Origin of the sequence: Nostoc sp. C117 (assembly GCF_043099735.1) — a bacterium.
In the GTDB taxonomy this organism is placed as follows: Bacteria; Cyanobacteriota; Cyanobacteriia; order Cyanobacteriales; family Nostocaceae; genus Nostoc.
Window position 1 is genome coordinate 4559559 of record NZ_CP170991.1, and the last position, 115343, is coordinate 4674901.

The 115343-nt window shown below is 40.6% G+C and carries 89 protein-coding genes and 3 pseudogenes (2 of these 92 cut by a window edge); 36 read left to right on the forward strand and 56 right to left on the reverse strand.

Annotated features, from left to right (window positions below; genetic code table 11):
- The 5 genes from ACFG4S_RS19775 to ACFG4S_RS19795 form a co-directional block, all read right to left on the reverse strand.
- Positions 1 to 3766: the 5' portion of a ribosome assembly protein 4 gene (locus ACFG4S_RS19775; RefSeq protein ID WP_392530736.1), read on the reverse strand. It extends 2207 nt beyond the left edge of the window; 3766 of the gene's 5973 nt are visible here — the first part of the coding sequence; it begins with the start codon at positions 3764 to 3766; its stop codon lies beyond the left edge, outside the window.
- 39 nt (positions 3767 to 3805) lie between these two features.
- Positions 3806 to 3988, reverse strand: coding sequence for a hypothetical protein (locus tag ACFG4S_RS19780; protein ID WP_392530737.1), 183 nt, complete (start codon positions 3986 to 3988; stop codon positions 3806 to 3808).
- 181 nt (positions 3989 to 4169) lie between these two features.
- Positions 4170 to 5519 carry a P-loop NTPase fold protein gene (locus tag ACFG4S_RS19785; RefSeq protein ID WP_392530738.1) on the reverse strand — a complete coding sequence of 450 codons (1350 nt, stop codon included), beginning with the start codon at positions 5517 to 5519 and terminating at the stop codon, positions 4170 to 4172.
- Positions 5520 to 5543: 24 nt separating this feature from the next.
- On the reverse strand, positions 5544 to 5756 hold the full coding sequence (locus tag ACFG4S_RS19790; protein WP_392530739.1) for a hypothetical protein: 213 nt from the start codon (positions 5754 to 5756) through the stop codon (positions 5544 to 5546).
- A 305-nt stretch (positions 5757 to 6061) separates the two neighbouring features.
- Positions 6062 to 8227 (reverse strand): SPFH domain-containing protein, encoded by a 2166-nt coding sequence (locus tag ACFG4S_RS19795; RefSeq protein WP_392530740.1) that lies wholly within the window; start codon positions 8225 to 8227, stop codon positions 6062 to 6064.
- 253 nt (positions 8228 to 8480) lie between these two features.
- Here ACFG4S_RS19795 and ACFG4S_RS19800 point away from each other — a divergent pair, with 253 nt between their 5' ends.
- The gene (locus ACFG4S_RS19800; RefSeq protein WP_392530741.1) at positions 8481 to 9935 is read left to right on the forward strand and encodes a GTP-binding protein; all 1455 of its coding nucleotides are present in this window, start codon (positions 8481 to 8483) and stop codon (positions 9933 to 9935) included.
- A 384-nt stretch (positions 9936 to 10319) separates the two neighbouring features.
- On the opposite strand, the gene ACFG4S_RS19805 is transcribed toward ACFG4S_RS19800, so the two are convergent.
- The gene (locus ACFG4S_RS19805) at positions 10320 to 12557 is read right to left on the reverse strand and encodes a tetratricopeptide repeat protein (RefSeq protein ID WP_392530742.1); all 2238 of its coding nucleotides are present in this window, start codon (positions 12555 to 12557) and stop codon (positions 10320 to 10322) included.
- A 125-nt stretch (positions 12558 to 12682) separates the two neighbouring features.
- Between ACFG4S_RS19805 and ACFG4S_RS19810 the strand changes: the two genes are divergently transcribed.
- Positions 12683 to 12979 (forward strand): hypothetical protein, encoded by a 297-nt coding sequence (locus ACFG4S_RS19810; protein ID WP_392530743.1) that lies wholly within the window; start codon positions 12683 to 12685, stop codon positions 12977 to 12979.
- A gap of 60 nt (positions 12980 to 13039) precedes the next feature.
- Here the strand turns inward: ACFG4S_RS19810 and pyrR are convergent, their stop codons facing one another.
- From pyrR to ACFG4S_RS19825, 3 genes are all read right to left on the reverse strand, one after another.
- Positions 13040 to 13576, reverse strand: coding sequence for a bifunctional pyr operon transcriptional regulator/uracil phosphoribosyltransferase PyrR (pyrR, locus tag ACFG4S_RS19815; protein WP_392530744.1), 537 nt, complete (start codon positions 13574 to 13576; stop codon positions 13040 to 13042).
- 60 nt (positions 13577 to 13636) lie between these two features.
- The gene (gene cbiB / locus ACFG4S_RS19820) at positions 13637 to 14602 is read right to left on the reverse strand and encodes an adenosylcobinamide-phosphate synthase CbiB (protein ID WP_392530745.1); all 966 of its coding nucleotides are present in this window, start codon (positions 14600 to 14602) and stop codon (positions 13637 to 13639) included.
- Between the two features lie 65 nt (positions 14603 to 14667).
- Positions 14668 to 15111 carry an Rrf2 family transcriptional regulator gene (locus ACFG4S_RS19825; RefSeq protein WP_392530746.1) on the reverse strand — a complete coding sequence of 148 codons (444 nt, stop codon included), beginning with the start codon at positions 15109 to 15111 and terminating at the stop codon, positions 14668 to 14670.
- Positions 15112 to 15509: 398 nt separating this feature from the next.
- Between ACFG4S_RS19825 and ACFG4S_RS19830 the strand changes: the two genes are divergently transcribed.
- The gene (locus tag ACFG4S_RS19830) at positions 15510 to 15923 is read left to right on the forward strand and encodes an AbrB family transcriptional regulator (RefSeq protein WP_392530747.1); all 414 of its coding nucleotides are present in this window, start codon (positions 15510 to 15512) and stop codon (positions 15921 to 15923) included.
- A gap of 127 nt (positions 15924 to 16050) precedes the next feature.
- Here ACFG4S_RS19830 and ACFG4S_RS19835 read toward each other — a convergent pair whose 3' ends face one another.
- On the reverse strand, positions 16051 to 17955 hold the full coding sequence (locus tag ACFG4S_RS19835) for a chloride channel protein (RefSeq protein WP_392530748.1): 1905 nt from the start codon (positions 17953 to 17955) through the stop codon (positions 16051 to 16053).
- A gap of 476 nt (positions 17956 to 18431) precedes the next feature.
- Between ACFG4S_RS19835 and ACFG4S_RS19840 the strand changes: the two genes are divergently transcribed.
- Positions 18432 to 18815, forward strand: coding sequence for a hypothetical protein (locus ACFG4S_RS19840; RefSeq protein ID WP_392530749.1), 384 nt, complete (start codon positions 18432 to 18434; stop codon positions 18813 to 18815).
- Positions 18816 to 19039: 224 nt separating this feature from the next.
- Here ACFG4S_RS19840 and ACFG4S_RS19845 read toward each other — a convergent pair whose 3' ends face one another.
- The 3 genes from ACFG4S_RS19845 to ACFG4S_RS19855 all read right to left on the reverse strand — a co-directional run bounded on the left by ACFG4S_RS19845 (position 19040) and on the right by ACFG4S_RS19855 (position 23462).
- The gene (locus ACFG4S_RS19845) at positions 19040 to 20659 is read right to left on the reverse strand and encodes an ArnT family glycosyltransferase (RefSeq protein ID WP_392530750.1); all 1620 of its coding nucleotides are present in this window, start codon (positions 20657 to 20659) and stop codon (positions 19040 to 19042) included.
- Positions 20660 to 21319: 660 nt separating this feature from the next.
- Positions 21320 to 22633: a recombinase family protein gene (locus ACFG4S_RS19850; protein ID WP_392530751.1), complete on the reverse strand. Its 1314-nt coding sequence runs from the start codon at positions 22631 to 22633 to the stop codon at positions 21320 to 21322.
- Positions 22634 to 23102: 469 nt separating this feature from the next.
- Positions 23103 to 23462 (reverse strand): VOC family protein, encoded by a 360-nt coding sequence (locus ACFG4S_RS19855; RefSeq protein ID WP_392530752.1) that lies wholly within the window; start codon positions 23460 to 23462, stop codon positions 23103 to 23105.
- A gap of 129 nt (positions 23463 to 23591) precedes the next feature.
- Here ACFG4S_RS19855 and ACFG4S_RS19860 point away from each other — a divergent pair, with 129 nt between their 5' ends.
- Positions 23592 to 24047 (forward strand): hypothetical protein, encoded by a 456-nt coding sequence (locus ACFG4S_RS19860; RefSeq protein ID WP_392530753.1) that lies wholly within the window; start codon positions 23592 to 23594, stop codon positions 24045 to 24047.
- Between the two features lie 15 nt (positions 24048 to 24062).
- On the opposite strand, the gene ACFG4S_RS19865 is transcribed toward ACFG4S_RS19860, so the two are convergent.
- Positions 24063 to 24683, reverse strand: a complete 621-nt coding sequence (locus ACFG4S_RS19865; RefSeq protein WP_392530754.1) for a Uma2 family endonuclease — start codon at positions 24681 to 24683, stop codon at positions 24063 to 24065.
- An 843-nt stretch (positions 24684 to 25526) separates the two neighbouring features.
- On the opposite strand from ACFG4S_RS19865, the gene ACFG4S_RS19870 reads away from it, so the two are divergent.
- Positions 25527 to 27872, forward strand: a complete 2346-nt coding sequence (locus ACFG4S_RS19870; protein ID WP_392530755.1) for an adenylate/guanylate cyclase domain-containing protein — start codon at positions 25527 to 25529, stop codon at positions 27870 to 27872.
- A 147-nt stretch (positions 27873 to 28019) separates the two neighbouring features.
- On the opposite strand, the gene speY is transcribed toward ACFG4S_RS19870, so the two are convergent.
- Positions 28020 to 29192 (reverse strand): deoxyhypusine synthase, encoded by a 1173-nt coding sequence (gene speY / locus ACFG4S_RS19875; protein WP_392530756.1) that lies wholly within the window; start codon positions 29190 to 29192, stop codon positions 28020 to 28022.
- Between the two features lie 385 nt (positions 29193 to 29577).
- Positions 29578 to 29793: a hypothetical protein gene (locus ACFG4S_RS19880; RefSeq protein WP_392530757.1), complete on the reverse strand. Its 216-nt coding sequence runs from the start codon at positions 29791 to 29793 to the stop codon at positions 29578 to 29580.
- Positions 29794 to 30266: 473 nt separating this feature from the next.
- Here ACFG4S_RS19880 and ACFG4S_RS19885 point away from each other — a divergent pair, with 473 nt between their 5' ends.
- A complete protein-coding gene (locus ACFG4S_RS19885) occupies positions 30267 to 32420 on the forward strand; it encodes an FAD/NAD(P)-binding protein (RefSeq protein WP_392530758.1) in 2154 nt (717 codons plus the stop codon).
- A gap of 411 nt (positions 32421 to 32831) precedes the next feature.
- On the forward strand, positions 32832 to 33233 hold the full coding sequence (locus ACFG4S_RS19890) for a fasciclin domain-containing protein (RefSeq protein ID WP_392530759.1): 402 nt from the start codon (positions 32832 to 32834) through the stop codon (positions 33231 to 33233).
- 193 nt (positions 33234 to 33426) lie between these two features.
- Here ACFG4S_RS19890 and sfsA read toward each other — a convergent pair whose 3' ends face one another.
- Entirely contained in the window at positions 33427 to 34152 is a 726-nt protein-coding gene (gene sfsA, locus ACFG4S_RS19895) for a DNA/RNA nuclease SfsA (RefSeq protein ID WP_392530760.1), read from the reverse strand.
- Between the two features lie 242 nt (positions 34153 to 34394).
- Between sfsA and ACFG4S_RS19900 the strand changes: the two genes are divergently transcribed.
- The gene (locus ACFG4S_RS19900) at positions 34395 to 35063 is read left to right on the forward strand and encodes a 2OG-Fe dioxygenase family protein (protein WP_392530761.1); all 669 of its coding nucleotides are present in this window, start codon (positions 34395 to 34397) and stop codon (positions 35061 to 35063) included.
- A 2-nt stretch (positions 35064 to 35065) separates the two neighbouring features.
- Here the strand turns inward: ACFG4S_RS19900 and ACFG4S_RS19905 are convergent, their stop codons facing one another.
- Positions 35066 to 36214: a DUF711 family protein gene (locus ACFG4S_RS19905; protein ID WP_392530762.1), complete on the reverse strand. Its 1149-nt coding sequence runs from the start codon at positions 36212 to 36214 to the stop codon at positions 35066 to 35068.
- 235 nt (positions 36215 to 36449) lie between these two features.
- On the opposite strand from ACFG4S_RS19905, the gene ACFG4S_RS19910 reads away from it, so the two are divergent.
- Complete coding sequence (locus ACFG4S_RS19910; protein WP_392530763.1) at positions 36450 to 37718, forward strand: tetratricopeptide repeat protein; 1269 nt, start codon at positions 36450 to 36452, stop codon at positions 37716 to 37718.
- 122 nt (positions 37719 to 37840) lie between these two features.
- Here ACFG4S_RS19910 and ACFG4S_RS19915 read toward each other — a convergent pair whose 3' ends face one another.
- Complete coding sequence (locus tag ACFG4S_RS19915) at positions 37841 to 38674, reverse strand: DUF4114 domain-containing protein (protein WP_392530764.1); 834 nt, start codon at positions 38672 to 38674, stop codon at positions 37841 to 37843.
- A gap of 543 nt (positions 38675 to 39217) precedes the next feature.
- Between ACFG4S_RS19915 and ACFG4S_RS19920 the strand changes: the two are divergent.
- Positions 39218 to 39516, forward strand: a pseudogene (locus tag ACFG4S_RS19920) (transposase family protein); the annotation flags it as partial.
- Between the two features lie 162 nt (positions 39517 to 39678).
- Positions 39679 to 40014: a rhodanese-like domain-containing protein gene (locus ACFG4S_RS19925; RefSeq protein ID WP_392530765.1), complete on the forward strand. Its 336-nt coding sequence runs from the start codon at positions 39679 to 39681 to the stop codon at positions 40012 to 40014.
- 557 nt (positions 40015 to 40571) lie between these two features.
- On the opposite strand, the gene ACFG4S_RS19930 is transcribed toward ACFG4S_RS19925, so the two are convergent.
- The 3 genes from ACFG4S_RS19930 to uvrC form a co-directional block, all read right to left on the reverse strand.
- Entirely contained in the window at positions 40572 to 41621 is a 1050-nt protein-coding gene (locus ACFG4S_RS19930; RefSeq protein WP_392530766.1) for an adenosine deaminase, read from the reverse strand.
- 810 nt (positions 41622 to 42431) lie between these two features.
- Positions 42432 to 43226: a hypothetical protein gene (locus ACFG4S_RS19935; protein ID WP_392530767.1), complete on the reverse strand. Its 795-nt coding sequence runs from the start codon at positions 43224 to 43226 to the stop codon at positions 42432 to 42434.
- Positions 43227 to 43282: 56 nt separating this feature from the next.
- On the reverse strand, positions 43283 to 45160 hold the full coding sequence (uvrC, locus tag ACFG4S_RS19940) for an excinuclease ABC subunit UvrC (RefSeq protein WP_392536028.1): 1878 nt from the start codon (positions 45158 to 45160) through the stop codon (positions 43283 to 43285).
- A 446-nt stretch (positions 45161 to 45606) separates the two neighbouring features.
- On the opposite strand from uvrC, the gene ACFG4S_RS19945 reads away from it, so the two are divergent.
- Complete coding sequence (locus ACFG4S_RS19945; protein WP_392536151.1) at positions 45607 to 45789, forward strand: hypothetical protein; 183 nt, start codon at positions 45607 to 45609, stop codon at positions 45787 to 45789.
- 24 nt (positions 45790 to 45813) lie between these two features.
- Here the strand turns inward: ACFG4S_RS19945 and ACFG4S_RS19950 are convergent, their stop codons facing one another.
- The 4 genes from ACFG4S_RS19950 to ACFG4S_RS19965 form a co-directional block, all read right to left on the reverse strand.
- Entirely contained in the window at positions 45814 to 46236 is a 423-nt protein-coding gene (locus ACFG4S_RS19950; RefSeq protein WP_392536029.1) for a response regulator, read from the reverse strand.
- Positions 46237 to 46878: 642 nt separating this feature from the next.
- On the reverse strand, positions 46879 to 48150 hold the full coding sequence (locus ACFG4S_RS19955) for an NF038130 family PEP-CTERM protein (protein WP_392530768.1): 1272 nt from the start codon (positions 48148 to 48150) through the stop codon (positions 46879 to 46881).
- A gap of 537 nt (positions 48151 to 48687) precedes the next feature.
- The gene (locus tag ACFG4S_RS19960) at positions 48688 to 49926 is read right to left on the reverse strand and encodes an LL-diaminopimelate aminotransferase (RefSeq protein WP_392530769.1); all 1239 of its coding nucleotides are present in this window, start codon (positions 49924 to 49926) and stop codon (positions 48688 to 48690) included.
- Between the two features lie 202 nt (positions 49927 to 50128).
- Complete coding sequence (locus tag ACFG4S_RS19965) at positions 50129 to 50464, reverse strand: thioredoxin family protein (protein ID WP_392536030.1); 336 nt, start codon at positions 50462 to 50464, stop codon at positions 50129 to 50131.
- A gap of 334 nt (positions 50465 to 50798) precedes the next feature.
- On the opposite strand from ACFG4S_RS19965, the gene ribD reads away from it, so the two are divergent.
- Positions 50799 to 52007 carry a bifunctional diaminohydroxyphosphoribosylaminopyrimidine deaminase/5-amino-6-(5-phosphoribosylamino)uracil reductase RibD gene (gene ribD / locus ACFG4S_RS19970; protein ID WP_392536031.1) on the forward strand — a complete coding sequence of 403 codons (1209 nt, stop codon included), beginning with the start codon at positions 50799 to 50801 and terminating at the stop codon, positions 52005 to 52007.
- 60 nt (positions 52008 to 52067) lie between these two features.
- Here the strand turns inward: ribD and ACFG4S_RS19975 are convergent, their stop codons facing one another.
- From ACFG4S_RS19975 to ACFG4S_RS20000, 6 genes are all read right to left on the reverse strand, one after another.
- Entirely contained in the window at positions 52068 to 52286 is a 219-nt protein-coding gene (locus ACFG4S_RS19975) for a hypothetical protein (protein WP_392530770.1), read from the reverse strand.
- A 399-nt stretch (positions 52287 to 52685) separates the two neighbouring features.
- Positions 52686 to 54542, reverse strand: a complete 1857-nt coding sequence (locus ACFG4S_RS19980; RefSeq protein WP_392530771.1) for a protein kinase — start codon at positions 54540 to 54542, stop codon at positions 52686 to 52688.
- A 134-nt stretch (positions 54543 to 54676) separates the two neighbouring features.
- Positions 54677 to 56233 carry a protein kinase gene (locus ACFG4S_RS19985; RefSeq protein WP_392530772.1) on the reverse strand — a complete coding sequence of 519 codons (1557 nt, stop codon included), beginning with the start codon at positions 56231 to 56233 and terminating at the stop codon, positions 54677 to 54679.
- A gap of 294 nt (positions 56234 to 56527) precedes the next feature.
- Positions 56528 to 58063, reverse strand: coding sequence for a DUF1802 family protein (locus ACFG4S_RS19990; RefSeq protein WP_392530773.1), 1536 nt, complete (start codon positions 58061 to 58063; stop codon positions 56528 to 56530).
- Positions 58060 to 59934: a P-loop NTPase fold protein gene (locus ACFG4S_RS19995; protein ID WP_392530774.1), complete on the reverse strand. Its 1875-nt coding sequence runs from the start codon at positions 59932 to 59934 to the stop codon at positions 58060 to 58062. Before ACFG4S_RS19995 ends, ACFG4S_RS19990 begins: the two co-directional genes overlap by 4 nt.
- Positions 59935 to 59998: 64 nt before the next feature.
- The gene (locus ACFG4S_RS20000) at positions 59999 to 60655 is read right to left on the reverse strand and encodes a hypothetical protein (RefSeq protein ID WP_392530775.1); all 657 of its coding nucleotides are present in this window, start codon (positions 60653 to 60655) and stop codon (positions 59999 to 60001) included.
- A 338-nt stretch (positions 60656 to 60993) separates the two neighbouring features.
- Between ACFG4S_RS20000 and ACFG4S_RS20005 the strand changes: the two genes are divergently transcribed.
- Together ACFG4S_RS20005 and ACFG4S_RS20010 are read left to right on the forward strand one after the other, a co-directional pair.
- On the forward strand, positions 60994 to 61488 hold the full coding sequence (locus tag ACFG4S_RS20005; protein WP_392530776.1) for a hypothetical protein: 495 nt from the start codon (positions 60994 to 60996) through the stop codon (positions 61486 to 61488).
- A 95-nt stretch (positions 61489 to 61583) separates the two neighbouring features.
- The gene (locus tag ACFG4S_RS20010) at positions 61584 to 61916 is read left to right on the forward strand and encodes a translation initiation factor (protein WP_392530777.1); all 333 of its coding nucleotides are present in this window, start codon (positions 61584 to 61586) and stop codon (positions 61914 to 61916) included.
- A 332-nt stretch (positions 61917 to 62248) separates the two neighbouring features.
- On the opposite strand, the gene ACFG4S_RS20015 is transcribed toward ACFG4S_RS20010, so the two are convergent.
- The gene (locus ACFG4S_RS20015; protein ID WP_392530778.1) at positions 62249 to 62437 is read right to left on the reverse strand and encodes a hypothetical protein; all 189 of its coding nucleotides are present in this window, start codon (positions 62435 to 62437) and stop codon (positions 62249 to 62251) included.
- Positions 62438 to 63353: 916 nt separating this feature from the next.
- Here ACFG4S_RS20015 and infC point away from each other — a divergent pair.
- Positions 63354 to 63788 (forward strand): translation initiation factor IF-3, encoded by a 435-nt coding sequence (gene infC, locus ACFG4S_RS20020; protein ID WP_392530779.1) that lies wholly within the window; start codon positions 63354 to 63356, stop codon positions 63786 to 63788.
- 450 nt (positions 63789 to 64238) lie between these two features.
- Here infC and ACFG4S_RS20025 read toward each other — a convergent pair whose 3' ends face one another.
- Complete coding sequence (locus ACFG4S_RS20025) at positions 64239 to 65516, reverse strand: glycosyltransferase (protein ID WP_392530780.1); 1278 nt, start codon at positions 65514 to 65516, stop codon at positions 64239 to 64241.
- On the opposite strand from ACFG4S_RS20025, the gene ACFG4S_RS20030 reads away from it, so the two are divergent.
- Positions 65517 to 65825: a hypothetical protein gene (locus ACFG4S_RS20030; protein ID WP_392530781.1), complete on the forward strand. Its 309-nt coding sequence runs from the start codon at positions 65517 to 65519 to the stop codon at positions 65823 to 65825. It begins immediately after the preceding gene.
- Positions 65826 to 66033: 208 nt separating this feature from the next.
- On the opposite strand, the gene ACFG4S_RS20035 is transcribed toward ACFG4S_RS20030, so the two are convergent.
- The 6 genes from ACFG4S_RS20035 to ACFG4S_RS20060 all read right to left on the reverse strand — a co-directional run bounded on the left by ACFG4S_RS20035 (position 66034) and on the right by ACFG4S_RS20060 (position 72759).
- Complete coding sequence (locus ACFG4S_RS20035; protein ID WP_392536032.1) at positions 66034 to 67293, reverse strand: glycosyltransferase; 1260 nt, start codon at positions 67291 to 67293, stop codon at positions 66034 to 66036.
- A 77-nt stretch (positions 67294 to 67370) separates the two neighbouring features.
- Positions 67371 to 67838, reverse strand: coding sequence for a DUF2141 domain-containing protein (locus tag ACFG4S_RS20040; protein ID WP_392530782.1), 468 nt, complete (start codon positions 67836 to 67838; stop codon positions 67371 to 67373).
- Positions 67839 to 67932: 94 nt separating this feature from the next.
- Complete coding sequence (locus tag ACFG4S_RS20045) at positions 67933 to 68901, reverse strand: glycosyltransferase family 2 protein (RefSeq protein ID WP_392530783.1); 969 nt, start codon at positions 68899 to 68901, stop codon at positions 67933 to 67935.
- Between the two features lie 289 nt (positions 68902 to 69190).
- Positions 69191 to 70192: an NAD-dependent epimerase/dehydratase family protein gene (locus ACFG4S_RS20050; RefSeq protein ID WP_392530784.1), complete on the reverse strand. Its 1002-nt coding sequence runs from the start codon at positions 70190 to 70192 to the stop codon at positions 69191 to 69193.
- Positions 70193 to 70273: 81 nt separating this feature from the next.
- Entirely contained in the window at positions 70274 to 71452 is a 1179-nt protein-coding gene (devC, locus tag ACFG4S_RS20055; protein WP_392530785.1) for an ABC transporter permease DevC, read from the reverse strand.
- 98 nt (positions 71453 to 71550) lie between these two features.
- Complete coding sequence (locus ACFG4S_RS20060) at positions 71551 to 72759, reverse strand: ABC exporter membrane fusion protein (RefSeq protein ID WP_392530786.1); 1209 nt, start codon at positions 72757 to 72759, stop codon at positions 71551 to 71553.
- Positions 72760 to 74108: 1349 nt separating this feature from the next.
- On the opposite strand from ACFG4S_RS20060, the gene ACFG4S_RS20065 reads away from it, so the two are divergent.
- From ACFG4S_RS20065 to ACFG4S_RS20095, 7 genes and pseudogenes are all read left to right on the forward strand, one after another.
- On the forward strand, positions 74109 to 74384 hold the full coding sequence (locus tag ACFG4S_RS20065; RefSeq protein WP_392530787.1) for a hypothetical protein: 276 nt from the start codon (positions 74109 to 74111) through the stop codon (positions 74382 to 74384).
- A 219-nt stretch (positions 74385 to 74603) separates the two neighbouring features.
- Positions 74604 to 80044, forward strand: a pseudogene (locus tag ACFG4S_RS20070) (beta-ketoacyl synthase N-terminal-like domain-containing protein).
- 146 nt (positions 80045 to 80190) lie between these two features.
- The gene (locus ACFG4S_RS20075) at positions 80191 to 81918 is read left to right on the forward strand and encodes an SDR family NAD(P)-dependent oxidoreductase (protein WP_392530788.1); all 1728 of its coding nucleotides are present in this window, start codon (positions 80191 to 80193) and stop codon (positions 81916 to 81918) included.
- Between the two features lie 306 nt (positions 81919 to 82224).
- The gene (locus ACFG4S_RS20080; protein WP_392530789.1) at positions 82225 to 86976 is read left to right on the forward strand and encodes a PfaB family protein; all 4752 of its coding nucleotides are present in this window, start codon (positions 82225 to 82227) and stop codon (positions 86974 to 86976) included.
- A gap of 264 nt (positions 86977 to 87240) precedes the next feature.
- A complete protein-coding gene (locus ACFG4S_RS20085) occupies positions 87241 to 88917 on the forward strand; it encodes a PfaD family polyunsaturated fatty acid/polyketide biosynthesis protein (protein WP_392530790.1) in 1677 nt (558 codons plus the stop codon).
- Between the two features lie 2 nt (positions 88918 to 88919).
- On the forward strand, positions 88920 to 90434 hold the full coding sequence (locus ACFG4S_RS20090; protein ID WP_392530791.1) for a thioester reductase domain-containing protein: 1515 nt from the start codon (positions 88920 to 88922) through the stop codon (positions 90432 to 90434).
- Between the two features lie 521 nt (positions 90435 to 90955).
- Complete coding sequence (locus ACFG4S_RS20095; protein ID WP_392530792.1) at positions 90956 to 91759, forward strand: SDR family NAD(P)-dependent oxidoreductase; 804 nt, start codon at positions 90956 to 90958, stop codon at positions 91757 to 91759.
- Between the two features lie 141 nt (positions 91760 to 91900).
- On the opposite strand, the gene hetI is transcribed toward ACFG4S_RS20095, so the two are convergent.
- Positions 91901 to 92626, reverse strand: a complete 726-nt coding sequence (gene hetI / locus ACFG4S_RS20100; protein ID WP_392530793.1) for a 4'-phosphopantetheinyl transferase HetI — start codon at positions 92624 to 92626, stop codon at positions 91901 to 91903.
- Between the two features lie 402 nt (positions 92627 to 93028).
- Positions 93029 to 94276, reverse strand: a complete 1248-nt coding sequence (locus ACFG4S_RS20105) for an ISL3 family transposase (RefSeq protein WP_392530245.1) — start codon at positions 94274 to 94276, stop codon at positions 93029 to 93031.
- 264 nt (positions 94277 to 94540) lie between these two features.
- On the opposite strand from ACFG4S_RS20105, the gene ACFG4S_RS20110 reads away from it, so the two are divergent.
- Positions 94541 to 94708 carry a hypothetical protein gene (locus tag ACFG4S_RS20110; RefSeq protein WP_392530794.1) on the forward strand — a complete coding sequence of 56 codons (168 nt, stop codon included), beginning with the start codon at positions 94541 to 94543 and terminating at the stop codon, positions 94706 to 94708.
- 94 nt (positions 94709 to 94802) lie between these two features.
- Here the strand turns inward: ACFG4S_RS20110 and ACFG4S_RS20115 are convergent.
- Positions 94803 to 95009 (reverse strand): annotated as a pseudogene (locus ACFG4S_RS20115) (esterase); the annotation flags it as partial.
- 49 nt (positions 95010 to 95058) lie between these two features.
- Between ACFG4S_RS20115 and ACFG4S_RS20120 the strand changes: the two are divergent.
- From ACFG4S_RS20120 to ACFG4S_RS20130, 3 genes are read left to right on the forward strand one after another with little or no spacing between them, the layout of a single operon-like run.
- Positions 95059 to 95304, forward strand: a complete 246-nt coding sequence (locus tag ACFG4S_RS20120; protein WP_392530795.1) for a DUF433 domain-containing protein — start codon at positions 95059 to 95061, stop codon at positions 95302 to 95304.
- Positions 95304 to 95468 (forward strand): DUF5615 family PIN-like protein, encoded by a 165-nt coding sequence (locus ACFG4S_RS20125; RefSeq protein ID WP_392530796.1) that lies wholly within the window; start codon positions 95304 to 95306, stop codon positions 95466 to 95468. Before ACFG4S_RS20120 ends, ACFG4S_RS20125 begins: the two co-directional genes overlap by 1 nt.
- Before the next feature lie 30 nt (positions 95469 to 95498).
- Complete coding sequence (locus ACFG4S_RS20130) at positions 95499 to 95660, forward strand: hypothetical protein (protein WP_392530797.1); 162 nt, start codon at positions 95499 to 95501, stop codon at positions 95658 to 95660.
- Between the two features lie 26 nt (positions 95661 to 95686).
- Here ACFG4S_RS20130 and ACFG4S_RS20135 read toward each other — a convergent pair whose 3' ends face one another.
- Positions 95687 to 95740 (reverse strand): hypothetical protein, encoded by a 54-nt coding sequence (locus ACFG4S_RS20135; protein WP_392536033.1) that lies wholly within the window; start codon positions 95738 to 95740, stop codon positions 95687 to 95689.
- A 33-nt stretch (positions 95741 to 95773) separates the two neighbouring features.
- Positions 95774 to 96838, reverse strand: a complete 1065-nt coding sequence (locus tag ACFG4S_RS20140; protein WP_392530798.1) for a YheT family hydrolase — start codon at positions 96836 to 96838, stop codon at positions 95774 to 95776.
- Positions 96839 to 96997: 159 nt separating this feature from the next.
- On the opposite strand from ACFG4S_RS20140, the gene ACFG4S_RS20145 reads away from it, so the two are divergent.
- Positions 96998 to 97741, forward strand: a complete 744-nt coding sequence (locus ACFG4S_RS20145) for a response regulator transcription factor (RefSeq protein WP_392530799.1) — start codon at positions 96998 to 97000, stop codon at positions 97739 to 97741.
- Between the two features lie 342 nt (positions 97742 to 98083).
- Here ACFG4S_RS20145 and ACFG4S_RS20150 read toward each other — a convergent pair whose 3' ends face one another.
- The 5 genes from ACFG4S_RS20150 to ACFG4S_RS20170 form a co-directional block, all read right to left on the reverse strand.
- A complete protein-coding gene (locus ACFG4S_RS20150; protein WP_392530800.1) occupies positions 98084 to 98851 on the reverse strand; it encodes a Uma2 family endonuclease in 768 nt (255 codons plus the stop codon).
- A 218-nt stretch (positions 98852 to 99069) separates the two neighbouring features.
- Positions 99070 to 101142 (reverse strand): family 10 glycosylhydrolase, encoded by a 2073-nt coding sequence (locus ACFG4S_RS20155; protein ID WP_392530801.1) that lies wholly within the window; start codon positions 101140 to 101142, stop codon positions 99070 to 99072.
- A gap of 317 nt (positions 101143 to 101459) precedes the next feature.
- The gene (locus ACFG4S_RS20160; protein WP_392530802.1) at positions 101460 to 101999 is read right to left on the reverse strand and encodes an HdeD family acid-resistance protein; all 540 of its coding nucleotides are present in this window, start codon (positions 101997 to 101999) and stop codon (positions 101460 to 101462) included.
- A gap of 104 nt (positions 102000 to 102103) precedes the next feature.
- A complete protein-coding gene (locus ACFG4S_RS20165; protein WP_392530803.1) occupies positions 102104 to 102655 on the reverse strand; it encodes an alpha/beta hydrolase in 552 nt (183 codons plus the stop codon).
- Positions 102656 to 102707: 52 nt separating this feature from the next.
- Positions 102708 to 102920 carry a bromodomain-containing protein gene (locus ACFG4S_RS20170; protein ID WP_392530804.1) on the reverse strand — a complete coding sequence of 71 codons (213 nt, stop codon included), beginning with the start codon at positions 102918 to 102920 and terminating at the stop codon, positions 102708 to 102710.
- A gap of 415 nt (positions 102921 to 103335) precedes the next feature.
- Between ACFG4S_RS20170 and ACFG4S_RS20175 the strand changes: the two genes are divergently transcribed.
- Together ACFG4S_RS20175 and ACFG4S_RS20180 are read left to right on the forward strand one after the other, a co-directional pair.
- Positions 103336 to 103779: a pyridoxamine 5'-phosphate oxidase family protein gene (locus ACFG4S_RS20175; RefSeq protein WP_392530805.1), complete on the forward strand. Its 444-nt coding sequence runs from the start codon at positions 103336 to 103338 to the stop codon at positions 103777 to 103779.
- A 318-nt stretch (positions 103780 to 104097) separates the two neighbouring features.
- Complete coding sequence (locus ACFG4S_RS20180) at positions 104098 to 104838, forward strand: Uma2 family endonuclease (protein WP_392530806.1); 741 nt, start codon at positions 104098 to 104100, stop codon at positions 104836 to 104838.
- Between the two features lie 149 nt (positions 104839 to 104987).
- Here the strand turns inward: ACFG4S_RS20180 and ACFG4S_RS20185 are convergent, their stop codons facing one another.
- Together ACFG4S_RS20185 and ACFG4S_RS20190 are read right to left on the reverse strand one after the other, a co-directional pair.
- Positions 104988 to 106823, reverse strand: a complete 1836-nt coding sequence (locus tag ACFG4S_RS20185) for a peptidoglycan D,D-transpeptidase FtsI family protein (RefSeq protein WP_392530807.1) — start codon at positions 106821 to 106823, stop codon at positions 104988 to 104990.
- Positions 106824 to 107028: 205 nt separating this feature from the next.
- Complete coding sequence (locus tag ACFG4S_RS20190; protein WP_392530808.1) at positions 107029 to 107730, reverse strand: hypothetical protein; 702 nt, start codon at positions 107728 to 107730, stop codon at positions 107029 to 107031.
- A gap of 1120 nt (positions 107731 to 108850) precedes the next feature.
- On the opposite strand from ACFG4S_RS20190, the gene ACFG4S_RS20195 reads away from it, so the two are divergent.
- From ACFG4S_RS20195 to glgB, 3 genes are all read left to right on the forward strand, one after another.
- Positions 108851 to 109069 carry a hypothetical protein gene (locus ACFG4S_RS20195; protein WP_392530809.1) on the forward strand — a complete coding sequence of 73 codons (219 nt, stop codon included), beginning with the start codon at positions 108851 to 108853 and terminating at the stop codon, positions 109067 to 109069.
- 810 nt (positions 109070 to 109879) lie between these two features.
- Complete coding sequence (locus ACFG4S_RS20200; protein ID WP_392530810.1) at positions 109880 to 110212, forward strand: hypothetical protein; 333 nt, start codon at positions 109880 to 109882, stop codon at positions 110210 to 110212.
- A gap of 200 nt (positions 110213 to 110412) precedes the next feature.
- Positions 110413 to 112707, forward strand: coding sequence for a 1,4-alpha-glucan branching enzyme (gene glgB, locus ACFG4S_RS20205; RefSeq protein ID WP_392530811.1), 2295 nt, complete (start codon positions 110413 to 110415; stop codon positions 112705 to 112707).
- Positions 112708 to 112778: 71 nt separating this feature from the next.
- On the opposite strand, the gene ACFG4S_RS20210 is transcribed toward glgB, so the two are convergent.
- The 3 genes from ACFG4S_RS20210 to ACFG4S_RS20220 all read right to left on the reverse strand — a co-directional run bounded on the left by ACFG4S_RS20210 (position 112779) and on the right by ACFG4S_RS20220 (position 114129).
- A complete protein-coding gene (locus ACFG4S_RS20210) occupies positions 112779 to 113147 on the reverse strand; it encodes a pentapeptide repeat-containing protein (RefSeq protein ID WP_392530812.1) in 369 nt (122 codons plus the stop codon).
- A complete protein-coding gene (locus ACFG4S_RS20215) occupies positions 113137 to 113451 on the reverse strand; it encodes a hypothetical protein (protein WP_392530813.1) in 315 nt (104 codons plus the stop codon). The genes ACFG4S_RS20210 and ACFG4S_RS20215 overlap by 11 nt, the downstream gene beginning before the upstream one ends.
- 141 nt (positions 113452 to 113592) lie before the next feature.
- On the reverse strand, positions 113593 to 114129 hold the full coding sequence (locus ACFG4S_RS20220; protein WP_392530814.1) for a hypothetical protein: 537 nt from the start codon (positions 114127 to 114129) through the stop codon (positions 113593 to 113595).
- Positions 114130 to 114371: 242 nt separating this feature from the next.
- On the opposite strand from ACFG4S_RS20220, the gene ACFG4S_RS20225 reads away from it, so the two are divergent.
- A complete protein-coding gene (locus ACFG4S_RS20225) occupies positions 114372 to 114959 on the forward strand; it encodes a hypothetical protein (RefSeq protein WP_392530815.1) in 588 nt (195 codons plus the stop codon).
- Positions 114960 to 115260: 301 nt separating this feature from the next.
- Here the strand turns inward: ACFG4S_RS20225 and ACFG4S_RS20230 are convergent, their stop codons facing one another.
- A protein-coding gene (locus ACFG4S_RS20230; RefSeq protein ID WP_392530816.1) for a hypothetical protein crosses the window boundary here: on the reverse strand, positions 115261 to 115343 show its 3' end. The gene runs 511 nt beyond the window's last position; 83 of the gene's 594 nt are visible here — the last part of the coding sequence; its start codon lies beyond the right edge, outside the window; it ends in the stop codon at positions 115261 to 115263.

A 115343-nucleotide genomic window follows, 5' to 3' on the forward strand; every position in this document is an offset into this window, starting at 1 on the left:
TGCTGTCACCACTGCCAGAAGCCAGTGTCTTGCCATCGGGGCTGAAGACTACGCTAGAGACCGAACTGCTATGCCCAGTCAGGGTTTTCATGGCTTTGCCTGTGCTGACATCCCAGAGTTTGATCGTCTTGTCTAAACTGCCAGAAGCCAGTGTCTTGCCATCGGGGCTGAAGACTACGCCATAGACTGTACTGCTATGCCATTCTAAGGTATTTACCTCTATGGCACGGTTTTCTTTCTTCTCCTTCGGCTTTAAATAAACCGCTTGCTGTAAAGTTGCCACAGCGTGCATTAGAGTATTGCTTTCGTGCTGTGCCCAAAGTGTATGCTTGAGTTTGCTACTTGCCCTTAACGCTGTTATTAAAGCATCTGGATATTGTCCAGAGACAGCAAAGGCTTCTGAAGAATTATTGATGGCGTTAATTTGACTAACATTTGCCTCTACTGCCCACTGGAATGTTGCCGCAGCTAAAACAGCAAATCCTAAACCTGCGGTTAGGGAACCAAAAAGAGCGCGTTTGAGAACACGATTAAGTTTTTCGTCACTTTGTTTTCTTTGTTCTCGTTCTTTTTGCAGTTCCGCCATCACCTGCTTTAACTTCGGTTCTTGTTGCTGGCGGATAAAAGCGGCGATGTAGTCATGTACTAGTTGATAACGGTCGGCGGGGTTTTCTGGTAGCAAAACCACTAAGCCGGATTGGACAAAAATTTCTAACACTAAATCTAATTTGCTGATTTCAGAAGCTTGTTCCCCGCTAGCTTCCGATCCCCCCGCCTGGGTTGACCCCCTTTTTAAGGGAGTTAAAGAAATTAAGCCCCCCTTCTTAAGGGGGGTTGGGGGGATCTCCGAGAAATACGGCATCAAATCGCGTTCCAACTCAGCGCGAGTCTTCAGAGGGCGAGTTCCTTTGTCATCGGTCAGCAAATACAGTAATATATCGGCTGCTTGCTGATTTTCTTCACCACAATCATTAACAACTTCATTTAAATAACGCTTAACCAATTCGTCTTTAGTACCGCGTTGCCGATATTCTGCCAGAGTTGTAATATTCTCCGTTTGCAGTTGCGCCCCCATAACCTGCAACTCAATGGGACGCACTTCACCCAATTCTACGGCTAAATCTTCCACCATTCGATCGACTAAAGCCGGTTCCAAGTGGAAATCAGCATTCTCTGTTAAACGCTGAATAATTAACTTGGCATCAACAGGTGAGAAATTACCCAACTTGTAAAGCACATTATTACTGAGAATGTCGTTGCCAATAATCTTAAGGCTGGGCAAATCATTGCACTCTAGCAAGTAATGGATGTAATCTACACGCAGCGATAAGATAACTTTCACCGATAGAACATTCAGACACTCTCCCAGAAACTCAAAGAATTGCTTCCTTTGGGCTGGTTCGGTGTAAACAAAGAAAAATTCCTCAAATTGATCGAAAACTAACACCGTGCGGAGGTTGCGCTGTTCGTTTTCTTTAAGCCTGGATATCAAATATTGCGTAGTTCCGAGTTCTGAGGCTGAACGTTGACCTTCTGAGGCTGAACGTTGACCTTCTGAGGCTGAACGTTGACCTTCTGAGGCTGAAAGTTGACCTTCTGAGGCTGAAAGTTGACCTTCTGAGGCTGAACGTTGAGCTTCTGAGGCTGAAAGTTGACCTTCTGAGGCTGAACGTTGAGCTTCTGAGGCTGAACGTTGACCTTCTGAGGCTGAAAGTTGAGCTTCTGAGGCTGAACGTTGACCTTCTGAGGCTGAAAGTTGACCTTCTGAGGCTGAACGTTGAGCTTCTGAGGCTGAAAGTTGAGCTTCTGAGGCTGAACGTTGACCTTCTAATTCTCCCTCATCTCCCTCATCCTCCACCCTACCGCGTACACACAAATCGGAGTTACTTTGAGATCCGGGTTTTACCCCCCTTAATCCCCCCTTAGAAAGGGGGGAAACAAGAAAATCTAGTTCCCTCCCCTTTCCAAGGGGAGGGTTAGGGTGGGGTAATTCAATAACTTGTGTGTACACCGTAGCATCCTCCACCCTGCGGGAAGCTAAAGCTACATCTCCCTCATCTCTCCCCAACACCCGCCCCAACTCTTCCACCCAGTTAGTATAAACCCGCATTACCACCGGCAAATAATCTTGAATACCGATCGCTTTATTCTTTAAAGCTGGCACCAATCCCGCATTCACTAAAGAACTTTTACCGACACCCGATTGCCCATGAATTACTATCAGCTTATAATCAGGGCGTCCCATGCGTTCAATTAAACGTTCTACATCCAATAGGCGACCAGATGCAGCAATTTCTGGGGCAATATTTCCTTGGGGAGAGTTTGAGCGCAATGTCAGAGCAAATGCCTGTTTTGTAGCTTTTAATCTACCTGCACCAATAAAAGCCCGTAAGCCAAATTGCTGCTCAATAGAACGCTGTTGCTGTTTGATGTTGTATGCTTTTAGATATTTTTTCTGCTCAAAGTAAAGCTTTTGCAAATGACTGAGAATGTTGAGATAAAGCTTTAAATCTATCTGGGGATTGCCGATATCTTTTGCAGTTTCTAAGTTACGAATTGCCTCTTGATAAGAACCTAAATAATATTGAGAACGGGCTAAAAGAAACCTATACAAGCTAAAATCATTTGATATGAGGAGTGTGGTGCTGTGTCCCTCTACAATCTTTATAGCTTGCTGTGCAAATTGATTGGCTTCTAACCAAGATTGTTCAGCTAAAGCTACCTCAGATAAAAAACCGTAATCCTTTGCTAGTTCTATTAATTGATTATCAGCCCGATGTATTTCTAATGCTTGTTCAGCAAGACTTTTTAAATGTTCCCATTCTTGTAAATCACGTAAAATAACACCAATCTTAAAGAGAGAATTTGCGATTAGTCGTTTGTTCTCCCCAATGGAATTGATATATTCTTGAAGATAGTGTCGAGTGTTATTCCAATCTGGATGATTGATATCTTGATGTTTAAAAGCCTTGAGATAATAACAAAAGCCAATTTCACCGAGGATTTTAGTCTGTCGTTCTAAATTATTAGTTTGTTGCCATAGCTCTAAAGCTTTGTGATAATGCTGTAGCGCCGAATCTTTTTGATTATTTATCTGTTTAACAAAACCTAATAAAGATTCTAAATTAGCTTGAATTTCTAAACGCTCAACATCTGGTTTGTTGAGCAAATATCTTTGCGCTGCTTCTAATTCATTTTGTAGATTAATATATATATCGGCGCTAAATTTTAAGTTATTACTAAACCATTGATTAGCCGTTTCGATAATAAAATCTACTAATTGTTGGGTTGATATCTCAAAGTTTCTCGTAGTTGCCCAACTTTCCAAATCTGGCGCAAGCTGTATTAGTTGTTTGTAGATTTCATCGTCAATCCACAACACTAAGGGAAAAGCAAAATTCTTGCGAAACTCTTCCCGCACCTGATTTGCAGAAGTTAATATCACAGATAAATTCTGCACTGATTCCAAGCCGACAACCATCACACAGGCTGGTATTTCTTCGCCGAATTCTTCCTGAATGGCAGTATAAAGAGTCCTGTGAGATTGCTGCACCGCCAAGACACGAATTTCGACTTGAGAGATTTGACGTAATTTTTGGATGAGGCGATCGCGCAAGCTACCATAATTACACCGTGCCAATATCAGCTTAAACTGTCCCACAGAGGATTCGATCGCCCAAGCTAATTGTTGCAGAGAGCGTAGGCTTAGCTCGTCGTAGACATCGCTCTTTATATGGTCATTTTCTGGTGGTTGGGAGTCTGTCATAAGCTTATGGAGGCAGGATTAAAGACTACAAAATTAAACTTACTGGCGTTTTACCTCCTGTATCAATACTTGACAACGTTTGCTAGCTTCTCTTGCTTGTTGTCTAAAATACTTGGCTTGCTGACGGTCACTTAAACACACTTCAGATGCTTTTCTACTAAATTGAACAGCTTGTTTACTAAGTTCTTGAATACGAATCTTTAACTCTGGGATTGTTTTCATATTTCCTCCTGTTCTGAAATTACGAATCTGGGTTTTACCCCACCCTAACCCTCCCCTTGTAAAGGGGAGGGAACTTGATTTTCGGTGTTACCCTTTTTCCCCCCTTTCCAAAAGAACTAGATTTCCGGTCTCCCCCCTTTCCAAGGGGGGATTAAGGGGGGTAATTCGACTACCTAATTCCTCATTGCAATTCCCTCGCCTCAGCCAAAATTGGATTAACATCAAACCAAGATTCGCCCCCATCGCGGTATTCAAAGACAAAGCGACTGCGGATCAATTTTTGATATCCGTGGTCATCACTCACCTTTTTCCTTTCCTTGACATGACGTAATAATTGCCACTCTTCATCAGAAATCGGTAACATGATTTCATTCCGCCGAGAACGAATAACTTGCTCTAAGGTTTCACGGCTTAGGGGAAGACTCATTTCTTCCATAATCCAGGTATTCAGCAGCCTCAGTACATCCCGCACATGACCACCGCTCATTTTACATAACCGCTCTAAGCTAGCAGCACTATCAAAAATCGCGGTAACTTTATTTAAACGCTCTTCTGGTGTCAAGTCAGGAAAAGCTCTTGCTAGTATCATCTGCTGCATAAGTGCCATTCCCTCTACATGAACACTACCATCAGTCTTTTGTACTGGCACCATCGGTAACACTTTGGGATCTTCTGGGAAACGCTGGGTGAGCATTCCGTAATCATTGGAAAACTTCAAAGACAAGGGCATGGTGTAAAGTAGATGACAATTAAGCTTGGTCAAAAACTCACCTTGATCGACAAATAAATATTCTTGCTGTGGACGACCCCAAGGTTTGGCACGATTATCGATACGGTCGAGATTATCGACAATTACCACTAGACCATTTTTACCTTGCTGTTTGAGTTTAGCGATCGCTGGTTCCAATAATTCTTGATTAATCGCTTCTAGCAGCTTAGTTTTTTGCGGTGCTAAATACTGATTGAGTTTTTCTCGCAGGGTTGGGTCATTTTTCATCTTCGTTGTGATTTCACCAATCCCTACAGACAGAGAAAGCTTTTCTTTTTCTGCGGATACGCTGACATCACCAACTACCGGAACCTTAACTTTTACTCCCGTCACCTCGGAGTTTAAGACTTTCCAAGCACCTTGGAGCAATTCATTAAATTTGTTGGGTGGCTCCAGTGTAATTTTATCCAGACTTTGACTCACCCGCCGAGCGATCGCTAACAACACATCAGCGATATCGACATCAGTCATTTCCAAGTCTTCGCTAGACTCAAAATAGACCACGTGAAAGCCTGATTTTTCCAGTTCCCCCTGTAGCCTCAGTAGTTCCGTCGATTTACCACAGCCAATATGCCCAGTAAATAGGGTGCAGGTAGGCTCATTTGGCTTAAAAAAAGTAATTTTTTGCTTCAGTTTGGCAATAATATCTCCGCCTCGCACGGAAGAAAAGTCAATGTAGTATTTCACATCCGATGGATTGTTGACGAACAGGGTTCGACTGGGGTCACTAGCTTGAAAAAATGCTCGTAAATCTATAGACATAAAGTTTTGTAATATGATTGTGTTTTATAACAGTGCGATCGTATTCTCAAAATTTTCAAGCCGTTGTTTTAGCTCGGCAAGTCTGTCCAATGTGCCTGAATATTGTGGGAATTCCAGAAATTTACGCTCGAATGAATAACCAAATTCAGCTACTAAATCATCAACTGCAAACCCTAATTCAAAGTAATTGCTAAAAGTATAAGAGCGATTTGGATCTAACAATGGCGATCGGCTCATTTAATTCCTCCAATGAAGTAAATTACACAGCAATTGATTTAGATATTAATTCCGATATATAGGACTACTATTTGATTTTTGAAAAGATACGTAGGGTGCGTTAGCGACAGCGTAACGCACCAAAGCCTTAAGAATGGTGCGTTACGGCTTACGCCTAACACACCCTACAAATACTTAGATTTTTCAGAAATCAAATATGATTCCTATAGCAATCCTAAATGAGTTACGAACAAAAAAATCCCCGACTTCTTCAAGAAGTCGGGAATCTGAGCCTCTGGGTGTTTGTGCCTCGGCTCTGTTCTAAACTAATGTTGCTTATCCACTGGAAAATTCACAACTATAGGCGGAATAGCATTTTCTGCGGTTGGTTGGCCTTGGGTAACTATCGGTTGTGGATGCAAAGGCGTTGGTTTCACTTCACCATTGTGACCAGTTTGATTCCATAAAATTAAGGATAATAGACCATCTACTAAACCGTTATTACCGCCGTTACTGCCAACTAAGACATCGGGAATTAAGCGGACATGGCGATCGCCTATAATCTGCATTAGTTGCATTGCTGTATAAGCTTGGGAACCCAAAGCGTCCACACCAGCGCGGTAGGTTTCGGCTTTGGCGTTACCTGTGACCCGAATACCTTCCGCCTCCGCAATTGCCCGGAGTTTTGTCCCTTCAGCTTCACCTGTCGCTTCTTTGATTTGGGCTTGGGCTTTCAAGTCGGCTATATGCACACTTTGCTCTGATTTCACCATTTCTTGCTGGATATTAGCCAGGGCTGTTTCCCGAACAAGTTGCTGGCGTTGGGTTTGTGCCATCTGCTGGACTTCATAAGTCTTGCGTTCTTCTTCGGCAATTTTCCGGTCTGTCTGTGTCTGCATTAAGGACGCCGGAGGCTGAATATCGCCAATGAGGGTATCGATCGCTTGCACATCATAAGCCCGCAATGCTGTTTTAATATACTCAGCAGCCTCAGATTGTCGCTCACTCCGAGCGGTGAGAAAGTCTAGTACTGTATAGTCTTGGGCGGAGTTGCGGAAATAATTACCGATGGTTGGTTCTAATACATGGTCTACCAGATTTTGCATTGCCCCAACGCGGGAAATTACCTTCGGTGCATCCAAAGCACCCACGTGGATGATTTGGGCGACTTCCAAATCAAAGGCGAATCCATCACGCGATCGCACAGTTAGAGAAGCCAGTTTAGCATCATAGCTGTGGCGTTCGGTGCGACCTGACCAATTTAAGACAATGTTGGTTGTTGGCACCAGTTCAATTTTCATAATCCGAGAATTAATCGGATGTTTACCAGGATACAACGGTTCGACCCATACGCCTTTGTGTCCCTGATTCACCAAATTACCGTGTGTGAAAGCTGCACCGCTGACATCTTGATGTGCCTTACCCACAAAAGAAATTACCACACCGACATAGCCAATAGGAATTTCCGTCATCGGCACTTGTTCAACCTGAACAAACCAAGGATTTAAGTTCCAAGAACCGGAAAGGAGAATTTGCTCTTGTAAGCCTCGCCGTCCACCGCCATTAATAAATTTTTGACCATTTTGGAAGTTGTCATGTCCCTCAATTATCGGTCCTGCGAGTTCACCAGCGGAAATGGGGACACCATCTAAAGTAGTGACAATGCCAACTTTATCAGATGCCAAGCTGTATACCCGTAACTGTTCTGGAGTCATGCCGTGAGTGCTGGCATTTGCTGCCATGATGACTTTAAACAGGGCGGTGTTAATCCGGTAAGTACCAGCAGTGAGAAAACCCATTTGCCGACCTTTTTCGCCGCCTTGGGTGAGGAATTTTCGGGCATCTTGGTAATTGTCACAACTGACAATTTTCCCCAAGATGCGTTCTGGTGGGTTGGATTCGCCATCTGCGGCGACAATTAAAGCGATTTCACCTTGGGGAACAACTACTACCGACTCTTTACGAACTGAGTATTGCCAAGGCCAATAGCCCCAATGCCAACCAGGCGCTAGAGTATCTGCTTGTAAACCAGCCTCACCATTGAGGGCAATCAACCGTCCAGCGGGGAGTCCGCGCCCGGAAAGGGTAAATTTTCTCACCACAATGCCAACTTCCCGTTCCCCAATCACCACCAGTCCCCCAAAGAACAGGGGGACAAAAATGATGAAACCGCCAACAACTAGGATGGGAACCAGGACAAAAGGATCGATTCCAGCAGCTTGATATTGAGTCTTATTAGTTTGTAACTGGGCAATATTTAGTTTGCTCTGACTCAGTTGGACTGACGCCGAAGTGATTTCTTTGGCAGTAGTTATTTTTATGGGAGTAGCACTGGCATAATTAATACTACCTGCGTTTGTCACAGACATTGGCGCAGCGTTCGTCAAAGACGTTGGCGCAGCCATCGCCAAAGATGCTGCCACAACAGATGCCGCAAAACGGGCTACCTTATTTTGTTTACGCGCACCAAGACAAAATTGAAAAGTTTTCATAATTTGTGCCCATTTGGGCAACTAATTAGCTAAGTTAACACTTCACCAAAACAGACCTCGATTTCTTAAACTTGGCTTCAGAAGTTTTGAGTGCTGAGTTAGGAGTTTTGTTTATCTCCTTGTCTCCCTTGTCTCCCTTGTCTCCCTTATCTCCCTTGTCTCCCTTGTCCCCTTGTCTCCCTCATCCCCCCACTCCCCATTCCCTGTAAAAATAACTAGGATCGAATAGCGAGGTTAACCGAGAATCTAAATTATGACTTCCACATTACCCGAACCTCATCACAGCAACTCACCCAGTTGGGAGGAAGAACTAGATAGTGCCATTTTCAGTTTTGAAGATATTCAAAGCGAACTGAATTATAAACAAGCACAAACGGCGCTGCGAAATTTGGTGACTAATCTTGACCTCAGTCCCCAAGAAAAAGCCGGATTGGAGGAGGAAATTACTGATTTGGAAATCATGCTGGGCAAATTAGACCGCATGGTAGTACAGATTGCGGCTTTTGGCATGGTGGGACGTGGTAAATCTTCGCTACTCAATGCCTTGGTGGGACAAACAGTATTTGAAACTGGACCACTGCATGGTGTTACCCGTGCAGCACAAAGAGTCAATTGGAGTATTAGCGAAGAACCAATTGGGGAAACTCAACGGACTCTACGAGTCACTCTCCCCGGCACCGGTCAATCCCAGGTGGAATTAATTGATACTCCTGGCTTAGATGAAGTCGATGGTGCAACGCGTGCGGCATTAGCCGAACAGATTGCCAAACAAGCGGATTTGATTCTGTTTGTCATCTCTGGCGACATGACGAAGCTAGAACATGTTGCCCTTTCTCAATTGCGGGAAGCAGGTAAACCGATAATTCTGGTATTTAACAAAGTAGACCAATATCCAGAAGCCGATCGCCTGACAATTTATCATAAAATCCGCGATGAAAGGGTACGAGAATTACTCACGCCTTTAGAAATCGTCATGTCAGCAGCATCGCCATTGGTGAAAACGGCAGTTTTTCGCCCTGATGGCAGTCGGGGCATACAGTTGCGTCCAGGTAATGCCCAAGTGGATGAACTGAAGCTGAAAATTTTGGAGATTCTCCACCGCGAAGGTAAAGCTTTGGTGGCTCTCAACACCATGCTTTATGCTGACACTGTAAATCAGCAATTAATTGAGCGAAAACTGATGATTCGGGAGGTGAACGCCAATCAGTTGATTTGGAAAGCTGTGATGACTAAAGCAGTGGCGATCGCTCTTAATCCCGTAACTGTGGTAGATATTCTTAGTAGTGTAATCATTGATATCGCTTTAATTTTAGGTTTATCTAAGCTCTATGGTTTCTCGATGACGGAAGCCGGAGCCGTACAATTATTACAAAAAATTGCCCTGAGTATGGGTGGTATTGGTGCTAGTGAACTGTTGGCAAATTTGGGCTTGAGTGGATTGAAGACTTTACTGGGGATATCTGCAACAGCTACGGGTGGTATTGCTCTTGCGCCTTATATATCGGTAGCGCTTACTCAAGGCGGCGTGGCTGGTGTTTCTTCTTACGGTATTGGACAAGTTACCAAGGTTTATTTAGCTAATGGGGCGACTTGGGGGCCTGATGGGCCAAAAGCGGTGATTAATCGGATTTTGACAAATCTTGATGAGACTTCTATTCTTAACCGGATTAAGGACGAATTGCTGCATAAGGTAAAGCTGAGGAAATGAGGGGAGTGGGGACTGTTTTCCAACTCGAAGATCCCCCCTAACCCCCCTTAAAAAGGCTACAGTGTATACACAAGTTATCGAATCACAAGCAGTTTGTCGAATTACCCCACCCTAACCCTCCCCTTATAAAGGGGAGGGAAGTAGATTTCTTTTTCCCCTCTTTCTAAGGGGGGATTAAGGGGGGTAGTTCTGGATACAAGGGGAAGAAAACAAACTTGTGTATACACCTTAGCTTAAAAAGGGGGGAAAAGAAACTCTAAAAGCCCCCCTTTCTAAGGGGGGTTGGGGGGATCTCCAAAGACTAAGGTGCTTAAGGAGAGGTTTGAAAACACGCCCTAGTAACTAAAGAAGAGTTTTCCCATGCCAATGCCCAATGCCCCATAACTAATAACTAATCAAATCTTGAAACCGTTGATCTTCTCGAATGTTGTCAAAATCAGTATCAGTTTTTGCTATCTCTTGCCATTCAGGATTTAGATTGATAGCTTGTTGCAAATTCTCTATTGCCAAATCGATATTTCTTAGTAAACCATAGCACCGAGCCTTACCATACCAAGCTTGATGGAAGTTGAGTTTGAATTTGAGAGCTTGGTCGAATGATGCGATCGCTTCATTTAATCTTCCCAAACTAAATAATGCACAACCCCGATTATTCCAAACTTCGTGATCGTCAGGTGTATATTTGAGAACTTGGTCGAATGATGCGATCGCTTCCTTTAATTTTCCCAAACTAAATAGCGCATAACCCCGATTATTCCAAGCTTTGTAGTCATCAGCTTTGATTTTGAGAGTTTGGTCGTAGGATGCGATTTCCTCTTCTAATCTTCCCAAGTTTCGTAGTGCAATACCTCGGTTGTACCAACCATCGGGATCTTCACGCTTGATGGTTAAGCCTTGATCGAAGGATGTGATCGCTTCATTTAATCTTCCCAAACTACATAGAGCAGCGCCCCGATTGTTCCAAGCTTCGTAGTAGTCGGGTTTGATGGAGACGGCTTGGTCAAAGGATGCGATGGCTTGTTCTAATCTTCCCAAAGAAATAAGTGCAAGACCTCGGTTGTAGCAAACTTCGTGATATTCAGGATTGATCGATATGGCTTGGTCGTAAGCAGCGATCGCTTCTTCTAATCTTCCCAAATTCTCTAACACATTGCCTTTAAAATACCAGATGAAGGCGATCCCTTGATTATGTTTTTTTAAATCATCTGGCTTATAGTCGGCAAACCAGACGGAAGTTAGAGTTAGAGTTTTGTTTAAGCAACGTAACGCCTCTTGATAGCGTTTTAAATTGTTCAGATTCCAACCAAACTTTAGCAGCGAAATTTGAATTTTTTGGTGTTTCTCTGCTAGCCGCAAAATTAACCGAGTAAAGGGCAATATGAATTCCTCTGCTTCTACTTGCTTTCCCTTGGCCTCAATTTGCCCATCACGGGGTTCTAGGATGCGTTCAGCTGAAATCAGATAATTGATAGCTCTGCGTATTTGCCAATAATACCAAAGTCGCCACCAGAAATTCCCCGCCGCTAACATCCGTGCAGTTGCCTCCACTGTCAAGCGATAAACAGGAAGGTCGAATTGTTGCAGCAAGTCCACGGCATCATAAATGTCGCGGCTCACAGAGTACTTTTCTACTGCCTTCTTGTAACGTCTTTCCCAAGTGTCTTTGAGGGTGTGGCGGTAATTGTTTACAGTCAAAGGCAAGCTTTCATTTTGCAGACGGTGGAGATTCTCGACGACGTTTCTAAAAGTACTATCATTGCACCTAGCTAATTCCGGATATTGCTCTGCTTCAGCTTTGATTTGAGTCTCAGAAACCGTTGCTGCTAACATCGCAATGATGGCATCATCTTCCGGTTGCGGCAATTCATAGGTTTGAAATCGGTTCCACAGCTTGGAATATTTATCCCATTGCAGTTTTTCCCAAGGGCTGGGTTTTCCCGGATCTTCAGAGTGTCTTTCATTGCGTGCAGTGGCGATGACGCGGATTTCTGTCGGTTCGCATAACTCCTCATACTTATTCAAAGCTTGCAACAGCCTTTCTTGCAACGCAACTCGAAACCGTTCTGCGAGACTTTTCTCGGCTTCTGGGGATATTTCGTGGCCACTGGCATACATTTTCTGATTCAAATCGTCAAAGAAAAACAGCAATTTGCGGTTTGTCCCTATCTCCCTTGGCATAGCCGCCGGAATATCTAGCCATTCTCCTAATTTGAGGTAAAGCACCGTCCAGCCTTCTTGGTTGAGATGCTTTGCTAACTCCGCTGCTTCTCGCGTTTTCCCTAATCCCGTGCGTCCTAAAATCAATACCCAGCGATGTTCTTCTAGCTGCCGCTGTAGCTCCTTGCGGATGTGACGATTTGCTACACGTTGTTGGTAAACTATGTTTCTATCAGCCAAAGGATCGTTATCATTACCCCCCAAAATTCGCCGCATCAGGTCTTGACTCTTGGGTGTAATCACCTCAAAAGCAAAAGTTTTCTCTGGAATGCGTCGCTGGCGGTGTGCCCAGATAAACCACCCGAAATAACACACAATCGCCGGAAATGCACCTGAGAGCAGGTTGTTAATAAACTCTTTGTTGTTGCTGTAGAATTCGACAATTGGCTGAAGAAAGTTAAACACGCAGTTTATTGTGAGCGATCGCTACCTAATTGCTCCTTCATTACAGTGTAGTTCTTCTTAGCGATCGCTATGAAACCCTTACCTGGTCAAAATAACTCGTGATTTAGGCGTGTTTTTTTGTTAGTGTGGCGATCGAACCCAAGTTTTTGAGTGGACAACTCGGAAGTTCCTGTTTAAAACTCGGCTGTTCCTGTTTAAAACTCGGTCGTTCCTGTTTGAAACTCGGTTGTTCTTGTTTAGAACTCGGTTGTTCTTGTTTAGAACTCGGTTGTTCTTGTTTAGAACTCGGTCGTTCTTGTTTAGAACTCGGTCGTTCTTGTTTAGAACTCGGATGTTCCTGTTTAGAACTCGGCCGTTCCTGTTCAGAACTCGGACGTTCCTGTTTAGAACTCGGCCGTTCCTGTTCAGAACTCGGAACCTAAACCAGAAGCGCTATAGTTCTGCCTCCAAATGACCAATGACCAATGACCAATGACCAATGACTAATCCCCCATCAACTCCACCGCATCTCGCCCATCAAAATCTTGTAAGTAAACTTTGACGATTTCTTCTTTAGCAGTAGGTAACTTCTTCCCAACAAAATCTGGATGAATTGGTAACTCACGATGACCCCTATCTACCAACACAGCTAAACGAATCACCTCTGGTCTTCCATACTCATTTACAGCATTCAAAGCAGCGCGAATCGTCCGTCCTTTGAAAATCACATCATCCACGAGTACAACCGTTTTCCCTGTCAAGTCAAAAGGAATTTCGCTTTTCGTTGGAGTCCGCAATCCAATTTTGTCAAGATCATCTCGATAAAATGTAATATCCAAAGCACCGACAGAAACGGATACACCTTCCAGCATCTCAATCTGACGCGCCAACAATTCAGCCAATAACGCACCCCTAGTATATATACCGAGAAGCACCAATTGGGACAAATCACGCGACCTTTCCACAATTTGAGAAGCAAGGCGAGTCAATGTACGACGAATTTCTTCTGATGAAAGGATTTCAACTACTTTTGCAGACATAGCTATCTATCTTTAGGGGCTGAGGGGAAATAACTAATGGCCAATGCCCTATATTTATCATTACCTGTTTGGGAGCAAGAATATAGCGATCGCTATTCCCAACCATAATAAAAAACAATATCGAGTCAATTGCAAAGCTTTGTGAATCGAATTTGGGGTAATGGGATAAATGGCATCTCCTAACAATGGCTTGTGTTTAGCTATCCCACGATACCAATTTGTCCCCCCCATTTGTACACCTAAAATCGCAGCATAGGCGCACTCACTCCAGCCAGAATTGGGACTAGGATCGGTAATTGCATCCCGACGACAAATTCGCCAAACATGCATCGGGTTTCCCGATAATAATGCCAAAGTCAGAACTGTTAACCGACAAGGTAGCCAAGTTAAATAATCTTCCAATCGCGCGCTAAACCATCCCAAATAAGTATAAGGTGCTTCCCGATAACCCACCATTGAATCAAGGGTACTGCTGGCTTTATATGCTAAAGCCAAGGGAATTGACCCGACAACTGGGACAAATACGCCAATAATTGCATAAAAAAGTGGAGCCATTACCCCATCAGTAGCATTTTCCGTGACTGTTTCTAAAATCGCTCGCAAAATTTCTGCTTCTGAGAGGTTTTGTGTATCTCGACCAACGTAATTACTTAAAATCTTACGAGATTCTTCTAAATTTCCTACTGCTAAAGATTGTAAAACAGTTACTGCTGCTGTCCGCAAACTTCTGCCAGCAAAACAACTAGCCAAAAGAATACTTTCTACAGCAATTCCCAATACAGGATGAATCGATCTGGCAGTTTGAACGATCAAAAAACCGACAACTCCACTACCAATTATTAGGATAATACCTAGTAAAATTCCGGCTAGGCGTTGTGTGAGAGAAGTTTGACACAATTGCAGAGAAAATTTCGTCAGCCGAGAAATTACCCACCCCATAAATTGGACAGGATGAGGCCAACCCCAAGGATCGCCAATTAAGTAATCTAAAAGTGCAGCAATGATTAAAACAATAGCTGATGTCATTTGTCAATAGTCATTTGTCTTTTTTGAAAAGCAATGAGCAGTGTCCAATGCCCAATAAACATTGACTAAACCACAAAATTAGCTTCTTCACCAAGGGAAGCTTGCCAGCTACGAGCATCGTAATAAAGGTCTGCCAGAGTAATACTATACAAAGCTTCTTTGAGTTTTTGATTGAGCCTTTGCCAAAGGGTAAATGTTACCCAATCTTCAGCTTGTGCAGGTGCTGGAGTGAGATGGGGTAAATGAGTAAGGCTTTCGCCCACTGCTTCTAAAATTTGTCCTATAGATATTTGTGCAGGTTCTCTTGCCAATTGATATCCGCCGATGCTACCACGAATTGATTTCACTAACCCACCACGCCGCATTTCTATTAGTAGTTTTTCGAGGTAAGGAGCTGGGATATCTTGGCGTTTAGCGATCGCTTTTACAGATACAGGACTATCTCTTGGCTGTAAACTCAAATCTAGCAACGCCTTCACACTGTAATGTCCTCTGGTAGTTAGTTTCATTATTGTTTGTCCTTTGTCCTTTGTTGTTTGTCCGTTGTCATTTATTTAGACCAATGACCAATGACTAATGACTAAGGATCAGTTTTGCTTATCATTCTCTGACTCAGTTATCATCCTCAGTAACTAGACAACCTTTTGAGCGTTAGTTTAAAAAACTTAAAACTTGTATAGTCTAGCAGTAATTCACAAACTAATATATATAGTTATCAGCATTGCCAGCATTATATAGAATTAATTGTTTGAGAAATATTTGCTAATTGCATAACAATTATGGCTATGAGTGTAATATACTTGGCTATGTTGAGATGAAAACTAAAGGATTATCTTCCTGTTAGCTCAACCTCAGCTAAAATAAAATCGATTCAAACACTTCAAACATTCGTTTTCGACCTAAGTTGATGCCTAAACAGAAAAAAATTGAACCCCTAGTCGGTGAAGAACTGCTCAAAAAAGTTAAAGAGCTAGAGAACGAGAGCAAGGAAGACAAAGCCAAGAAATGCGGATACTATACCGTTACCAAAAATGGTATAGAGCGCGTCAATATGATGAAGTTCTTAAATGCCCTCATTGATGCAGAAGGCATTCAGTTAGATAGTACACCCAGTGCTAATGGGCGTGGTGGACGTAGTGCTAGCTATAGAATTAGTGTGCAATCGAATGGTAACTTACTTATAGGTTCAGCTTATACAAAACAGATGAATCTTAAACCAGGCGATGAGTTTATCATCACTTTAGGTAAAAAGCACATTCGTTTGCGCCAGGTAGATCCAGAAGACAGGGAAGATGATGAAGCCCTAGAAGCCACAGCTTAATAATATAGTCATTAGTCAATTGTCAATAGTCACTTGTTGTTTGTCTTTTGTCCTCTGTTCATTAGTCATTTGTGAGAACCAATGACCAAAAAGTCATGACCAATGACCAACGATTAATGACCAATGGCTAATGACTAATAACTATATCTGTTTTAGGTAATACTGGTAAATAGTGACGCAGTGCTTTGCGCGTAACGGCTAAATTGCAAGTTAATGCAATTTGCTCTTTTTCTAGTAAACCTAAAATGCGATCGGGTTTATCTCGTGCTACCACTGGTAACTGATGCAAACCTCGAAGACTCATGCGATCTAAAGCTTCAGATAATAGTTCATCCTCCCATGCATAGAGAATTTCAGTAGTACAAATGTCCATAAGGGTTTGACTAGATAAATTATCTGGAATTTCAGTTGCTAAATTTAGGTAGGTTTGCCCAAGACTAAGGGCGCTGTTAATATCTTCCAAAGAAACAATACCAACTAATTGCTCTGCTTCATTAATGACTAAAGAGCTTCGTGTGCGATCGCGGATCATTTCCACAGCCGCTTCTAAAACACTAAGGGTTGCACGTAACTTTTTTGGAGAAGGGTGCATAGCATCTTCTACCAAAATCTTCTGCACAATTTCCGCTTGTTCATCTTTCAATTCCGAAAGACCGATTTGTTGTAAATTAGAGTTAGAGTTAAAAGTTGGTTTAATCCTTTCTACTAACCAAACACTCAAACCGACAGCCGCCATCAATGGTAAAACAATGCGGTAGTCGCGGGTTAATTCAAATAGCATTAAAATAGCCGTTAACGGTGCCCTCACACTTCCAGCCAGTACTGCTGCCATTCCCACCATTGCATAAGCTGGAGGAGCTGCCATTTGGTCACAAAGGGTTGGGAATAGCGCAGCTAAAATTTTGGCGTAGGCCGATCCAAAAGAAGCACCTAGAAACATCGCTGGCGCAAATAAACCCCCAACAAAACCGCTACCCGCACTAATTGCAGTCATCAGTAGTTTAACCACTAATAGCACAACTAATAGGTGCAATGAAAACTTGACATCCTGAAGCATAGCTTCCACAGTTTCATAACCAACGCCGAGAATTTGCGGGAACTGCAAAGCAACTGCGCCGACAAGAACGCCACCAATAATTGGATGAATTGGCTGAGGAATTTGTCCCAAAAACTGAAACCCTGGAACCTTCCCAGCAAAGCAAGCTTTAGCCAAGCGAATTGATTGAGTATAAGTTAGAGAAACTAGGCTAGCGCCTAAACCCAACCCAAGATAAAGGGGTAATTCTAAAGGACTGCGGACTTGGTATGCAGGTAAATCAAAAGCAGGTTGTGCCCCCAAACCAATTTGAGCAATTAATGCTGCTACCACCGCCGCTAATAGCACCACACTGACAGCAGAAGTAGCAAAAGATGTCGCTCCCATTACGACCTCTAGGGCAAAAAATACTCCAGCGATGGGAGCATTAAATCCAGCGGCTAATCCAGCCGCAGCGCCAGCACCTAAGAGCAAACGTCTTCGTTCTTGAGATACGTTGAGGATTACAGACAACAACATGCCAAAATTGGCACCTATTTCTACACTTGGTCCTTCTGGTCCTAAAGATGCACCGCTTCCCAAAGAAACAGATGCGGCCAGCATCTTCGTGACTGGTCGTAGTGGTCGCCGAATCTCTGTTCCCTGAGAGGCGGCGATGAGTGATGAAAGTCCAGGACCGAAGTCTTGAGTACGCCAGCGCATCAAGCTAACGATTAATCCGCCAAGGATGGGAACACAGGCTAGAGTCCAAGCACCCCAAACGCCAATCTGACCCATCAAATTTTCTAACATTAAATGGTGGATCAGTTCGATCAAATAGTGAAAGGTGACTACACCCATACCAGTGCCACCGCCAATCAACATGGCTAAAAACAGCACTACGGTTTCTGGGGATGGTTGAAAACGGTTAATTAGGTGAGATAAGCGAGTGGAAGGTGAAGGAAAGGCAGGTTGTTCCGTTACCTTCCTCAGTTGAGTGGGAGGCAAGAGAGTCATTGATAGGGGAGGTAAATGTAAGAAAAAATTTAAATTTTTATCTGTTACTTCTCATTGTGAGCCATTATTTAGCAACCAGACAAGTAGACTTTATTTGCTCGATTTACAAAGCTATAGCAAAAGATGTCACTATGCAAAATTTTTGTGGGGAGAACTGTGTAAATGAGAGACAATTATTATTTAAGGGTCAGCGATACTTACAGCGAGCAACGCCTACGCTGATGGGTAAAACTCTTTAGAGACAACAGAGTTACTGCGATCTGGGTGTACGCACCCACAAGCATTAATGAGGAGTCATTTTCGCTTAAATCTAGCTATACTCGTGTTGCGACCATTGAGCAATTGTTGGTGGTAATACAATGTATGTGTGATTTACAGCTGATGTCAAACGATACTTAGAAGTCTGCTAAGTGTTGATCCCAATTAAATATAGCTATTGTTATAGAGCGAGTAAATGGACTAGGCGGACGAGGTAAATGAATATACACACCTTTGATAATCATTATGTTACTTGCCCAATTTGCCAAAGAAATGCCACAGCCAAACCAGTTAAAACGAGTATTGGCTTGTTTTGTTGTCCCTATTGCCAAGAAAGGCTAGTAGTTTGCCAAAGCGGTCATTACGTCCGCGATCCGTTTACTTGGAGACAAATGATGATTTCTTCGGCGCTACGCCGTCAAAGCCGACCTTTAGCTAGGATTCTGAGGGATTTTGTCCTACTCAAGCGTCCTATGGTGGCCTTTGCTGTAGGTAGTGCCATTTTTTTTAGTATGATTGCTATTACTCAGGAAACAACTAACAGCGATCGCCATATAGTTCCTACAGAGCAAATTAAAAAACCAGGGGAAAAATTTCCATAAGATGAGTATATACCCTGTCAAGGATAATATATTACTTTAATTAATTTCTCTAATTTTGCAATCAATAATACTTATAAAAACAGTGTTCTATTTGCCCCAACAAATAGAACACTGTTTTTATGGCTGGATATTTTAGTAGCTTTGAGTGGGGGATGAGGGAGACAAGGGGAAAAGGAGATAAACAAAACTCCTAACTCAGCACTCCTAACGCCCATACCCAAAATTTAGAGCCGATTCGTATCTTTTGTAACTAATTTCCAACCTTCAGCTTGGTCAATTAGCCTCATGGACTCTAGTTGAAGATTGTTGAGAACAGATGCATGAAGTAGGAAGTAGGGTTGCCCGTTATAGTGCCAATAATATTCCAGTTCACCAACAGAAGCGGGAATAATGGTGCGATCGCTATAATAATCCAACGACGGACGAGAGTAGGGAAAAGATGTGTAAATCTTCTTTGTAGCTGGATTTGCCCGAACTATCATCGCGGCGACTGGTTTAACTGGATAAGCCTCAGATAATTCCCAAACCCAGTAATTAGATTTCATCAACAGTAGCAGGGAAATATAACTTCCCCAGAACAAAATCTTCAAAAATTGTCCGTCGCCGCGCTCTGCCAAAATAGCTGCTAAGGTCATAGTTAAAGCTACTGCGGCAAAAATCAGCTGTAAGTCTGCTTTCGGTGTTGTGCCCCAACTAAAATAAATGCTGCCGACAGAAGCGACTACAGCTAAAATCGCCAAACCTGCTACCCAAATACGGGGATAGGATGATACTAAAGGTGAATTTTCAGTCTCTGCTAACTGGACACCAAAAGCTAAGGCTAAACTGGGATAAATTGGGAATACATACCAGGCAAGTTTGGTAATCATCAAGGAAATTACTACCAGATAAACACCACTCCATACAAGTACTAATCTTGCCCAACTAAGGTTGCGATTTTCCCAAGTTAAACGTACAGTTTGCGGTAAGAATAATAACCACGGCCATGTGTACTTGAGAAGTTCAAGAACATAGTACCAAGGTGGTTGAAAGTTATCTTGTGCAACTGTGCCAATTCGGCTCAGAGATGGATTTACAATGCCAATTTGGGCAGCAGTGTAACCATAGTGAATTAGTTGGGCGGTGTACCAACCAAGCACAGGTAAAATGCCGAGAAAAATGGCTATCCACAGATAGTAACAAGTGAGTAATCGTGGTGTATCCCAAAAGAGGAATACGATTGCGATCGCACCTAATAATATGCCTAGCAGTCCTTGAGTTAGGCAAATCAACCCAAAACCGATGCCAACACCAAGGCAATAACGTAAATCTCGGCGCGATCGCAACACGCACAACATCATCACCATCAAAAAACTTACTACCACCCCATCTAACATCGCCAAACGTCCATGACGCACAACGGGTAGCATTGTTAGATAAATCATGGCACTATAAATAGCTGCCCAGCGTTGGCGAAATATCTCTCGGCCAATGCAATACAGTAAAGGTACTGAAGTTGCTGTTACAATTGCTCCAGGTAGGCGTGTAGTGCATTCATTTTCGCCTCCTAAAGAATAAGTCCAAGCAATTAGCAAATGCATTAAAGGGGGCTTGTTATGATATGGTTCGCCTCCTAGCGTTGGGTAAAGCCAATGCATTGAACCTGGTGGGGCGTGCCAAATTTCCCTAGCAACCTGTGCCACAGTACCTTCATCCCAATCTCGCAGGGGCAATCCTCCCAGATTGACGCTAAACAGTAAAATTGCTGCTAACAGCAACAATATGAGCCATACCCAGTCAATCAATTTGCCAACTGTGCGATGCTGTTTTTCTAGATGACCCCAAATAAAGCTTCCTTCTTGCATATTCTCTGGTAATCATTTTACTTGCTGGTTTGATTACATAGAGACCAGAGCGAATCTCCAATGTTGTCACCCAGTAACAACGTATCTTCTTAACGATTGCTAGTTTCCAAGATTAACTTAACTTTCTCTAATTAGTACTATCTTTCCGGGAAATTTAGCTTAGTTATTTAATGACTATTTTTTGAGCCGAATGATACAAATAAATGGTGTAAAAACTAGCTCATTACCTGTTGAGTATTTTTTCAAAAAATCTATCTTCTTGAAAACAATTCATTACCAAGTAGTACAGGATTTATACTGAATTTTATATTATTAGTTAATGAATATCGGTTGAAAATATTCCCCATTATGGGCAAAAAGAAATTAAAGCATTTTCGTCTTCAAGTTCTATACATTTAGAGTATTTTGAAGAAGGAGTCAGAAGTCAGAATCAAACAGAATTAAATTCTGAATTCTGGCTCCTGACTCCTGAATTCTGTTTGATAAATACTAAATTATTAATGATGACTCAATACGGTTCGATAAAGGCAGTATACGCGATAAATCGCCGTCTCTAAAAAGGAATGATTCTTGTAAAGACGGCGATTTATATAGTCTTTGCGCTCTAAAAAACTTATCCTAACCGTATTGAATGATGACTTATAGATAAATAATTATCGATTAAAAAATAAAAATAACTTGTAAATTCCATTCTTGGTCTTGGCGAATAATTTCAACTTGACGAATGAATTCTCGAAAGTAAAATCGTCGCTCTGTTTCCGATAAATCTAACCAGAATTGGGGAATAGAAACGGCTTGGGCAACAGAACGCAAGTTCACTGGCGGGAGAATTGCCAACTTGGCTTCGAGTGCAGAAATTTCTGTGCGGAGTTTATAAGCCCTTAACTTGGCTGTTTCGGTATCTAAAATTCCAGTTTCAATTAAAGCGGGTAACTGAGTGAGTATTTCTTGCTGACGGGCGATCGCTTCCCCTAAACTATTCTTGACTGCATCCAACTGGGGAAAATTCATCCCCGCTACAGCTAGGGGTAAGTCACGACAAACCGTTTCAATTGTCTGTTCTAAAACCTCTTGGTAGAGAATGGCTTGACACTTGGGATTTCGGGGACAGTTAACAGAACGTAAATAAAGATACTCTTTGTTTTGGTTGCGTTGAGTAACACGGGTGACTGTCAGATGTGATTGACACTCCCTACAGACAACCAACCCAGCTAAAGAACGCCTAGCACTAGCAGTTCGAGATGGTAAACGGCTGTTACGGCGTAAAAGTCGGTCAACTTGGGCTGCTTCTTCCTTGGAAATGATCGGAAGATGGGTATCGGAGATAATTTCACCATTTTGGTAAGCTGTATTACCGCGATAAACTGGATTTGTCAGCCAGCGTCGCCCAGTGGTAACAGAAATTTTCTTGCCGTATTTTTTTGCTAAATAGCGCACTGAACCGCGTAGGGAACCATAGAGTAAAAAATTGTCAAAAAAATCTTTGACCACTGGTGAAGTACTGCGGTCAATGGTATATTTTCCCTTACCTCTGCGGTAGCCGTAGGGAACTTTGCCTGGTGGAGGTGCAGCATCAAGACGATTACGGGCGTGTCCTTGACGGATGCGACGACTACGTTGTTCGCGTTGGATGGCGTGTAGCAAATTCAGCAAGTCAGCGCCAAGAGGGGAATTTTCGGAGGTGTAGGCTTGTTCAGTGGCAATTACCGCTACTCCCATCGCTTCGAGTTCATTAAGGCGATCGCTTACTTCCTCTACAGTATCCCCTAATTCTTCCAGGCGACGGATCAGGAGATAATCTGCTGGTTCAGTTTGGCAATCGGTGAGTAATTTTTGTAATTGCGTTCGGGTAGCATGTCCAAAGGACTCTCGGCCCAAATCTTGATAAACTCCATCAACCTCCCATCCCCAATAAGCTTGATCGGGAGAAGATTCTAATAGCGGATCGGTGTAAGAGTAAGCAATTATTTTCATTAGGTATTGGGCATTGGGGTGGACAGGAAGCAATACGGTTCAGTTAAGGCTAAAAATCTTTGTTAAAGTCAATTTTTTAACGAACCGCAAAGGACGCAAAGAGAACGAAGAAATACTTAACTGAACCGTATTGGGACAGGAAGAGGAAGTTAGCTATAATTTAGCGAACTGGTATAAATAAGACTCATTCATGAGTCTTTGATACTCATTAATCCACCTCAGAACTCCGTTAACGAGTCTTTGATACTCATTAATCCACCTCAGAACTCCGTTAATGAGTCTTTGATACTCGTTAATCCACCTCAGAACTCCGTTAACGAGTCTTTGATACTCATTAATCCACCTCAGAACTCCGTTAATGAGTCTTTGATACTCATTAATCCACCTCAGAACTCCGTTAATGAGTCTTTGATACTCGTGAACAAGCATAAAAACTCCACTCTTTTTTGCCTTTCTGCCTTTTTGCCCATTACTGCTGACTCAACTCAACAATATTCCCGTCTGGGTCTTGAGTAAATAGAGCAGGACGGCCTGAGGCGCTAGGTTGAATGGGATAATTATGATTGAGCAGTTCTTCTTTAGCGGCGTCTAAGTTTTCTACTGAGAAGGCGAAGTGGGGATTGCGTCCCCATTTTTCGTTAGGATTTTCGGTGGGGACAGTAGGTGCAACTATTAGGTGAATTTGATAGTTGCCGACTTGATACCATGCACCAGCGTATTTTAGGGAACGATCTATTTTGGCTAACCCCAATACTTTGCCATAAAAGTGTTCCGAGCGTTCTAAGTCAGTTACAAGAATTGCTGTGTGGAGACTTTGGGTAATCTGCATTGTTGTAGGTGCGATCGCGTTTATCTAAATTTTGACCTAGTTTGCGACTTGCAGGGAGTAGGGAGGATGAAGGAGATGAGGAGGATGAGGGAGAATGAAGTAATGCCCCATGCCTAATAAGGATAAATAATGGATGCTCAATTAAGTCTTACAGAAATCAATGTTGCACGGGAGATTTTACAAGATTACGATCCTGCACAACACGCTTTGAATCATTTGGAAAAACACAATGGCAAAGTTGAAACCGCTTTTGAGGATTTATGGATAGAAAAAAATGGGAAACCTTTGATGCAACAAAGTAAATCACTTTGGCAAGTAACACTAAAAGTATTGCGTGAGGAACTCTGTGGCGATGATGGTTTTCGCGGTCAACTTAAAGAATACAGCAAGAATTCGGGGAGTTCGCCTTTATTGACAGGCTTGATTATTTCCCTTGTGGGTGTAGCGACGGCGCACGGCTTACCAATCGATCCAGCGATCGCTACTGTTATTGTTTTATATATCCTCAAAATCGGCTTGAATATTTTTTGCGAATACACTGAAGCACCCACTAGCAATTCTGAAACTCTATTACCAGAAAACTGATGTGCTGCCTTGCAATTATGCAGGGTATCCACCAGCTTGAAAAATCTGTTCGGCGGTTAAATCTAACTCTGGAAAAGTAGGCGAGACGATGCGCTCATTGCCTCTAAATTGAGTAGCTTGGTATTCACCGTCAACTAATTGATAAACAGAGAGAGTGGGTTGTTTAGGATTACCGATAAACTTTTTACCACCGATAGTTAAATAATCAACAATCCAATATTCTTTTATCCCTATCTCTTCATATTCACCTAACTTTTTATGATAATCATCCCGCCAGTTAGTACTAACAACTTCAATGACTAAAGGGATGGAATCGGCAAATTTAACGGTAGAATATTTATGCCAAAGTGGCTCTAGTTTTAAAGCAAGACGGTTGAGTAATAGCAAGTCTAGAGAATAGCAAGACTGGCTACTAGCAGATTGGACTAATGCTGTTTTGGGGATGGAATAATGTAGACCATTCCGAACGTACTCAACAGTAATTTTTTCAGCTAAAAATCCGACAATATCCTGATGATCTCCTAGTGGTTGTGCCATTTCAACAATCACCCCATCATGCAATTCATATCTTCCGCCTTCGGGTCGCCATGCTGCAAAATCTTCAAAGGTTACTAGTTGGGGTATGGCTTGAGTCATAAATTGTTATCTTGGCAACTATTTGACCTATCAGCAATCTTATCTTACGAACATATAAATATAACTATGTCAAACAAGCGACGATCGCCTTTCCATCACTCTGGTAATTTCTCTAACGCCTCCCGTGCGATCGGCAAATTCAGTATTGATAGCTAAAGCTTGTTGATAATTGCGCTGCGCCTCCGCTGTGCGATTTTACATCCGATCAAAGTTTACTGTTAGAATTGGCACAAAATTGTACTTTTTTATACTTCAACCTAGGGGCTAACAATCTTCTTTGCAATTTTCTTATCCAGGACTAGATAGCGTCGGGGTAGTTTGTTAAACTGGCGATCGCTTATAAGGCGCGCTATGAAGTATGACTGATTGAATAAACATAATATTAATTCAATTGTCAATCCTCCAAGAGATATAACATATGAGTGTTAAGTTTATTTACGCTCAGTTATTGAATCCCGATGGAGCAAATCATTGTCAGAATTCAGAAGTCAGAATAGTTAATGAATGATGAGAATATTTTATGAATGACTAGAACGATTATACGGGAATGCTTATAAATTAATACTCCTGAGTGCTAAATTCCTACCAAAAATTAATATTAATGTCAGTAAAAAAACTGAGTATTAACAATTTCTATCCTGACAGGCTTGTATATTTATCAAACATTTGAAACAATAACTTAGAAAATTATCCATTAGTAGTGCTAAATTACTACTTATTAGTCTTGAGTCCTGAGTTATCGGACGAATGATGCTGTTATAAAGCAATAATTTGAAATTTTTTCTTCTTATACTCTAAAATCTCCTGTTTGAATCTTCCTCTCAAGTCTGCTCCCACATTACAATGAAAGATCAAGTATTAGATCGGATTTTTAACAAACCTTCCTTTCCAAATAAATTTGAACGCTTGGAATTGGATGATAGTTTTTGCATCCTAGATACATCTGAGCAAGTACAACGGTTTGCACACCAACCAGAGGAGGTGATAAAAGGTAAAGATATCCGGCGAGGCTTTCCTGAGTTTATCGGACTTGAAGATATTTTGAGAGCTATCTTGTACGGAAAGCAAGAACTATTTGAATTACAAGAAATTAAACGAGATTGTAAGCAACAATCTCATATATACATAGATATATATATTATTGGCGAACAGCATGAAAGATTTGAAAATAGATTAATTGTACTAATTGAGGATGTTACCGATAAAATTATTTTAAAACAAAAGTTAGCACAGCAAGCTAATGAAGCGAATCTGCTATCCAGTGCTTTGATATCTTGTGAAAGTTACATGGATGGAGTAATCACTTCAATGGCAGATGCTTTTTTAGTAACTAATAACTTAGGAACAATAATCAAAGTAAATAACGCAGCTCAAAAATTATTTGCTTTTACTGAAAAAGAATTACTTAATCAATCTATATCATTAATAATTGAGGACAAAGTAGTAATAAAAGCCATTTATCAACATTTTTCTCTCAAGCAAAGTTTTCAGAATTTAGAGGTAGTTTGTAAAACAAAAACTAGAGAAAAGCGTTTGGTTGCTTTTTCTTGTTCGGTAATTCCGAAAAGAATAGAAGGATTAGAAGATATTGTATATATTGGTAGAGATATTACTGCTCGTCAGCACAGAGAACAGCGTACAAGCACCCAGTATGCTATCACCCGGATTATATCAGAATCCCAGAGTGTAAAGCAGGTAATTCCGCAAATTTTACAGGCGATTTGTCAAAACTTGGGATGGGATTTAGGTGAACTTTGGACACCAAGTCAATATATCGGCACTTCAGTAAAGAGACACAGTGTCAATGTAGTCCTAAGGTGTGTGGAAATTTGGTCAAGTCGAGTTGTTTCGGTGAGAGAATTTAAAGCAATTACCTGGCAAACTACTTATACACCTGGTGTTGGGTTACCTGGTGAAGTTTGGATCGGTCGATCGCCCTTGTGGATTCAAGATATCACTCAAAATGGAGATAAAGCGCGATCGCAACCTGCTGCGGAAGCTGGATTACACGCAGCTTTTGGCTTTCCTATTGTAGATGATAATGAAATCTTAGGGGTGATGGTTTTCTTTAGCCGAGACATCCAACCCAAAGATACCGAACTATTAAAAATGATGGGTTCTATTGGTAGCCAAATCGCCCACTTTATCAAACGCAAACAAGTAGAAGTTGCACTTAGAGAAAGCGAACAACGATATCGAGATTTATTTGAAAATACTAATGACTTAATTCAAGCCGTTAATGCCTATGGTCGTTTTTTGTATGTCAATCGTGCATGGCGAGAAACTTTAGGATATAGCGAAGCTGAAATTATGAATATGAATATTTTTGATATCATAACTCCAGAGTTTAAACAATATTGTTGGCAAAAGTTTTATCGCGTGCTTTCCGGTGAAAAGCTAGAGCAGCTAACAGCTGAATTCATTACCAAAACTGGTGAAAAAATCTTTTTAGAAGGCAACATTAACGGTAAATTTGTCGAAGGTCATCCAGTTGCTACTCATGGTATTTTTCGCAATGTTACTCAAAGATTAGTAACAGAAAAAGCACTGCGTCATCAACAGGAAGAAACCGAACGCTTGTTGCTGAATATTTCCCCAGCAGCAATCTCGAAACCCTTAAGAGAACAACGAGTTAGCATTACTGAAGATGTCGCTGATGTCACAATTTTATTTGCAGATATTATCGGCTTCAGCGAAATTGCTACTTCTATGAATGCGATTCAACTGGTAAACCTACTGAACCCAATTTTCTTAGCTTTCGATCGCCTCACCGAACAACATAGTTTAGAAAAAATCAAAACCGTTGGCGATGCTTATATGGTAGTTGGCGGCTTGCCCAAATGCCCAAATCACGCTCAGTCCGTCGCCCAAATGGCCCTGGATATGCAAACAGCGATCGCTTTATTTAATGCCGAAAATAACCAAAACTTCAACATCCGTATCGGTATTCATAGCGGTTCTGCAGTAGCAGGAATAGTTGGTCTGAAAAAGTTTACTGACGATCTCTGGGGAGACACGAGAAACATCGCCAGATGTATGGAATCCCAAGGCATTGCTAGTAAAATTCAGGTTACAGAATATACTTATAAACGCTTGTGTAATCAATTTTTATTTGAAAAGCGCGGCGAAATTGAAGTTAAAGACAAAGGGAAAATGACGACTTATTTTTTAATTGGGAATAGGGCATGAGGCAAAAGAGTGCTGAGTAATGAGTGCTGTTAGCGGTAGCGGGGCGTTTAGCCCGTGCTGAGTGCTGAGTTAGGAGTTAGGATTTCTCCCTATGCTCCTCTGCTCCTCTGCTCCCCTTGCCCCTCCGCCCCTCTGCCCCTCCGCTCCCTAAGTATTCGGAATCAACCTACCGCAGGGATAAGTGGCTGTTTGCTGTGAAGCACTTTCAGCTACCGCTGCTGGAATCTTATCTGATGGTTGGGTTTTGGCTGCTAGATAGTCTGTTTGCAGTTTGTTGAACATGGCTTCTCGCCGATCGTACAGACGTTTTAGGGTGCGAGGCTGGCACTTGTTGAGGATGTATGCTGTTACTAGTGGTAAAGCGATCGTGCTATCGGTGTAACAGACAATTGTGTTAGGTAATTCCTCTGGGTCAATCTTACCCCAGCTGACAGCTTCCGATGGGGTTGCGCCGGATAAACCACCTGTATCAGGACGCGCGTCTGTAAACTGCACAAAATAATCATGTCCGCGTTCTTCTAATCCTAAGACTTCGTGAATTTGCGGCTGTGTCTGTAGTAAAAAGTTTTTTGGACTGCCACCACCAAGAATTACGGCTGCACTTTTACCATCACCTTCACGGGCATTGTAAGCGATCGCTGCTGTCTCATTCACATCAATAGAAGGATCTAATATCAACTGCGAACCTTCCAACGCCAAAGCTGCTACGTTCATCCCAATTGAGCTATCGCCTGGAGAAGACGTATAAATTGGTACGCCATACTCATAAGCTGTGGCTAGCAAACAAGAATGCTCAACACCCAATTGCTTTTCTACTTCGCGGACATACTTACCTAGCAAATGGTGAAACTCAGCAGTTCCCATTCGTTTTTGAAAAGGTTCTGCTTGCAGAATCTTGCGGATAAAAGCATCGGTTTCCAACAACACATCGTAGCCAAAGATAATGTCATAAATCCGGATTGTGCCTTCTTGACGCAGTTTCACATCATCCAAAAACGGATTACCAGCAAACAATTCAAAACCCAAACCGTAGTGCATATCATGGTAAAGATTTGCACCTGTGCTAATCATCCAGTCAATAAAGCCGTTGCGAATTAAAGGTGCAAGCGCTGAAACCCCAAATCCGGCTGGTGTCATTGCACCAGAAAGGCTTACTCCCACCGTCACCCCTTCTGTTAGCACATCGCGGCTGAGTAGTTGGCAGATTTCCCGCAAACGTGCTGAGTTATACGCGGTGAAGTATTTATCAATCAAATCCACAACCCCAATATCATTTGATATCGGTGTCGGTGCGATTTTTTGACCCAGTTGTTTCGACATTTTGGCACTCCTGAACAGTAAACACGCCGAATTTAATGGTATCTAGCTTTCAGCCAAAGTGACAGTAATAAGCTTTAAGTTGCATAATTTGAATCGCTAGAAAGATGGGGGGATGAGGGGAGGCGAAGACGTGGAGATAGGGAAACACGGGGACGCAGAAATGCAATTTAAATGACGATTAGCTTAGCCCCTTAATTTATTGATGGAGAGCAAAAAACAGTCTGCCAATTTCTATGCCCCTGACTTCAGTCGTGGGGTAAAAATCAATACGGTTAGGTTAGGGCTTTTTGATGAAAACTCTAAATCACAAAGACGCGATAAATCGCCGTCTCTACAATAATCAATCTTTCGTCTTGACGGTGATTTATGGCGTCTCTTGGCTTAACTAAACCGTATTAGGATAACAATTACGAATTATATGAGCAATCTGCACCTTTATTGCATCGACCTGCACCTTTATTGCATCGACCTGCACCTTTATTGCATCGACTTGCAACTTTAATGCATTGACCTGCACCTTTAATGCATTGACCTGCACCTTTAATGCATTGACCTGCACCTTTAATGCATTGACCTGCACCTTTAATGCATCGACCTGCAACGCCTTAACTTTTTTTATGTTACACAACAACTCTAAAAGACTTGGTATAGGCGGTAGCCTTATCAAAGGGGGACTACAGAGGGGGTTTTCTTATATGCATTTTTATACAAAATTGGTATTAGTGTCAGAAAATCTTGACAAGTATCAAGGTAAAATTATTGCTTTTGAAGGGACATTTTTGAGATTAATAAAAAACCACGGTATTTGCATCGGATTTGGATGGAAGAGACAGATAAATTTTAGAGAAATACTTCTAAAACCTTATTTTATCTAGATTTTAATTTGTGTAATCTTACGATCCCCACTCTCTCAATTTAGGGAATTGAATACTCTAATCGAATTCCCACTTATTCATGTGCCTATGTGGTTTTTTGAACTAATTCATGCATGTCCCGGCTGAGAACAAGCATAAATTTTAGGTTTTCCGGGATAAATTGATGAATTGAAAGCAGTAAGTGCAGCTTGTACATTTTATGAATAACAGTATTTTTAACCTAAACATTTCTCCAGTTTCAATTGCCATCATTGGTGGTGGCTTTAGTGGTTCTCTGGTTGCAGCTAATCTTTTACGTCATGCAACTACGCCACTTTCCATCAAGTTGATTGAACGCAATTCGGAAGTGGGAAAAGGAGTTGCTTATGGTACACCAGTGGATTGTCATTTGCTGAATGTGCCAGCTGGTAAAATGAGCGCATTTGCGGATGAACCAAATCACTTCCTCAACTGGTTGCACAGCAACGGATATGAACAGGTAACAGCATCTAGCTTTGTTCCACGTCGGGTTTATGGGAATTATGTACAGGCGACTTTAAAGGCAGCACAGATAAATGTATTGGCAAATGTGCAGTTAGAAAAAATTGTAGATGAAGCGATCGCCATTGAAACAAAATCTTCTATGACAATAGTTTATCTCAGCAGTGGTCAGAGTTTATATGTCCAAAAAGCAGTGCTAGCTTTGGGCAATTTCCCAGCAATTATGCCTACACCAATTGCTAGTTTAAACAAGCAGTATGTCAAAGATGCTTGGTCAAGTAATGCGATCGCTAATTTAAATCCAGAGGATGCTATTCTGCTAGTGGGCACAGGCTTAACAATGGCGGATACAGTTGTTGCTTTACATCAGCAAGGATTCCAGGGAAAAATTTATGCTGTGTCGCGTCACGGATTGATGCCTTGTAGCCACAAATCAACAAATCCTTATCCAGCATTTATTGACGTAGAGACCGCACCAAAAACTGCCCGAAGTCTGCTACATATGATACGCCAAGAATTGCGATCGGCATTTACCCAAGGCAAAGATTGGCGTGGTGTAATTGATGCCATTCGTCCAGTTACTCAACAACTTTGGCAAACACTGCCATTACCAGAACAAAAGCGATTTTTGCGCCATCTCAAAGCTTATTGGGAAGTTCACCGTCATCGCATCGCCGAAGAAATTGCCGTAGTAATTGATGCTGCAATCAACTCTGGTCAACTCACCCATTACGCAGGTCGAATTCAAAGCTGTCAGCAGTTTGAAAATGGGGTTGATGTGACAATCCGCGAACGCGGGACACACAAAGATATGGTTTTGCAAGTCAAGCGGATTGTAAATTGCACTGGCGCAAATTGTGATTACCGCAGATTGCAGCACCCATTGGTAGCTAGTCTGCAAGAACAACGTTTGATTCGTCCCAACACCTTCTCAATGGGAATCGACACCGCCGTAAATGGTGCGCTGATAGATGCAGATGGAAAAGCATCTCAAATGCTGTACACCTTGGGGACACCGCGCAAAGGCAATCTTTGGGAAACCACTGCTGTTCCAGAAATTCGGGTTCAAGCCGCAAGTTTGGCGCAAGAGTTACTGAAATCCCTCAATTCCCATGCTAGTGCTGTGGAAGAAAATCTATCATTGAAGTTGAGGAAACCTGTTATGCTATTTCGTCAACTGTTCGATAAAGAATCAAGTACTTATACTTACTTGATTGCTGACCCAGAGACTAAAACAGCCATCCTAGTTGATTCTGTATTGGAACAGGTGGAACGGGATTTAAAAGTTTTGCGACAATTGGATTTGACTTTGCGCTACTGTCTGGAAACCCACATCCATGCTGACCACATCACTGGTACAGACAGACTCAGGTCACTTACAGGTTGTGTCGGTATCGTACCAGAAAACTCGGCGGTTACTGGTGCAGACCACTACATTGCTGATGGCAACATCTTGGAATTAGGTAATGTCCAAATTCGAGCGATCGCTACCCCTGGTCACAGTGACAGCCACATGGCATACTTAGTCAACGACACTCACTTATTAACTGGAGATGCCTTGTTCATCCAGGGTTGTGGTCGTACTGACTTCCAAAATGGCGATGCTGGCTCACTCTATGATGCCGTTACTCAAAAGTTATTCACATTACCAGATGACACCTTAGTATATCCCGGTCACGACTACCAAGGACAGACTGTATCCACCATTGGCGAAGAAAAGCGCTGGAATCCTAAGTTTGCTGGACGCAGCCGCAACCAGTTCATTGAACAAATGAACAACCTCAACTTACCTCAGCCGAAAAAGATACTGGAAGCTGTACCCGCAAATCAGCAATGTGGCAGAGTTTTAGTTGCACTGGATTATCAAATTTAAAAGCGTTGCTGAATTAAAGTATGAAATTTAAAATCTTTACCTTTGCGTCTTTGAACCTACCCTGCGGGAACGTCTAAAGGCGAATACGCCAAATTCAAATTCATACTCATATTCAGCAACGTCCAATATCTAGCAATCTATCAATAAATAATTGGTGGATAAATTCCCTGTAGAGACGGCGATTTATCCCGTCTCTCTAAGCGTCAAAATTAATGGGACAGACCACTAGCAAAAAACATAAGTTTTTAGCTGGGGATAATATCACATATAATTCTCTATTTGTATAAAAATATGTATAAACTTTTATCATAACAATAAAAAAAATGATTTGATATACACCCAACGATAGATAGATTTTATTAAAAAAATAGTTTAGATTTGTAACAAGTTACACAGAACTAGGTAAAACACATGGCCAACATAATTGACACTGCTACCAACAATGGTTCTTTCAAGACACTAGTTGCAGCAATCGAAGCAGCTGGTCTTGGAGATACACTAAATGGTGCTGGACCATTCACCGTCTTCGCACCCACTGACGAAGCATTTAACAAGCTTCCAGCAGGTACAGTAGACGCATTACTAAAAGATATTCCAAAGCTCAAGAAAATCTTGACCTATCATGTTGTCTCAGGTAAAGTACTCGCTGCTGATGTAGCTAAACTGAAAACAGCTAAAACCGTTGAAGGTTCAGATGTGAAAATTGATGCTTCTAATGGCGTCAAGATAAATGATGCAAAAGTTGCAACAGCAGATGTTGCTGCTGATAACGGTGTTATCCACGTTATTGACACAGTTTTAATTCCTGCATAACGAAACGTCAGAATAGCGAATGCTATCTCTGGAGTGACGGCTACCTATAGTCGTTTCTTTGTTACAGTCTGGTTGAATGTTTCTTAGTAAACACCAACTACCAATAAATCCATCTAGATAATGTCTAGATGGATTTATTGTTTTATAGGTATAGAGACGTTGTAATACAACGTCTCTATTTATTTAGGTGTAATCAAATTTTTAGTTTTGCCAAACCCAAATAACGGATACCTTCGGGGGAAATATCAAAACGGCAAGGTAAGACTTCTAAACCGAGAGCGATCGCCTCTCGTAATAATCTACCATATACAGGGTCAGTGCGATCGCCTGGCGAAAACTCTGTACAATCACTGCGATTGATAAAGTAAAGCATCACCGCACGAGTTAATGGTAGCAGCGCCATTAATTCTCGCAAGTGCTTTTGTCCTCTAGTAGTTTCCGTGTCAGGAAATAAGGCTAATCTTCCCTCAGAAAAAGTTGTATTTTTGACTTCTAAATAAATCGGGCGTTCTTCATCACTCCCCGTCAAGAAAAAATCCACTCGACTTTTTTTATCTAACCCGTAAACTACCTCGCCCTTAACCTGGCTATATTCACCCAATTCTGGAAAAAGATGTTTCGCCAAAGCTAACTTTACCACCCGATTGGGCAAAACAGTATTTATACCGACCCAAGTCGGCTCGTTGTCATGTACCTGAATCAGTTCTAAGGTATAAGCCAATTTGCGGTTGAGATTATCACTTTTGGAAAGCTGTACCGCACTTCCAGCAGTCGATACTCCAGTCATCGGCCCTGTATTTGGACAGTGTGCTGTCACTATCTCACCGGAAGTAAGTTGAACGTCAGCAAAAAATCGCTTGTAACGCTTGAGTAAAATACCCGAATACAAAGGTGGGTAACGGTAAAGCCAATCTATCATTATAAAACCTTGTTGCTGCTAGTAAATATACGTCGATTCCTTCTCCACCAAAGCCCCATCAATAAATCTTTTCCGCTGGGACTCCGCCCTGTGGGAGAACCAAGCAACTTTATATATCATGAAGTGTCAATTTTTGTAGTCAAATTAACAACATATTAATAAAAAGTAGCATATACTAAGTGTTATAACCCTCCCATAAAGAAAAACCTGGGAGAATTTCAATCTGCAAGGAGGTAAATCCTATGCAAAAATTGCGGACATCAACGGAATTAGAATATGCTTTTCTATTTACTCTTAGAAAAGTAAATTCAATTAATGTAGAAGGTTTCAAGCCATTTTTTAGTAATATGCCTATTGATCCTTACATCAAAGGTAACTATCGTTCGAGAAGACTCTCTCGGTTTATAGTTGCTGAGGATCAGTTAATTAAATTACCTCATGGCTACCTTTTTCAGAGTAAAGAGTATAATCCATTATTGGGCGATATAAAAAGAGAGTTTGCAGAATTAGATGATGCTCTCATAGAACTTGATATTTTTAGAAATCTTGTCTTAGCATTTAGTGATTCTTGTAAACTTCATCCCGAAGCTGAAATCGGAATTCATCAAATTAGAACTATTTGTTCCCCAGATAACTTAGGTAATCCCGCACCTGAAGGTATTCATCAAGATGGGACTGATTTTATTGGCATATTCTCAGTAGATAGAGATAATATTCAAGGTGGAGAAACACATTTGTATACGGCTAAAAAAGAAAAGCCTGTATTGAGTAAAGTTCTTAATCCGGGAGAACTTTTGTTGGTCAACGACCATGATTTTTTCCACTTTACCACTCCCATCAAACCACAAATTGATGCTCAAGGAAGTAGGGATGTTTTTGTGCTGACTTCTCCTAGCTTACTTTTTGAATAATTTTAGTCAACTGTAAATATTTTACAATCTACTAGATATGGGGAATTGAATCTAGTCATTTCCCCAGCTTTTTTATTGGGAATTGGAAATAATCGAGATGATAGTGGTTTATTCAACTTGATAGCTAAAGTTGCCATATCAATTAATATAGCCGTAATCTTTTCTATCGTTATATCCCCTGGAATTGGAACTGTATCCAGTCCACAGCCACAAACAGCTGAATATAATAATAAATTTGTAATATCATAGGTTTGCTCATTAGCTCTGGTAGCTAGCCCGACATCTTCACAAACTGGAAGCATTAGACCAGAATAACCACAGATTTTGACTGATACATTTTTCAATACACGAGTTAGCATCCCAGAAATGGCGAGAGTTCCGGAATTTCCAAATTTACCATCCATCAATTTTTCATAAGCAAAAGCAATACTATTTTCTTTATCCAAAGATGGAGCTAAAGAGGTATCAATACCTGTATAGAGAACTTGAAATTTATCAGATATTTTTTCAGCAATAACTGCAATTTTCTTTAATTCTACTTCTAAAAGTAATTGTAGCTTTTGCTCTGCGGGTAAAATATCATGAGCCTGTGAAAACGCTTCCATTACCAAATCACCTAACTCTAAACCTATAGAAAAAGATGTATTACCTGTATGGTATGCTGTAGGAAAAAATGGGATATTTGGTTGACAGTTTGCCCATGCACAAAAACGAAAGTTACCATAACCATTTTCAGTCTCTTGTGAAATACATTTAATAACTTTGGCAGATTCCCTCGCATTCTCAAAATTGATGCCAGTTTGCCTATCGCCAATCTTACTTGAGCAATAAATAATCGATGTATTTTTGTTAATATCTGGAATTATAGCTATGGTTTCGGGTTTATCTGCATAACCAATATTGAAAAAGTGGATATTCAGACTTTGACAAAGTTGTTCTAGAGATTGAATTTCATTGATAACTTCACTTTTTGACAGCGGTTGCAGATATTCTTCCCAGCTATTAGTAGCTATTCTAGTCGTCTGTACTTCATATCCTTGTTTTTCAAACTCAATCTGCCCTTGCTGATTGAACTCAGCAGCTTGCTTAATTTTTTCTTTTTCTTGTAAAGATTCAAGTGATATCCCTGTTGTGATAGTTCTAATTTTCATTGGTAAAACTGATTTTTAATAAAGTATACTCTAGGCTATTACAGCCATGCTACGTTACAAAAATATGGCGATTCAAAATTATGAATCACCATCGTTTGTTCATTTTATTTCCCTGAAAATTACGAAATTAAGCAAAGCCATGTTGAATATTTACAATATCAAGAGTAAGTAAATAGGTTAGGCTACGAAGCAACCCTACTCGAATTTAACTAACTGAATCAACCCCATAAATGCGATGAATGACGAATTCTACAATAGAGGATTGGAAAAGGCTAAGCGAAAAGACTACGCTGGAGCAATTGAGGAATTTACTCATGCTTTACAATTAACACCTTACTTTACCGAAGCTTATTTGCAACGGGGTTTAGCACATTATGACTCAGGAGCAATCCTTAAGGCTGTTTCAGATTATACCGAAGCCCTGAAGTTAAATTCTGAAAGTGTAGAGGCGTATTATTGTCGTGCATTGGCGAGGGTGGCGCTGAAAAATTTAGCGGGGGCGCTGGAGGATGTTGAACGAGCTATTCGTATCAATCTCAATTATGCTGCTGCTTATAATTTGCGGGGGATAGTGCGGCGTAAACAGGGATATATTCAAGATGCGATCGCTAACTTTAAAAAAGCTGCAAAATTATATCTAGAACAACAGGACAAAGAAAATTGTCGCCTGTGTCTAGAACAAATTAAACAGCTACAACCGCAAGAAAAAGCTGCTGTACAGCCATCACGTTCTCCAAATGCGCCGATTTTATCTACCAAGGAATATTTCACGCAATTATTAGACAAGGCTGAAAAAGGAGATACCCAAGAGGCACTCGCGGATCTAAACTGGGTATTACAAGCCGATCCGCAAGATGCCCAAGCTTACTGCTGTCGTGGGGTTGTGCGTTGTAAGATGGGGAATTATCGAGAAGCGATCGCTGATTTTAATCAAGCATTGCGATTAAATTTTCAAGATGCCATTGTCTATCGTAACCGAGGCAAAGCACGTTCTGTCTTGGGAGATCATCAAGGAGCGATCGCAGATCTAAACCAAGCACTCCAGATGCAACCTGAAGATGCCTTAGTGTATATTGCCAGAGGTAATGCCTATCGAGCAACTGGCAACTATCTCGGAGCAATTGAAGATTACACTCAAGCCCTACAAATTAATCCTGATGACGCTCAAGCTTACTACAATCGGGGCATTGCCTACACTTGCATAGAAGAAATACAAAATGCGGTGGAAAATTATCAAAGGGCGGCGAGTATTTTTTGTGAACAAGAAGACTGGGTAAATTATCAACAAGTCTTAAGTAGCCTAGAAAAAATCCAAAAATTTAGCCCGGAGTCCAAAAAGCAAAAATATAACCTACTACGTCAACGACTTTTGCGAATGGTGGGCGGATATTGGGAAATCGCTGAACGATTGATTCAACAAAAGCAGGATTATTATCCTGGGATGTCAGATGACTGGTATTTGCAAAAAGTGATTGATGATTTAGAACGCGATCGTGGTATGTAGAAGATAAATGCCCATACACATAAATTCACCCGTAGACTTATACGGGTGAAAATTTAATTAATCACTTGTTATTTTCTAATAAAATTAAACGCACTATAGATTAACAACTGAGGTTTCAAAGTTTAGTTAATAGTGCGAGTTTGACGGCGACGACGTAATCCAAACATGCTAACTGCCCCCACTGCAAACATTGACAAAGTAACAGATGGTTCAGGAACAGTAGCACCGATGAGTTCTTTAACATTTGCCTCGCCGATATCAAGAACAACGACAACATCATTAAAGTCACGGTCAGAACTTTCGTTCCACTTACCAGTTTTAGAATCTACCCCGGAAGCGTATAAACCTCCGTATAAATCCTCGAATGCTAGGAGGATATAGTTATTGTAAGCATAAGCAACTGCGTGCTGTAGTCCATCAGCATTAGAAGCAGTGTCAGTACCAAAGATATTGGCAGAGTCACCACGGTTTAAACCATCAGCTCTCAACCATAAGTCGAGTTGAGTACCTGCGCTAACATTACCAATATTCACGCCATCACCGAGTTTTAGCGCATTACCGCCCCAACCACCAACACACCCGGTTCCTTCACAAGAAATATCATTAAAAAGCAAACCAGACTTGTTAGTAGTTCCTGTGGCATTAAAGGCTAATTGGTTTCTATAACCAGCACCTTCATTAATGAAGAAAACAGAAACATCGTGGTCGTATTTTAGGTTTAATTGACTGGCGTCTAATTTAAATTGTCCGCTGTTTGGAAGAGCAACACTTTCTGCTTGAACAAATTGCTGGAAAGGAGAATCATTAAAACCAGTCTGAGACTTATTTTCTACTGTTGGTTGAGTCCAGGAATCATTCCAAGTAAAATCTGAAGCAGATGCAGTTTCTGCTTTGGTGACTAATCCAGTTAATGTAGCTGTAGCGGCAATCAAGGCAGTGAATAAAGTACGTTTCATATCAGAGTCATTGAGTAGGTAAAACACTTTAGATAATGCTCTTTTGAGCAGCTATCTCTCTTCTGTCTTCTCTTACTTCTAACAGCTATACTTCTACAAAGTCAATCTTAATTTTGCCTTTTTGTGGTATGTTCAAATAGCTCTTTATTTAGAGTGTTATTACTGAAAAATTATATTTTTGGACAGACAAGACACTGTTATTAGCACTTAGTATTTCAACTTAAGCGATATTAAAAATTGATGAAAATCTTTATACTTTTTATGAAAATCAGATGTGCAATTTATATAATCAAAAGCTGAAAGCTTCATCTATAGGAATTTTTATTGGTATGAAGTAGATGAGTAAGGCTGCACTATCATATGTGTCAACTTAATACTTGGCGAAGGTCATTTGCAGGTAAACAAACACAACTAACGTCCGTGCTTAAGTTGAATCAGGGTAAGAGCATCTAAGTTGGTATAAATTGTACTTGACAGATGAAATGAGAGCATGGTACTTAAAAGAACATCTGTACTGCTATGTAAATCTCAAAGAATACTAAAATGTCTCAGGGCTTTGAAATGGAATCTGGCAATGGCAAAAAGACTTCTGGTAATCAGCAGAACCGAATAGAAGTGCCAGAAATTGGAGCTATTGAGCAGAGCTTAGTCCAGCACTTTGGAGAGATCAAAGACCTAAGAGTAGAGCGTACTAAAAAACATCTGCTCACGGACATTTTAGCGATGGCAATTCTAGCAATAATCGCCGGAGCGCAGGTATGGGAAGACCTTGAAAATTATGGCATTAGCAAGAAATAATGGTTTGGTTAGAAGAGTTTTTGGCATTACCCAACGGTATTCCATTAGTGCAGTCCTTGGGTAGTCCAAATGAACCAATGACTATTCCCCCAAATTATTGGGGGATTGTTATGAGCTAGTTGCAAATTATTAACTTATTAGACTGAAAACTCAATTAAAAGGTGATTTTTGATAAATTGCTTGTGAGGTCTAAGCGGGAAAAGCTTATGAGTAGTAAATTAGCTGCTAATGCTCACGATTTAAAGTCTCTTTTGGATTGGGGTCAACCAGGTTTAACAATTGTTGACGTGCGCGATCGCCATACTTACAATCAAGGTAGGATTACTGGGGCAATATCTATTCCCTTGGAAGATTTAGCATCCAGAGCTAAATCTGCTTTGCATACAGAACGCCATATCTATGTTTATGGCGAAAATGACCAACATACAGCCGAAGCTGCACAAATTCTCACAGCAGCAGGGTTTGGTCATGTAGCAGAAATTCCCGGCGGTCTTCCAGCTTGGATTTCAACCGGTGGTGCAACAGAAGGTGTTGCCGCATAAACTTTACCCAGATTATTTCATATAGCGCTTCTCGTTTGGATGCAATACCTGACGATACATACTAGTAGCACCGCAATGCTGTAACCCTACGAGCGCCTGTATTTCACCCAAGCAAGAACTGCTATAATTTTCTGGCAAAAATCCGAATTAGGGAAAAAAGAACCACAGATTAAGGGAACTCCAAGAAATAAATTATCCCGCTTGAAGTTGTTGACTGTTAACTGTTAACTGTTGACTGTGAACAGTGGGATATTTTTTATTTGTCAGTCCCTATACTGATAAATTATCTGTATGCATCTGTGGTTTAATCTCTAAAATATTGATTTTTGCAAGATATTTATTGTGGATTAAGTCGGTAGGCGTAATTAAACATAAGATAAAACCTCACCCTCAATCCCTCTCCTTAGTAAGGAGAGGGAAGCCGGAGGCAGGGTGAGGTTTTATATTTAATTTGACCCACTTACTTACAGCTTTTTCTCCGACATGAGAAAAAATAATTACTTGCAACATTAATTAACATAAAATCAGGTGATTTTATGATGATCTCTAGGTGGTTTTTAATTAATATCCCCCATCACTAAAACTTTAGGTGTTTCAAGTTTCAGTAAACCATTCAATAACGATGCGGGATGTTGTTTGTAAGGCCAAGCAAAAGCATGACGGAAAGCTGCATCCTGACAAGCTTGTAGTTGTTTAAAGTTAATAATGTCGTAAGTCAAGAGATTTTCATACTCCCAAGGCAAACGCACATTGTGCAACCCAGCGTTATCAGTACAAATAGCAATATCGACGCCAGCATCAAAACAACGGTCAAAAACTACTTTCAGTTGGCGTATATCCTGCAAAGTACCAGTTTTCAGATAAGTTGTGGGGCAAACTTCCAAGCACTGTCCGCGTCTAGCCACATCATTAAGTAATTCTGGATACAGCAAAGGAATTTGGATGCCGTGACCGATTCGCATGAGATAGGGTAACAGTTGCGGGTAACAGCCGGCAGTAGTTTCATATAAATGTCCGGTGGTATTAACGCCCTGCGATCGCGCATAATCATATAGACTAATCCATTCTTTGAGGCGATCGGCATAATAGCTATCACCTCCTGCGACATCTACTCCACAGACATACTGCTTATTTTGCGCCGCCAAATCAATAATTGCCTTGTTCACCTCATAGGGTAAACGCGTGTGCATACAGAGAATTTGGCTAGTAACAATGGGATATTCTGGCAGGTGGCTAGCTTGTCCTACTACTTGGACAATTTCTGCCATCTTGTCAATTCTGTCTAATTGACTCAGATGCTCAGGTGTCCGTAAATAGGGAGTATAGCGCAGTTCCAGATAAGCCAAATTTTCAAAAATGTAAGCACCCCGCACCAGCCGATAGATAAAGTAAGGTAAAGTCTCTACAGTTTGTACACTTTCTACCAGAGTGTGTAATTCTAGATACTCATCTAGGGTATTGCGTGGGCGGGTATAAAAATCTTCAAATTCTGAATAGTCAGCAAAGCGGGAAATCAACTCTGAAGAATGTCGCTCGAAATATCGCCACAAAACTCTGGGTACGACGGAACCGCCTAGATGTCTATGTAATTCTGCGTATAAGGACATAGTGGTATTTTTAGGGAAAAAATTTCAATAATTGTAACAAAAACATAGGAATAAAAAATCTGTACTCGAAATTTTTCGGAGACTTGTGTCCTTTGTGTTTTTTTGGCTACTAAACGCTCCATTATTGCTTAATAAGCAGCTCTCCAGGTGTTGAGATACGGCTTGGTGACTCACAGACATCGCGTCAACCCACAACAATCCTTCAATTTCCAGGCAGCAAGCACATCTATAGGACTTACGCAACTGGCATATTTTTTTGTTTGTAGCGAGGGCTTTAGTCCTCAAAATCTGGACTGTTCGCGTTGGCGGAGCCTCTCGAAGAGTTGCGTTCCCGTAGAGTAGCCCTTACTACAAACTAAAAGTTTTAATTTTTTGTGACACTTGCGTAAGTCCTAATCTATATAAATAAATGCTGTATTTGTCGATACAGTAAACTCAATACTATTGCTGCCATTACTGCTAGGGTTAGTACACGATGGCGCAAACTACGTTCAAAGTCTTTTACCCCTTTGAGATTGGTAAATGTACCTTGGACTGATTAACTCAAACAGCCTAGATTCTATTTCTTAGCTGGGGAAGGTGACTCGATGCAAATCTGGATTCCCTTGTTTTTGGCGTGGTTTACTTATGACTAGTGGTCTGTCAAATTCATTTTGAGGGTTAGAGAGACGCGATAAATCACCGTCTCTACAGGCAATTTATCCATCAATTATTTATTGACAGATTACTAGTATCAATACCACTGTCTTGAGTTTAACCATTACTCAAAAGTAGATATTTATTTATAAATATTCAAAACTTGTTTATAGACTAACTCAAATTTAGAAATTTCCGGACATTAGAGACAATTTCCTGATAATCATCACTGTAGTAGTCCTGAGTTAATGGCACGAGTTGACCAGAGTCAAGTTTCAAAGTAATTCTGTGCGACTGTCCCATAGCATAATCGCATATTTCAATCTCAACTTCTGAAATTTTTCCGAGAGGATACTCTATTACATCAATACAGCGCAGCCATTTTTTGCGAGTTAATCTAAAGTAGTTAGTATCGCGGTCAAATATGCAATTTGAGCCAGCTTCATATATTTCGCAAACAATAAAGACTATATTAAATGCAAAGAGTGGAATACTTCCCAATAACCAACTACTGAACTGATTTTGCAAAATATTTAGTTTCTTTATCTCAGGTGTAGCAATATATTGATTGATTCGAGTTACAACCTTATTCAGAGTAGCATTTATATCTTCATTTGTTCCCTCACTAAAATTCAAAGGAACCTCAGTATTTTTAATTAGCAATACTATATGATAAGAGTATTTTCCTGTTTGTCCATCAGCTTTATCTGACTTTTTGATCTTAGCCTCTCTCAAGTCTGAGAGTTTAAATTTTTGCTTGACTTTTATCCAAAAAGGCGATTGGATAAGTTCACAGCTTCCCTGATTTGGAGAAATTTTCTGACAGACCAGACCAGAATCACTGCCAACGAAAAAAGCTCCCAGTAACGTGAAAATTGTACATAAAAATGTGAAATATAAGTTTCTCCAATTAGGTTTTAAGGGTTTAAAGAGTATTAGTTGGTGTGAATTAAATTTCCGAACCTGCATAATTCATAAAATTTTAGGTCAATTAATTATTGAGGAATAAAATAAACCAAGATTCTTCAAGCAGGATGAAAATAATTGTAAATTTCTTGAGCCAAACGTGGTCCGATTCCTGGAACTTCAGCGAGTTGTGCGGTTGTTGCTTGGCGAATATAATCGACTGAGCGAAAATGCCCTAATAGAAGCTTTTGTCGATGATGTCCTAAACCGGGAATTTCATCTAAACGCGATCGCTTTAATTTATCACTACGCTGCTGACGATGGAAACTCACTGCAAACCGATGCGCTTCATCCCGCAGTCGCCGTAACAATTGTACCCCTGGTTGTTCTGTGTCAGTCGTCAAGGGTTTAGATTCTCCGGGTAAAAAAATCTCTTCTCGCTGCTTTGCTAAACTCACAACTCGCAAGTCTTCTAATAAATTCATTTCTTGCAAAACCGCAACAACTGATGATAGTTGACCTTTACCACCATCGATCATAATTAAATCAGGCCAATCAGAATTACCCAAACGTTCTAATTGCGGATCTTCAGCATACTTGCGAAAGCGACGCTGGATAACTTCAGCAAGACTAGCAAAATCATCTGAATGTCCGGCTGTTACTGTAGGATTTTTAATTTTATAGTGGCGATAGTATTGCTTGGCGGGTAACCCATCGATAAATACCACTTGTGAAGCTACAGCATTTGAGCCTTGAATGTGAGAAATATCATAACCTTCGAGACGGTGGGGTACATCTGCCAAATCCAGAATAGCTGCTAAATCTTGCATTGCTTGGTCGTTGCGATCGCCTAATTTTTGCATTCTTTGCAATTCATACTGGGCATTTCGCTCTACCATCTCTATTAATTCTGCCTTAGTTTGCCGCAAAGGAGTTAAAATTGTGACTTTTTTACCTTTACGTTGAGTCAAGACATCCGCCAATATTTCCCCATCTGGTAAATCATACTGGACTAAAATTTCTATGGGTATTTCCACTGAATCAGCGGTTTGGTAATGTTCTTCTAAAGCTCGTTGTAAAATAGCTCCTAGTTCTGCGTGAGTATTTGCTACAAACGCCAAGCGTCCCACTAATTGACCAGCACGAATCTGAAATAGTTGAATGCAAGCGTGTTGTGCATCAGCTGCCAGAGCGATCGCATCCCGCGAAACTGTATCATCTGGTAGAGACACTTTTTGGTCAGCTGTCAGCGACTTTAACCCAGAAATTTGATCGCGAATTCGCGCCGCTGACTCAAAGTTGAAGTTCTCAGCAGCAGCGTTCATCTGTTGGGTCAAAATATCAATCAACTCTTGAGTCCGACCTTGGAAGACCATCGCTATTTTTTGGACAATTTTGCGATATTCTTCTGGTGAAATCAGCTGTTGACACACACCAGGACAACGCCCTAAATCATAATTCAAACAAGGACGGTCTTTAAAAAGTGGTTGAGGTCGTTGTCGCTGGGGAAAAATCCGCTTACACAGGCGGACAATTTCTCGCAATAGACCAGCATCAGTATAAGGGCCATAAAATTTATCTTTTTCTTTGCCGAATTGACGTTTCCGAGTGATGAAAATTCGGGGATAATCTTCTGACCAAGTGATGCAAAGATACGGATATTTTTTATCATCTTTGAGCAGCACGTTAAAGTATGGCTGGTGCTGCTTAATCAAGTTGGCTTCCAGCGCCAAGGCTTCCGCTTCAGTATCAGTGACGATGAATTCAATTTCAGTCACCAGCTTGACCATTGTCGCTATGCGTTCGCTTTTGTTATAGCCATCTCGGAAGTAGGAACGTACACGCGATCGCAACTTACGTGATTTACCTATATATATAATGCGATCGTTCTTGTCCCGCATAAAATAGACCCCCGGTTCCGGTGGAATTTCCGCTAGACGGTTTTCCAGTCGTTCTGGCTCTTTAACCAGTGATAGTATTTGAGTTGATATTGTCACGACCATAATTAAGTAATCTTTCTCTATTTTAAGAAAAATTATTTTTTCCTGCCGATTTAACAAAGTACTATCAAGTAAATATACTGTAGCTAGACTTTTAGCTCACACTTAGATAAGTGCCGATCTGAGAAAACTTTCACTCACAACTTCGATTTACACTTAGTTTATCTAGCTGAGACTGGAATCGGCAATAAATATTACAATAAATATTACTTGTTGTACTTGTACTGAAATTTTAAACTCACGATATTTTATTATTTAAAATTATATTTTTTAGATAAAAATTACTTTATTTCTCTGACTGTATTGACTTTATCTATTTGTTATTAAACTCATTTATTTTTTGAAGTTTTAATATTAATAGAATTAATAGAATTAGTAACTTTAATTGATCGATTACTATTGATAATATAACTATTTTAATAATTAAATATCAGACCTAAATTATGAATATAAATCTACAAGATTTTGAAACGCAATACCGTGAGGCTACAGCTGAGACGCTCAATGATTTACAAACAGCAGTTTTATTATTAGCAGAAGTACAAAAGAAAATTTCAAAAATTGGCAATTCTGTGCAAAATCTTAGTCAGCGTCTTGAAGAGTTCATTGCTGAGCAAAAAGTATAATAAATAAATGTAAACTAGAAAAGCTTATCTGTAGCTACACCTAAACTCTTCTTCAATTGTCAAGATAAGATCCTTGAGTTTTAGAGGTTTAACAAAATAACGACGTGCGCCCAAACTTAGAGCTAGTTCTTGATCTGCTTTAAAAGCAAATGCAGAAACCACAATAATAGGTATTTTGGACAAATCAGGTTTTTGCTGGACTTCTTTTAAAAGTGAATAACCGTCAATATCTGGTAATTTCAAGTCGAGTAACATTAAATCTGGCTGGAATTTTTCTATAGTTGAGAAAAAAGCAGAACCTTCTGATAAACTCTGAACATCATATCCACAATAAATTAGATAATCACTCAGTAACATTCTATTCAGATCGTGGTCTTCGATTAATAAAATCCGTCTAGCTTGGTTTGACCGGAATTGATGATTTATATTCACTAATTGTGCTGTCATTGCCATGTATCATCATTTTCAGTTAAAAGTCAATTATTCATTGCCAGATGAATTCCTAAGCGAATACAAACTTGACTTAATATAATCAAAAACAATAATATACCAAATTTAGCTACATAAGTATACTTAAATCATATGATGTTACAATTAAAAATTAATTAAAAATTAAACTTTTCTTCATAAAGTTTTTATTCTTGATCTTCTTAAATATTTTGCTGGTAGGGTAAATGCTCACTAGAGCAGTTTTAATCCGGATGCCAGAAAAAAAGTCAGTACTGACGCAAACAATAGGCGAAACCCCAATCCTCAAGTAGGGGCAATTCATAAATTGCCCTTACGCTCTATAGTTTTGTATGAGTCCTAAAAAGTAATAAGGGGAATATACTCTCTAATAGCTCACAGGAAATATCTAGGACTTAGAGATTGACATAAGCAATTAAATATGCGTATGAATTTTCAGGTATTCAAGTTTAATTTTTTCACCATTAGTCAGCCATCTAACACTAGTACTCAATAGCCTAAAACAACGGGTTTTCCTTGATACACATGATAGTCATTTTATACAGTGTGTAAGTCCTATATTCATAAAAAAAGGAGCAAACATTGCTCCTTTACTTATTTTTGGGAATGAAAACCGGAGTTTCAACCAGATACTTTTTTTAACTTGCGTTGTGTAGCAAAGATACCAGCAACACCTAAAATACCAAGTATTACTGATGGTTCTGGCGCTGAGGCATACTTAGGTGTTGTCCAAGTATAAATCGCACTGTAGGATACACCATCATCAGAAGCAGTAATACCGGATGCAGTTGGGTTAAAGCTATAGGCATAGTAGGTTTGACCACCAGTAATTACCTTGGCAATTTCACTAGCTCCAATTTCACCTTTGTAGTCGTTTAATGTAGCTTGCAGGGTCAGTACATCTTTAAATGATGTGAGTTGAGAGATTTGACCTGATAGCTGATCTTTGGGAGTATTCAGTTGAGAGATTTGACCTGGTAGCGTCACTGTTTTGAGAGTATTGAGTTGAGATTTTTGAATTGCTAGCGGCTGAGTTTTAAGAGCATTGAGTTGAGCTATTTGAGTCGTCAAGGTTTGCCTTTGTGTTTGATTGGCTGTAGTGTTAGGAATTGCATTCAGGGCTCCTTGTAGTATTGTAATTTGTGTTGTAATTGCACTCACCGCTGCTGCTTGTGTTGCAATTTGTGTTGGAATTGCGTTGATTGCTGTTTGTAGTGTGGTAATTTGTCCTGTAATTGCGTTTAGTTGTGTTTGTAGTTGTGGAATGGAACTTTCAACTTGTGAAAGGGTTGGTTGAGCTGTTAGTTGAGGAAACTGTGATTTAATTGCATTCCACTTTTCATCAACCTTACTAGAAATAGTTGTTGCAAGTTTATTCTTGACATCTAAGTGACCAACTAATTTCAGTTCCACACCGCCATTTTGACCGAATTGGAAATCACCAACGTTAGGGTCTCCCATTCCCAAAGAAGGAAAATAACTAGTTACTAGTGATTTGGTATCGGCGGAAAACCCGTTCCAAACTGATTTAAATGGTGTGTAGCTACTCAATAAATCGCCTAGCCATTGGGAACCAAAATTATTCCAGTCGTTAGCGGTGACACTGCTGACAGTAGCACTGTATTTTCCTTGTGTGGCGGTGAAACCAACGTTAGAAGTGGGATTTTCGGTACTATACCAAAGTTCAACGTTAGAAGTGGGATTTTTATCGGTTAAAGCTTCGGCTGCGGCGGCGGCATTTCCTTTAATGAACTGGCCGTTTGAACCACCTGTGTAAGTATTGGTTTCGTTGAGATTATTGAACTCAAAGGATACAGCGTGTGCTGGGGCAGAGGCAATAGCGCTCACACCAATAGCCATTGAAGCACCAATCACAAGTTTCTGAAAAGTCATTTTCATTTTTTTTCAAGTCTCCGTCAGTTTGAAAGTTAAGGTTTAAACTACTGCTGTTTCTAGGCTTGGACTGTCTTGACTACAGGCTTTTTAGCAATACTTCCGCTTAAAAATGCGACCTGTATGTTAAGCCATCTTTGGTAGCTGAGCGTACAAACCCACTTTAAGAAATGGGAGACTTGATTGGGTAAAGTTCCTGCTGATTATCAATGAAATGATGACGAATCTTTATCAAGTTTTATACGTACAATTACATGTTTCAGCAAATAATAAGGGTATTTTAAAGCACATGATATTTGCTGAGGAGAATATAGATATTTGTAGGTAATCACAGCTGTGTTAACCTACTCCATATTCCAGCTATGGACTTTGGCGGAAAAAATCCTTAGGAATAAGAATGAAATAACATACAATTTATGTCCCTGGCTTACCTCACCCTCAATCCCTCTCCTTTATAAGGAGAGGGAAGCTAGAGACAGGATGAAGTTTTGCATCTTATTTAATGCACGTTCCTTAGCACTCAGTTTGAGAAGAAATTCAATTCAGGAATTTAGCAATTTTTTCCACAGCAGTTTCTAACAAAGCTGGCTCATGCACTAAAGCAAAGCGGACATACCCTTCACCGGATTTACCAAAACCCGCACCTGGAGAAGCAGCTACACCAGTTTGTTTGACTAACTGGGTGCAAAATTCGATGGAGTTTTGACTCCAGGGTGAAGGTAACTTTGCCCAAATGTACATTGTGGCGTGGGGAGTGGGAACATTCCAGCCAATGCTGTGTAAAGCAGTGATGAAAGTATCTCGACGCTCCTGGAAGGTAGCTACAGCAGTTTTTACGCCAATTTGAGGACCAGTCAAAGCAGCGATCGCCCCATTTAAAATTCCCCGATACTGGTTAAAATCAACAGCAGCTTTAACCTGGCGTAAAGCTTTAATTAACTGGGCATTACCAATGGCGTAGCCAATGCGGAAGCCGCCCATATTGTAAGACTTGGAAAGGGTAAAAAATTCAATGGAGACGCTTTTTTCTGGATCGGCTTGTAGAATTGAAGGGACTAGGGACTGGGTATTGAGTATTGGGTATTGAGAAAAATCTTTCCTATTCCCCAGTCCCGACTCCCTATTCCCTTCAAATACCAAATCTACGTAGGGGAAATCGTGAACTAGGGCGAGATTGTGTTGCTGACAGAAAGCGACAGCTTCTTGGAAGAAAGATAAAGGAGCGATCGCCGCTGTGGGATTGTGAGGATAACTCAACACCATCATCCGCGACTGAGCCAAAACTGGAGCAGGAATATCAGCAAAAACTGGTAAAAAAGCGTTTTCTTCCGTTAGTGGCATTGGGTAGATTTGTCCACTAGCCAGGTAGACTCCTCCAGCATGGGAGGGGTAACCTGGATCGAGCAATAGGGCAAAATCTCCGGGATTGAGCAATGCTAGGGGAAGATGGGCTGTGCCTTCTTGAGAACCAATCAGAGGTAGTACCTCAGTTTGGGGATCGACTCTAATGCCAAATTTTTGTTCGTACCAGTTGGCTGCGGCTTCCCGAAAGCCTTGAGTACCATTAAATAACAGATAGCCGTGGGTAGTGGGATCGTGAAGAGATTGGGCGATCGCCTCAATGATGTGTGTCTCGGCTGGTAAATCAGAAGACCCCAAAGACAAATCAATTAACTGTTGTCCAGCAACCAAGGCAATTGCCTTGGCTCTGTCCATATCAGCAAATACATTAGATTGTAGGGGTTGTAAACGTTTGGCAAATTGTATGTTAGTCATTTGTACTACCCTGGGGGAAGCCGCTGGCGCGTCTATGTCCTTTATCATTTGTCCTTTGTTATTTGTCATTTGTCATTTGTCCTCTATGACAAAGTTCTGATGCTGGAAAACCTCTACACCCTGCGGGATGTTGCTACAGACTTTGCGCTTTGTCATTTGACTAACGACTAATGACTAATGACCAATGACTAATGACCAATGACTAATTACTGTCTAAGTGTTTAGCAAGGAGGCTGAGTAATTTTTCTTTGCCGATGACTCCCTCAGTGGATTCTAGTAGTTTGTCTCCTTGAATTAGCCTGAGGGCGGGTACACCTTCCACTTGGTATTGCTTTACTGTGAGAGGGTTCGGGTCAATTTCCATTTTAACGACTTTGAGGCGATCGCTATAAGCAGTAGCAGCTGAGCTAATCATGGGCGACATCAATTGACAAGGCCCGCACCAGGAAGCCCAAAAGTAAACTAATACAGGCTGCTCCGCTTTTAAGACTTCTGTTTCAAAATCAGCATCAGTTATGGTGATTACAGCCTTACTCATTGCAGTCTCCATCAGGTGGCGATCAAAGTTGGCACACACAATACTCTATCCCAAACTGAGTCCTGAGTCACCGAACTTCTCATCTCAGGCAGCTGAAACTCCAAAGTTATTGCTGATTCCTGAGAAAATAGTACAAATCCCCGTAGGGGCACAACCACATGAGAATCATTAAAGATTCAAGCTAGAGTCAAATATTACAGGCTAATACAAGTTAAAACTGTCAATAAATTGCGTATGGATATTAATCTGTTTAATTATCAGGATTAAAGCGCGATTCTCTTGCAAAGAGGCTGCGCCAATGCGTGCAGAATATTTACAGTGTTGGCTAAAATTTATGGATAATTTCCCAGTGGTCGCTCAAGCGAATGCATCCCTATCCAATTCCCTTCAGGAGAATACACGTCTAATGCGACCTAATAGCGACTCAGATTCACCAGCGAAGGAAAAAGTAGGAAGTGACTTTGATTCTCGCATGATGCAACGGTGTTTAGAACTTGCTCGCCGCGCTTTAGGGCGTACTTCGCCAAATCCATTAGTGGGAGCAGTGATTGTCAAAGATGGAGAAATTATTGGGGAAGGATTTCATCCTCGTGCAGGTGAGCCTCATGCAGAAGTATTTGCCTTAAAAGCAGCAGGAGTTGAGGCTAATGGTGCAACAACCTATGTCAGCCTCGAACCTTGCAATCACTACGGACGGACTCCCCCTTGTTCGGAAGCGTTGATTGAAGCAGGGGTGGCAAAAGTCGTAGTGGGTATGGTTGATCCCAATCCCTTAGTAGCGGGAGGCGGTATTGCTCGTTTACGTGCAGCGGGGATCGAAGTGGTGGTAGGAGTAGAAGAAGAAGCTTGCCGTCAGCTAAATGAAGGTTTTGTTCATCGCATCCTCTACAAACGACCTTTGGGAATTTTAAAATATGCCATGACTTTAGATGGTAAAATCGCCACTACCTCTGGTCACAGTGCTTGGGTAACCAGCCAAGATTCCCGTACCGAAGTACATCAACTCCGGGCAGCTTGTGATGCAGTAATTGTCGGTGGTAATACAGTACGACTAGACAATCCTTATTTAACCAGCCATCAGGTAGGGGCGCATAATCCGCTGCGGGTGGTGATGAGTCGCCGTCTTAATTTACCGGAAAATGCCCGTCTGTGGCAAACTGCTGACGCTCCGACTTTGGTGTTGACGGAGGAGGGTGCTAACCCGGATTTTCAAGAGTTGTTGCTCAAACAGGGGGTGGAAGTAGTGGAATTCACATCGCTGACACCAGAGAAAGCAATGGCGTATTTATACGAGCGGGGTTTTTGTAATGTTTTGTGGGAATGTGGTAGTACTTTAGCTGCTAGTGCGATCGCTCAAGGAGCAGTGCAAAAAGTCTTAGCATTTATTGCCCCAAAAATCATTGGCGGTAGCATTGCTCCCACACCTGTAGGCGATTTAGGTTTTACTACTATGACTCAGGCACTCTCTTTAGAACGTGTTCGTTGGCGTGTAGTCGGCTCAGACTGTTTAGTGGAAGGTTATTTTCCCCAAACAAGCCAATAGTCAATAATCACAAGAAGTCAAAATTCAGAATTTTGAATTCTGAATTTAGCGATCTGCCTATTATGAACATTGACGTTCGTGGGCAATATCGCGTATGAGTGCTAGCCGAGATTGAATGTAGTGACTGAGATAATCAGTTTCGTTGGAATTTAACAACACTTGCGTTTCCATTTGTTTTACCAACCACTGCACCAAGCTAGCATCATCCAGTTGTAAGAGGATCTTTGCTTGGGCGGTTTCAATCACAGACCAAAGCTGACGCATAATTGTCGGAGTCATCAGACCTCAATAGAATCATTAGCTTAGCTGTTCTCAGATTACACAATTTTGAGCGCACTTTACGACATGAATGTAGAAGCTGAGATAAGTATTATTAAAAACTTAATAATGATATTTATAACTTTATGAAGATTAAGAATTGAAAATTCGGCTTTGAAAATGGGTATAGGGGATTGGGCATGGCTTATGGGGTATGGATAAAACAGAGTTTTATGAGTTTTTCCCCAAAATCTAGAACACAAATTTACTAATCTTAAAAATTGGGTTTTTGTATTTGGCAAGACTGAAATTGTGTTGATTTAAGCCCAAGAAAAATGATTTTTAATGCTTTTTTCGCCGAGAGTATCTGTGTTCTACAATACAGAAATCTAATTTTTTCAATCAATTTATTCCCAGAGATTAACATTTTTTACCTGTAGATGGATTCACAAAATCATGTAAATCTGCGTCCCAAATACTAATGTAAATAAAATCACATTCTTGGCGGATAATCTGACCCTTAACTGAACCATTCTTAAAACTAAAATTATCAGATTGGCGTTGTTGAACTTGTTTAAGCCCCTGCTTAATATCTTCCGTGGCTTGCCCACTTAAGAGTCCATTTAAGGTAGCTTCCATTACTTGTGGATCTACGGATTCTGCAAAAGATACTTCTGTTTGACGCAGCGCTTTAGAATTGCGATCGAATAAATAGCCAAGGTCTATTTTATTTGGTACAAGTTTGTAAACAACAGCACGGGTATTGCCCCAGGCACCTCTTAAATCTTGCGTTGGTTTGCCGAGGCTAGCTTCTACGATTTTTCTTGATGTGCCTGTAGGAAATGCGGGAATGCTTTCTCTGCTAGCAGTGGCAGCTAATTTACTGCGAGGTTTCTTCTGTGGTGTAGGACGCGCTTCTGGTGTAGGAACCACCATCGGATTTTCTGGTTCTGTCTGTGGTTTGAATGTTGCCAATGGTGCGGGAGTATCTAAAGTTACAGGTTCTTTTTCCGGCTGTGGCGTGGAAGTTACAGGATCGTTGTCTGCTTCTGGTGTGGATATGATTGGGGAATTAGAAGCTGGCAAAGGAATAGGAATTACTCGCCGTTTTGGTGGTGGGGTAGGTATAACTGGGACTTGAGAAGGTTGGGAAGAAATTGGCGGATTGGCGGCAGGTGTAGGAGTGGGCAAAGATTCTGGTGATGGTGTGCTACTTGTGATAACAGTTGTCCTTAACTGTTGTTGACGAGTCATATCAGAAATTGCGATCGCACCAATCAAACCGCCTACCAGTAAACTACCAATAATCACAGCAGGTTTTTGCCAGTTTCCAGGAGTAGAAATTGGAGTTTTTTGGGGAGAAGATAATGCCTGGGTTTGCTCAGTTGATGTCCTACTTGGAGAAAAACTGCCTGTGGGATTAGTTTGGGTCGATGGCGAAGGAATATAACTAGGAGACTGTAATGCATATAGCATTTTACTAGCAGTACTGTAGCGATCGCCAGCGTGAGGGTTAATTGCCTGATTGAGTACCCCTGCCAATTGGGCAGACACATTAGGGGCGTACTGCTGCCAAAGTATTTCTCCAGTTTGCAGATCGGTTAGTAGTTGTTGCGGGTGTTTGCCAGTCAAGAGATAAATTGCCGTTAAGCCCAAGCTGTAGATATCAGTGCCGTAAACTGGGCGTCCAACGGCTTGTTCGCTAGGCATATATCCCGGCGTACCAATCACAAGCGATCGCGTGGGGTATCCTGGAGAATTCACCACCGAACGAATTGTTTCTTTAACTGCACCAAAATCAATCAAAACTGGCTTGCCATCAACAGAACGGACAATGATGTTCTCAGGCTTAATATCCCGATGAATGATGCCTTTGCTGTGGACATAATCCAAGACTGATAGCAGACTCAAGAGAATTTCTCGAACAACAGTTTCACTCTCAAATCCTTTAGCTTCGATAATTTTTGTTAAGGTTTGACCGTGAATCCATTCTTGAACGAGGTAAAATCGCCCGTTTTCTTCAAAGTAGGCATAGAGTTTGGGAATTTGGTTACAACTTTCACCCAAATATTCTAAGGTTGCTGCTTCCCGTTCAAACCGCTGTTGGATTATTTGGTAGGTTTGCGGGTCATTATTTGTTATTGGTTTGAGTTGTTTGATGACACACTGACGGCGAGAAGGCATATGGGTGTCTTCTGCGAGGAAGGTTTCGCCAAACCCACCAGCACCGATTACCTCGATAACTTGATAGCGATTATTTAGCAGGGTTGAAGTCATGAAAAATTAGAAGCGATCGCCATTCTCAAATGTACATCAGATAAGTTGATTAAGTTATGGACACGGAATTGAGAACACTATCCGTTCCCAATAGTTTATCGTTATAGTGATGGCGTGAATCCCTTTAAGTCCACTTACTTGGTATCACTAACAACCCACCTATTATTTTGGGCATCCCATAGAAGAAAAAAGCGTACAGAAGCCGGGACTACTCTACCAGTTTTCATCACATATTTAAATTGAGCATCAACTGTAGCTAATTCTGCACTTGCTTCTACTAAAGTAACTCGTTCGACATCTACGCTTTGAACCTTTCCACCCCACCAATCGATATAAGAAAGATAGCCATTTGGGTGAAGTCGTCGATTATTTTGGTAACTCGGAGATAGCTGATTCCAGCTGGCTTGATACTGACCTTGATTAATAGTTGCATAATAATTTTCTACCGCTTGTGCTGCCGGGGGTCGATCGATTTGTGGCTGGGTTGACGAGGAAGCTTGAGCCGATTGAGTAGGGCTAGGCAAAGGCGATGGTGTATTATCCTGGGGTGTCGGAGTGCTGGAAATTGTGGATTGTGATGACGTTGGTGTATTTTGCGGTTCGGTGGGGGTTGGGGTAGATTCCGATGAAACGCTTGATTGTACTACTGGTTGATTTGGTTTATTGAGAGCAAGACCAATAACTATAGAAGTACCAATCAAACCACCAATAATTAAACTACTCAGAAGAATTCCCTTCTGTCCACTACTTTGATTAGTGGGTTGGGGAGAAGAACCTGGACTAACAGCAACTGTATTTTGTACTGTTGGGTGAGAAGGTACAGTTGCTGGTGGTGATGGGATATAAGGTACTGTCTGCGGGAAGTTTCCTGCACCAAATTGCAAGGCGTCTAGCATTTCTCTAGCGCTAGTGAAGCGATCGCGTGGATGATAGGCGATCGCTCGATCTATCACTCCTGCTAATGTTGGACTAATACTCAAAGCATGTCTGTGCCAAATAATTTCTCCGCTACGTGAATCCGTTTCTAATTCTTGTGGTTGTTTGCCGGTGAGGAGAAAAATTGCTGTGATTCCCAAACTATATAAATCACTTGAATAAAGTGGTCTACCTGCGGCTTGTTCGCTTGGCATATATCCCGGCGTACCAATCACAATGGAACTGGTAGGTAACCCTTGGGAATTCACCACTGTTCCCATTGATTCCCGAACAGCACCGAAATCAATCAGCACTGCCTTACAATCTCGATGACGCAAGATGATATTATCTGGCTTGATATCTCGATGGATAATCCGCTGATTGTGTACTTGTTCTAGTACTGGTAATAAATTTATTAATATTTCTCTGACCGCACTTTCACTTAATAACCCTTGTTCGTGGACTTTCGCTGTTAAAGTATCGCCTTCTATCCACTCTTGAACTAAGTAGAATTGTCCATCTGACTGAAAATAAGCATACAAAGTGGGAATTTGGTTACTTACGCCGCCTAAGTCTTCTAAAATTGCCGCTTCCCGCTGGAATCTTTCTTGCACTAACTGATAAATCTGCGGGTTGTTTTGAATCGGTCTTAGCTGTTTAATTACACAGCGGCGGCTAGAAGGCATTTGGGTATCTTCCGCTAAGAAAGTCTCACCAAACCCACCGCCTCCTAAAGTCCGAATCACTCGATAGCGGTTGTTTAGCAGTGTTTGCATAAATTAGCACTGGTAATCACAAGGGTGTTTTGTCATATTATTTCATCTACTTTAGTTTGTATCTGATTTTTGTTATTAGGAGCAATATAAACATCAGTGATTCACACTCCGTTAAGCAATTTTATACTGACGTTGTTTGACTATATTTTTTATACCTTCAATTAGAGCGATCGCTAATTCATCTTTATCCTCGTAATTTTTGGGGACGAACCGCATACCCCTTCGGGGAAGCAAGCTACGCGCAGCGTCTCGTTAGAGAAGGACGTAAAGGGCGCAAAGTAAGAAATATTTTTACTAGGTTGGGTTGATGGGTAAGTCGCGGAGAAAGTAAAAGCGATCGCTCTTCCAATCACTGCTTTTTATTCGCCCCAAATAGCCTGTTAAGGGTGAAGAAAGTTCTATCAGTAAATCACGAACTACTTCATCATTTAGCTTGGGGTTATGAGTAACATTGTAATGAACACGAATTTCTGTAACTGTGAAACTCGGATGTGTAGCTTTTGAAGTTTCGTTATCTTGTTCAGAGAGTTCTTTGACTGCTGCGATAATCTGCGATCGCAATTTAATCTCTCTCTCAGCTTTATCAATAAATTCACCAATTTTATAGTCAATTTGCCCAGGTTCTAAATATTGTTTTAATTCGACTAAGTTAATCGCACCTGGATATTTTGCTTTTAATTCAACGAGTTTTTGTAGAGTCATTACATTTATAATGCTGATTTGAGATATCTGAGCAGATTCTTTCAGATTTTTAGTTGGTTGACCTGGGCCAATAATCAACCGCATAGCTTGAAGATAATTTTCTTTAAGATGCCTTTTACCAATCCTATCTAATTCTTCTACTGCACGATCAGGAATGCTTTTACCTGCTTTACATTCGCATACAAGAGGATAAGGTTGTGAGCAAAACAAGTCTAAGCCACCTGCACCACCTTTGTAGTCTTCTTCAACCTTGAATCCTAAAAAATCAAGGCTACGGCGTGCGATGATTTCAAAGTCTGTACCAGCTTGGTAATTGCTTTTACCCTCATCTTTTTCGATGCTGCGATCGCCCAATTTTGCAATATCATTTATCCAAGCTAAATTTGAGTCGGGTTGCTTAATTAGCTTGTCACTACTCCAGCCTAAGAATACTTTGATATCATCGTCTAATTGTTTAGCTGCTGGTTGGCTAATGCTTAGGGATGCGATCGCACTTTGCAATTCTTCCAATTCAGGATACAGCGGTGGCTGTCGATTTTCTAATTGATGCTTGCGTTGGGCGAAGGTGCGATCGTTTAATACTGGCTTTTCTTCAGAAATATTGATAGGTTGAGATAATGCAACAAACTGACTATTTGACTTTATTGTAACTTCAATTGATTTAGGCAACTTATATACTCGCAAATATGCCAAAAAAATATTTTGCCTTTGCCTTAATATTTCCTTTAAAGCTTCTGTTGTCCAAATAGTTAGCTGTGATAAAGCAACCAAAGATTCAGCATTGTTGATAATTTGGCATAGTTCGCACTTAGCCCAGGCTTTAATTAAGACTGTTTCATAAGCTAAGAGTGGTAGTTTTAACTGTTCCTCATCTCGAAGTAAGCTCATTTGATGAGGTTGTATTAAAACACCCTGAGTATTTAACTGTGTGAATGAACTTTGAGCAATTGTTAGAAAAATTGATCGATAGTATTGCTCATCTGGTAGTAGATTAATTGAAGCATCTACTGGACAGAGTGCAAATTCTCGTTCTGGAGTAAGAAATTTACTGGGCATTACTGCAATTATTCTCCCTTGCAATAATGCCTCAATTTCTAGTCTTGGTAAACGTAAAGCTATATTAATCATGATTCCTGAAATAAATCATCTGAACCAACACTTACTACATCTGCAACCTCTGTTAAAGTGATATTACTACTTTCAATTTCTTCATCAATTGCATCTTTAGGAATTTGTCCTGATGGATCGCTGAGAATTTCACGGATCAAATAATTATCAATTGCTATGCGCTTTTGGCGAATAAAATCTATAATTTGATCTTCGCTTAACTCATCATCTTCACGACCTTTCATGACAAAGTGTAATGCTAAAAGTGGTTTGATATCTTCAGGCTTTAATAATACCCATTCACCACCTAAATCACGTGATAAAAGCTGACTTAAATAATTTTGTGCTTTAGTAGCACCTTTACTAATTTGTTTAGATCGAACTAAACAACCACGAGTTAAATCAAAATCTTTGTAGCGAATTAGCCTTTTCAATGCAGCTTGGACGAATAAGCCCCCAGATTCTTGTAGAATAGCTACGGCAATTTTGACATCTTTACCGTTTTCTTTCCCAACAATTTTAAAGTCAAGGTAGCCTTTATCCACAGCTTTAACTTGAACATCAATTATATCTACAATTTGAACATTTTCTAATACTTCTCCTTTGATAGTAGTAAATGCTAATCTTAGCGCTTGAGCAAGAGTTGCTTTATTCTCCATGTAGTCTTGTATAGTAGTTTCTAAAGCAGCTATTTGTTGATTATAAGCAGCTTCTACTGGATGTTCTATTACGTCAGAAATACCAGATTTAAAATTTTCCGCACACCATTTTAACACTTTTCTAACAATCGGTTTTTCCTTGCCTAATGCTCTCAATTTTTCTTCATCAAATGGATAAATTGGATAAGGAGGTGTTAATCCTTTCTCTTGATAAAATTCTTCAAGCCATCGAGAGACTAAAATAACAACATCATCAGAATTAAGATACTTTAAATCAATTACTTGTTCAGCAATTCTATCTACAACTGAATCAGCATTTGATAACTTTTTAACCTCATGAATCCAATGATCAGGAAAAATTGATGTTAGCAAAACACCTCGTTTAATTTTGTCAGATAAGTCTTTAGCTAAGATAGCTGTAACTTGTTGTGCAGTGTATCCTATTTCATTACAGTGGTCGCTTTCCATTTCATCAAAACAAACGACTATTGGTTTATAATCGCTAATCAAATCAAGAATTTGCCGCACTGTATTGAAAGATTCAGCTTCTTGATCATTTGCACTTATATTAGCTAAACCCATCGCATCAGCTTTTGTCTGTGGCAAGTTACCACCAGCCAGCCATCGAATAGCAAATATTTCATAAGCTGGATCAGGAGAAAGTGTCCATATAATTGCCGTAATAATATCCGGATTTTGGATATCAGACTTAATGCGAAGTACCTTGTCTCGCAAAACTTCAACTACCTTGGGATTTTTAGCTAATGCCCCAGGAAATTGATTTATTAACTGTTGAGATGTATAGTTTTTATTAAAAGCTTCATTAATTAAAGCTGCTGCTAATTCCTGCCATTGACTAACATTCTGACTACCTATTTGTTTAAGACTATTTGCAAGAGTATTTAAAAATTCTGCTTTAATTCGGTTTAGGTTATTACATTGACTCATATAAACGAATAAAGCGCTGCCATCAACCTGTAATCTATGGCGAATTCTGCTGATAACGTGGCTTTTTCCTAACCCTCTTTCTGCTGTAATAGTAATCCCCACAACTTTCTGCTGTCCACTACGAACTTCCTCAATTGCGTTATAAACAGCATTGGAAGCATGAGCATTTAAAGATGCTTCATCAGGAAAACCTTGTCCCCAAACATTATGATCTTTAACTACTAAGCGACCTTTAAATGGGTTGTGGTTGTTAATAGCATTAATTAAATCATTAGACTTAGACATGGATTTATTGGAAATAGTTGTGTATGAGGTTTGACAGAGAGCAAAAATTACAAAAATTGGTGGATTAATTTAAACGTTTGGCATAGCAACGCAGTCCACTGACTTCAGTAGTTACGGAGTCTTCAAGTTTGGCTGAGTCGTTATCTGGTAAACTTCCACCTTGAAGCTGCAAAATGTCCTTTTCCTGCATTTCCAGCAGCCATTCATTGAAATCTTCACGACTGATCCGATCGCCTATTTCTCTCCTAATCCGATAAATTGGCACCAGATCGTCTAAGTTGTAGTTTTGGTTCAACTTGTCGTAGACTTCCAATGCCACAGATTTAAATTCGTCGTAAGAAGCGATCGCCCCAGTCTTCCCATTAACCAGTACATCTGCACCAGCTACCGCAACATCAATCTGACTAATCCACTTCACTAACGCATTCGCCGCCCAAGTTCCGACAATCGTCCCTTCAAACTTAAAATCGCCATTTCTCAAACCCTCACCCAATACCTCTACACCCTTGGGAGATGTCAGAGAATACCCTTTTTTGGAAATAGCGATCGCATCCTGCTTCTGTAATTCCTCGAATATGCCCTGATAATCTGCTACCTTCTGGCTTTTAGATACAATTCGCTTAGTCAATTGACCCTTCTTAACTTCTTGCTGTATTCCTCCCAAATCCCATAAAGCCAAAAGAAGACGAGTGCTAGTTTGGAGTGTATTTTTTGATGCCATATTCAGTGTATTTTTTTGACAAAAAACATCATAGTAACTGTATCTTTCTAAATTATTTACTCAGGAAAAATAACCGAGAAATTGCTGAAGATTTCACCGTTTCAGCCAAATAGATTCAGAAAAAATTCACAAGATATTTCCTTCGGATGAATACACTTTCTCTCAAAGGCAAGATGAAATATCTGATAAATTCGCCGATCATATTAGTCAAAGGCTTTAGTTGTGCTGGTGAAAATCAGCAGTAAATGTTTTTGCAATCCCAGGCAAAAGAACACTAACTACAACTGTGTTGTAGCAACAGCAAGGCTTTTAGTAAAGATAGGTGATGATGAAATACGATGCTAACAATATTTAAAGAACGTAAAATAGTAGTCTCGCGTCTAATTGCAGTGCTGCTTTCGGCATTGCTAACAGTGCCATTGCTAAGTAGCTGCGGAGGTGGTTCTCAAAAGGCTTCAGTGCCCCCACCTGTTGACGATACTATTAGTAGAACAGTGAGCGATCGCACCACTAACCAGACCGAAGCCAAGAAAGGCTTGTCCACAGGACAGAAAGTAGCTCTTTTAGCAGGAGCTGCGGGACTTTATTACCTCTACAACCAACATAAGAATGCTCCACAAGAAGGAGCGCAAGGTAAGTATTATCTTTCCAAAAACGGGCGTGTATACTACCGTGATGCTGAACATCGCGCTCACTGGGTAACTGCACCAGCAGAAGGCATTCGAGTGCCAGAATCTGAAGCACAAAAATATCGCCAATTCCAAGGCTATAACGGGAGTTCCACAGGTCGCGATCTCACTGGTCTAACTTCAGAGCCGGCTCCAGCAATCTAGATTATCCAAGCGTGTGTAAATCTAAAGCGGGTTTCCCCGAAGGATAACGCCGATCGCGCACGTCGGAAACAGGAACTTAAATCAGGAGACAGATCATGGTAGATGAATTTTTCCGAAAGGCGAAGGAGTTGTTTTTGGGGTCGAACAGCGATCGATCTGAACAAGATGCCGAATTGGGCGATCGCAATGTACGTCCAGCCAGTGAAGATCCATACGGCGACCCCGCAGATCCGGCATCTTACGGCAATGTCAGCCCAGCCAGTGAAGATCCCTACGGCGATCCCGCAGACCCGGCATCTTACAGCAACGTTCGCCCAGCTAGTGAAGATCCTTACGGCGATCCCGCAGATAATGGGGAGTTTGGTAACCTCCGCCCAGCCAGTGAAGACCCCTACGGTGACCCCGCAGATCAGGATTCCAGACGTTAAACTGCACCTAATCCCCATTCCCTAGTAGGGAATGGGGAAATTTTAAATCCTCTCCTAAAAAAAGCTACGGTGTACACATAAGTCTGATAAGCTGTCACACATTTAACTTGTACATTTACCTGATGATAGTTTGACGCACAAATTAGATTGAAAGTACAACAGCTTGATAAGTTACCTGATGCAGACACAATTAACTTGATAGAGAAGCGGGCGTTGCATATTTGCGGGATGAATTGAGCTTTTTGGTCAAAATTAAAGGTAGATTCTTTGCGCCTTTGCGCCTTTGCGTGAGACAAAAATCATCCCATCAATCAGCAACGCCGAGAAGCGTATTAGCCAATCAGCTTAATAACGCCTTGACTCACTAGGTCTTCAAGCTTGTCATCGCGCTGTATTTGTTCGCGTACCAACTTGATCTGCTCGTGGCTGAGAATATGTAATCCCGGATGGACAACATAACCTTGAAGGATGATGCTTTGTGGCTGGTGGCTATCGGTGCGATTGTAGGTAATTGAAGGCATACTTGCAAAAAGCTCTTTAAGGGATAATGTGTAGAAGAGAGTTTGACTTTGGTGTGTAAGTACAGCTTTACAGAAGTTTTTAAGCAGATTACAGCGAGCAGCGCTCAGTAGTCAAAAAAACCAATAATCTGAACGGTGAGGAAAATCTGCATCCGTATTAATACGTAGTAAAACCTAAAAGTTTTAGAGCGTGTAATTCAGATTTAGGATATTAACTGCTCTAAAAATTAATTTTATATTGCTTATAAGTATAAATCATCTTGACACAATAATTTATCTTTTGATAAGATAAAAAATTTTAATTTAATGCTATGCTGATAAAAGATTCTAACTGTTAACCAGGTCAAGCGTAGCAGTATCTTTTAGCTAAGCCAATTTATTGATGAGGTTGAGTAGAAATTGAAAATTCAAGCGTTGGAAATCAAGGCTGGCGATCGCATCGTAGCTTACTGCAAAAACAAAAGGCAAATTTGCAAAGTGAAACAAATTTTAGATCCAGGTAAAACCAATATCACGCTTTCAGTATTTACAACTGAATTTTACCGCGGCTGCTCAGTATCATGCGTAGTCCGGTTTCAATCCGATGCTTTAGTTGAATTAGTCAGCTAAAACCCCGTCCAAATTTACCAAAGTCATGACTTTGATTCGAGTCCAGACAGTTTCAGAATCAAGCTTTTCAGTGAAGTATGCTTATTTATCTTCTTTAAAGTCTGACTCTCAAGACCATTACTAGCTATAATTATATAGAATTTGTTTACATAATGTTATAGTGGCCGTCATACTTAAACCAACCTCACACTTGGCGTTATGTTACCTTAGGATTACTGGCAAAGCAAAGTGTTGAATAATTGAGGAAACCATTATCGTAGTTCAAAAACAGCTAATTAACTCACAAATCAAGTCACCAAAAGTTTTCTTGATCGATCATGAAAACAATAATCGCGGGCTGATGGATACCCATGAAGCTCTACAGATAGCACAAAGTGTCGAGCTTGACCTAGTTATAGTCTCTGAAGGCAAAGACGCTCCAATTGCAAAGATTGTTAACTATGGTAAGCTTCAGTATCAAAAGAAAAAACGTCAGGGACAGAGTGCTAGACCCACAGTGAAGGAAGTTAGGTTTCGTCCAAATGTTGGTGTAGCAGACTACAAGTTACGCATTGAACAAGCCACTCAATGGTTAAGTAAAGGCGACTCAGTCAAGTTTGCTATTCGCTTACGGGGTCGGGAACATCAATATCGTGACCAAGCTGGAGAATTGCTAGAGCGGATTGTAAATGATTTAGGTGAAGTTGGTAAAGTTCAGTCGCTTGACAAACGCTCCCTGATTGCTCAAGTTATTCCTGCTTAATATTAATTAATCTGAGTTTGACGAACTTCTCCCTATCTTGAACTAAAGTTCAAATCTGTCCCTCTCCGACTCGGAGAGGGAAATTTTTGTGTAGTGAAACCTCTGATTTTTTGATTAAGCGTGAAAATTTTCACCAAATTGGGCTAAGAACGTGCAAACTCAATAAAGAGATTTTTATATAAGCCGCCTTTGCACCCAACAATTAGCGATCGCTTGTACTGGAGATAAGCTATGCAAATAAACATGCTAAATCACAAAGACGCGATAAATCGCCGTCTCTACAATAATCCATCCTTAGATTTATCGCGTCTCTTGGCTTAAGCAAACCGTATTGAGGGCTGTCATTAGTCCTTAGTCATTTGTGTTTACTAAGGACTAATAACGGTCTTCACGTCCAATATGTAAGCACGTTAGCTTATCTGCGATCGCTTTAGGCGATGTTTGCGATCGCTACAGTCTTATACTACCTTTAGTTACCTTCACTTTTTTTGATTCTTCAACGATTTGGTAGAGTTTGTCTTCAAGTTTTTCCATACATGCTGACCAATCGAAATCGATTATAGAGGGGCGAGCGTGTCTAGTCATGTCTGCCTTCAGGTCAGGATTTTCTAGAATCGTAATCACTTTTTGGGCGAAGTCTCTTGGGTTGTTGGGTTTGGCAAGAAAGCCATTGCGACCAGGATATACCTGTTCTGAGGTAGAAGGTGCAATCACAGCAACCACAGGAGTTCCAGACGCCAGTGCTTCGTTATTTGTAGTGCAGAAGTTTTCGGTGATGGAGGGATTAACAAAAATATCTGCTCTAGCAAACCAACCCAAAAGTTCTGTACCATGGGACTCACCCCACATGGTAATACCAGATCCAAACTGTTTGGCACGCTGACGGATTTCTTCATCCTGAGGACCACTACCAACAATCACCAAATGAACATCAGGGATTTTGGCGGCGATGAGTGGAAATATATCAATTAGTTGGTTGACATTCTTTTCAGGGGTGATGCGTCCGACAAACAGCAGAGTTGGTCGTTGGTCATGGGGAATTGGATCGTAACAGATATTTCTTGGGTGAAATTTTTCACAATCTATCCCTTGATAAGGAACGTATTCAGCACGTTGGCATTTTAGATCTTTGTATTTATTCAGTTGTTCTTGAGATGAAAAGTAATTGAAGTCATAAGACTCACTAAACTGCTTGACCAAAATCGGCACAATTGGACGAACCAAGTTAAAGAACTTTTCTCCAAAGTAATATTTGATGTAGGCAACAATATCAGTATGGAAAAGTGATATTGTTGGGGTACTTGTTCGTTTTGCGTATTGAGTGCCCACAGAGCGGCCATAACCTTGCAAGAAAAATGAGTATAAACCTCTCATTTGTGCTGCTTCTTCAACTATGATAACGTCGGGCTGGAACTTCTCCAATAGCTTGGTATCACTCCAATGACGATAATGCAATGGTTGGGGAAGAGACTTGTAGAATATCAGTGGTTGGGTGGGGAATGCGTAAGCAGAGAAGTTAGGGAAAGTTTGAATTTCATTTAATCCTGGCATAGGACGAGCGCCAACATTTTTTGGATAGCGATCGCTAATTTGTGGATGAATCAAAAAAACCTCATGTCCCTGTTGTAACAACCAACGAACTCGTTGGTGTACTGCGACAGAAACCCCAGTTAAAAAAGGAGCATACAATCCCGTAAATAACGCAATGCGGAGTGGTTGCTTAGTCATATGAAAAAGGAATTATTTCACGAAAATGCTGGTTTTGGATTTAGGACTTACGCAGCAATGTTTCATGAACATCCTGATTATTTGGCTCAGCAATTCCCACGAATAGAGTTAGAACAAGGATTTACGCATTTACAAACAGCCTCAATTTTAGATTGTGAAAATAATGTTTCTGAAACGTACTCAGAAACCATCAAAACATTCAAAATCTCAGTCAAAATTCCCCTTAATATATTTCTTTTAACCCTTGTCTATCATGTGAAGATGTGTGTTTTACAAGAGTTAAAGTTAATATGGTTATACTATAAATAAGGTAATATAAATTGAACACTAGGGAATGTTTAGTTTGATAAGTTTCATGCCCTAGTTTAAAGATGCAAAAGTAAAAATTAAAAAGGTAAAATAAATGATATCATCTTCGGTTGAAGACTTATCATTAGGGCTAACACGGTGACACGGCGATCAGAGAGATTTTAATAACAAGAATTACCCGAACTTCATACAACACATAACGATCGCTTCAAAGAGAAACCTTGCTATCAACTGGCTGATCTAACCATTGATAAGGGCGATATTCCACTAGTCGGATATTCCAAGCTCCTTGAGCGCGATAGCTAACACCGCGCCAGGTCACTGTTGAAGTCCACAGAGATGATAGCATTGCTAACCCATAAACCCATTGTGTTAGGGGAATGCCAATCAACATTTTAACGATTGTGGTGAGTGATAATTTGGCGATCGGCTGGTCATTCAAGCGAACCACTTGCTGTATGCCTAACTCCAAGATGAGCATCAGTAAGAGTAATCCGACAATATAAACACCATAACAGCCAAATAATAAAGCTGCGGCTTCCCATTTTCCCTCTAATAATGAGTCTAAAACTAACATAATGACTGTCGTGGGAAAGAGAATACTAGAAACAGCTTCGCTCACTAAAGCTAGCCAACGTGGATGATAAAGCCGCGCACAAAGTATGAAGCGCTTGAGATAATCTAATAAACTGACTAAATCAGTTTCTTCCCGATTAACTATTAACAAAGAAGGCACAAACTTTACTTGCAATCCATGTATTTTGAGAACATCATGAATCATGAAATCTTCACTTAAAGCCTGTCCCCACTTATCTAAAAGTTCTGTTTTGTGAAGGACTTCTGTTTTAATAGCCAAAGTTCCACCCCAAGGAATTTGGAAGAGAAACATTTGCACTACTGTGGATACATTACCTGTATATCGCACCAAAGATCCCCAATACTTACCTGTTGGCACATACCAACGGTTACCCGTTGTTGCTCCCACATTGGCATCACCTAGAGGACTAACTAATTCTCGCAGCCAATTGCGATGAACTATAGTATCAGCATCAACTAAAGCCACTACCTTATAAGAATCGTCCAACTCACGGACAGCTTGGACTAAAGAACTACATTTGAGACTACAATTATTGCGTACTATTCTCAAACGACTGATTTGAACATTGGTAGCTTCTTGCTCAGTAATAGTTTCGCTAGCAATTTTCCAAGCGGGATCTTCTTGGCTATCAACGATTAATTTTAAATCATACTGTGGGTAATTTTGGTTTAGGAGCGATCGCAAACATTTAGGCAAAAACGGATCGGCTCCCCGCAGACAAAGAATGACTGCGGTTTTGGGCAACTGGTCATCTGGTAATAAGGTTTTTGGGGATGAACGCAGATACCATAAAAAGATTAGCGTTAAACACACCTGAATAACCAGCCAACCCATTAAAGACTTAGACAGAAATATTGCCAAATCTTCCATTAAATTTTTAGTCTCCGGCAGAATAGGGCATTGGGTATAAGGAATGGAGGAAATTCTTCTCTCCATTCCCCTTTGATTTAGGAATCCAACGAATATTTCATAATAATGTTGACTGTTGTATCTTTGTTCACAACAAAACTGGCATCACGAAACTTTGGCGAACCTGTTTGTATAGAGACAGTGGGATTTTTAGAAATTCCAAAACCTTCTTTGGGAATACCAAAAAAGTCACTGTTAAGTTTACGATCGCCATTTTGATCGTCAACTACGGCAACAGCATAAGTTCCAGGTTTTAAACCAGAGAATTCTTTTTTTACAGAAGTGCCTGTAATCTTAGTGCAGCCACTTTGAACTTCACCAGTATTACTCATCGGAAATCCTTTCTCATTTGCGAAAACTCGAAAGCAAATCTCGCCTTTTTGGTGACGGATTCCATTGACGACAACACTCAGTTTTTCAGTCTGCCCAGCGTTCACTGTTTTAGCAAAGCTGATGCTCACTAAACTGGCAAGTACAAAATAACAAACTTGAGATAGTTTCAGCATAATTTTTGAGTGGAAAATAGGTGATTTGGGATTTTCAAAAAAACTGCGATCGGCAGCTTTAATTTTTGAACTTATTCGTTCAATGTGTGACTTGCTACTCTTTAATTGATGCTGCTTGTAAACCTTTCCAGAGTACTTGCAGCACTTTTAGCAAATCTTTCAGTAAAAGATATTTTGATCCTTTTAACTGCTTGTGTAGACTTTTATGACAATATAGCCGCTCAGATAAACTCAATGAACTACGCCATATCGAGAGTAGATACTCCCAGATTATTCTCCAATGCGGCAATAAAATTTTTCCTTCATTTGCTGAATCAAACCACACTGAATATGCATAAAAATCAGGCAGTATACTCAATGAGGATTTTTGATTATTATCAGTAAATGACAAATAATTAGGAAAGAACATACTCAAAGATTGTTCTGGATGACTTCTGGCAAAAAACAGATATTCAGGAATTTCATAAAAACGACCGACTAGCGCAAGTCTTAATAATAAAATTCCATCTGCATTCCCATAACCACCCATAAGCGGTATTTTCTTTAAGGCACTAGCACGAATTACCCCGTAACATTGATAAGATAAATGTTTGGCTAGTAATTCCTGAAAACGATCCTGTGGCTTGAGGGAATCTGTCTTAAGTTTGATATTGTAATTTTGAAGAAAATTTCCCTGTTCGTCAATGAAATATACCTGGGTGTGACACAAAATAATGCTAGAATCTTGGTCAAGCACTTGAACACATTTGCTAATAAAATCGGCAGCATGTAAATCATCATAGGCAGCCCATTTAAAGTACTCACCTGAAGACAATTCAAAGACACGATTGAAGTTACAAGCGCAACCGATATTCTTGTCATTGCGGTAGTAACTAATACGTCGATCTTTCTTGGCGTATGTCCTACAAATTTCCTCAGTTCGATCTGTAGATGCATTATCTGAAATAATTAGCTCAAAATCTTCAAAAGTCTGAGCTAAAAGTGAATCTATGGCTTCTTTGAGGAATTTTTCACCATTATATACAGGTAATCCGATGCTCAATCGTGGCTGATTGCTACTCATAGAAAGCAAATACTCGGACAATCTGTGAATTGTTTTATGATTAATGCCAACTAATTGTTAGATAGATGCAATGTAAGAAGTCGAAACTCAGAATAATTTCATACCCAAGCTGAATAATATCAAGAAAATCAATCAGCTATAACAAGCTTTATTTTCTAATTTGGCGTTGGATAATTGCGGGATAATTTGATAATTTGGATCGATACATAATCACCGCATCTCTGTTTCAGCCCCAATCATCCCATTATTCAGCAACGCCTCTAATTATTCTACTCCCACTCCCAAATAACTATTTAATCAACTTTTGGATATCTGTTTTTTGCAGCCATTCATGTGTTCGCTGCATACCTTCTTCTAGGTCAATTGCTGGTTTATAATTTAACATGTTTTGCGCTTTGGCAATTGAACAAGCATAAGGACGAGTCATAAAATCTATAGACTCTGGTAAAATATCAACTTTTTTCCGAAAAAGTTTTTGTCCTTGAACGCGCAGCTTTAAAAACAATTTGATCTCATCTTTTGGTAATGAAAGCGGTGCTGGTAAACCTTCCATCGCGGATAAGCGCATAAAATAGTCTTTCCAGGAAGTTTCTTGTCCATCGGTGATATTAAATATTTCACCGTAAGTTTCTTTTTCTATGGCTAGAAAAATACCATCAATCAAGTTATCTATATATACATGATTGATTACTCCTTTACCATCGTTGGCATAGGCAAATAACTTTTGACGCATCATTAGAATTGGCCTGACTATCCAGGGAATACTTCCTGGGCCGTAAACATCTCCAGCTCGAATAATAATAATGCCAAAACCTGGAGTATTTAGTTCTAAAAGTGCTGCTTCAGCTTCTATTTTTGTTTGACAGTAGGGATTATTATCGCCCGAAAGGACTCCAGTTTCTGTAACACCATTAGAATAGTTAAAGCCATAAACCATGACACTGGAAAGATGTACAAATGTTTTGACACCAGCTTGCTTAGCAGCTTTAGCGATGTTTACACTACCGGCAACATTGACATCCCGAAAATGATTAATTGCACCAGCTTCTTCAGCAATTTGCTCTGTATGTAAAACAATATCTACTCCCTGGCAAGCTTTTTGAGCAGTAGTAGGATCGGTAATACTACCATTAATTATTTCAATGCCTAAAGTCTGTGCTTTTTTATTCTGTTCTGTAGAAGTTTGTAGTCCACGAACCTTCATTCCTTGCGCTATTGCTAATTCAGCTATACGCAAACCGACAAATTCATCAATTCCAGTAATTAGCAGAGTTTTGTTGTGAAGATTCATAAAGTAAAAGTTATATCGATTTTGGATTTTGGCTTAAAGGTTTGGCACAATAGTTTCAACGATTATTCAGGGAATAATTGGTTAGAAAATATCTCCGGGATCTGCGGAGCGAAGTTTGTTAATAGCAAGCGCTCCAGATGTTATACACATTAAAACCGTTGAAGTTAAGACAATCACTGCATTATTAGTGGTCATAACTATTGGTAGTTTTGTTGCTTCCATTGCAAAATCATATAACAACACAGAAGTCAAAAAACCGGGGATATAACCTAAAATTGCTAAAATCAAAGCTTGTTGGAAGACCACATTCAATAAATATCTGTTGGCATACCCGATGGCTTTTAATGTGGCATAAGCAACGAATTGTGTAGCAATATTGCTATAGAGAATTTGATACACAATGACCACCCCAACAACCGCAGCCATTGTCAACATCAGGTTAAGTATAAAACCAATTGGTGTTCTAACTGCCCAATATTTTTTTTCAAAATCAATAAAGCCTTGGCGTGTAAAAACCTGGACATCATTGGGCAAAGTTGCTTGTAAATTTTTTAGTACTGTTTGTACATCACTACCAGGTTTGAGCGTAATCAAACCGATATCTATCATATCTGCCGGACGAGTATTGGGATTTATCCTGAGGAAAGTTGAGTCACTGACAAGTAAGTTGCCATCTACTCCAAAAGAAGGTCCTAAGCTGAATAATCCACCAATTCTCACTCTATAGCCAATTAATGAATTGAAGGGAAATATTTCAATTGTCTGTCCAAGATCTCCCCCATTAAAGTTTCCAGCTATTGGGCCAAATTCTGGACGAGAACTCCGGTCAAAAAGCACAACATCAGGAATTTTGAGTTTGTCTAGATTTTGCTCAACTTCGGGGATGTTCATCACAGGCCTACCTGGGTCAAAACCAATAACGTATATTGAATATTTTTCACCAGTTGCCGGATTTTTCAGTTTGGCAAATTGCAGATACATGGGGCTAACTGACTCTACGCCATTAAACCCCAAAGTTTGATACAAACGAGTCCGTGAAAAACTTTGATTGGAGGTCAAAGATTTATATTGCGAACTAACTAAATATAAATCTCCCTTGAGATTTTGATGCACTGCGGTTGCACTAGAATACAAAGCATCTTGAAAACCAAGTTGCACAAACATGAGCAAGACAATAAAACCAATCCCGGCTACAGCTACTACTAAACGAACTTTTTGCTGGGCTAGCTGTAGCCATGCTAAAGGAATTTTAAAATTCATAGATTTATTTGTTATTTGTCATACCCTGCGGGAAGGCGAGGCGCCTATGTCATTTGTCATTTGTCATTTGCGAATGACTAATAACTAATGCCCAATGCCTAAATATGAATGGCAACATCGACCTGTAAGTTAGTTAAACGGGCGACCTTTTTACTGTCTGCGGGATTATCGATAGAGATTTTCACTTCAACTATTCTGCGGTCTGTATCTGAACCAGGGCTGAGGCTGAAGATGCTTTGTTTGTCAACTTGCCAACCAATCTCTTTTACAGTTCCTTTTATGGTTCCAGTAAATGCAGTGCTGGTAATTGTGGCTTTTTGCCCTACACGCACTTTTTGAACATCGGTTTGATACACCTCTGCAATCACATACATTTGCGATGTCTTACCGATTTCAGCAAATCCTCTGCTGGTGCTGATGACTTCTCCGGTTTTAGCGTGAATTTTTAAAATTTTGCCATTTATGGGAGATTTAATGTAACTTAAGTCCAAGTCAGCTTTTGCTTGTTGAACAGCAGTTGTGGCACTGTTGACTTCAGTTTGTGCAACTTGAACATCTACACTACGCACTTCGCTAATACTGGTAAGTTGTGCTTCTGCTTGCTTGCGTTGTTCTTGGTATGTGTCTTGGGTGCGCTTGAGGGTGGCTTGAGCTTCTGCTAGTTGCTGTTGTGTAGTCTTTAGTTGCAAAGCTTTGGTATCTGCTACAGAAGCCGCGATCGCACCTTGTTTATATAATTGCTGATAGCGATTGTTCTCGGCTTGAGCGTTATCTACTTCCGCCTGGATGCGGTCAATTGTCGCCTGTTGTGTAGCAACATCCCCTTTATATTGTGGCTCTAAACGGGCGATAACTGCCTTTTGAGCATCAATATCTCCCGTTTTACCTCCAGATTTCACCTGCGCTAATTTAGCTTTAGCAACTTGCAGTTGATCTAAAGCCTGTTGCAAAGCCGTCTTAGAACGACCATAATTTTCTAGATAGGCCAATAATTGCCCTGCTTTAACTGCATCTCCTTCTTTTACCAACAGTCTATCTACTCGCACACCATTATTGGAAGCAGGAGCAGTCAAAGAAGTAACTTCGCCTTCTGGCTCTAAACGTCCCAAGGCAGTTACAGCAACTTTCGCAGGAGTGGCAGCTTTTGGAGAATTCGCTGGCACTGTTTGAACTTTAGATTTAGACCAAAACGGTGCCAAACTATATAAAGTGATTAATCCGATCGCTAAAGTCAGAGAAGCTGCTAAGATTGCTTGCGATCGCCCTATGGGTTTTGTGAATAATCGGTTTTCTTTATTTACTGCCATATTTTCATTCCAATTCTGCTTTTTGAGGGGATAGCCTGGTTATATTTAGTCGATTACAATAGACTCATCCGCAAATTACCAAGAGGGCTTTTCCTCTAGGTTTCTACCTGAATCAAGTGGATGGATCTAAATTGGTTTTATATCAATTGTTGTACGCTTTTATCGCCCAAATTTACTATTGTGGCGTCAAAATTAATGGTGTGTTACTTCAAAGCTTCCTAAGTTATATCCTAATTCAACATCCAATCCCGTAGCGTAAAGTACAATAGCGCTAACCAGAAAACTTAACTCTCAAAATAACGAAGCGCTAATAATAATGACATCAAAACTTGGATAAACTTGTTTTTAACTATGACCTAAAAATTGATTTTTGTCAATCAATTTACTTTAAATAAGTCTTGATTATCTCATTAAAATATTTGATCGCATAGGATTCATATAGGACTTGTATTTGATTTTTGTGAAACTAGGTACACATCTATTTCCGTCTTTCCTATTCCCTAACTATCGCATTTCTGCTTCGCGCACCACGGAAGTGATTTTAGGAATCAAATCGAATTGCTATAGATAGTTAATTATTAAGTAGATTTGATATTGATAACAGATTATTATTAGCGTGGTTGTGTAATATAAGACATTATTAGCAATTTAGCTAGAGTAGAGAAAAAATAATTAACCACAGATGAAGATATATCGTCATAGGAGCGTATAACTGTCCGTTCTTCATCATTTAACTCATATTATGTTGAGCGAGTAACATACTGAAAATTAACATTTGCTTTATAAATAACCGCTTTGCTTCTCAACTTGACTTATATTGAAAAATAACCCAAAACTTTGACTCAATTATGATGTTTCTCTGAGAAAGAATACTTATGGTTATTCAATTCATCTATGTATTCATTGAATTGTTACTTACTAGACAACAGATTTGGACTGTTAACTTAATCAAGATAATATTTATGTTTAACTCGTAGATAACAAAATATTTCACACATTAATCTAGTCATAAATTATACTTTTAGGTTGGATTTTATTCAAAATTCACATCAGCAATAGTATGGGGTTATTTATAAAATAACTTTAAAGGAATGATTTAGTTTATATAAAGTGTGTTATTGTTTTTAGTAATTCAATGCTTAAAAGTTGTGAGGGAAATTAGTTATTTCCTTAAGCTTTTGAAAGTAAAAATAACTAAATATAACTGCTTGGTAATCACCTACCGTTCGTTTAATTACTTTTTTACATTGCATAAATTCGGATTAAAGGTGATGTTTTCTGTAACAAACTTGTCAACTTTTCGGGGTCTAATCTCATAAAATGTATTATCCTGGACGTTGAAATTGGCTATGATATTTATCAAGATACAGAACGTTGTCATTAATACTAGCTACGTTGCTGCTAGGCTTGATAATAAAACTATTGCCAGCAAAAAAAGCGTTTCTGTTTTATTAGCTACTCTTCAGCTTTCATTGTTCCACTGGGATACCATTATTGAAAATCTCTACCATTCAAAATGGTTTGAATTTACTGGTCAAGCAGTTATTACACTCCAAGACTATTTTACCAGTTTGAACAACGTTATCGATCGATTATCACAATATCAAGAGTCAAGCGCTGCATAATATTTTTCCGCGATGTCTACGACGGGCTACGCCTACGCTATGTGCCAAAATCGCCTGTAAATCTAAGGCTTTATTAGGGCAATATGTGTCGTGTGGTGTTGATTTAGGAAAAAGCATTTAGCAAATATAGAATAGCTAACTGCTGACAAGAGTTTTTCATTATTTAGTAGGCAACAGAAATTACTGTAGCTACACAATCCACAGTACTCACTATGCCCTATGTCTGCTTATTCAATTGATACTGCCTTAGCGGAGTTAGAGAGCCTTATCAATAATTGTGAAAAGGTTGTAATGAGGTCTATTGAGGAAAAAAAGATGAACTTAGATAAGCCAAATAAATCAGTGTCAACCAACAAAATTAACAGACAATTACAACACAATCCTATAGCTATCGTTGGGATGGCTTCTCTATTACCTCAAGCCAGAAATTTACGGGAATATTGGCAAAATATAGTAAACAAAATTGACTGTATTACTGATGTTCCTTCCACTCACTGGAGTGTTGAAGATTATTACGATCCGAATCCTAGAACGACTGAAGATAAAACCTACTGTAAAAGAGGCGGGTTTCTTCCAGAGGTTGATTTTAATCCGATGGAATTCGGCATACCACCCAGCATTTTAGAAGTCACAGATGTATCGCAACTATTAAGTTTAGTGGTTGCGAAAGAGGCGATGGAAGATGCGGGTTATGGCGAAAAACGTGAGTTTAACCGCGAAATGGTTGGGGTAATCTTAGGCGTGGCGATGGCCAAGCAGTTAGGAATGCCACTTTCTGCGAGATTAGAATATCCGATTTGGGAAAAAGCACTTAAAAGCAGTGGTTTATCTGATGAAGATACCCAAAAAATCGTTGAGAAAATCAGAAGCGCTTATGTTAAGTGGGATGAGAACGCTTTCCCTGGAATGTTAGCTAACGTAGTCGCGGGTAGAATTGCCAATCGCCTAAATTTTGGTGGGATGAATTGTGTAGTTGATGCGGCTTGCGCTAGTTCCTTTGGTGCTTTAAAAATGGCAATCAGCGAACTAGTTGAGCATCGTTCTGACATGATGCTGACTGGTGGTGTTGATACCGACAACACGATCATGGCTTACATCTCGTTCAGCAAAACACCGGCGGTTTCTCCTAGTGAAAATGTCAAACCTTTCGATGCTAAATCTGATGGGATGATGCTGGGTGAAGGTATCGGGATGATTGTCCTCAAACGTCTGGAAGATGCTGAACGGGACAACGATAAAATATATGCCGTAATTAAAGGTATTGGTACTTCCAGCGATGGGCGTTACAAGAGCATTTATGCTCCCCGCAAAGAAGGCCAAGTTAAAGCTTTAGAACGTGCTTATGAAGATGCCGGCTTCTCTCCCGCTACTGTTGGTTTGATGGAAGCACATGGCACCGGGACAATGGCTGGAGATCCGACAGAATTCGGTTCTTTAAAAGACTTTTTTGATGTGCATGATGACAAAAAGCAGCACATCGCTTTGGGTAGTGTGAAATCGCAAATCGGACACACAAAAGCGGCTGCGGGTGCGGCGAGTTTGATTAAAACTGCTTTGGCTTTACATCACAAAGTATTACCGCCGACAATTAACATCACTGAGCCAAACCCCAAACTCAACATTAAAAATTCATCCTTTTATTTGAATACCGAAACCAGACCTTGGATTCGTCCAGAAGGGGAAGCACCAAGACGCGCAGGTGTCAGTTCCTTTGGATTTGGCGGAACAAATTATCACGTTGTTTTGGAAGAATATGAAGCCGACCAAAACGCCGCTTACCGCTTACACAGCGATGCTAGTGAAGTGCTGTTGTTTGCTCCCACAGTAGACCAATTGTTGAGCAAATCGGAAGAGATTTTAGGTAAGTTGCGTTCACGAAGTGACTCCGCAGGAGTATCGCCTGAAGCAATTTCATACTACGCACAATTAGTCAATGAGTGCAAATCACAACAAATTCCCCTCTCTGCTCCCCGATTTGGATTTGTCGCTGAAAATCTCGAAGAAGCTTGTAAGTTTCTGCAAACTAGCATTGACTGGCTGAAACTCAAAGGAACAGCCGCATCTTGGGAACATCCCCAAGGGATTTATTACCGCGCTTCTGGTATGGAGTTGGGCGGAAAAGTTGTCTCTCTATTTTCTGGTCAAGGTTCGCAATACCTGGAGATGGGACGCGAACTGGTGATGAATTTTCCTTTGATGCGCCGTCTTCATGGCTATATGGATAGCCTGTTGCTCAAAGATAATTTACAGCCGTTGTCAGAAATCGTTTTCCCTCATCCTGTGTTTGGAGAGGCAGAAAAGAATGTCCAAATTGCTGCCTTACAACGCACAGAATATGCTCAACCAGCCATTGGGGTGTTGAGTGCAGGGATGTACAGCATATTGCAACAAGCTGGGTTTAAGTCAGATTTTGTGGCGGGACATAGCTTCGGGGAACTCACAGCACTATGGGCTGCGGGGGTTTTGAGTACAGAAGATTACTTGTTCTTAGTGAAAGCTAGGGGTCAAGCAATGGCTGCACCCGAAGATCCAGATCATGATGCAGGAAGTATGCTGGCTGTCAAAGAAGACATCAGCAAAGTTGAAGCAGTAATCAGACATTTTCCCCAGGTTGCGATCGCTAATCAAAATTCTCCCACTCAATTTGTCTTGGCTGGGCCGACCGCAGAAATAGCGAAAGTCAGAGAGATTTTACACGAGAAAGGATATACAGCTGTATTGTTACCTGTTTCAGCAGCGTTCCATACACCGCTAATCGCCTTTGCTCAGAAATCCTTTGCGATCGCTACCAAGTCTGTCAAGTTCCAAAGTCCGAAAATCCCTGTTTACAGCAACGTTACCAGTAAGCAGTATCCCAAGGAAGCTCAAGGTATTCAAAAGATTCTGGAAACGCACCTTTCCAACTCAGTACTGTTTAAGCAGGAAATTGAAAATATCTATGCAGCGGGTGGTACTTGCTTTGTGGAATTCGGGCCGAGGAGAATTCTCAGCAACTTGGTGAAAGAGATTCTTGGCGATCGCCCACATATTACTGTATCTCTAAATCCCAGCACTCAAAAGAATAGCGATCGCTCTTTGCGAGAAGCAGTTGTGCAATTACGTGTGATTGGTTTGGCTTTGAATAACCTCGATCCTTACCAACTTCCCCAAACTATCCCCCCAATTGAGACGAAGAAGACATTAAATGTCCGTTTGAACGGCATCAACTACAGATCCGAAAAAACGAAAAATGCCTTCGCTCTCGCCTTGCAGGATGGGCATAAAGTCACATTACCTACTCCCGAATATTCTGAAACTGCGGCTCCTTTATTTAGCAGCCCAGGTGTAACTCCACCTGTAGCAGTGATAGAAACTAACGGACATAAAAAACTTACCCCAGTAACGAACGGTGTGACTGCTACTATCATCACCCAGCCAGAGCAACAGATGAATCCTGTTACCCTGTCACAACCAGTCCAGGAATCTAAGATGCAACCAACACCAGAAAAACTTACAAATTACGAACAACTTTTAGCAAGTTTAGAATATCTCCTGACACAGTTCCAGGAAAATCAAGCCGAGAATTTACAAGTTCACGGTACTTATCTCAACCATCAAATGGAATACGCTAAAGCGTTTTTCCAACTGATGCAGCAGCAGAATTCCTTGTTGAGTGAAAGTAAATCAACAGCCGAAACTGCCAAAATGAAGCTAGTTGTCATGGAAAGCTTAGAGCGTAGCATGATGCAGTTTCACTCCCAACAAGGTGAAACCCTACGCATCCATGAACAATATCTCCAAGAGCAACTGGAATATACTAAGAGCTTTTTCCAACTCATCCAGCAAGAGTATTCTCAAATCATCTCAGGTGAAGGAGCAACTCAACTAACAGAGAAACTCAACAATTTCACTCCCTTCACCACAGAAACAACTGTTACTGATGCACCGACCAAGATAGTAGAAAGCCAGCCTTTGCCTGTAACTGAGCCTGTAGCTAAAAATGGCTTAAATGTTACCCAAGAACCTCTCCCGGCTGCTGTAGAGCCTGTAGTTGAAACTTCCTACTCCCCACTTCCCACACCGCACTTCGCAACTGTCGAGACAGTAGAGCCTGTAGTCGCGCCACCTGTCCCAGTAGTAGAAGAACCCCAAGCTGAGGTTGTAGTCAAAATTAGCTCACCCCCAGTCAACGACGTTGTTGCATTTACTCCAGCACCCACAACTGCTGCACCTGTATCTGGCGCAACCATCGATATTGTTGACTTGGATAAAAACCTGTTAGCCATCACCAGCGATAAGACCGGCTACCCAGTCGAAATGCTGGAAATGGATATGGACATGGAGGCGGATTTAGGAATTGATTCCATCAAACGGGTGGAAATCTTAGGGGCACTACAAGAAATGTACCCCAACCTACCCAAGCCCAACTTAGAAGAACTGTCAGAAAAACGTACCATCGGTCAAGTTGTAGAGTATCTGCAATCTCACGCTTCCAAAAGTGTTTCTGTAGAAATTGCAGTTCACGAAATACAACCAGCAACCGAGATTCCAGTAGAGACTGCACCAGTAGTTGAGGTAGTCGCTGCACCGGAACCAAGCATAGTTGTCGCATTCACCCCAGAACCAGAAGCCGCTCCTTCTACAAGTGATGAATTTGCAAACTTAGGCGAAACCCTGTTAGCCATCACCAGCGATAAAACCGGTTATCCAGTGGAGATGCTGGAACTGGAAATGGACATGGAAGCCGATTTAGGAATTGACTCCATCAAACGGGTAGAAATTTTAGGGGCGATGCAAGAAATGTACCCCAACTTACCCAAGCCAAATATCGAAGAACTCGGCGACCTCCGCACCATCGGTCAAATAGTTGATTACCTACAGCAGTTGGCTGGAGGTGAAAAAAAAAGTCTGAGCCTGAGTTTGTCCAACAGCAGCCACCGGAATTAGAACATGAACTAGAGCATAATATCCAGCGCCATCTCGTCAAACTCAGAAGTTTACCACAGCCCGATTATTTGGATTTCACGTTACCAGAGGGACACATCGGTTTAATTACCGATGATGGTTCCCTCACCACTTACAAATTAACTGAATCCCTAATCGAGAAAGGCTGGAAAGTAGTAGTTATCAGCTTTCCCCAATCGCTCATCGCCCAACAAGCGCCCTTACCCACAGGAGTAACCCGCGTTACCTTAGCAAACTTAAGTGAAGAACATCTTCAACAACAATTGCAAGCGATCGCATCTCACTGCGGAACGATTGGGGCCTTCATCCATCTCCATCCAATGTTTGTAGGAAATCACACCGGGAGTATTTCTTATAACGAACAAGAAAAGGCGATCGTTAAGCACGTATTTTTGATGGCGAAACACCTCAAACCTTCCCTCAACGAAGCCGCAAAGCATGGACGTAGTTGTTTCTGCACAGTTGCTCATCTTGATGGAGCCTTCGGTTTAGAGTACAAAGTCAACTTCGGTGCGATCGGCGCTGGTTTGTTCGGATTAACCAAAACTCTGAGATGGGAATGGCCAAAAGTATTTACTCGTGCGATCGACCTAAGCCCTAGACTTGACGCTAAACAGTCAGTACAAAACATCATCGCCGAACTTCACGACCCCAACCTTTATATAAGTGAAGTTGGCTACGGCTCACAAGGACGAGTCACCATTATCGCCGATTAAATCCCCTCCTTCTGCGCTCTCCGCGTCTCTGTGGTTCGTTAAAAAAAAACCGCAGAGGCGCAGAGGACACAGAGAAAGAGATAGGAACAACTTGTCTTAAATTACGAATTACGAATTACGAATTACGAATTAATCCCAGAGGATTTATGACACAAACAGCCCAGCTTAGTCCATCATCTGTCTTTGTCGTGAGCGGCGGTGCAAAAGGGATTACGGCTGAGTGTACTATCAGATTAGCCCAACAGCAACCCTGCAAATTCATCCTCCTCGGTCGCTCCGAACTATTAGAAACCGAGCCAGATTATGCTCAAAATTCCGATGAATCAGCATTGAAAAAATGCATCATGGAAAATCTTCTTTCTCAAGGAGAGAAGCCCACACCCATGAATGTGCAAAAAATATATAACAAAATTACCTCCAGCCGCGAGATTAAAAAGACTCTAGCAGCAATTGAAAAAACCGGAGCTAAAGCAGAATATATCAGCGTCGATGTCACAGATACGCCAGCTTTACAAGAAAAACTTGCCACTGCTGTACAACATCTGGGCCCAATTACCGGAATCATCCACGGTGCTGGAAACTTAGCTGATAAGTTAATTGAAAAGAAAACAGAAGAGGATTTTGAAAAGGTTTACACCGCCAAAGTTCAAGGTTTAGAAAACCTACTAACTTGCGTTAACCCTAATCAACTTCAGCATTTAGTTTTGTTCTCTTCAGTAACAGGATTTTACGGAAATCCTGGACAATCTGATTATGCGATCGCAAATGAAATTCTGAACAAATCGGCCCATATATTTAAGCAAAGTTATCCCTCGTGTCATGTAGTCGCTATCAACTGGGGCGCTTGGGATAGTGGGATGGTGACAGCAGAATTAAAGAAGATTTTTCAAGAGCGAAAAATCGATATAATTCCCATTGCAGTTGGGGCACAAATGCTGGTTAAGGAAATGGATAACGCCAACCATGCAACCGCACAAGTTGTTATTGGTAGCCCACTGGTTCCACTGGCGGCAGAGTTAGATTCAGAACTACGAACTTATCGTATTCGTCGCCAAATGACATTGGAAGCTAATCCATTTTTACACGATCATACGATTGCTGGTTCTCCAGTTTTACCCGCAACTTGTGCAATGACCTGGATTATCAATGCTTCTGAACAATTATATCCTGGTTACAGATTGTTTAATTACCAAGATTTTAAAGTTTTAAAGGGGATTACTTTCAATGAAACATTAGCGAAGGAACATATTTTAGAGATAGAAGAAATTTCTAAAGTTAATCTTGAAAAAATCGAACTTAAAGCCAAAATTTCGAGTAAAAACCCCGAAGGCAGAATCCATTTTCATTTTAGCGCTCAACTCAATCTCCAGCGAGAAATCCCAGTTCCACCTATCTATGAATCTCTCAATCTCGAACCAGATAATATCATTACCGCGACAGGAAAAGATTTTTACCAAAATGGTGGGGCTACATTATTTCACGGCCCCGGTTTTCAGGAAATAAAAAGAGTCTTAAACATCACTCCTGAAAAAATCACTACAGAATGTCTTTGGCCAGAACTCACCCCACAGGAACAAGGACAATTCCCCGTGCAATGGGTTAATCCTTACACCACTGACTTGAGTATGCACGCCTTATGGGTTTGGACACAACACTTTCATGAAGAGGGTTGTTTACCTGGAAAAGTAGAAAAATTTGAACAGTTTGCGATGATACCACATAACGAAACATTTTACGTTTCTTGTGAAGTACTAGCTAAGACACCAAGTAGTGCGATCGCAAACTTTATCATACACGATCGCCAAGGTAAAATATACTCACGAATGCTAGGCGCTCATGCGATTATTTGGTCAATGAAAATGCTTAGAAGCTAGTAATCTGTGAAATTAAAAGTTTGTAGTAAGGACTTTAGTCCTTGTTTTATAAGTACAGATTTGTGTGAGCTTGTGGCGAATTGAGGGTTGAATTTTCAACGCAAAGGGGCGCAAAGGGAAACGCAAAGGTTCGCAGAGAGTTTGCTAGATATCTTGTACTAAGGAATAAAGTCTTTACTGTAAACTATCCAAGCTAGCTTAATCTTAGGATTGCTATAACTTGCCTCGTTTAAAGTTTGGGGAACAGCGTAAATCCTGCCTTTTAATTATCTCTTGCTAAATACCCAAACTCGGAGCATATAAATCGTGGAAAAAATAGCCATTATCGCATTGTCATGCCTATTCCCCGATGCAAAGAATCCTGAAGAATACTGGCAAAACATCGTTAATCAAAAAGATTCGACATCCTCTGCAACTGTCGAAGAAATCGGAGTAGATCCGACAATCTTTCACAATCCAGTTAAAGGTACACCAGACAAAACCTATTCTCTCAAAGGCGGATACATCCGCAACTTCCAGTTTAATCCATCTGAATATAATCTACCATCAGAATTTGTTGCTGGTTTAGATAATACCTTCAAATGGTCATTGTATGCCGCTAAACAAGCAATTGAACAAAGTGGTTATTGGGGTAATCAAACTGTTCTAGCAAAATGTGGCGTAATTTTAGGTAATTTGTCATTCCCAACAAAATTATCTAATCAATTATTCTCTCCAATTTACCAGCAAGCTATTAACCCTGCTGTCAGAGAACTTTTGCAGTGTGAAGACTTTGATTTAGCTACTTTACCAAGTGCAACCAAAGCCTCTTTATACAATGCCATGATATCTGGTTTACCAGCATCTATCATTGCTCAAGCACTATCTCTATCCCAGATTAATTTATGTCTGGATGCTGCTTGTTCGTCATCATTTTATGCCATTAAACTAGCATCTCATTACTTATGGTCACACAAAGCTGATGTCATGTTAGCTGGAGCTATCAGTTGTGCAGATTCACTATTCGTGCGGATGTTATTTTCCGGTGTTCAAGGGTATGCAGAAAATGGCATTAGCCGCCCCTTAGATAAGTCCTCTAGAGGGCTAATCCCCGCCGATGGTGTTGGGATGGTAATGCTGAAGAGATATTCTGATGCTGTTAGAGATGGTGATAATATTCTCGCCACTATCTGCGGTAATGGACTCTCGAATGATGGCAAAGGGAAGCATTTATTAAGTCCGAATCCTAAAGGACAAACCTTAGCTTTTGAACGAGCCTATAACGAGGCGAATTTTAGTCCAAAAAGCATCGATTATTTAGAGTGTCACGCCACCGGCACATTACTAGGAGATACAACCGAATTCAATTCAATAGAAACATTCTTTGGTCAAAATCAAGCTGCACCTCTGGTAGGTTCTGCTAAAGCAAATACTGGTCACTTGCTAACTGCTGCCGGCATGGTTGGCTTGACTAAGGTGATTTTGAGTATGTCTCATGGTGTAATTCCAGCAACCATGAATATTTCTGAACCTTTGACTTCAGAAAAAGGTACAATTTCCGCCGATAAAATTGTTAGAACAGCTACGGCATGGCCAAATAATAATGCACCAATTAAACGGGCAGCTATTAGCGCTTTTGGATTTGGCGGCACTAATTCTCATCTGATTTTAGAACAAGGAAATACAGCAGAATCAGTTGAATCAACTCCACCTGTTCCACCTACCAAAGTTGCTATTGTCGGCATGGATGCCTTTTTTGGTAACTGTAATGGCTTAGATGCTTTTGAACGCAGCATTTATGATGGAACCCAGCATTTTATATCTCTACCGCCTCAAAGATGGCATGGTATAGAAAATCAAGAAAATGTCCTGAAAGAGTACGGTTTAGCAGACGGAAAAGCACCAGTAGGGGCATATATCAAGGATTTTGAAATCGATACTTTATCGTGCAAAATCCCACCGAATGAGATAGAGAAATTAAATCCACAACAATTGTTGCTTCTGAAGGTTAGCGATCGCGCCGTCAAAGATGCGAAACTACAGGAGGGTGGCAATGTAGCGGTTATAGTCGCCGCCGAGACAGAATTCTCTGTGCATCAGCTACAGCAAAGATGGAATCTATCTTGGCAAGTTAAGGACGGCTTACTCAACCAAGGAATTTCTCTACCTGCTGAACAACTTTCCCAACTGGAAACCATTGTCAAAGATAGTATTCACCAACCTGTAGAAATCGGCGAATATGTGAGTCACATCGCCAACATCATGGCAAGTCGGATTTCTGCTTTGTGGAATTTCACTGGCCCTGCATTCACCGTCAGCGCTGGCGAAAATTCTGCTCTCAAAGCGTTGGAAGTTGCCCAAATGCTACTCGCTACTGGAGAAGTAGATGCAGTGGTTGTGGGTGCGGTAGATTTAGCCGGTGGTGTAGAAAATGTTTTATTCCGCAGCCAATTTGCCCCAATTAATACAGGTGTGAATACGTTGGGTTATGACCAACAAGCTAATGGCTGGACGGTTGGCGAAGGTGCGGGTGCTGTCGTCCTCAAGCGCTACGAAGCCGCTAAGGAAGATAATGAACGCATCTATGCAGTAATTGATGCCATGAGTTTTGCACAAGGTAATTCTACTTTGGGTGACGCTTTGGTAAAACCTGATGCTTCAGCTATCAGCAATGTCTGCAAACAAGCTTTCCAAATGGCGGAGATTCAACCCACAGAAGTTAACTATGTGGAAGTCTTCGGTAGTGGCGTTCCCCAAGAGGATGAAGCCGAAATCACAGGTTTACTCCAAGCTTATCCGAAAGTGGGCAATGGTTTGCACTGTGCATTGGGCAGCGTCAAAGCTAATATCGGCCACACCTATACAGCATCGGGAATTGCTAGCTTAATCAAAACCGCTCTCTGTCTTTATTACAGGTATATTCCCGCCACACCAAAATGGTCTGGTGTCAAAACACCGCAAGTATGGGAAGGTAGCCCTTTCTATGTGGCGATGGAATCAAGACCTTGGTTTGTCGATAAAGGCGGTACACGCAGAATAGCAGCAATTAATAGCATGGGTATAGATGGCAGTTACGCCCATTTAATCTTATCGGAGGAACCCAGCCAAGAGGAACGGGACAATAGATATTTGCAACAAATGCCTTTTCATCTGTTTCCGATCGCAGTTAGCGATCGCTCCACTATACCCGATATCCTAAACCATCTTCAAAAATCCATCGAAGCTAGTTCTTCTTTATCAGCTACCGCCAGCGAAACATTCGCTACTTTTCAACAGCATTCCAATCCAAAATACGTCTTATCAATTACAGGACGTAACACAAAAGATTTACTCAAAGAAATTGAATCTGCTCGTAAAGGTGTAAATAATGCCTTTGAAAACGGTACAGATTGGCAAACACCAATAGGAAGTTATTTCACAGCAAAACCATTGGGTAAAACTGGAGCAGTTGCTTATGTTTACCCCGCAGCAGTCAATTCTTATATCGGCATTGGTCGGACTGTTTTTCGTTTATTTCCTAAAGTCTTCGAGGATTTAAAAAGTAACAATCTCTACAATCGGGCTGCCGATGTTGAAAAGCTGGTTTATCCCAGAAGCTTACCTAAATTGACAACCAGGCAACTAGAAACACTCGAAAAGCAATTGTTAGATGATTCACTAGCAATGTTTGAAAGTGAAATCGCCTTTGCTAGATACATGACGGCAATTTTCCGAGATGATTTTAAAGTCAAGCCGCAATCTGTATTTGGGTATAGCTTGGGTGAAACTAGTATGATGGTTGCCCAAGGAGTTTGGAGTGATTTTGAGGGCGGAAGTAATACCTTAAACTCATCACCTCTATTTGGCGATAAATTATCTGGGCCAAAAAATGCTGTGCGTGAATATTGGGGATTAACCGATTCACCAAACAACAATTTTTGGAATACCTATGTTCTCATGGCTACTCCATCTCAAGTTAGAGAATGCCTGAAACATGAGAATCGCGTCTACTTAACTCAAATCAACACACCAGAAGAAGTATTAATCGCTGGTGAAGATGCCGCCTGTAAGCGAGTGATTGCAACTTTAGGTTGCAATGCGTTCCCCGCTCCCTTCGACCATGTGATACATTGTGAAGCGATGCGATCGCAGTACGAGGAAATCAAGAAGGTAAACACCTTACCATCGCAAAATCTTCCCGGTATTGTGTTTTATTCCGCCGCCGACTATCAACCGATTGTACTTGAAAGCGATGCGATCGCGCACAATATCGCCAAAGGATTGTGCCAAGAACTTGATTTTCCGCAATTAGTTAATCGCGTCTACGGTGATGGGGTCAAAATATTTTTAGAAGCGGGCGCTGGTAGTGTTTGTTCACGATGGATTGATAAAATTCTCGGCAACAAAGAACACATCACAGTTTCTCTGAATCGTAGAGGGATGGATGATCATGCTGCAATGGTCAAAGCATTAGCAAAACTACTCAGTCATCAGGTGAACGTAGATTTATCACCGTTGTACAACAAAGCTCAAGGAACTGCTAATCAAAATAAAGCAACATTGAGAACAGTTACCTTGGGTGGGAAAGCGATCGCTGCTACAATTTTGAGCGAAGAAAATCGCAACCTTGTTAAAGATTTGGTTGAGGATATTAAGTGCGATCGCTTCAAAATACAGCATCCAGATATACCTAATATCCAACAATCTGAAATCACAGATTATCTTAACACTTCCAACCAAATAACCCAAGAAGAAAATTACTCCCCTAACATCTTGCCTCAGTCAGAAGAAGTAAAACCGAAAAATATCATTGATAACGTTTTTGAAACGAGAGAACAATTACAATCTTCTGAGTCAAGCGCAATTGGGCAGCAAAACCTTCTTCATTCGCCACCTGTCATCACTAAAAAAATTAGTAGCATCATCAGCATGTTCGATTTAAATAAGACCCAGTATCAAAAGCTCAATGCTAATAATTCAAAGATAACTAAAGCACACACTGCCTTCTTACAAGCTAGACAAGATTACAGTCAGCAAATGAGCGAAATAATTCAATTGCAACTAGCTTGCGCCCAAAACTTGCTTAACGACGAATCCTGAGAATTTCAAATGTAGACTCTTGTCAATATGGTTAGGTTAAGATCCCTCCGCCTACGGCGACCCCCTTAAAAAGGGGGTGAATAAGAAAAATAGCTTCTTTAAGAAGTTAAAAAAGGAAAATAGCCCCCCTTTTTAAGGGGGGTTGGGGGGATCTCCGAGCGATAAACAACTTAACCAAACCGTATTGAAACTTTTTCCAAGAATTTACACCCTTCACCCTTCAAATTTAATCATCCATTGTTTGTAATCCGAGGGATAACTACCGTGACAACCGTAGATACGGTACTAAGTAAACACGATAATGGTCTTAACTTCTCCGCTTGGTCGCATAACAAAAACCAAGTTTGGAAAGGTTCTTTAGAAACTGTATCTTTTGAGAAACAAACCATCAAAGATAAATTGATGGTATTAAATAAACCCTGCTACATCGTGAAAGTTGCCGGAAAAATCGGTGTCACTAATGAGGGTTATTTATCCCCTGGTGATAATGGCACAACAGCACAAGTAGAACTGCTAACATTTGCAGCACCAATCCGCATTCAACAATTTGGAGATCCCAATTTTCTCTCCTCTCATGGAGTGAAATATGCCTACGTTACCGGCGCAATGGCTGGCGGAATTGCTTCTGAAGAAATGGTCATTGCACTCGGAAAAGAGCAAATTTTGAGTTCCTTTGGTGCAGGTGGTTTAACTCCAGAACGTTTGGAAGCAGCCATAAATCGCATTCAAGAAGCTTTACCTCAAGGGCCCTACGCATTTAATTTAATTCACAGTCCTAACGAACCTGCGATTGAACGCCGGGCTGTGGATTTATATCTCAAATATCAAGTGAGAACAGTAGAAGCATCTGCATTTCTCGACTTGACTCCCAACATTGTTTATTACCGTGTTGCGGGATTGGGATTGAATAGCGCCAATCAAATTGAAATCAAAAATAAAATCATTGCCAAAATTTCTCGCCGAGAAGTTGCGACTAAATTTCTACAACCAGCACCGGCCAGAATAATCAAAGAACTTCTTGAACAAGGGTTAATTACTGAGTTACAAGCAACTCTTGCAGCCAAAGTTCCGATGGCTGATGATATTACCGTCGAGGCTGATTCTGGAGGTCATACAGATAACCGTCCCCTGGTTTGTGTGTTACCTTCTATTATTGCCTTGCGGGATGAAATTCAAGCACAATATCATTACCAAACACCCATTAGAATTGGTGTTGCCGGAGGAATTGGGACACCACAATCAGCATTAGCAGCCTTTATGATGGGTGCTGCTTATATAATGACCGGTTCCATTAATCAGTCATGTGTTGAATCTGGGGCTTGTGAGCATACCAAAAAGTTACTAGCCCAAGCTGAAATGGCTGATATGATTATGGCTCCAGCAGCAGATATGTTTGAAATGGGAGTCAAATTGCAAGTTCTCAAACGGGGTACAATGTTCCCCATGCGAGCGCAGAAATTATTTGAACTCTATCGCGCTTATGATTCCATTGAAGAGATTCCTTTGGCAGAAAGGCAGAAATTAGAAAAACAAGTTTTTCGCAAAACTATTGCTGAAGTATGGGAAGGAACTGCGGCTTATTTGTCCCAAAAGAACCCTGAGAAACTTGGGAAAGCAGTCAATAATCCTAAACTAAAAATGGCGTTGATTTTCCGTTGGTATTTAGGATTATCTTCTCGCTGGTCGAGTTCTGGTGAAAAAGGTAGAGAAGTCGATTATCAAATTTGGTGTGGCCCGGCAATGGGCGGTTTCAATGACTGGGTACGCGGTTCTTACTTATCTGAACCAAATAATCGTCGGGTAGTTGATGTTGCTAATCAAATTATGACTGGTGCAGCCTTTTTGTACCGTGTCCAAAATTTGAAAATTCAAGGACTACAAGCTTCCGATTATTACAGTCAGTATCACCCTATTCGTTCTACATCATTGTTGGAGATTTAAAAATGACTATAAAACAGTCTTTCACAGCAGACGATATTCAAATATTTTTGGTATCTAACTTAGCTAAGTTGCTAGGAGTAGCAACTGATGAAATAGATGTCAAAGAACATTTAGAAAACTATGGGTTGGATTCAGCCCAAGCAATGATTCTAGTAAGTAACTTAGAAAAGTTGCTCGGATTTCAACCATCTCCGTTGCTTCTGTGGCATTATCCAAATATTGAAGCTCTTTCACAGCGTTTAGCTGAAGAAGTACAAGAAGGTTCACCAATTCAAGATACAAAGGTGACAGCCTCTAATGCCAATGCTGCACCCTCTGTTCTAGATTTAGGTGCTGAGGCTGTTCTTGACCCTACCATCAATCCCGGCGCTGCATCTAATGTACTTGTGGGTGAACCCAAGAACATATTTTTAACTGGAGGAACAGGCTTTTTAGGAGCTTTTATCATCCGGGAATTGCTACAAGAAACCAATGCGGATATCTATTGTTTAGTGCGTGCTGCTAATGCCGAAGAAGGCAAAAGCAAACTCCAAAAGAATCTGGAACAGTATGCTATTTGGCAGGAAGAATTTACATCCAGAATTATTCCGATTGTCGGCGATTTATCTCAACCTTTGTTAGGTATTGGTTCGGAACAGTTTCAAATCTTAGCTGCAAATATTGATACTATATATCATAGTGCCGCTTTGTTGAATTATGTTTTCCCATACTCTGCACTGAAGGCAGCCAATGTTTTAGGCACTCAAGAAGTTTTGAGATTAGCTTGTCAAGTTAAAGTCAAGCCTGTACATTACGTTTCTAGTGTTGCTGTTTTTGAATCCACTGCTTATGCTGGCAAGGTTGTCAAAGAACAGGATGAATTCAATCATTGGGAAGGTATTTATCTTGGTTACTCTCAAACTAAATGGGTAGCTGAAAAGTTAGTTAAAATTGCTCGTGACCGTGGACTTCCTGTAACTATTCACAGACCACCACTGATTTCAGGTGATAGCAAAACAGGCATTTGTAACACACACGACTTTATCAACTTGATGACCAAGGGCTGTCTACAAATGGGATATTTCCCTGATGTAGATTATATGTTGGATATGTCACCTGTAGACTATGTAAGTAAAGCGATCGTTTATCTATCACGCCAAAAAGAATCTATAGGTAAGGCTTTCAATTTACAACATCCCCAACCCGCCGCTTTAAAAATGCTAGTTGAGTGGATACGCTCTTTTGGTTATTCAATTGAGATGATTCCTTATGAAAAATGGCAATCGGAGTTAATTAATAATGTGTCTTCTGCTGACAACCCTTTATACACTCTGCGACCATTTTTACTGGAACGTTGGTCTGATGAACAACTGACTATTCCTGATTTGTATTTACAAGCTAGAAGACCCCATATTAGCTGCCAAGATACTCTTCATGCATTGGCAGGTAGTTCTATTACTTGTCCGCCAATTGATTCTCAATTGTTTATGACTTACACCGCCTACTTGATTCAAAGCGGCTTCTTGAATATCGTTTAGGAGTTCACGACTTACATAGGATGTGTTATGGAAAACGTAACACATCCCATAAAATAATTTTATTTAGTCCATGTTTTTTAAAACTCAGTACTACTGAATAGCCGATATTTCAGATGCCAGCAATAACTCATACATTAACAGCGGCAATATAATTGCCCTGTTTTTTTATGCTCAATCATGTAAATTTTTAGTATTCACCTCTTGACAGAAGCAATCGAGGATAGAATGGTTAGTGTCTGGCATAAAAGTTTAATTTTACCCGCTTGCTTTTGTGAGTAATCAAAAGCGATCGCTAGCAGTCGGAAATAACCAAGCTTCTTTAATGCCTAGCTTTTTCGATGCATAAGTCCTAAATTTACGTTTGGACTGCTACATCTATCTAATGAACCACACAAGCATTTGAAAGGGTAATAACTCAGATATTTCTCGTTAGTTCAGATATTACGCGTACTTAATTGTAGAACGAGAACCACTGTAAATGCAACGTAGCTTCATCAAGTTGAATTCACTAACATTCTTACATGAACACAAAACATCAAGATCAGAGCAAAAAAACTGCTCTTATTACTGGGGCAGCCGGTGGAATTGGCTATGAATTAGCATGTATTTTTGCTGCTCATGATTACAATTTGGTCTTAGTAGACAGAAACGGGTCAAAGCTAGTAGAAATTGCAGCTAAATTCCCAGAAAAATTTGGGATTTTTGTCAAAACTCTTGTTAAGGATTTATCAATATCAACTGCTCCTGAAGAAATTTTCACGGAGTTGCAACTCGTTGATATTAATATTGATGTGCTGGTAAATAATGCCGGATTTGGTATCTATGGATTATTTCACGAAACAGACTTAGCTACTGAATTAGAAATGCTACAGGTAAATTTGGTGTGCCTTACCCATTTAACCAAGCTATTTGTAATGCACATGGTAAAGCAAGGTGAAGGTAAAATATTGAATGTTTCTTCGGCTGCTGCGTTTCAACCAGGACCTTTGATGGCGGTTTATTTTGCTACTAAAGCCTATATCTTATCTTTTTCAGAAGCGATCGCTAATGAATTAGAAGGTACAGGTGTCACTGTGACAGTTCTTTGCCCAGGCTCAACTGCATCTGGCTTTCATGAAAGAACGGGAATGGCAGACTCTAAGATGCTCAAGAGTAAAAGGATGATGGATGCACAAACAGTAGCCGAAATTGGATTTCGCGGCTTAATGAAGGGCAAAACCATTGTCATTCCTGGTTTTATGAATAAACTACTTGCAAAAAGCGTCAGATTTGTACCCAGAAAGCTGGTAACAAAAATTGTGAGAAATATGCAGGAGGATAAGTGAGCAAGGGGAGCATACTTCGACTCATTTCGGCTCATTTAGACTACGCTCAAATCGAGCGACTTGCACTGAGCGGCGTTGAAGTGAGTCGAGATTCAGTAACCAGGGGGTGCAAGGGGAGAAAGAATAATTAATGACTAATTACTAGGATTCATATTGCCAGCATTTTAAGTTACAGCCATAATTTGCTATGGCAACAGCAGCAACATAATTGTTAGCAGGTACTAGTTCAAAAAGACTCCAATCTTCAGTTATCTGTAACTTGGCTGGTTCTGTGGGAGTTAGCGATACTTCAACTTGCTCTAACTGGGATAGTCCGTCTCCAGTTGCTTTTAAATATGCTTCCTTACAAGTCCAGTAACGGAAAAATACCTTTTGCTGTTGGTTGGGAGAGAGCGATCGCAACATCTCATATTCTCTCGGTAAAAAGAACCGTTTGGCAAGAGCTTCTAAATCAGACATCGGGCGAATATATTCTAGGTCTACACCAATTGGGTGGGTGCAATTCACCGCACATAAACCCAACCCTTGGGAATGAGACAAGTTAAATTCCAGCCTAATATCGGCAAATTTATCTGCTAATACTGGTTTGCCACGCTGTTGATAATTAAACTGCACTTGTAAGGGCTGGATACCCAAATAACGACCTAATATAGTTCTAAGAATACCGCGACCAGCGATGAAATGCTGTCGATGTTCCTGAAAATAGAACCGTCCAGCACGAGCTGTTTCGTCACTGGAAAGAGTTGCTGCTAAATTTTGCAGTTGTGTTTCCGGTTGCTCAAGGTCTATGCGCCAGACATGAATCTCATCCGGTAGCAAAGTTAAATCCGTCGGTGCAGGTAGCCAAATATCATTAGAAGCGGTCATTGAGTCAAAAAGTCAAGGGAGTTGTACTTTAATAGTTTGTTTAATTACGACGATTATTATGGGTGGATCTGGTTTGACGCTTTAGCATTACTATATACAACTGTGCGTATTTTTCCTAGAATCTGCCATAGATGTTGTTAGATATTAAATCTAGCTGTAAACATAAATACAGGTAACCGCTATTGCTTTTGCCAGCTAAATATTATAATTTATTACTCTAGATGTACGCTTCTCAAATCCAGGTTAAATCCCCTGAGAGAGAATCACAAATTTTATTTTGGCTATAACATTAGCTATTACAATATTACTCAAAGTAACTACAAGCAATGTTTGCAAGTGTTCTGAAGTAGATATATCTTCACTGGTAAATAGTTTTGGTTCTTCAGTACATAATATGCTTAACTAATAGTTTAAATGCCAATTTAACAAGCATCTAACTCGGAAATTATCAAAGTTTCTAAATCCATAGCCGGAACGTTTAATTAGCTTAAGTTTGTTATTAATGCCTTCCACAACACCACTAGTTGTCCCATTATCAAAGTAAGCAATAATCTCATCAAACCAACGGATAATAGTATTGTTACTCTTGGGAAAATATTTTTTAGCTTTTGCTAACCACATCCCGAGTTTAAAAACTCCCGGATACCAGTTATCTGTCTTATTGAAAATCTTTCTAATTTTTTCTTTTAATTCATGCATTTCTTTGAGAATAGGAGATAAATTTTTCACTTGATAAAGTTTGTTTATCTGCTCTTCATTTAAGTCTGACTCATTTTTCAATAAAACGTATTTACTATTTTTTAGTCCCGACAATACTTTTTCGTACTTAGATTTTTTTGATAATGATTGCGCTTTTTTAACTAATTCTTCTAGATTCCGCTTCTCTTGTTTTCTTTGTGTATCTAGTTCTTTATTGATTTGTGTCATCACATGAAATCTATCTGCTACTACTTGAGCATTGGGCATTAATTCTGTTACTACATTTTTGTAACCTACCCACAAATCTATACTCACTTCCTCAATTCGTGCTAAAACCTCAGTTCCCCACTCTATAAGGGTTTTCTTTACTACCTCTTGTGTGCGCCCACTTAACAAAGTTATTAATTTAGATGTATCTAAATCTATTAATACTGCACAGTAATTACCCTTGCCTTTAACTAGAGCTATTTCATCAATTCCAAGCCTTTTTATAAAATCAGGTTTGTTATCAGATAATTTTTCTGAGGCATCTTTTAACATTCTTTCTATTTCTTCTGTTGTCACTATCCCTTTATTTGCTACACTATGAATATCATTTTCTACAACATCTTGTATTATCTTGTCTGCTAGCCGTTTTGTATAAGTTCTTTTCTTACTTACAAAATCTAGCTTTTCACTAAACGGTTTTTCACATTTTTCACATTTGAATTGTCTCCTATTTATTTCTAAAAATACTGGCTTTTCTCCAAAAGGTAAGTCTTTAACAACGTATCGATGATTTTGATGTAATCTATGGCTTTTTGTACCACAGCGAGGACAATTACTGTATGATTTTGTTGATTCAGTTTGTAAAATCATTCCTATCCCCTCATGAATCCGATGAGATATAACTTTCACATCTTTTAAATCAAGAAGCGCTGTTAGGATTTTAATATTTTGTTTCCTATTCATGACTGTAAATACACCAAAAAATATTTCTCTTGTAATTACAGCTAACAACAAATATGCTTTATAAGTCAATTAGGTCAAAGTTTTTTCTCAATAGCTGATACGATTATTTTTATTTATTAAGCTTTTTGGCTAACAATTTAGCATAACAAGTGCTGAAGAACCATAGTTTTTGTGAGAAAGTGTTAAATCTGGAACAAAAAAACCTTGCCAAAACTTGTTAAAAACCTATTAGGACTACTTTTTTGTAGAACATAGTGAGGATGAATGATAATTAATTTGCAGTACTTTGCCTTCTTTATACTACTACTGGCAGCACTGCTATTAGCAATTAGGCAAATGAGCGTTGCTTTGGATGAGTTAGATATTGCGCGTTTTACTCTCTGGACAGGTATTGCTTCTGTTATTGCTGGTTTACCAATGATATTGTGGTAGCTTCTTAGTCAATGCCATCCTCTCTATTTTGGGCTTCCAAGCAATACGACTCCATCCGTCGTGCATCCTCGCAACTAGAATATCGTCTCGCCTATTACTCTATTCGTTTTCCCTCTAACCATTGTAAAACCCGATTCCATGCCCACCAAGGATCGGAATCGTTTACTTGGCGCTGGCACTCTTTACTACTCAAATAGCCAACATAACCGCCGTATTGAGTGAGTAACAAATCTATTGCGAAATTGCGATCGCAAGCTTCTTGTAATTCCGGTATGATATCTGGGTCGAAAAGTGGATAGTTTTTTAGATAAAATCTTAATTATTACCTTGGCTATCAAAAATTAGTGATTATGGACTGGCAACAGTATATCCATTCTGACCCCAAAATTTTATTGGGTAAACCAACACTAAAAGGCACACGATTATCTGTTGAATTTATACTTGGTTTATTTGCTAACGGTTGGACGATACAGCAAATTTTGGATAATTATCCAACTGTAACACCAGAAGCTGTACAAGCTATGTTTGTGTTTGTTGCTGAGTGTATGCGAGATGAATCTTTATATATGCTACCGTTTTTATCTGAGTCAGCGTGATGCGATTTTTAGCAAATGAAAATTTCCCGATGATGAGTGTAGTACGCCTGCGGGATGCTGATTATGATGTAGCTTATGGTAGCGAAGATGCTCCTGGTGCGGAAGATTCGCTAGTTTTGGAACGGGCTGTACGTGAAGAAAGAATTATTTTGACTTTTGACTGAGATTATGGTGAATTAATTTATAGGCTGCGGATGGCAGTACCAAAAGGTTTGGTTTATTTTCGCTACTTTCCTGCAATGCCAGAAGCACCTGCACAAGATTTACTAAATTTGTTGAGCGTAGAAGGATTAGTTTTGGAAGGATATTTTACAGTTTTTGAGCGTACACAATTACGTCAGCGTCCGTTACCTTAATATTGGTTTATTTGAAAGCGACTGACTCAGACTAATCGCCAAATTTTAATAGTCCTGTCAGAACTATTACTAGCTAACATTTTGCCATCTGGACTAAAATAATAAATAAAAAATTACAAATTACGCTGACTTTCCAACCATTGTAAAACCCGATTCCATGCCCACCAAAGATCGGGGTCTTGTATTTGGATCTGGCACTCTTTACTACTCAAATAGCCAACATGACCCCCGTATTGAGTGAGTAACAAATCTATTGCGGGATTGCGATCGCACGCTTCTTGTAATTCCGGTATGATAGCTGGGTCGAAAAGTGGGTCATCGGCAGCATATAAAATCAAAGTCGGTTTCGAGATTTGGGGCAATATTTGTAAAGCACTACTAGCTTGGTAATATGCTTCCACAGAAGAAAAACCTAATCGTTTAATTACTAATTCATTATCAAAACCCCAAATACTATTCGCCCGTTCAATCGCTGCTGAGTCAAGCTTTCCAGGATGAGCATCATGTATCCGCCAGGCCAGTTTTTTTAAATTCTGGGCAATTGCTACTTCCAAATATCTGCCTAAGGGCTGTTTAACTAGATAAGATAGCGATCGCTCCGAATCTAAACTCGGACAAATCACCATACCACCGCCAATATCGCTATCTTCTAATCCTAAATCTTCATACTCCCGAATCACCTCACCAGCCACCTTCACCGCCCATAGCGCCAATTGTCCTCCTAATGAATACCCTGTAAACCAAAATTTACTCGGACATCCCATTCCCTTAGCAGCAGCGGCGATACGAACAAAATCTTCTCCCTCATACAAACCATCAGAGGTCAGAGTCGGGGATAATTCGGCAGTTTTGCCGTGGGCACGCCAATCAAACAACACCACAGCGTATCCTTGAGCGTAGGCTTTACGTCCTACTACCCTCAAAAACCATTCCGTCTCTAAATCTCCAGTAATGCCATAAGTACCGATAATCGTACTATGAGCATTTTCCGGGATAGCAACCAAGCCAAAAATTGGCACACCCTGGCCACCAATAAAAATTTGTTCGTGATAAGACGGTTCTGGGTCTTTAGTGGTACTTTCCCAGTAATGTTTTCCCCACAAAGCGGTGTATACAGTCATCATCACACCGTTTTGTAAAAACCAAGACGGATTGTAGGGGGCAGTATAACACATCATATGACTATAAAGATTTCGTGTAGTTGAGTCTTGATTTCACAGTCATTTAATCTTAATATTTATGTAAGATTTAAAAACTTTTTCATCATTGATTCAAAAATCTTTGTATCTATCAAAGGTTGTTAATTATCCTTAATAAGTAGTAATAATTTTTTAAGAATGCCGAGGATTCTTGTCATAGACGATGACCCAGCGATTTCAGAACTAGTTGCCGTCAACTTGGAAATGGCTGGCTACGATGTTAGTCAAGCTGAAGACGGCATCAAAGGTCAAGCGCTGGCTCTCCAGCTACAACCAGACTTGATCATGCTCGATTTAATGTTGCCCAGGGTAGATGGGTTTACAGTTTGCCAACGCTTACGCCGAGACGATCGCACCTCTGAGATTCCCGTGTTAATGTTGACGGCTTTGAGCCAAACTCAGGACAAGGTGGAAGGCTTTAATGCTGGCGCAGATGACTACCTTACCAAACCTTTTGAAGTTGAAGAACTGCTAGCGCGGGTGCGGGCACTTTTGCGACGTACTGACCGCATTCCCCAAGCAGCAAAACACAGTGAGATTCTCAACTATGGCTCACTTACCCTCGTTCCCGAAAGATTTGAGGCAATATGGTTCAGTGAAACAGTGAAATTAACTCACTTGGAATTTGAGTTACTTCACTGCTTGCTACAACGCCACGGTCAAACAGTTTCCCCCAGCGAAATCCTCAGAGAAGTTTGGGGCTACGATCCTGATGACGACATTGAAACCATTCGAGTCCATATTCGCCACTTGCGAACCAAACTAGAACCAGATCCCCGCCACCCCCGCTATATTAAGACAGTATATGGTGCAGGATACTGTCTTGAGTTACCCAGTATACCTCCAGCAGCAGAGGGAGCTTCCGTAACAGTCGTTGAATGAAATCACCCAAGTAGTGCTGAGTGCCAGGGTTAGTTAAGTGCAATGTAGGGTAGCACATCTGTGCTACCTTATGAATTATACGTACTTTTATACTAGCTTTTAAGCTATTTTCAGATATTGCGGTGGTTGCCACAATCGGCTCAGAATGCAATACTTGTCGGGTTTTGGGGAAAAGGAGAAGGTGGGGTCCCAAGAAGGGGATAAGGAGCGGGGGAAAGGGGAAAGAAAAAACCTTTAACCTTTACCCTTTAACCTTTTCCCAAAACCCAATTCCGAGTTAAAAATGCACAAAGCGTGCAGTATTGGCTCAGAATGAATTCTGACGGGAGACGCTTCTGAATTCTACGTTTCTATTTCCGATTTATTTAAACCTGTTAACCTAGCTACCTGTTCCACTGTCATCCCAGACTCAAGTAAGTTGCGTGCAGTTTGTAATAACTGTGATTCTGCTTTGTCTGCCCTTTGGCGTTCTTGTTCTGCCCTTTGGCGTTCTTGTTCTTCCGGAGTTGGCAGTAATTCCCCTAAGGACATTGCCCAGCGTAACCAAGTAGCATTAATACCTTTATAATTTCCCTGCCAAAGCTGCAATGCTAACCCTAAAGATTGACTCACCAACTGATTTTGAGCATTTGCGGCGATGGGTTGATAAACTCCTTTGTCATTAGAGAAACCAGCCAAATCATCAGGATTAAAAGGGTCATACCAAAAATATTCCGGTACACGCATTTGATTTTGATAAATCAGTTTTTTGAAGTTTTTGTCTGCTTGGGCTGTGCTGTCAGAAAGCAACTCAATAACTACATCTGGCGCTTTCCCCTCTTCCCACACTACCCAACTGCGTCGTTCTCCTTTCGGAACTCCCAACACAGCAAAAAAGTCTGGGCCTTTAAAGTCTTTGTTTCGCACCTGCGCCAGACTGTAGTAAACGAACATATTACCGCCAATAAACCCATCTTCTCGTTCTTCCAACCAAGGGATGAGAGCATCTATCAGCAAGTCCATCTGGGCTTTATGGCGTGCGCTTTCCCTTGGAATACCGTCATCGTAGGGTAATTCTGCTTGGGTGGGTGGGAGTTGAATATCTGGTGCAGCTAGGATAGTCTCTGACATAGCTTTTCACCTGTTGGCTGGGCGTTGCGGATATTTTTATATTAAGCGATCGCCCGATTTTTCCGAGTGTATCGCTTTTGGCTAAAATATTGCGATTGCATAATCTCATCATCGCTTTTGCAAACACCACTGGCTTCTCATATTCACTACTGTATTTGCATTTAAAATCTAAAATTCGGTCATTAGTCATTACTCATTGGACTAATGACTAATGACTGTTAACTAACTGTAATAACTGTTCCTAAACTCTCATTCGCCAACCTATCTACCGCACACACAGCATAAGTTCCCGCTAATTGAACGGTAGCGAAGGTTGTGCCAGCTGACAAAATTCGCTGAATTGTCCAAGTATCACCAGTTTGCCGATAAAGTGTCCAAGAACGAACCGGCTGATTATCTCCAGGCTCCCAACTGAGTTTGCGGTTATTGACTACTAGTCCGGTAGGTGGTGGGGGTGGTGTTGTATCATGCCAAGGCATAGTCGGAGGTAAAGCAGGTTTGTTATAAAGCAGACTTTGAAATTTATCAGCAATACCCTGACTATTTTCTGTTAAAACACTGAGATTAAAGAAGATATTTCCTAGTGACAACTGTCCAGCTTCGCTGCGACTAATTTTCACCTGCTTTTCAATCTCATCACTCTCCCGACTCTTGTTGCTTGGTTCTGTGAGATTGTTGCCAGCATAAACGTGTCTTTGCTTTGTGTTTACGTCTGTCCACCACTTTAACAATGCAGGATAACTTTGTTGTGGTTGGTCTGTGCGCCAGTAAAGTTGAGGGGCGATATAATCAATCCAGCCTTGCTCTAACCATTTCTTGGAGTCAGCATACAGCACATTGTAAGCATCCAACCCAGTAATACCAGCGGGTTGTCCGGGGCGATAAATCCCAAAGGGACTAATACCAAATTTAACATCAGGTTTAGTTACTTTAATCCCCTGAGAGAGGCGCTGTATCATTTTGTTAACATTGTCCCGTCGCCAGTCGCCAAGGCCGAGTGTACCACCTGATGCCTTGTATGCAGCGTAGGTTTTGTCATCGGGAAAAGATTGTCCCTCAATGGGATATGGATAAAAATAATCATCTAAGTGAACGCCATCGATATCGTAGCGCTTTACTACATCGAGAATGACGTTGTAAGCCCTGTCTTGAACTATTTTTAGTCCGGGGTCCATCCAGCGTTGAGTTTTCCACAAATAAACGGCTTCTGGATTGGTAACTGCTATGTGGGGACGGACGGTTTTCGCGGGGTCGGTGGAAGTGCTGGCGCGGTAAGGGTTGAACCAAGCATGAAGTTCAATATTGTGTTTGTGACATTCTGCGATCGCAAATGCTAAAGGATCGTAAAATGGTTCCGGTGCTTTTCCCTGGGTTCCGGTAATCCAACCACTCCAAGGCTCTAACTGGGATTCATACAACGCGTCTCCCTCTGGTCGCACCTGGAAGATGAGGGCATTGAAGTTTAGCGCTTGTAATTTAGTAATAATTTCAGTGAGTTCAGCTTTTTGTTGGGCAACAGAAAGTCCCGCTTTGGAAGGCCAATCACTATTCCACACAGATGCTACCCACACTCCCCTGAACTCCCGACTATGATTTAGCTTAACGCTTCCGGCAGGTATGGGCGTAGGTGTGGGTGTGGGTGTTGGTATCGGTGTGGGTGTGGGCGTTGGCGTGACTATCGGTGATACCACAAGATAATTAGAGGCTATCTTTTCTGCCTTACCCAGATAAACCAAAGCTTGATAAATAATAACAGCCACATCTGCACGGGTGGCTGCGAGATTGGGATTGAGTAATTTCAGATTTGGAAAATTAACCACCAATCCAGCGCTAGTAGCGATCGCTATATGATTTTTGCCATAATCAGGAATTTGAACCGCATCTTGGTAGATTTGTGGAAGTGTTGAAAGGAGGTCAGGCTTTACCTTCGTGGCAATTTCCAACCCTGCTACCAAAGAAACTAAAACTTCCGTTCTCGTAATTCGGTTAGCAGAACGGAAGGTATTATCAGGAAATCCACTAATAAATGCTTTTTCGTAAGCTGTTTGAATGGCACCTGCTGCCCAAAAACTACTAGGTACATCAACAAACGGAACATACTGCCGCTTTTTGGAGACTATCCCAAATGCATTAGCGACGATGGTGGCAAACTCAGCACGGGTGAGTGAGTTATCGGGGCGATAAGTCCCATTAGGCAACCCACTGACAATACCACGTTGGGCTAAGGCTGTAATAAATAAGCGTGCCCAATGGTTTTGAATATCCGAGAAGGGAGTAGTAATAGATACCATTGTTGATTGCAGCTAGCTAGCCTGGATTTTGATTACCTTTGTTAATTTAGCAATTTTGTTGGCGTAGGCATAGCCAGTAATACTGTTCGGTTAAGGCAAGAGACGCGATGAATCGCCGTCTATACAATCATTCAGTCTTTTTGTCTTTGTGATGATTTATTGCATCTTTTAGCGCTCTAAAATTTTCATCGAAAAACCTTAATCGAAAAGCATTCTGGGGATTAGGCGTTAAGAGCGCTGAGTTAAGAATTAAAAGTGAGGAGTTTTATTTATCTCCTTTAGTCCCCAATACCCAGTCCCCAATCCCTAGTCCCCATTTAGGTAGAACGCGCATTCAATGAGAACATCACGCGTGAAATGCCAGTGAAGAGAATACTGACACCAACAAGTGTTCCTAGAAGCCAGGGCGCATTGAAAGGCCACTGAAACCAAATCATTGCACCCAAAACCAGGGTAATAATGCCATCAACTAGTACCCATATCCAGTTATTTTGAGGACGTAATTGGAAGGCCAGAATTAACTCGAATGTGCCTTCAGTTAGCAAAAAGCTACCAAGCAATAAAGTTAAGGTGAGAACACCCGTCAAAGGATAAACAAACAGCATTAAGCCAGTTGCAATATAGAGTCCGCTTAATAGAAGTTTCCAAATAAAACCTCCTTGGTCACGGGTTTGAGTGGCATAAACTAGTTTTGTAAACCCTCCGAAAATCAAAATTGCTGCAATCCAGGTTTCAGCGAATAGGGTAGTGAAACTAGGCAAAGCGATCGCAATAATCCCCAAAATGCTCAAAAGACCGCCAGTTATCAGTGCCCCATTAACTTCCTTCTTAAGATCTTTAGAAACATCAGTTGTCATATCTTTGAACTCTAAACTCTACAATTACATTAAGAAATTTTTCAATCCCAGAGTAGAACCTTAAGATAGACCCATCGGTATTAAATTTCAGCAGTAACTAACACTCACAAAAGCTCTGCAAGATCGCTTAGGCGCTGATAAACAGTAATCAGGCGATCGCCTTCCAGTTCAACAGAATTACTTGGATAATTCTGAATAGCTCCAAGCAGTGTGACTTCACCATTTTGCTTAATAGATGTACTTAAAGCGGTTCGCAGTGCTTGTTCGTCTAATTGTCCTGCGGGAGGGTGAACTACCTCACCAATTTGGTTAACCAAAACTGGCCCAGCCCAGCTAGATAGTAAGTTATTTAAAAAAGCGGGGTCGGCTTTTATTGGAGCTTTCAGTGCTTTACGAGCTAATGCAGGTTCTTGTTGAGCTGTTTGCAAATAAGCCCTTAATGTCGGGGTAATCTTGCCAGTTTCTACAAACTGATTTAATTCTTGAACAGATATTTCCCCCTGAAAGTTGCCATACTTGAGAACAACTTCCTCAGCAGCGTTAGCATTAGTACTTGAAAATAGAACAATCGCGCCTACGCCTAAAGCTACTGTTTGAGTAAGTAACTTAGTGAATTTTTGATTTTTGAATCGCTTCAAAAGTTGATAAATCTGCATCTCGTCGAACTTAATAATAGGATTGTGCGGAGCTTGATATCCAAGTCTTATGTTAAGCCTCTTCATTAGGCGCGGCATGAGGTAATATAGACTTCTCTTCGTCTAAGGTTGGTGCAGGTATGCCTAAATGCTTTCTTGCAGATTCTTCTGCTAGCTTGCGGTCTCGATCGTTCTCGAACTGGCTTTCATCTAATAAATGAGGGTTTTTTGCCGCTTCATCTCGGCTTGGTCGATAGCCATTTTTCCACCTGTACTTCCAGTCCATAAGTTGAAAGGCAGATATACTGCGATTTGATTGCCTAGTTATTTATCGTAGGCGCTGAATGGAAAATGACACTCCTGCTATAGGTTGAAGAGATTCATTCAGAGGGTATACAACAAGTTATGAATGAGACATCGCAAGTGTAATTGCTATAGTCATAAGCTGTTAGGCATTTGACTTGTAGATTTACCTGATGACGGTTGACTGATGAGCATAACCGTCAACTGTCAACGATTATAATCTCAAAACAATATCTCTATAGATATAAATAAAAAAGCTAACTTTAATATAATTCCACCTCTAGACTCACGCAATTCAAATTAAAAACGTGAATACTGAAAGATGAGTTTGCCGTCTTTAACCCTGGTTGTAATCAAAAATTACACTCCAGAAAATAAAATAGAAAACAATACAGCCAATGACAACTTCTACAGAACATGTTCAAGATATTCAAAAGTTTTGTGAACTTATCAAAGACATTGATTATGGTATGTTCACCACTGTCGATGAGGATGGTAGCTTGCATAGTTACCCCATGTCAATGAGTGGTGAGATTAAATCTGATGCCACACTTTGGTTTTTTACATATAGCGATTCTCATAAAGTATCTGAGGTTGAATATCATCCCCAAGTCAATGTCAGTTTTGTTTCACCTGAACAGCAGCGATTCATTTCTATTTCTGGTACATCACAACTTGTACAAGATCGCAATAAAATGAGAGAACTATGGAAGCCAGAACTTCAAACTTGGTTTCCTAAAGGATTAGATGAAGCTGATATTGCTCTGCTCAAGGTGAATATTAATCAGGTTAATTATTGGGATAGTGTATCAAGCTTCAAGCCACAAAAATTAGTTTTTTGACACCACGGCTTTAACTAATTACTAATTCGTAATTCGTAGTTAAAAATTAGATTACGAATTACTGTAACAAGTTTAATATAGCTAATCTACATCGGTTTCAATACGCTTAAGTGATATTTGTAGCGATCAAGTACTACACAATATCGAGCTGGGTCTGTTTAATACATCCTAAGGCAATCCAGAGCTTGAGACTCTCAAGCTCTATGATTATGATTCAAGAAAAATTTTAAAAAGAAGAATTCAGAACTCAGTAGTGAGAATTCACTATAAATGCGAAATACAATAAAAAAATAATTATATCAATTTTGGAGAAACGCAGTGATTCTGCAACTCACTCCATCGACGCAAAATCTCGTCATTACCTGGGAAAAACTCCCTGACGACTTTGTTTTACCTGATGAACCGGTGGAAAACATTCAACAGCCTTTTGTTGCAGCTGCTCTGACCGATGCACTTGGAGAAGCAAGCTTAATCACTTCTGAAATGCTGATTGCCTCAAACTTTGGTTTAGTGGCAAAGGTGAATCAAAAAACGGTAGTAAAAGCGCCTGATTGGTTGTTTGTCCCAAAAGTATTCCCCGTGCCTCAAGGTACTCTGCGCCGTAGCTATACGCCTATTTTGGAAGGAGAACCCGTGGCGATCGTCATGGCATTCCTCTCAGAAACCGATACCGGCGAATATTCTGTACGGCCAACTTATCCATATGGCAAACTGTATTTCTACGAACATATTCTCAAAGTTCCTGTATATGGGATTTTTGATCCAGCAAGTAGTTTGCTAGAAGTGCGTCGATTGGAAGCAGGGCAATATGTTTTGCAACAGCCTAACAATGAAGGACAGTATTCGATTCCAGAATTAAATCTATCTTTAGGAATTTGGTATGGTAATCGATTAGGGATAACTACTAATTGGTTGCGATGGTGGGATCAAGGCGGAAATTTACTGCTTTGGAGTGCTGAGAAAGCTGAACAGGAACGCCAACGCGCTGAACAAGAACGCCAACGTGCTGAGATTGCAGAACAAGAACTAGAAAGATTACGTAGGAGTAATCCGTCGTAGATATCGCTACTGCAACAACAGAAGCCTGAATAAAAAACTTTGATTTACCGTAGAGGCGATTCATAAATTGCCTCTAGATTTTGTTATTAAATGCCCCTTACAATTCTCACAAATCAAATAGAGTTCTATATGTTTTTAATTTTTAACTCCTACGGTTTTGCCTGTTGTTCTATGGCTTTACTTGGCGGAATCTCTTCAAGAGGAATCAAAGCTTCGATCACCGACTTGACAATTGGCGCGGCGACGGTAGAACCATAGGCATTTTCTCCTTTTGGTTCATCTACCAATGCGAACACAACATAACGAGGAGATTCCACTGGTAAAATAGCTACAAAACTAGTGATTCTCGCACCCTTGATGTAACCACCATTGGGACTAGCTTTTTGGGCAGTACCAGTTTTTCCTGCTATGCGATATCCCGGAATTTGTGCTACTTTGCCAGTGCCTTCAGAAACAACAGTTTCCATCATTTCTACTACCTTTTGGGCTGTTGCGGCTGAGAAAATTTGGCGTGGTACGGTGCGAGGGGGTGAATCATGCATCTGCCCTTGGGTATCAATCAGACCTCGGACTACATGGGGTGTAACCAATTTACCCCCATTGGCTAAAGCACCGTGCATTTGTACCAGCTGTATTGGTGTCATGGAAAAACCCTGGCCAAAAGAAGTAGTGGCTGGTTCAATTGGTGAAGCAATAAATTCTTCTTGACTTTTGAGCCGACCGCCAACTTCAAAAGGTAAATCTGTATCAACTTTTTGTCCTAACCCCAAACGTTCTAACCAGTTGTAGTATGTTGAGGGTTTTAATCGTTGGATAATTTGCACCATGCCAATGTTGCTGGAATTTTGCAAGATTTGAGCGATGGTGATTCGCCCATAACCATTGTGCATAGCGTTTTTAATGGTGTAATTGGCTACGCGAATAGAGCCGGAGTCATTAAACATATCATCTGGTTTGATAACACCATTTTCCAGAGCGATCGCCACATTTAAAGGTTTAAAAGTCGATCCCGGTTCATAAAGATCCGCTACCGTCCAGTTTTTAAAGAGTGAAATATTAGATTTAGAGTATTCATTCGGGTTATAAGTCGGCTGAGAAACTAGCGTCAGCAAAGAACCATCCAACGCGTCCATGACAATTACTGCCCCACGTTTGGCTTGAAACTTATCCATCTGAGCCTTGAGAGCAGTTCGGGCAATTCGTTGCAAACGATTATCAATAGTCAGTTGTAATCGCAAATCATCAAAATGCAAAAAACCTTCAGGAGCATGATCTGGCATCAAAGCGCCATTACCCGAACGACTGAGCCGCACCGTTTGCACAGAACGTTCTAGTAACTTCTCCTGAGAGTATTCCACACCTGCTTGACCACGGCGGTCAACATTCACGTAGCCCACCACATCGGCACCCAAATCGTCCACTGGGTAAAATCGGGAGTATTTTTGAATCAACTCTAAGCCATTTAAGCGCAAAGAAGTGATGCGATCGATCATTTCTTCGGGGATAGCTGGGGCAAGTATAATCCCACTTTTTCTGCTTTCAAAAATCTTCACCAATTCAGGAACATCTTTTCCCAATATTGGGCTAAGTTGCTCTGCTATCTCTTCATTAGACTTGTCAAATAGCTTGGGATGGGCATACAAAGTATACACAGGGCGATCGATCGCCAACAAATTATTATTACGATCTACCACCGGGCGACGAGGCATAAAAGGTCGCAAATTGACCATTTGCTGATTTCGTGCTTGCTCTGTTAACTTTGGCCCCCGGACAATTTGCAGGTTATACAAGTTGACAGCTAATCCCAACCCTGCTGCTATTAATGCACCCCACACAATGAACAGTCGGGAATTGGTGTTAGATGTTTGCTCTTGGATATTAGAGATCAATCTTCCTAACAATCCCCGTTTATAACCCTTCTGTTGCCTTGTGAATGCTGAATTCCGAAACTTTCTCAATTTTGTTTTGCTTGGTGACTTTTGCATTGGGTTAGTCCTTTATCCTTTGTCATTTGTCCTTGAAGTTCTAATTACTGCTTCTTGACGGCAAGCGCCGTTCATGATTTTTCGCAGTAGTAGGCTGTGACACCAAAAATCGGCAATCAAACCTCTCTGTTTGTCTGAAACCAATGACCAATGACAAATGACTAATCACCAATGACCAATGACTAATGACAAATGACTCTTCACTTTAATATCCCAAAGGCGAGAGTTTTTGTTGTTGTGTTTCCGAATTTGGCTTTGTGTTAGACGATCCTGGTTTAACATCAGAAGATGCTGGAGGTAAGAAAATCATCCCTTCAGGAGTTGGTGATACCAGACCTGTGGTTGGTTGTTCTGCTTCCTCTGCCATTTTGTTGGTTAGCGTAGCGTTAGTTGTCGTCAGTAGCCGCTCATGACGTTGGAGGTTTTGCAGTCTGCGATAGGACTGGCTCCAAAGCTCCTGGGAATATACTGTCGAGCTATAAACCGCAAGTGTTGCTAATACTAACAAAAACGCCAAAACAGATGAATAACGATGAAAAGTATACAAACGTAGCAACCATAGTGGTGTTGCTCCAGAATTAGACATTATTGGAAGACCAAGAAAACCTACCTCTGGACTCTTGTGAGTTTCATTTGACAGCTCATTGAGATTCGGCAGTTGTTGTCTGCCCACATCTTTCATCAATTTAGGCATAACCGCCTTATTTGTAGAAGAAACCGATAAATTTTTTGAGGAACGCTGTTGTCTTGGAGAGGATATTGGTGCAGCTTGACCAGTCGGTATAGAACCGCTTTGGGCTGCTTTTTCTAGACGTTCAGAAAGTCGTCGCCTCCTTAAAGAAAGGATAGAATCCCGGCGGAACCAATTAACGCTTGTAGAAACAGCTGATTTACGAGCAACAACCATAAATTTTTTTGAGATGGAAAATACTGTACTTTAAACTGATTGTTTGTTTTTACGGAGGTTAAAATCACCTTTAAGAACAAACACACATAACAGACTACACCCATTTAACTGTTCTAATAGCTAGCTATATCAATGTTTCCATCGCCTAGATATTGCAAACATTGCAATCAGCGATTAAAAACTCCACAGCTTGCCGTTTAGATATCGCACCTAAAGTATGGCAACGCGGACTGGCAAGGTGCAATACTCTGTAAAAAAAAATAAAAGGAAGTTGGAGGTTATAATACAGCGGATTTCCAGAAAGGTGAAGTACACAAGCTAAATCTGGTAGCTAGTTATAAAGCCTCTTTATCAGTTACGGAGCTAGGCGTAGTACATTCTCACCGAAAAACAAAAAGATACGGAGCAACGCCAATTTATTTATGGAGATTGTTAATTTTGAATTCGCAGCATCTGCATCTGTGTTTCTGAACCTACGACAAGTAAAGTATGTTTTTATACTACTAATTTAAGATGAACTCTTACGCATTTAACTTCTACATTTACCTGATGACGGTTGACCATTAACTGATGCCCGATAACAGTCAAACCTCAACCATCAACTGTCAACGATTATAAAGAGTGTTTATAAGCTGTTACGCATTTAGTTTGTACATCTTGATGACTGATGACTGTTAACCGTTAACCGTCAACAGTCAACGACCATCAAGAGTGTTTATATACTTTAGACGCGCATCAGCTTATTTAATTTATATAATTTAGACACATATCAGCCTAGAATTCGTAATTCATAGATTTGCAAGGGATTTTAAACCCCTGTATTCATTCACAAGTCACACTGCGATCCATTCTAGATTCTGAGGACTGACTTCTAAATTATTGGCGATCAAATTTTTTGCTATGATGGCTCGACTGACAAGAAAATTTAATACTTTGGATTTTGGTGCTGGTCAAGAGAAACTAATCAAATGGCTCTATGATACATAATTTAAAAAAGAATACCCCAAAGGGTTGTTTTTTTGAGTATGTAATCTTACAACATTTAACAAAAAGCAATAAATACGGTATCGTATTCAACAGGCGAAAAATTGTTCTAGCCGCAATTGGTGAAAGAGGAGTTATGAAAACAAAAATCTTGGGTTTGGCTCTAATGTTAAGTCTGGCTACAATTCTCGGAGCGTGTGGTGATGGTGGTGATGGTGGTGGTGGTAGTCCTAGTACTCCAGCTGCTACAGGTGAACCAACTGATGCACCTCCTGCTGGGTCTACCCCTGCTGCTACTACACCAGCGACTCCCGCAGCGACTCCCGCAACAAAACCCACTGCTACTCCTAAATAAAGCACTCTAAAAATTGAGTTAAAATCAGCCCACAATAGCTTAGTGAAAATACATAGCTTGAATTAATCAAGTTGAGATAAAAACCCGCATCTTTGTTGGTTAGTGCGTGATAGCCTTGTAACACTTATCTGAAAGAGGCTGGTGTAGCTTAATTTTTTTATAGAGTACGCAAAATTCAAAATTCAAAATTCCGAAGTTGTGTACCCTTCTGCTGACAGAGACCCTACGCAAACGGAATACCACAATGTAAGTAAAGAAGCCTGAAACTCAGGCTTCTTTAGCTCTACTAAAATGTAAAAGCTTGTAAACTAAGCTTTTCAATGTTTTTGAATGGGTAGTTTATTTCCCTAATCCTGTACAAGAGTTTGTTCAAACATTAGCTGAGGCAGGAAGTAAAATACACTAGTACCACCGTGAATTCGAAATTCAAACATGTATATAGCTTAAGCATTTTATTGATTTGGAATGCCTGGTTTACAAATGCCCTGGGGTACTAGTTATGAGGATGGTATCCTCATAACCAGGGTCTGCCTAAAATTCTCGCCTGAGAGAAACTTGTTTGAAGTGAAAACGACTTGAGTTGTGTAAATCTAAGCTAGATTATGAGCAAGGTACTTTCCTGGTTTAGTATTTGGAATAGCTTAGATTGCTAAGTTTAGAGAGGGCAAAACAATTCATCTGTATCAAAAATTAAGACCTGGTGATGTCCCTTGATATCGCCAGATTTTTATTTGCATGGGGCATTTGATATGGGGTGCGAGGCGTCGGAAAAACAGATTTTCATGCTGCGTTGTGAATGCAGTTCAGGATATGGGGAGATTTAAACTGACAAAGGCAGTAAAATTACTGCTGTTAATTCTAATTAGCGCTACATTTGTATTTATAAGCAGTTATTGGGGATCAGTAGTAATAGCATTACCCCCTCCAGAGGATACACCAGAAGAAATATTACGGACACAGATTATCATAGAAGCGCGATCGCCTATTGACGGTAAATTCCTCACTGCTGCTGAATATGCCCAGTTACAAGCACAATTGCAAAAAGCACCCCCACCAAAACTAGACCCCAAAATTCGGGAACAGATTTTCTTACTTCGCTTACGGAAAAGCTTACTTCAGTTTTTCCCATTTTTAAATTTTTGAGAAATTTGTCATTGGGTATGGGGCATGGGTTATTAATTATTCGCCTCCGCCCCTTTGTCCCACCCGCCTTGAAAAAAACTGATGACTCAATTGTGAGGTAGGATAACGGTGGCGACAAATTTGCAAATAAATGTAAAGAATATATATAGATTTAAAAAAAGTACGTTTAGTCAATCACTTTATTACACTTAGGTAGCTTCATGTCCATGACCACGATCGCTCCTGAACAGGTTAACCGTATAGTTTGGAATCAGCATCACGATCCCTTTGAAATACTAGGTTCTCATCCCATAGAACAAGATGGCAAAACTGTCTGGGCTGTGCGAGCCTATCTACCAAATGCAAGTGCTGTATGGGTAGTTCTTCCAGAACAACGGAAAGAATACCCAATGGAAACAGTCCATCATCCCCACTTTTTTGAATGCACGATTGAAACCGCAGAACTGGCAAACTATCAGTTACGGATTAAAGAGGGAGAACACGAGCATGTCACCTACGACCCTTATGCTTTCCGTTCTCCAAACTTGACAGACTTTGACTTGCATTTGTTCAGTGAAGGTAACCATCATCGGATTTACGAAAAACTGGGAGCGCACCCCACCGAAATAGATGGTGTCAAGGGAGTTTATTTTGCTGTTTGGGCACCCAACGCCCGTAATGTTTCATTACTGGGAGATTTTAACCTCTGGGATGGGCGCAAACACCAGATGCGTAAAGGCCCTACCGGGGTTTGGGAATTATTTATTCCGGAAATCGGTGTGGGAGAACATTACAAATATGAAATCAAAAATTTTGAAGGACACATTTACGAAAAATCCGATCCCTACGGCTTCCAGCAGGAACCCCGCCCAAAAACGGCATCCATTGTCACTGATTTAAATGCTTACAGTTGGGATGACAAAGAGTGGATGGAAAAACGGCGTCACACTGACCCCCTTAGCCAGCCAGTTTCTGTCTATGAAGTCCATTTAGGCTCTTGGTTACACGCTTCTAGCGCAGAACCGGCTCGACTGCCCAATGGTGAAACCGAACCTGTAGTTATTGTTTCGGAACTCAAACCAGGCGCACGTTTCCTTTCTTACCGAGAACTCGCAGACAGACTCATTCCTTACGTCAAAGAATTAGGATACACCCATTTAGAACTGCTACCCATTGCGGAACATCCTTTTGATGGTTCTTGGGGTTATCAAGTTACTGGCTACTATGCCCCCACCTCTCGTTTTGGTACGCCTGAAGATTTCATGTATTTTGTTGACAAATGTCACAAAAATGATATTGGCGTAATTGTCGATTGGGTTCCCGGTCACTTCCCCAAAGATGGACATGGTTTAGCATTCTTTGACGGTAGTCACCTTTACGAACACGCTGACCCTCGTAAAGGCGAACACAAAGGATGGGGTACTTTGGTTTTCAACTACGGTCGCCATGAAGTCAGTAATTTCCTAGCAGCAAATGCCCTATTCTGGTTCGACAAGTACCACATTGACGGGATTCGTGTCGATGCTGTAGCTTCAATGCTCTACAATGACTATTGCCGCGAACCAGGAGAATGGCTACCCAACAAGTATGGCGGTAGAGAAAACCTCGAAGCAGCAGATTTTCTGCGTCAAGTAAATCACATCATCTTTAGCTATTTCCCTGGAATTCTCTCAATTGCTGAAGAATCCACCTCTTGGCCAATGGTATCTTGGCCTACCTACATCGGTGGACTGGGCTTTAACTTGAAGTGGAATATGGGCTGGATGCACGATATGCTGGACTACTTCAGCATGGACCCTTGGTTCCGCCAATTCCACCAAAACAATATCACCTTTAGTATGTGGTATAACCACAGCGAAAACTTCATGCTGGCATTGTCCCATGATGAAGTGGTGCATGGTAAGAGCAATATCATCGGCAAAATGCCGGGTGATAGATGGCAAAAATTTGCGAATGTGCGTTGTTTGTTTACTTATATGTTCGCTCATCCAGGCAAGAAAACCATGTTTATGAGCATGGAGTTTGGACAATGGAGTGAGTGGAATGTTTGGGCTGATTTGGAATGGCACTTATTGCAGTATGAAGCCCACCAACAGTTGAAAACATTTTTCCAGGATTTGAACCATCTTTACCGCAGTGAACCAAGTTTATACACCCAGGATTTTGCCGAACCGGGGTTTGAGTGGATTGACTGTAGCGATAACCGCCATAGTGTAGCTTCCTTTATTAGACGGGACAAGGATTCTGAAGATTTTGCGATCGTTGTTTGTAATTTTACACCCCAACCCCATTCTCATTACCGCATCGGTGTACCAGAAAAGGGATTTTATACCGAATTGTTCAACAGTGATGCACGTCAGTATGGCGGCAGTAATATGGGCAACTTAGGAGGTAAGTGGACGGATGATTGGTCATTGCACAGTCGTTCTTATTCGCTGGATTTGTGTTTGCCACCTTTGGGCGTGTTAATTCTCAAGTTAGATAAGAAGAAGACGGCTAAGGCATTGGAAGGTTAAATAAAAAGGGTGGGCTGCTTGCCCACCCTAAAATTTTATAATTCAAAATTCTTGCATTAAAGTTTTACTTTTTAAACCTTCTGCATATTTTGACTGATGGGGTCAAAACCTTTAGAAAAACGGGTGCTTTCATCATAGTAAGCGCCAGTTAAATTTGCTCCATATAACTTGGCATATTTGAGTTTAGCTCCCCGAAGATTCGCTTCATTGAGTTTCACGCCGCTCAAATTCGCTCTAGTTAAGTTTGCTCTGGCTAAGTTAGTTCTACTCAAATCTGCTCCCCAGAGTTTGGCTTTAGCTAAATTAGCTCCACTCAAGTCAGATCCCCATAAATTAATTCCAGGTAAGTAGGCTTCAATCAGCTTACCCCTACTCAAGTTAACAGCTGGAAAATATCTCTCTCCTGCGGCATAACGCCTTTTCAATTCCTCAGCATCCATGCATCACATTCACCTTTGTTAGCAGTACAGAAGTTATTTCTTCCCATTCCTGGTTTAGACATCCGAAAAACTCGGGCTGGCCGCTACGTTGATACCAGTAACGGGCATTGTTCAAATCGCCCTCTTTGCGGTGCAGGTAAGCGTGAACCCAACCACTATCAGCATCACTGGCATCTTGAACTATTTCATGAGCTTTGCTCCAGTCACCTTTGTTGTCATACCACATTGCTTGCAGCGCGTTTGGCAGTGTCTGAGGACATGGGCGCTGTGTTTCAATCAATCGCAAGAATTCCTCTGTATTCACGATCGCCACCCAACAAAAATCAAACTTCTATCTTTAAGATACTAGAGATACAGGGGAGTAGGGGAGCGCAGGGGAAGCAGGGGAAGTATGGGTAAATAACTCTTAACTCAGCACTTAGCACTCCTAACGCCCAATAGCCTTTTATATTTGCTTGACTGGAACAATTTCAAACTCGAAATTACTAATTAGACGGTCATCAATATAGACCTCTATTTTATGCTTACCAACTGGATCGCCAGGAGCGATCGTCCAAAAGTTCTCAATCACACCATCTGGAGCCGACTGTGTTCGACGTGTTACGGATGTAGTACCATCTGCTGATATTGAGAAGTCTTCACCGTTATCTGTACCCCAAGTTTCTGGGGGTTTTGGTAAATGTAATACTTCGCGCCATTTTACTTCACCTTGGTAATTGTTGAGCTTAATTCGCCATCCGTAGGCGTTTCCTTCCTGAAGTGGCACTTTTGTTGTCTGGAAAATGGTAACGTTACCTTTAGTGTCAACTCTCTTCAGCCCGAACTCAGCGTTACTGACAGTAATTTTTTTCAGACTTGTTGGTGTCGGAAATGGTGTGAGTTTTTGTGCTACATCAGAATTAGCCGCGATCGGCTGAGAACCTATGACCCCAAATATTAGCCAAGAAAAAGTTAGTACAGCACTAGTAGTCCAAATTCTCATCAGTATGGTTTTCCTATCAGACTTTTGGTACTTATTCAAGTAATCTGACATATTTTCCGGGTCAAGGTTGCTTATAGTTGCATAAAGACGAAATTCTTACCAATAAGCAACGACAAAAGAAAAATGACAACCTCAACCAGTTAGTTTTAATTACGCTAACCTACTTATCTACAATTTAGAGCTTGAATGATATTATAGTAATAATTATTACATAATCTATTTTTGTATTTATACAATTTAAAATGTCTATTTTTAGTTACCCTAATAAAAAATTACTAATAATTTTAGTATGCTTGGGAATGACAGGTACTTCATTTGCTTCTGAAGATTCTAAATGTCAAGTAATGGGTAAGTTGCTTTTAAAAAAAGAAGTACTACAAGAAAATATTTCTAATTCTCTGATAATAAATGTAATTCGTTCGCCTAAAATAATAAATCGCGTTATTCAAGAATTGAAATTAAGTGATATTAACGGTCAATATATTCCATCAGAAGATTTGATTATAAATTTAAAGGTTGAAAAGGTTGAACTTCTTCCAAATACGGATATTTTCAATATTTCATATTCCCATACAAATTTGAATTTAGCCGCAGAAGTTGTTAATAGTGTAATGACCAACTATATTAAAGAATCGGCGCTTCAATTTAAACAAAAAGTTGCAATATCAAAAAAAATAATTGAAAATGATTTAGCTAGAAAAAAAGAAGAAAGAAGAATTACCCAACAAGCAATTCAGAAGTTATGCGAATCTAAATATCCAAATAAATACGAAATATCTCAGTATTCAAATAATTTAGACCAGCTGAATATCGAATATAAAAATTTATGACTAGGTTGCAAGAAATAATAGTTGCAGAACATCAATCGACAGGAAATGCCCGAATTATCGCTTTCGCAAGATCCAATTGTAATAAATAATTGGTTGACTCCAAAAGAGAAAATATTGTGATGCAGTATTAGGGTTATAAAATTATAAGGTACTAAAAATTAAACTCAAGCAAAAATTAAAAGCAGAGACTGCCACTCCACCATAGCGTTTCCTAGTTTGTTGAAGTACACCTTAACACCTTAACAAACTGGGAAACGCTATAGCTGAATTGACAAAAACTAGTTCTGTTTCTACAAATCAATTAATGGATAATGGATTTTTGGTTGGAATTAATAATGTTTGCTGACCCAATACATTTTTCACTAGTGTGATAAGTTCTTCGCC

Excerpts from the sequence above, each read along its gene's own strand:
- ACFG4S_RS19780 (WP_392530737.1), bottom strand. The coding sequence starts at position 3,988 with ATGAAAACAATCCCAGAGTTAAAGATTCGTATTCAAGAACTTAGTAAA.
- ACFG4S_RS19785 (WP_392530738.1), bottom strand. The coding sequence starts at position 5,519 with ATGTCTATAGATTTACGAGCATTTTTTCAAGCTAGTGACCCCAGTCGA.
- ACFG4S_RS19790 (WP_392530739.1), bottom strand. The coding sequence starts at position 5,756 with ATGAGCCGATCGCCATTGTTAGATCCAAATCGCTCTTATACTTTTAGC.
- ACFG4S_RS19795 (WP_392530740.1), bottom strand. The coding sequence starts at position 8,227 with ATGAAAACTTTTCAATTTTGTCTTGGTGCGCGTAAACAAAATAAGGTA.
- ACFG4S_RS19800 (WP_392530741.1), top strand. The coding sequence starts at position 8,481 with ATGACTTCCACATTACCCGAACCTCATCACAGCAACTCACCCAGTTGG.
- pyrR (WP_392530744.1), bottom strand. The coding sequence starts at position 13,576 with ATGTCTGCAAAAGTAGTTGAAATCCTTTCATCAGAAGAAATTCGTCGT.
- cbiB (WP_392530745.1), bottom strand. The coding sequence starts at position 14,602 with ATGACATCAGCTATTGTTTTAATCATTGCTGCACTTTTAGATTACTTA.
- ACFG4S_RS19825 (WP_392530746.1), bottom strand. The coding sequence starts at position 15,111 with ATGAAACTAACTACCAGAGGACATTACAGTGTGAAGGCGTTGCTAGAT.
- ACFG4S_RS19830 (WP_392530747.1), top strand. The coding sequence starts at position 15,510 with ATGCCTAAACAGAAAAAAATTGAACCCCTAGTCGGTGAAGAACTGCTC.
- ACFG4S_RS19835 (WP_392530748.1), bottom strand. The coding sequence starts at position 17,955 with ATGACTCTCTTGCCTCCCACTCAACTGAGGAAGGTAACGGAACAACCT.
- ACFG4S_RS19840 (WP_392530749.1), top strand. The coding sequence starts at position 18,432 with ATGAATATACACACCTTTGATAATCATTATGTTACTTGCCCAATTTGC.
- ACFG4S_RS19845 (WP_392530750.1), bottom strand. The coding sequence starts at position 20,659 with ATGCAAGAAGGAAGCTTTATTTGGGGTCATCTAGAAAAACAGCATCGC.
- ACFG4S_RS19850 (WP_392530751.1), bottom strand. The coding sequence starts at position 22,633 with ATGAAAATAATTGCTTACTCTTACACCGATCCGCTATTAGAATCTTCT.
- ACFG4S_RS19855 (WP_392530752.1), bottom strand. The coding sequence starts at position 23,462 with ATGCAGATTACCCAAAGTCTCCACACAGCAATTCTTGTAACTGACTTA.
- ACFG4S_RS19860 (WP_392530753.1), top strand. The coding sequence starts at position 23,592 with ATGGATGCTCAATTAAGTCTTACAGAAATCAATGTTGCACGGGAGATT.
- ACFG4S_RS19865 (WP_392530754.1), bottom strand. The coding sequence starts at position 24,683 with ATGACTCAAGCCATACCCCAACTAGTAACCTTTGAAGATTTTGCAGCA.
- ACFG4S_RS19870 (WP_392530755.1), top strand. The coding sequence starts at position 25,527 with ATGAAAGATCAAGTATTAGATCGGATTTTTAACAAACCTTCCTTTCCA.
- speY (WP_392530756.1), bottom strand. The coding sequence starts at position 29,192 with ATGTCGAAACAACTGGGTCAAAAAATCGCACCGACACCGATATCAAAT.
- ACFG4S_RS19885 (WP_392530758.1), top strand. The coding sequence starts at position 30,267 with ATGAATAACAGTATTTTTAACCTAAACATTTCTCCAGTTTCAATTGCC.
- ACFG4S_RS19890 (WP_392530759.1), top strand. The coding sequence starts at position 32,832 with ATGGCCAACATAATTGACACTGCTACCAACAATGGTTCTTTCAAGACA.
- sfsA (WP_392530760.1), bottom strand. The coding sequence starts at position 34,152 with ATGATAGATTGGCTTTACCGTTACCCACCTTTGTATTCGGGTATTTTA.
- ACFG4S_RS19900 (WP_392530761.1), top strand. The coding sequence starts at position 34,395 with ATGCAAAAATTGCGGACATCAACGGAATTAGAATATGCTTTTCTATTT.
- ACFG4S_RS19905 (WP_392530762.1), bottom strand. The coding sequence starts at position 36,214 with ATGAAAATTAGAACTATCACAACAGGGATATCACTTGAATCTTTACAA.
- ACFG4S_RS19910 (WP_392530763.1), top strand. The coding sequence starts at position 36,450 with ATGAATGACGAATTCTACAATAGAGGATTGGAAAAGGCTAAGCGAAAA.
- ACFG4S_RS19915 (WP_392530764.1), bottom strand. The coding sequence starts at position 38,674 with ATGAAACGTACTTTATTCACTGCCTTGATTGCCGCTACAGCTACATTA.
- ACFG4S_RS19925 (WP_392530765.1), top strand. The coding sequence starts at position 39,679 with ATGAGTAGTAAATTAGCTGCTAATGCTCACGATTTAAAGTCTCTTTTG.
- ACFG4S_RS19930 (WP_392530766.1), bottom strand. The coding sequence starts at position 41,621 with ATGTCCTTATACGCAGAATTACATAGACATCTAGGCGGTTCCGTCGTA.
- ACFG4S_RS19935 (WP_392530767.1), bottom strand. The coding sequence starts at position 43,226 with ATGCAGGTTCGGAAATTTAATTCACACCAACTAATACTCTTTAAACCC.
- ACFG4S_RS19945 (WP_392536151.1), top strand. The coding sequence starts at position 45,607 with ATGAATATAAATCTACAAGATTTTGAAACGCAATACCGTGAGGCTACA.
- ACFG4S_RS19950 (WP_392536029.1), bottom strand. The coding sequence starts at position 46,236 with ATGACAGCACAATTAGTGAATATAAATCATCAATTCCGGTCAAACCAA.
- ACFG4S_RS19955 (WP_392530768.1), bottom strand. The coding sequence starts at position 48,150 with ATGACTTTTCAGAAACTTGTGATTGGTGCTTCAATGGCTATTGGTGTG.
- ACFG4S_RS19960 (WP_392530769.1), bottom strand. The coding sequence starts at position 49,926 with ATGACTAACATACAATTTGCCAAACGTTTACAACCCCTACAATCTAAT.
- ACFG4S_RS19965 (WP_392536030.1), bottom strand. The coding sequence starts at position 50,464 with ATGAGTAAGGCTGTAATCACCATAACTGATGCTGATTTTGAAACAGAA.
- ribD (WP_392536031.1), top strand. The coding sequence starts at position 50,799 with ATGGATAATTTCCCAGTGGTCGCTCAAGCGAATGCATCCCTATCCAAT.
- ACFG4S_RS19975 (WP_392530770.1), bottom strand. The coding sequence starts at position 52,286 with ATGACTCCGACAATTATGCGTCAGCTTTGGTCTGTGATTGAAACCGCC.
- ACFG4S_RS19980 (WP_392530771.1), bottom strand. The coding sequence starts at position 54,542 with ATGACTTCAACCCTGCTAAATAATCGCTATCAAGTTATCGAGGTAATC.
- ACFG4S_RS19985 (WP_392530772.1), bottom strand. The coding sequence starts at position 56,233 with ATGCAAACACTGCTAAACAACCGCTATCGAGTGATTCGGACTTTAGGA.
- ACFG4S_RS19990 (WP_392530773.1), bottom strand. The coding sequence starts at position 58,063 with ATGATTAATATAGCTTTACGTTTACCAAGACTAGAAATTGAGGCATTA.
- ACFG4S_RS19995 (WP_392530774.1), bottom strand. The coding sequence starts at position 59,934 with ATGTCTAAGTCTAATGATTTAATTAATGCTATTAACAACCACAACCCA.
- ACFG4S_RS20000 (WP_392530775.1), bottom strand. The coding sequence starts at position 60,655 with ATGGCATCAAAAAATACACTCCAAACTAGCACTCGTCTTCTTTTGGCT.
- ACFG4S_RS20005 (WP_392530776.1), top strand. The coding sequence starts at position 60,994 with ATGCTAACAATATTTAAAGAACGTAAAATAGTAGTCTCGCGTCTAATT.
- ACFG4S_RS20010 (WP_392530777.1), top strand. The coding sequence starts at position 61,584 with ATGGTAGATGAATTTTTCCGAAAGGCGAAGGAGTTGTTTTTGGGGTCG.
- ACFG4S_RS20015 (WP_392530778.1), bottom strand. The coding sequence starts at position 62,437 with ATGCCTTCAATTACCTACAATCGCACCGATAGCCACCAGCCACAAAGC.
- ACFG4S_RS20025 (WP_392530780.1), bottom strand. The coding sequence starts at position 65,516 with ATGACTAAGCAACCACTCCGCATTGCGTTATTTACGGGATTGTATGCT.
- ACFG4S_RS20030 (WP_392530781.1), top strand. The coding sequence starts at position 65,517 with ATGAAAAAGGAATTATTTCACGAAAATGCTGGTTTTGGATTTAGGACT.
- ACFG4S_RS20035 (WP_392536032.1), bottom strand. The coding sequence starts at position 67,293 with ATGGAAGATTTGGCAATATTTCTGTCTAAGTCTTTAATGGGTTGGCTG.
- ACFG4S_RS20040 (WP_392530782.1), bottom strand. The coding sequence starts at position 67,838 with ATGCTGAAACTATCTCAAGTTTGTTATTTTGTACTTGCCAGTTTAGTG.
- ACFG4S_RS20045 (WP_392530783.1), bottom strand. The coding sequence starts at position 68,901 with ATGAGTAGCAATCAGCCACGATTGAGCATCGGATTACCTGTATATAAT.
- ACFG4S_RS20050 (WP_392530784.1), bottom strand. The coding sequence starts at position 70,192 with ATGAATCTTCACAACAAAACTCTGCTAATTACTGGAATTGATGAATTT.
- devC (WP_392530785.1), bottom strand. The coding sequence starts at position 71,452 with ATGAATTTTAAAATTCCTTTAGCATGGCTACAGCTAGCCCAGCAAAAA.
- ACFG4S_RS20060 (WP_392530786.1), bottom strand. The coding sequence starts at position 72,759 with ATGGCAGTAAATAAAGAAAACCGATTATTCACAAAACCCATAGGGCGA.
- ACFG4S_RS20065 (WP_392530787.1), top strand. The coding sequence starts at position 74,109 with ATGATATTTATCAAGATACAGAACGTTGTCATTAATACTAGCTACGTT.
- ACFG4S_RS20075 (WP_392530788.1), top strand. The coding sequence starts at position 80,191 with ATGACACAAACAGCCCAGCTTAGTCCATCATCTGTCTTTGTCGTGAGC.
- ACFG4S_RS20090 (WP_392530791.1), top strand. The coding sequence starts at position 88,920 with ATGACTATAAAACAGTCTTTCACAGCAGACGATATTCAAATATTTTTG.
- ACFG4S_RS20095 (WP_392530792.1), top strand. The coding sequence starts at position 90,956 with ATGAACACAAAACATCAAGATCAGAGCAAAAAAACTGCTCTTATTACT.
- hetI (WP_392530793.1), bottom strand. The coding sequence starts at position 92,626 with ATGACCGCTTCTAATGATATTTGGCTACCTGCACCGACGGATTTAACT.
- ACFG4S_RS20105 (WP_392530245.1), bottom strand. The coding sequence starts at position 94,276 with ATGAATAGGAAACAAAATATTAAAATCCTAACAGCGCTTCTTGATTTA.
- ACFG4S_RS20110 (WP_392530794.1), top strand. The coding sequence starts at position 94,541 with ATGATAATTAATTTGCAGTACTTTGCCTTCTTTATACTACTACTGGCA.
- ACFG4S_RS20120 (WP_392530795.1), top strand. The coding sequence starts at position 95,059 with ATGGACTGGCAACAGTATATCCATTCTGACCCCAAAATTTTATTGGGT.
- ACFG4S_RS20125 (WP_392530796.1), top strand. The coding sequence starts at position 95,304 with ATGCGATTTTTAGCAAATGAAAATTTCCCGATGATGAGTGTAGTACGC.
- ACFG4S_RS20130 (WP_392530797.1), top strand. The coding sequence starts at position 95,499 with ATGGCAGTACCAAAAGGTTTGGTTTATTTTCGCTACTTTCCTGCAATG.
- ACFG4S_RS20140 (WP_392530798.1), bottom strand. The coding sequence starts at position 96,838 with ATGATGTGTTATACTGCCCCCTACAATCCGTCTTGGTTTTTACAAAAC.
- ACFG4S_RS20145 (WP_392530799.1), top strand. The coding sequence starts at position 96,998 with ATGCCGAGGATTCTTGTCATAGACGATGACCCAGCGATTTCAGAACTA.
- ACFG4S_RS20150 (WP_392530800.1), bottom strand. The coding sequence starts at position 98,851 with ATGTCAGAGACTATCCTAGCTGCACCAGATATTCAACTCCCACCCACC.
- ACFG4S_RS20155 (WP_392530801.1), bottom strand. The coding sequence starts at position 101,142 with ATGGTATCTATTACTACTCCCTTCTCGGATATTCAAAACCATTGGGCA.
- ACFG4S_RS20160 (WP_392530802.1), bottom strand. The coding sequence starts at position 101,999 with ATGACAACTGATGTTTCTAAAGATCTTAAGAAGGAAGTTAATGGGGCA.
- ACFG4S_RS20165 (WP_392530803.1), bottom strand. The coding sequence starts at position 102,655 with ATGCAGATTTATCAACTTTTGAAGCGATTCAAAAATCAAAAATTCACT.
- ACFG4S_RS20170 (WP_392530804.1), bottom strand. The coding sequence starts at position 102,920 with ATGGACTGGAAGTACAGGTGGAAAAATGGCTATCGACCAAGCCGAGAT.
- ACFG4S_RS20175 (WP_392530805.1), top strand. The coding sequence starts at position 103,336 with ATGACAACTTCTACAGAACATGTTCAAGATATTCAAAAGTTTTGTGAA.
- ACFG4S_RS20185 (WP_392530807.1), bottom strand. The coding sequence starts at position 106,823 with ATGCAAAAGTCACCAAGCAAAACAAAATTGAGAAAGTTTCGGAATTCA.
- ACFG4S_RS20190 (WP_392530808.1), bottom strand. The coding sequence starts at position 107,730 with ATGGTTGTTGCTCGTAAATCAGCTGTTTCTACAAGCGTTAATTGGTTC.
- ACFG4S_RS20195 (WP_392530809.1), top strand. The coding sequence starts at position 108,851 with ATGAAAACAAAAATCTTGGGTTTGGCTCTAATGTTAAGTCTGGCTACA.
- ACFG4S_RS20200 (WP_392530810.1), top strand. The coding sequence starts at position 109,880 with ATGGGGAGATTTAAACTGACAAAGGCAGTAAAATTACTGCTGTTAATT.
- glgB (WP_392530811.1), top strand. The coding sequence starts at position 110,413 with ATGTCCATGACCACGATCGCTCCTGAACAGGTTAACCGTATAGTTTGG.
- ACFG4S_RS20210 (WP_392530812.1), bottom strand. The coding sequence starts at position 113,147 with ATGGATGCTGAGGAATTGAAAAGGCGTTATGCCGCAGGAGAGAGATAT.
- ACFG4S_RS20220 (WP_392530814.1), bottom strand. The coding sequence starts at position 114,129 with ATGAGAATTTGGACTACTAGTGCTGTACTAACTTTTTCTTGGCTAATA.
- ACFG4S_RS20225 (WP_392530815.1), top strand. The coding sequence starts at position 114,372 with ATGTCTATTTTTAGTTACCCTAATAAAAAATTACTAATAATTTTAGTA.